The organism is Actinomyces sp. oral taxon 897 (genome assembly GCF_002999235.1).
GTDB lineage: Bacteria > Actinomycetota > Actinomycetes > Actinomycetales > Actinomycetaceae > Actinomyces.
In genome coordinates this window covers 2882595-2997937 of record NZ_CP027236.1, presented here as the reverse complement: position 1 = coordinate 2997937, position 115343 = coordinate 2882595, and the positions used below count along the sequence as shown (strand labels likewise).

Here is a 115343-nt window from a genome sequence, read left to right as displayed (position 1 = left end):
CCGGCGTGGCCTCAAGGCGCCCCGGCCCCGCTCGCCCCCGGCCGGGCCCGGTGCGCGGGATGAACGCGCTCGGGGGTGTGTGAAAGCCGTCCTGGACGGTATCCGCGTAGGGTGCCTGAAGCCCTTCAGCCGTCATCGTCCTGCTGCCCCGGGTGCCGTCGGTACCGGGCCAGGATCAGGCCGCTGGCGGAGGCGGCCATGGTCGCCACCCCCGTCCCGGTCACGTTCCTGACCAGCCGGTGGTGACGGCGACGCTCCTCGATCATGGCCGCCAGGGACACACCGCCCCGGATCTGGTCGGTGCCGTGGGATGTGGACGCCGCCGTCGGCGCGGACGGCACGGTGCCCTCGGCGGGGTCGGCCTCCAGGGGCGTGCCCTGCGACGTCGGGCCGTCCTGGGAGGCCCGCGCCAAGGAGGGGCCCCGGCCCCGCGCCCCGTCCGGGGAGGCGGTCCGAGTGGCCTGGGACCCGTCGCCCTGCGCGGACGCGGCCCCGCCCGGGGCCCCGTCATCCTGGTCCGACTGCCCGTTACCCTGGGGATGCTGCCCGTTACCCTGGTCCGGCAGGCCGGTGGAGACGGTGACGCCGTGGGGCCGGGCCACGAAGGTCAGGTCCGCCTGCAGGCTGGGCGAGAGGGCGTCCACGTGGACCCCGGCGGACGTGGTGGGACCGGTGGCGTGGACGAGCCTGCCGTCCCCCAGGTAGACGGCGGTGTGGTAGACGTTGCCGAAGTAGGGGGCGCCACCGGGCTGGGTCCCGGCGTGCTCCTGGTTGGAGAAGAACAGGACGTCCCCGCGCTGGTACTGCCCGTCCGTGTCGAGCCACAGGTCCCCGTGGGCGTAGAACCACCGGGCCAGCCTGCTCGCCTGCCCCAGCTCCGCCCCCGACGTCGTCCCGAAGTCCACCGCCTGGCCCACCTGCGTGTTCCCACCCACCACGTAGGTGGTGTGCTCGTAGTCCCAGCCCCGTAGGACCATGCCGACGAACGCGGAGGCGGTCACGGCGTAGGGGCGGGTCTGGGTGTCGTGGACGACCTGGTCGGACAGGGGTGTCGCGCGCCCGGAGTCCCAGTGCAGGGCCTCCCCGGCGGCGGCAAAGGTCATGGCACGGGCCACGGTGTCCTCGACGGCGGCCGGGTCGGGCACGGTCCGCGGCGCGGTGGGCAGGCCCTCGGGCACCGCCCACCGCCCGTCGACCAGGGGCACCGCAATGTCCCCCAGGTCACCGGCAGGCAACGAGTCGGTGACCGAGTAGGACATGGCGCCCCCGTCACCGGCGCTCACGGTCCCCAGGGTGGCCACGGTGCCGGACAGGCCCCTGACCCGCAGCAGGTCCGCGGTGCTGTTGAGCCGGGGGCCGCCCGAGGCGCCCGGGCCCGGGTGCATGACCGGCGAGATGACGGCGGAGGCGGCCAGTATGAGGATGAGGACGAGGGCGCTGAGGGAGCCGACCACACGTCTGCGTGTGGTCTGGGACGCGGTCTCAGGCGTGGTCACGCTCGTCATCTCCTGTCGTCGGGACGATCAAGACGTAACCGTATCGTAACAGACGACGGCGGTGTGCACCTCCTATCGAAAACGGGCCGCCCGGGCGCTGGCCCCACCCTCCAGGGCGTTGACGCGCCTCCCGTCAGGGACGGGCCCCGCAGCTCGGGTCGGTACGGGGCTGGTCGGGCTCCGCGGCTCAGGACTCGGCGGACCCCCGATCCGACCGGGACCCCCGATCTGACCGGGACCGGTGATCCGACCATGACCGGCCCCCAATGAGCACGGTGAGCGCCAGCCCCACGCCGATACTGGCCAGGATCATGCCCGCCAGGAGGAGCCAGGCCAGCCACCCCCGGTCCCCCACGCCGCGGTCCGGGTCCCAGTTGACCCACAGCTCCAGCACGACGCTCAGCGGCACCCCCACGAACGCCAGGACGGCCAGGGCCTTCTCCATCACCCGGCTGGAGCGCTGGCGCTCGAGCTCAATGCGCTGCTCCTGACGCCCCAGCAGGTTCTGGACGCTCTCACGGAGCTGGTGGACCTGCTCCACGACCTGCTGGACGGAGCGCTCCAGCCCGCCGGTGGCCTGCATCCACCGCAGGAGCCGGTCGCCCAGGGGCGCGTCGGTGACGTCGGTCCACCACTCCCCGGCCAGGAAGACCACGGCCTCGCTGTCCAGCGTAATGGCCTTGTCGATAGCCGCGTCGAGCGTCGGCACGGCCTGCTCCCCGGGGGCCGGGCCTGCGCCTCGCCCTCGTGCCACCTGGTCCGCGTCCCCGACGTCGGCAGGCGGCCGGTGGCGCGCACCCGTGGTAACCCCCTCCGAGGTCGAGCCCACCAGGGAGCGCAGCTCGGCGGCGGCCTGCCCCAGACGGCTGGAGAGCTCCTTGACCCGCGCCCGGCCCAGCAGCACCAGGAGGTAGATGTCCAGGTGGGTGGTGACCATGGCCAGGCGCCCGCGCGGCCCCCAGTTGTCCTCCTGGCGCTGCACGTAGGCGACGACGTTCTCGTTCATGGTCACCGACCAGCTCTGCGAGAGCAGGTGGGTGGCGCCGCGCACCTCCGCCAGCTTCTCCTCCCCCAGCTCCGTGGAGCTCGACGTGGGCAGCCACGCCATCTGCCACCCGACGACGACGCACTCATGCACGCCCAGCCGCGCCCCCGCCGGCAGCGGCCTCATCCCGGCGAGGACCTCCTGACCCAGGGGGAGGCGCGCGGACGCCCCCTCCACCGCCGCCACGGCGTCGCGGTAAGGGACCCAGACCACGGTGAACAGCGGGACCGTGCGGTCGCTCATGGCGTTGTACTGGAGCCTGAAACCGACGTCGTGCGTGGTGTGCGCACCCAGCAGGTCCCCGACCACGGCAAGGAAGTTCTCCCGGTACCTGCTCTGAAAGAGGTCGTGGAGCGCCCGCTGCGGCAGACTGGCCGCACGTGCGTGGACCACCACCATAAAGGCTGTCCCCGGCACCGACTGCGTACCGATATGGAGCACCTCGAGGGCACCGAGAACCAGGACGCACCCGTCAGGCAGCATTAGCTCAGGAGCCTCCTGCGCGTCGAGGACGACGTGGTGGCGGACGTCGTTGTCCAGCAGCCTCTCGGCGACCTCCCGGTGGAGCACCTGCCGCCTGACGTCACGGGGGCTCTTGGCCCCGGCCCGGGTGCGGAAGGTGGCGGTCCCCGTGTGCCACGGACGGCCCGGGCCGGCTGGGAAGGCCTCGTCCCAGCACCGGTCTGCGTGCCCCTCGATAACGATCACCAGGCGTGCGTCACCGGGGCCACCGACATTCATAAAGGCTGTCACGGCAGGCTCAGGGCTCATGGGTCTACTGTGTCACATGTCAGGTACCACGCACGTCGTGTGACACGGTGTCCTGGCAGCGGTCCGGCCCTCACCCCGGCAGCGGTCCGGCCCTCACGGGCCAGGAAGGTCAGTCATGCCCACCACCGTCTTTATCGAGTTCGACTCCCCCGCCCCCGTGGAGGCCACGCCCCGCCGCCTGCACGCGGCCTGGGGCCGGGTGCTGGACCTGCCTGAGGGCGTCAGCCCCGAGCGGGCCCGGTCCCTGCCGGCCCTGGCGCCCCGGCCCCCGCACGCCCTGGGCGGCCCCAAGCCGTACTGCGTGGGGCAGACGACGGCGTCGGGCAGGACGTACGGGTTCGAGCTGCGGTTCCTGGACGACCGCCTGGTGGACACCCTCGACGGCTGGCTCACCTGGGGCGGCGTGCTGCCGGTAGGTGACGGGGGCCGGGGCACCGTGGCCCTGGCGGCGCGCAGTGCCCAGGTGGTGGAGCATCGCACCTGGGCCGAGCTGGAGGCGCAGAACACCGACACGTCATGGGTGGTGCGCCTGCTCACCCCCACGGTGTTCTCGAGCCGGGGCAGGCACGTGCCGGGCGTCTCACCAGCCTCCCTGGCGGCGAGCCTGCACGCCCGCTGGTGCGCCTACAGCCCGACGGGACCGCTGCGCCTGCCCGACCGTCAGGCCTTGGCGGAGGCGCTCACCACCGTGGACCGTACCGAGCCCGTGGAGGTGGGCCTGGCCATGCCGCGCGGTGACGGCCGGGGCAGGCTCTCCGCGAACCGGATCGTGGCCTACGAGGGCGAGCTGCGTATTAGCGCACGCCCCGGGGCGACAGCGCAGGTCCTCTCCCGGCTCATGGCCCTGGCCGGCTTTACCAACGCCGGATCGCACACCGCCTACGGCATGGGGGTGGTGGACGTGGAGGCGGGCGCGCAGCCCGACGGGGACGCGCTCACCAGCTGACCCATCTTCTCATCGAGGTCAGCAAGCCGCTGCGCCCAGTCGTCAGGCTCGACGCCGTGCTTGTCACGCACCGCCGCGACGGCGCGCTCCAGCAGCTCCGGGTAGTCAACCCCCTCAAAGGTGTCCCCGGGCGGGACGTTCTCACGGCCCCAGCCTGCGAAGGTAATAGCGCAGGCGACGGCGAACGGATCCTTATCGCCCGGCCCGTGGGTGACCGTGGTGTTATCACGCACGCGCACCACTACACGGAGAAGGTCCGCCGCCTTTGCTCTCTTCCAGGATTCCAGGTTGTCCACGTTGGACTTCTGGAGGACACAAGCGTGGCGTCTCGGGGGGTCGGCAATAAGCTCGCCGACTATGGTCATAAGGCGTGCCCGGGCATCGGGCTTGGTGACAGAAGGCCACATCCGGGCCACACCGCACATGACCGAGAGCAGCCGGGGGGCGTAGACGTCAATGTCGTCAGCACCCGCTGGCTCCGCGAGCCCACGGGCCAGGTCCTGGGCCTGGTCGGCCAGCGAGGCCGCCTCGGGGGATCCCAGGCGCAGGAGGCGCGCGGCGGTGAGCAGGTCCAGACGCCGCAGGCAGAAATGCGCAGCCTCGATCAGGACCTGGCGCGCGTCCTTATCGAGCCCGAACTGGTGGGTCGTCAGGTGCTCACGCCCCTGGGGGGACTGCGAGCTGGCGGGCGGGCGCGTGGTGCCCGAGACCAGGAAGACCGGCACCCCGTGCCCAGCCCCGTACTCCTGGGCAACCCGCAGTGCCGCGAGCAGGGCCTGCTTCTCCCCCGCCGCGTAGACGACCACCGCCCGCGGCCGGGGGTCCAGGGAGTCGAGCCAGTCCTTGACACCCTCACGCAGGCTTTTAAAGGCCGCCATCTGGCGTCTGCCGTCCTTATACCGACTAAAAGCCGTCCCGTAAGGGGTCACCCGCACGTCAGCGGGCTCCCAGTGGGCAGCCAGCCCCTGGTCCTGGCTAGAGGGCCACTCACCTGGGCCCCTCCCAGCCAGGCCGTCGGGCCCGGCACCCTCACCCGCCGGGTGGTCCTCTGGCCCGGCGGTCAGGCGCCTGATCTTCTGCCTCTCCTTCTGGGCGTAGTCCTCCATGTCCTGGGAGGCCAGGAGCATGAGGTGGAGCGTGAACAGCCCGTCGCTACCGGTCGCCTGGCGCACCTGGGCCAGATCCTCTGAGTGAGGCAGGCCGTGGAGAATCTGCTCCGCCGGGGAGGGGCGGGTCCGCCCGGTACCGTGGTCGCTCTGGGGGCGGGACTGCGCGCAGACCATGGCAATGTCCCCGCCCGGCCACGACAGCCAGTCGGGCCGCTCGATCCCGCAGCTGCTCAGCAGGTCGGCCACGCGGTCCACCGGGCTCACGGCCGCTCCGGGGTAGCCCCCGGACTGGGGCCCGGCTCCCAGGCCAGTCCCATTGTCCGGGCCAGTCCCATTGTCCGGGTCGGTCTCATAATCCGGGCTGGTCCCGGCATCCGCCCCGGTCTCCGCCTGGTCCTTAAGGTCTTCCTGGCCGCCTTCGGTGCCCGGGCTGGTCATGGAACCGGTTCCCGCCCCAATGACACCGAGCTCGTGGGTGGCGCGCTTGCCAATATCATTGAGCCAGCCCTTGGTGCGCAGCCACTCGTCGTGCGGCAGGAGCACCCTGCCCCGGCTCCGTTCCTTCTCCAGGCCCCCCAGGACGCGGCCGAGCGGGCGGTCTCGGTTTTCCTGCCTCACCTGGTCGGTAACCTGCTCGGGGGCCTCCCCGGAGTCCCTCATGTACTGCTCCCTGCGACTGCGGTACTCGGCCACCAGCCAGGCCCTGGCCGCCATCCCCGCTGCCTGGTCCCCCCGGGCGAGGTCGCACAGCAGGAGCTCACCGAGGTCGTGCGACGTCGGGCAGCCTCCATCCCCTGCCGCCCGGTGCGCTACCTGGACGGCGGCCTTGACGACGTCGTCGCTGACGCGGCCCTCCAGGCAGGTGGGCAGCCCCAGGCCCAGGAACCAGCCCCGCTCCGGGTGGTGTGCCGTCACCCCGGTGACGGACATGTCCTCGATACGGGCGGGCCCGCTCTCACCGGCCAGGATCAGGGACCACTCGTCGGCCTGGGCGGCGGCCACGGTCCCCGCGAGGGACAGTGAGAAGGCGGTCGCACCTGAGCCGAAGGCGAGCGCCACGTGGCCGCGGTGGGCGGTCAGGCGGTGGTCGACCTGGCTCATGAGGTCCTCCAGCTCCCCCAGGCCCGCTACCAGGACCGGCTCCTGGAGCCGGAGCGTGGCGCCGGTGCGGTCGCGCAGCCCGGCACGCACCCCGGGCTCACTGAGGCACTCGTGCACGGCCCTCAGGTACGGCTCGGTGGCCCCGCGTCCCTTACGGGTGGCCACGAGCAGCAGGTCAATGTCCGCGCGCCCGTACTGGACGAGCGCCTTGAGGTACTTGTACAGCGGCGTCCCCTCGTGAGGGCGGGCGATCTCGACCCGGGCGGGCTGCTCCTCGGCGTCGGGGTGGACGCCGTCAAGGAGCGCCTGCACCACGCGGACAGCCTCCTCAGGAAGGGCCTGCTCGGCGGGGGGCTCCGTCCCAGGGGCTGGCCTACCGTCCGGGCACCGGGGGCTTGGGCCCTCACCGGCCGGCTCGCGGGACGACCGGAGGCGCCCCGCCAGGGCCCTCAGCTTCTCTGCCCTGCGCAGGGCATACGGATCCAGCTCACTGGGCCTGAGGACCTTCCCGGCGCGCCAGCCAGTGCCGACGCCAAGGTCCGAGCGGCCGACGACGTGAATGAGCATGGTCATGGCAAGCTCTTCCTCCCACTCTGACCGGGAGGGGGTCCCACCGTGGCCAGGCCGCGAGCGCCGACGGGGCGCCCGGCCGTATCGCGGACGAGCTCGTGGGGCCAGGCCAGGTCGTCCCGCTGCGGGCAGTGCTCAGCGACGACCCTGCTGGTGACGTACAACACTCCTGGTTGCGGGTCGGGCAGGGGCGGGTCGAGCCCTACCAGGCCCTCCCCGTAGGTGAGGGACAGCGTCACCGGCGTCTCCTCCCCGGTACCGTCCCCGGCACCGAGGGCGCCCACGGTGACCGTGGTGCCGCCACCCAGCACCAGGCGGGGGACCGTGCCCGACGGTGGCAGGACCAGCTGCTGCCCGTCGCCTATGAGCACCACCTCGTGCGGGTTGAGGTTGACCAGTCTGTAGCTCACCATCGACGGCCTCCGTGGCCCCCACGGCCCCCACGGCCCCCGTAGCCTCCGCGCCGCTGCGGCGGGCCCGGGACCTGCCTGCCCTGTCGCCGGGCCGGGATCTCAATACTGAGCGGCCTCGGGGGGTCCGCCAGTGGTGTGGGGGACTGCCCGCGTCCTTCCTTGGGCCTGCCCTCCTCGGTCTGGTTGTTGGCCCGGTTCTCCTTCAGGCTCATGTAGCGTACGGGGATCCCGTCGGTGTAGCCGTAGGCCGCACGCTGCATGGCCCTGACCCAGGGGAGCCGGTCCAGGATGTCCAGGACGTCGTCGGGCAGGGTGGGGGGCGGGGTCGTGGGCACCATCCCCAGGCACCCCTCCAGGCTGCGGTAGCCGTCCGCCAGGGCCTGCCCGGTGTGGACGCGCACGCCGCCCTCGGGGACCTCCACCTTGACCACCCCCAGCCCCAGCGGCTTGCCCAGGCCCATGCGCATAAAGCCCGCGGCCTGTCCGGTGCGCTCGGAGGCCGGGACGAGGTTCCTGGGGTCCAGCAGCCACAGGAGCGCCGCGAGCTCCTCGGGCTCGACGTCGTCCACCCGCAGCCGGCAGGTCAGGACGCTGCCCGTCTCCAGCCAGTCGCGCACGCGCAGGCGCACCGTGTCCGCGGGGACGTCCAGCCCCTCCTGGGGCGGCACGCTCGTGGCCTCCTGCGGCAGCCCCTTCCTCCCCAGGACGCCCCGGTGGACCGGGTAGGCGGCCAGGCCCAGGTACTGGCCCGGGGTAAAGAGCCTGGGGCGCGGCAGGGGGCGGTCGCCGTCGGCCGGTGTCCGGCCGGTCCTGGAGTCGGTCAGGAACCGCCGTGCCGAGGCGGGCTTGGGGCTGAGGAGGGGTGCCAGGAGCTCACCCCTGCCGCGCGTGACCTGGGCCTGACTCGTGTCCACGACCCCGACGGCGACCCGCCCCCTGGCGGCCACGTCGCCCCCGACGGCCCCCTCCGGGGCGTCCTGGACGACGTAGCCAAAGAGCCGGTCCGCCGCGCTGGCCTCACAGCGGGAGGCCAGGGGGAGGACCCCCTGGGCGCGTCCCAGGTCCTGGGGGGAGGAGTCGTAGGCGCGTCGTCCGATCATGGTGGGGACGAGCTGGACCACCCTGTGCGCCACGCCCCTGATGAGGGTGTTGTCCTCCCGGTAGCTCTCCTCTCCCAGCAGCGCGTAGGCGAGGTCGCCCTCGGCGAGCCCCGGGTGCCCCGCCTCCTTGCCGGCGAAGGCCTCGTCGGTCACCCGGTTGGCCCTCTGGGTCCGGCCCGCCCTGACCTGCCGGCGTTCCTCCTCCTCGCGCTGCTCACGGTAGCTGTTGGCCACAATGGTGTAGCCCCTGGCCACCTCGGGGGTAATGGTGACGGTCAGCGGCTCCTTCTCGGTGGTGAAGAACACCCGTTCGTAGCGTTTCTTCTCGTACAGCAGCCAGGGCTGCTCCGCGTCCTGGTCGCTCGCGGTCCGGTAGACGTACCCGGTCACGTCGTACTCGTTCATGTACTTGGGAATCGCGGACTCCCCACCGACGGTAAAGGCCTCCTCCGGCTCCGCCTCCCCGACCCCCAGGTGGGTCACGTGCCAGAAGGCGTACCTGCCGCTGCCGTGCACGTACAGGGCCAGGTGGCAGCGCAGCTGCTTGCCGTGGTGGGTCATGGCCGTGAGCCTGCGCCCCCTGCCATCCAGGACCAGGGTCGCGCTGCCCTTGTAGCCGGTCTGCATGGCCGCCGCCCGCATGACCGGGATCCTCTCGCCGTCGTGGCTGACGGTCTGTGTGGACGACCCGGCCAGCAGCTCAGCCTCCAGGCTGCCGTCCTCGTTGACCCTGGTCACCCGCAGGGGCACGAGCCGCAGGGAGTCGGCGGCGTCGGAGCGGTAGGTGAGGCGGTCGGCACGCGGCTGGAGGGCACGGAACCGTGAGGCGGTCAGGGCCTCGTAGGCGCGCGACAGCATGCCCTTGACCATGGTCGGCGGGACCACGACGCCCCCGCTGGTGTCCCGGGGGAGGCGGACGGTGCCCGCCTGCCTGCCGTCGGGTGACGCATCCTGCTCACCCAGGACGAGCGGGGTCATGAGCGTCATACGCAGGTCGATGGTCCCCGACCACCTGCGGGGGTGGAGGCGGTCGTGCCCAGCCGCCTCGTGGTCGGTAAAGAGGGCGGCGGGGAGCCTGCCGCCGTCAACGAGCCGTGCCGCCGCCCGCCGCAGGACCGGGATCCGGTTGACGGCGGAGTGGAACTCACCCATCTCACGTCCACCTTCCTGTCAGGATCTCGTCGGTAAAGACTGTGTTCCCGTAGACCGGCTCCCTGGTAAAGACCTCCAGGGCCGTCATACGGCCGGCTGCGCCGGAGCGGGAGGCGCTGCGGTGCTCCAGGTAGCGGTTCCGGCGGTACCAGCAGCTCTCCAGGGGCAGGCCGGGGGGCGCCGCCTCCCTCGCGCCCTCCCTCGCGCCGGTACCCGCCCCGGCAGGGGCGCCGTCGGCCCTGGGGGAGGTGTACACCCGGATCTCGGCGCACCCCGACCCGTTGAGCCAGCGCAGCTCGTGGGCCGCCACCCCCGGCTCCGGCCCGCCGTCGGGCTGCCAGAGCCGCAGCTCGTAGACGGTGTCCAGCTCCACCACGGCACTGGCGGTGTCCCTCAGGCCGTCCAGCGCCACGGTCCCCAGGACGCGGGTGCCCCGGGTGGTGAACGCCAGTCCCGTCCACTCCCCGGTCCCCAGGCGTCCCAGTACGTGGTCCAAGGTGGCGGCCTCGTCCACCTCCACGCCCCAGGCGCCCTCCTCCAGGGCGGGAAGGTCCCCGGACCTGCCCAGCTCCTGGGCCAGGTCCCGGGCCTGTCTAATGTCCTGGGCGAACAGGCCGGTGTGCCCGGCATCCTGCTCCTGCGTCATCTCACTCACCGTCCTGTGCCGTGCGCGGCGCGTCCACGAGGTAGTCCGTCCAGCCCGCGCCGCCGACGTCGTCGTTCAGGGTGCGCAGGCGGGCCAGGAGGTCGCGGGCGACGCCGGTGCCGCCCTCGGCCCCCGCGCGGATCTCCCAGGGCCCGCCCAGCAGGCTGGTGTCACCGGTCAGGCTCAGGGCCCTGACGCTGACCTCCCCCAGTCCGCGCGTGCCCCGGCTGCCCAGGGGCAGGGTGCCGGTGGCCAGCTCGGCCAGGACCAGCCCCAGCAGGCACAGTGCAGCCCGACGCTGGCCCGGGCCCCCCAGGCGCGCCAGGTCCACTACCAGGGTGATGCTGTCCCACCGCGTGGTGGGGGCGGGCACCTGCTCGGCGTACAGGCCGCCGTCGACCACGCCCCCGGTCCACCTGTCCCCGGCGTTGTGGGTGCGCTTGAGCGTCTGCGTCCGCCCCAGGGCGAGGGTGTCCAGGACGCGCAGCGCACCGCGGCGCTCGGTGCTGCCAAAGAGGGCGTGCACCAGCGGCGGGTCCTCGGCCAGCTGGTCGTGGACGCCGGTGGTGGACCAGTCCGCCTGCCCCGGGAGCTGCTGACCGGCCAGCAGGACGGTGCGTGCGATCCGGCTGGCCCGGCTGCGCAGGGCGCCGCGCACGGAGCTGCCGGGCAGGACCAGGGTGCCGGCGTCCTGGGGGTCGCGGCCCTTGCGGGAGCGTGTCCGCAGAGGGAGGGTGTCCACGGTCTCCTGGTCGCCCCTCTGCTCCTTGTCCCGGGGCTCGGCCACCAGGATGCCGGTGGGGCTGTCCCAGGTCACGGTCACGGTGAGCTGCCCCGGGTCGGGCGGCGCCACCAGGGGGACGGCCACGGTACTGCCCCTGCCGTCAAGGAGGGCGAGCAGGCCGTCGGGGCCGTCCAGGCGGTAGCGGGCGACGTCCACGCTCCTCGTCCCGGCGTCACTGAGCCGCACCCCGCCCCACCCGGCGTTCTGGCGCCCGCCCAGGCTGACGCGCCCGGCCTGGAGCAGCCCCAGGACCTGGCCCAGCAGCCTCTCCAGGCCCTGGGGGTCGCCGTCGTCGTGGACGCTGCCGACCTGGCCGGACAGGTGCAGCCTGAGCGCTACGCCGGCGGGCACGATCTCGTGGCTGAACAGGGCGGTGTCCCCGGCGCTGCCCCAGTAGCGGTCTACGGCGTTGCCCATCCGCTCCACCATCTCCACGCCGTCGAGCGCGATCGTGTGGACCCTCAGGGAACCGGCACGCTCCGGGCCGCCCCACAGGGGCAGGAGCCGGTCAGAACCGGCTGGCTCCGTGTCGTCCCCACCGGCCCGCCCGCCGTAGGCCCTCACCCAGGCGGCCCGCAGGGCGCCCTTGACCGAGCGCCCGGGAAGGACCGGACGACCGCAGCCGTCGCGGACGAAACGCCGCGGCTCGCTCTCGCGCCGGGGCGCCTCCTGGCCCGGTCCCGGCCGGGAGCGGCGGGACGGGGAGCGGTCGACCTGGTGCTCGGCCCCGCCGGAGTGCAGGGGCGAGGTGGTGACCAGACGCAGGTCCACCTCGTAGCGGGTCACGCTCATTGTCCCTGCCCTTCCGTGGTGAAGTCGGACTGCTGGAGGACGCGCGCCCGGATGACGTCCGGGCCCGGCCCCAGGAACGGGTGCCCCACGGCGATACGCCCGTAGCCCTGCTCCCGCAGCAGCCCGACGCCGTCACGCTCCAGGCGGGCCAGGCGGCGGCGCAGCGAGCCCATGGCACCGGGGTCGGTGGGGCGCACGCGGAGGGTGGAGCCCGCCTGGACGGCGACGCGGCTGGCACGGGGCTGCTGGTCGGCTGCCGACCAGCCGTCCACCCGCCGGTAGCGCAGGCCCGCCGAGTAGCGGGCGTCCTGGGCCCGGCCGACCACCGCGGGCAGGCCCGGGGAGCCGCCGGGGCGAAGGGCGCGGGCACCCCCGGGGCCCCGAGGGGCCGGGGTGAGGTGGGGGCCAGGGGCGAGGGGGCCCGAGGAGCCGACGAGCTCCAGCTCGATGCCCCCTCCCAGGGCGCGCAGCAGGCCCGTCATCCCGTCCACCGGGCCCAGGCGGGGCGAGCGCAGCAGCAGGTCCGAGGTGCACCAGACGGTCACGGCGTCCCCGGCGGCGTCATCCGCGCCTCTGGCGTCACCCGCACCTCCAGCGCCACCCGCACCTCCGGGGGCGCCACCGGGACCTGAGCGGCTGGTGGCCCGCCCGCCCTCGGGGTGGCCCCCGGCCTCGGTGCGGCCCCCGGCCCTAAGACCGGTGTCAGCCCGCCCGGCCTGGCAGACGACCTGCCCGTAGCTCCCGGAGAACCGCCGCGAGCCGAGTCGGGCGGGGACGGACAGGAGCTCGGCCAGGCGGGACCCGACGGCGTCGTACAGGTCCGCCGACAGGCTCACCTGGGCCTGGAGCGTGACCCCGGCGGGGATGGCGCGGACCATAAAGAGCTGTCCGGTGGCGACGGTGCCGGTGGCGGCGTCCATGGCGGTGGACTGCCGCCCGGTCAGGACGGGGGCGCCCAGGCAGACGGTGGGGCCGGAGGCGGTCGCGCTTCCGGGGGCCGTGCCGCCGGGTGCGCCGGTGGCGGCGTCCGCCCCGGGGCCGGGGTAGAAGACGTAGCCGGAGCGCAGGGGGACGTGGACCTCCGACGGCTCGCCGCGGAGCAGTCGGTTCCAGATCTCCAGGGTCTCCTGGCGCGCCCCGGGGACCTTGGGGCGGGAGAGCACCAGGGGCACGGGCAGGCCCCGCACCCCGCCCACCACCGGGGTGGCGTCGCTGACGCGCAGGCGCCCGGTGACCACCGCGTCGCGCACCAGGTCCGAGCCCGCGAAGGCGTGGCGCAGGCGGGAGTGGACCCAGGGCAGCAGGACGGTGCCGCGCAGGAAGTCCAGGGAACGGACCTCGTTGGAGTAGGGCACGTCGTAGGAGACCAGCGGGGTGGTCAGGACAATGGTGAGGGCGAGCTCGGCCGCCATGGCAGGACCGGGCTCGGCCGCCATGGCGGGGCCGGGCCGGGCCGCCATGGCAGGGCGGCCGACGGCACCCGGGGCACCGCTCCGGGCTGCGCCAGCCGGGGCGGGGGCACCCCCACCGGTCCTGGCGGGAGCCGGGGAGGCCAGGCGGGCGGGCTCGCTGGTGGCCAGCGTGGGCAGGTGGGGTGCGCGGACCGCCCCCGGGGCCCGGAGCCGGCGCACGACCTCAGCACACCACTGCCGTCCCAGCTCGGCGTCGTCGTCGCACAGGAGGGCCTGGCAGGCGCCGTCGCCGTTGGAGCGGTCCGAGCCGACGGCGGTGACGAGCTGGGCGGCCAGGGCCAGCAGGAGCCGGGCGTCCGCGTACTGCCGCGGGCTCCAGGTGACGGGGGTGCGGTCCAGGGTCTCGGTCAGGAGGGTGACGGCGGACTCGCCGACACCGGAGCCAGCGCGCTCCAGGAAGCGCAGGAAGTCGTCCTTGGCGGTCCCGGTCTCCGCGTCAATGGAGACGCCGACGACCTCGTGGGTGGCGGGGCTCGGGCGGCCGTCGGGCGCGGTGGCGGGGGTGACGCTGACCGGGGCGTCGGAGAAGGCGACCAGGCGCGGCTGGGTGGGGGTGCCGAACAGGGTGGTGGCCAGGGCCGCCCAGGGGCCGTCCGGGCGGGCGCCGTCCAGGGCGTGGGCGGCGTTGAGGGCCTGCTCGCGCATGAGCCCGGTGATCACCGTGCCGCGGACGACGGGGCGGCCGTCCCCTCCCCTCTCGATGACGGCGTCCACTCCCCCAGCTACGCCGGCACCCGTGGCCACGCCCCAGTCGGAGGTCAAGGTCAGGCGGAGGATGAGATCGGGTGTGCTCGGCTCCGGCGTCACTGGTCCTCCTGTGCGGTCGCTGAGGTGGTGCGCTCCCGACCGGCCCCGGGTGCGGCGGCCGGCCTGGCCGAGTCGGCCCCCGTCAGGTAGGACGCTGGAAGGAGGTCGGTGAGCTCAATGAGGTCGAAGACGTAACGGGGGTCGCCGATCGTGTCAACGAGGTCCTCGTCCAGGACCCGGCGGGCGTCCGCCCACTCATCGGCGATCCTCCCGGTCAGCTCCTCCTGCCTGTCGGGGGCGGCGGCGCGGTCGGAGAGGAGCTTGCGTATACGGGCGGCGCGGGTCTTGGGGAAGGAGGTGGCGGCGGCGTCAGGTCCGGCGCCCGGGGCGTCCGCGGGGGCGGGGCCGTCCCCGGCGTACGCACCCAGGCCCCGGAAGCGGCGGCTGAGGTCGCACATGTGCGCCCACGAGGTGCCCCTCAGGTCGGGCTCGACCAGGTCGGGCTCGACGCTCCGGGAGGCGGCAGGCTCGGGGAGGGCGTCGGGGCTGGCGGGCCCGGACGGCGCCTGCGGCCCGGGGTGGGGCGGGAGGGCCGTCGCGTGGTCGTCCCCGGCATCGGGCGCAGACGTCCCGGCCACGGTGGCGTCCAGGCGGTAGGGGCGGGCGGTGAAGGCCTCGTAGCCCTTGAGCAGCTCCCCGGCGTCGGCGACGGTGGAGTCGAACAGGGCGTGGTAGGTCAGGGTGGAGCACTCCTGCCTCTCTGCCTTGCCGACCTTCTTGGCCTCGGCCACCAGGCGCTCGGCCAGGGTGTAGGCCAGGTGGAAGGGGAAGGGGCGCGGGACGACGGCGGCCCCGGCGGCGGCGGTCATGGGGGTGGGGACGCCGTCGCGCCGGGCCCGGGGGCTCAGGTGACGGAGGATCGTGTCCTGGCTGGTCAGCTTCTCGTAGGCGGTCAGGTAGGAGGCCATGAAGGGCAGGGCGTACCGCCCCTCGGTGAGGACCGTGAGGTCGTCTCCGCCCAGGAGGATGGGCACCACGGGGATGACGCCGGTGAGCAGGGGCCCGCCCTCCTGCACGTCCTCGCGACCCGGCCTGCCCTCCTGCTCCAGGGCCCACCACTGGGCGATCTCGCGCCAGGCCCGGAAGAACGACTCCCTGACCACGTAGTCAAGGCGTTCGTTGACGGCCAGGAGGAAGCGGCGCAGCCTCTCGGGCTCGCTGGGCGGCGCGTCGGGCCCGCCGGGCGGCACGGCCCCGCCCGTGCCGGTGGACCGCGGTAGGGGCGGGGACAGGACGGTGTCGAGGTCGTCCGCGGGAATGCTGTCCATGCTCGCCTTAATGTCCCGCATAATGGCGCCCACGCCGTTGCCGTCAATGTGGATGACGGCGATCTTGGACAGGTCGATCGCGGGCCGCGTGGTGGCCGCGTCCTCTCCTGGCGCGTCACCGGCACCCTGCGTCAAGGGGTCGGGGTCGAAGGCGTCCTCCAGGGTCTTCAGGCTCTTGGCCAGGCGTTCAATGAACTCGTCGTCGTGCCTGAAGCTCGTGCTCTCCCGGGCCTGGGCCACGAGCCGATTACGGGCTCTTTGGGAGCAGGCGCGCTTGACCTGGCTGGGCAGGGAGTAGGCGCGCCCCTCCGGCGGCATGCCACCGAGGATCCTTGAGGCGGGTGCGGCGGGCAGGGAGGAGTCGTCGGCACGCACCAGGTAGGGGATCTGGGCGAAGCGCGCCTCGGCCGGGGGCCGGGCGAGGTTGTAGCGGTTGGCGACGACGTGGATGTCCCTGAGCTCGTCCTCGGTCAGGGACGTGATCTCCTTGAAGACGCCGCTGACGTCCATGCCGGGGGCGAGGGCCAGGACCTGGCGGGTGACGGCGCCAATGAGCCGCCTGGCGCTGGGCTCGTCGGGGACCGTGAGGATGATCTTGCCGGAGGACACCGAGACGGGGGTGGCGTCGATCCCCAGGTCCTGGGCCGCGGCGAGCGTCCAGGGGGCGAGCATGGTCAGCAGGTAGGAGGCGCCGATGTTCTCGCGCTGGCGCGGGGAGGTGAAGACGAACCGCTGGTTGCCGTTCGTCTCAAGCATGACCAGGTGCATGGGGACGTCCTCCGGTGGGCTGTGACATGGGTCATCCTGCCACACGGGAGGGCGGTCTGTCTCCCACCCCTGAGAGTGTCAGAGCACACACTGTGAGGAGGTGGCTCGGCGTGGGGCACCTCCACGGCGGCTCAGGCGGCGCTCGGACGGCTCGCAGGTAGCTCGCGGGCGGCTCGCAAGCAGGCCATGGCGACTCAAGCGGCTCGCGGACGGGCCATGGCAGCCGCGGACGGCTCGCAAGCAGGCCACGGCGGCTCAGATGGCACCCACAGGCAGGTCATGGCAGCTCAGGCGGCGCCCAGGTGGCTCAGGCGGCTCTCGCGAGCGGCCGTCAGCCGGAGTTGCACATTCTTTTTACAAACCGCGATCAGTAAACGGCGGGACCACGCGGATCTGCCTGGCAAACCAGGGCCCGGAAACAGGATGAATGTGCAACGGCGCCCGAGTTGCACATTCATCCTGTCCCCGGACGTCCCACGGGGCGGGAAAACGTTGGAATGACGCCAACGACCCCACCAGGACCCCGGGATGAATGTGCAACACGGCCCCGCGCCACCAGCAGGCACCACGACCTCCCGCCCGACGGCGACCACCCCCGACCCCACACGACCTGCACACCGCCTGAACCCGGAAGCAAACACCCTGCGCCCCGACCCCTGCAAACAGGCCCTGCCCCGTCCACGCTAAGGGGGCTAGAGCGGTGCCGGGGTGCTCCCTGACGTGAGTCTCGAACCCACGACCTTCGGATTAAAAGGTCTTAATGCACCTAGCGGTGCGGGGTGCTCCCTGACCAGATCCCGAGGCTGAACCTGTTCGCCGCCCTAGTCTTAATGCACCTAGCGGTGCGGGGTGCTCCCTGACTGAAGGCGGCACTCCGCCACTTCAGCAAGTAGTCTACCGTCTTAATGCACCTAGCGGTGCGGGGTGCTCCCTGACCTCCCAGGACGGCGGGCTGTCACGCCCGAAGGAGTCGTCTTAATGCACCTAGCGGTGCGGGGTGCTCCCTGACCGACGTCCCGTCGCGTCCGCGGCGGAGTTCGCGTCTTAATGCACCTAGCGGTGCGGGGTGCTCCCTGACCCCTGCCTCTGGGAGCCGCGTGATTGCAACGTTTCCAGGGGCTGGATCGCCACCGGCCTGTGGAGGCCCTTCCGGAGGTGGCCGGAACGGGTCCATTTATACCACCTTTCGTTGGTATGACGCCACTCGCCACCGACGGCCCCGGGAGCGGATCCGGCGCCGGCTTTGGACGAGACCATGCGGAAAAGTGGCAGTCAGGAGGGGTGTCCCGCACCACAGTAGTAGTGACCAAGACCACAGACTCGACCGGCCTCAACCCCGCTGGCACCGCACCACGCCCCCTCACCAGATCCCCCGGTACAGGCCCCCGTCGTCGAGCGCGGGCGCCGTGCCGTAGACCTCCATCCGTCCCGCACAGGACGCGCACAACAGGCAGAGATGGACCACGTCGTCGGACTCCTTAATAATGTCCCTGATCCTACCACGCAGTACCTCAAGGTCAGCGGGCTCGACCCGCAGCTGGAACACCGACTCCTGAATACGGTACCCCCACCCCTGGAACTCGGCCGCCAGACGTCCCCGCCGGTGGTCAGAGGAGATGTCATAGGCCGCTATCACGGTCACCGCCACGACGCCCCCACCCACTCATAACCAGGTTCCGCAATCGCCCGCCCCAGCAACTGGGCCTCGTGGTGCAGGTGACGCCGCCACGTCCCGGAGAAACCCGGCAGCGCCCCCTTAACCTGACGTTGCATAGTAGCCTCGTAACCGTCCACCAACGCCTTCTTACCATCACGGCTCAGCCACACGCCCTCACCATCCGGTGAGGGAACCGCGTGCTCCACCCTCAGACGCCCGGTGCGCAGCAGCGCGACAACAGTTCTGTCCACCAGCAGCGGCCGGAACTCCTCCATCAGATCCAGGGCGAGGCTGGGGCGTTTGTCCGTGGATGAGTGCAGCACGCCGAGGGAGGGCTCCAGCCCGGCCGCCAGCAACGCCCCCACACACTCTCCCAGGAGGATTGCGTAGGCGTATGACAGCGCCGCGTTAGGAAGATCCAGAGGCGGGCGACGGCTCCGGGCGGTAAAACGCATCTCCTCAGGCAACAGCGCGGAGACGCAGGCAAAGTACCGTGCTGACGCCGCCCCCTCCACACCCATGAGCTCCTGGACGTCTGCAGCGGCACCAGTCCTCCCGGACGGCGTCGCGCAGGGCGGAGCAGGTCTCGGTCACGGTCTCGGCCAGCCCCCGCCGTCCCACACGGCGCAGCACATTCATCTGGTGGCGGAGCTTGGCGCGGACAATAGCACGTGCCAGTGGCAGACACCGGGTGTCGTCCTCGCAGAAGGCGGCCTGGGTCAGGAGCCGACTGGCGTTGGCAGTCGACCGGGACTACGGGGTGTCGTCCTCAGGGCCCGGCCAGGTGACGCGGCGACCTGACCAGTAGGCCCGGCTCCTCCTGGAGGCCAGGGGCGAGGGACGGTACCAGATGCAACGCTCCTCCTTGCGGGTGTCGGGGTCGTCACCCAGGTGGCACCTGGCCTCCTCCAGGTAGCCTGCCCAGTCGGCCCAGCGCAGGACGCGGCGCATACGCCGCATGAGCGGCCCCCAGCTACGCGCCCACACCCCCAGGCGGGCGAAACCCGGCAACCACGGCCAGGGAATACCGTTCACGGTGACAAAGACGAATGGCATAGAGCCCTCGGCGGAATCCATGAAGTCCTCCTGCTGCAGGCTCCCCTCCGCCAGAATCGCCTCCCAGGGCACCACCACGACCGGCTGCAGGAGGTAGAAGACGTGCGCCCCGTCGCGGTCGAACCAGGTGACCGACGTGCCGAACAGCACGGAGTAGACGACGACAAACACGCAGACCGCGACCATAAACAGGCCGGCTAGGACAGAGATGACCGCCGACCCCACGTGCCAACGCCAGCTGTTAAGCAATTCCGGAATCTTGTCCACCAGGTAGTACGGGGCAAACAACCCAAAACAGGTAAAACCGAACAAACACCCCAGCAGCATGCTCGGCTGCCTGACCGCGGGAACAATAATACGACGCCGTCGCCTCCAGTACAACGGACAGCGCCGCCCCTGATGCGGATCAAGGGCGTCATACAGGCGGACGGTCTTGCTCATGGGCCTATCATGCCCTACCCCTGAAGGCGCTGGCAGAGGAGCCTGCGACCAGCCACGCGCGGGTGCGCACCTGTCGCCCGCGTCCCCCTCAGTGGTGGTACACCTCAGGCCGCAGGGTGCCAATGAACGACAGGTTGCGGTAGCGCTCGGCATAGTCCAGGCCGTAACCGACCACGAACTCATTGGGAATGTCAAAGCCGACGTAGGACACGTCCACCTCCACCTTCAGGGCCTCAGGCTTGCGCAGAAGGGTCGCAATACGCACGCTGGCGGCCCCGCGTGAGGACAGGTTACCCGCCAGCCACGACAGGGTCAGCCCGGAGTCGATAATGTCCTCCACGATCAGGACGTGCCTGCCGGTCAGGTCGGCGTCGAGGTCCTTGAGGATACGTACCACACCGGAGGACTTGGTGCCCGACCCGTAGGAGGACACCGCCATCCAGTCCATGGGCACGCTACGGTGCAGGCGGCGGGAAAGGTCCGCCATGACGTAGACGGCGCCCTTGAGCACGCCTACGAGCAGCACGTCCTTGTCGACGTAGTCGGCCTCGATCTGGGCCGCCATGGCGTCCAGGCGGGAGGCGATCTCCTCCTCGGTAATGAGCACCTGTGCGAGGTCGCCGTCCATGTCTCCTGCGTCCATCACTTCAGTCCTTCACTGTGTGGCATCTGGCGCCGGTACGGTGTCGGCAACGGCCGCCCCAGCTCCCGCCGCAGCTCCCGTCGCAGGGCCCTGCCGCGCATTGCCCGACGGCGGGCAGGTGCCTGCGGGTGCGTGAGGCCCAGCTCCCGCCGTGCAGGTTCCAGCCGACCAGCCGGTCCCGGTGAGGACCAGTGGCCGACGCCGCCAGCAGGGCCCGACGGCTGGGGGCCGGTTCCGCGCCGACACCCCAAGCCTGCCACAGGCTGGCCTCGGCGCATCCTCACCACCTGGTCCGGGATCTGCCCGGGCGAGGACGGGAGGATGACCCGCACCAGGACGGGGTCAGTACTTCCCCAGGCAAGGACGGGAGCCCTCGAAGGCGTCGCCCGCGTGCCGGACAGGCGCTCCCGGCTGCCGTCGGCCGCGAGCTCCCGGCTGCGTCGCCTGCGCGCCGCGGGGCAGGTGCACGCCACGCACAAGGGTGGGACGGGCAGGGACGCGCCCTACCCCAGGACGCGGTCCATCCAGGCGCGGGGGTGCTCCAGCTCCTCGGGGCGGGGCATCATCTCAGGACCGGCCCAGGCGGCGTTGAGGCCCGTGTGCCCCACCCGCTCCACGACCGCACGGGCGAAGGCGGCCCCGGTGGCGTACTGCGCCCTCTTGGCCTCCAGCCCTGCCAGCCGGTAGATCAGGGACCCCAGCCCGAGCCCAGGTCCGACCCCCTGCTCACGTCGGCGTGAGTGCGCCAGGAGCGAGCGCAGACGGTACACCGAGGGCATCTGGGCAGGTTCGACGGCGTCGAGCACCACCTCGGCGTGCCCCTCCAGGAAGGTTAGGGTCGCCACCAGCCGTGCCAGTCGTTCCCGCCCCTCCTCACTGAGTACGCCACCCAGCCTGGCGGGCGTGGGGCCGTCCAGGCGGGCCACGGCCGCGATACGGGTCAGACGTCCCAGGACCGTGGACACCGGGGACGGCCCGGGCTCCGCGCCACCGTGGTCAGAGGAGACCTGGCCAGAGGCCTGACCAGCGGCACCAGTCGGGCTGGCGACCTGCCCGGTGCCGGCCTGACCAGCGGCCTGGTCAGCGGCCTGCCCGGTGGTACCAGCCGGACTGGCGGCCTGGCTGGTACCGACCTGGCTAACGGCACCGAGGACGGCGGCCAGGTCGGAGACGATCTGCTCGGCCAGCCAGGGGGCGACGGCGAGCTGGACGGCATGAGCGGCCTCGTGCAGGCAGATCCAGGCGGGCAGGTCCAGGAGGTCCAGGTCAAGGCGACGCTGGAGCGCCAGGACGTTGGGGGCCACCAGGAGGATCCGGGAGGTCACCAGGGCCTTCGCGGTGGCGGGTCCCGGCCGCCGTCGGCCAGCAGGCCGCTGCCCGGCCATGACCGGGACGACCTGGCCCAGGAGACGGGTGGAGACGGCGCCCAGGGCCCCGGCGAGCTGGACGGTGGCGGGCAGGCACCCCGCCCGTGCGAGCCTGCCGGACAGGCACGGGGCGTCCACCCGCGTCAGGACGCCCTGAAGCGCCTCCGCCGAGGCTCGTTGGAGCCCGGCGCGGTCCACCACCAGGACCTCCGTCCTGTCTGCCGCCAGCTGGGCCGCACGCCGCAGGCCGGTGATCCGTCCGACCCAGGCGGGGGCCTCAATGGCGCTGCGGCGCAGGAGCTCGACCGTGGAGCGGCGCACGGGTGCGGGCACGACCGGCCCCGCGGGGGTCCCCAGGCGCGCCAGGGTAGTGGCGGTGCGCCAGTCCACCAGGTCGGCGGCGCTCGAGGCTGGGGGTATGCCGGTCGGCTCAGTCACGTCGTCAGCCTACGCGGGGCAGGCCCGCAGGCCGGGGACCACCCGCCCGGCGTCCCGGACGGATCGGGCGGCGTGCACCAGGTGGCAGGCGGCGTAGGCCCAATCGCCAGCGCCCCGGACGGATCGCCCCAGGTACACCAGGCGCACCGGCCCCGGTGCGGCAGCGCCTCAGCCCTGGCACCCGTCAGCCCTGGCACCCGCAGGCCGCCAGCGGCCCCGCCAGGTCCTTGTCGATCGCCGTGCGGGCCGCGGTCAGCCCCCCGGACTCAAAGCCGTCCACGACCACGGCAAAGGCCAGGAGCCGCCCGTCCTGGGTGACCACCGTGCCCGTCAGGGAGGCGCTCTGGTCCAGTGAGCCGGTCTTGGCCCGCAGCGTCCCCTCACCGGCAGCCCCCACAAAACGCTCGTTCAGGGTGCCGTCCAGGCCGCCTACCGGCAGGTCCGCCAGGAGGGTCCGCCCCGTCGTGCCGCCCGAGTCCCCGGCCGCGCGGGCAATGACCTGGGCCAGGAGCCGGGGAGGAACCTTGTTGCCCACGGCCAGTCCGGAGGAGTCCAGCAGGACGGTGCGGGTGACATCGAAGCCGTCCTTGGTGAGCTGGCTCATGACGGCGGCGGCAGCCCCCTCGAAACTGGCCTCCTGGTGGACGGCGGAGGCCAGTAACCGCCCCTCCACCTCGGTCATCGTATTGTCCGAGGACTTGAGCGAGACCTTGAGAATGTCCTCCAGGGGCGCGGACTCGACCTTGGCGAGCTCGACGGCGTCAGCGGGCGAGGCGGCCCGGGCCACCGTGCCGGTGACCGTGATACCGGCCTCGCCCAGACGGGTGACGAAGGTCTGGGCGGCCTCCATGGCCGGGTCGGCGGGGTAGCCACCGCTGTTGTGGTGGGCGGTGACGTCCAGCATGAGAGGCTGGATCTGGGCCACGAAGGCCTCATTACCGGCCTCCCAGGCCGAATTCCAGGCAGGACCCGTGAACAGGGTGTCGTCCAGGGCCACGCTCACGCTGGTGACCCCCTTGGCCGTCAGCTGCTCGGCGGTGGCCCGGGCCAGGTCACCCAGGCCCGCGTGGCCGACGGTGTCACCGGGCTTCCCGGCGTCGGCGGACAGGAGGACGTCCCCGCCACCGACCAGGGTCACCGTGGAGCCTGACAGGGTCGCCGTGGTCGACACCCTGTGGTCCGCGCCCAGGACGGAGAGCACCGACCAGGCGGTGAGGACCTTGTTGGAGGAGGCCGGGGTCAGGGGCGTGTCGGCACCCCGGTCCACCAGCACCTCCCCGGTGGCCACGTCAATGACGCTGACCCCCACCTTGCCCGTGCCCACCAGGGAGTCCGCGGCCAGGGCGTCGGCGTACCTGGTCAGGACGCCGTCGGAGGGCACCGGCGCGTCCGGCGACAGACCAGCCGCCTGCGCGCTCACGAGGGTGCCCGCCGCCGGGGTCGGGAAGGGCTGGATCGGGTAGTCCGCGGCGGCGACCGTCAGGGGCCCCGGGACGAGGTCGAGGGCGTCAGCCAGCCCGTAGTAGCCGCCGACCACGAGCAGCGTGGCAGCGGTAAGGGCTGCGGTGGTGGCCTTGCGCACGAGTCCTCCAGTAGGGTCGGGACGGTCAGGATCTGGTCGGGAGACGCCGTCGTCCACCTCCGTGGCGGAACGGCCGAGGGCGCCTGACTGGAACGGTACCGCGCGGCAGCCTCGTGCGAGGCGCCGTCGTGGGTCACACTAGTGCCAACACTGCCAGCCGTCCCGATACGACGCCCGTCCACGCGGGCACCGCCAGGGGCGCGTCACGCGAAGGAGAGCACCGGTGGAGTTCGACGTCACTATTGAGATCCCTAAGGGTAACCGCAACAAGTACGAGGTGGACCACGAGTCCGGCCGCATCCGCCTGGACCGGATGCTCTTCACCTCCACCCGCTACCCCGACGACTACGGATTCATTGACGGCACCCTGGGCGAGGACGGGGACCCCCTGGACGCCCTGGTTCTCCTGGAGGAGCCCACCTTCCCCGGCTGTCTCATCCGCTGCCGCGCCCTGGGCATGTTCCGTATGCGCGACGAGAAGGGCGGGGACGACAAGGTCCTGTGCGTGCCGGCCGCCGACCAGCGCGCCTCCTGGCGTACCGACATCGAGGACGTCTCGGAGTTCCACCGTCTGGAGATCCAGCACTTCTTCGAGGTGTACAAGGACCTGGAGCCGGGCAAGAGCGTCGAGGGCGCCCACTGGGTGGGACGCGAGGAGGCCGAGGCCGAGATCCGCGTCTCCTACGCCCGTGAGGCCGAGCGGGTGGCGCGCGAGGGCCACTGAGCCTGGCGCGTCGCCGGGAGCCTGACGCCTGCTGGTCACCCACCATATTGTCGGGCGCCGGAAGCCGGGTGCCAGCCGTATCGCCGGGTGCCGCCAGCCAGCCGCTGGCGACGTCGCCGGGTGCCAGCCGTGTCGCCGGCTGCCGGGCTGGTGCTGGCCCGTCCCAGCGGCATCGGCAGGACCGGGGGCCCGGGGCCGGCCCACCGGCAGGCACGACCCGTTCTCACGAGCAATAAGTACCGTTCTCGCGAGGAATAAGTACCGTTCTCGCGGAGGGGCGGTGGCCACCTTGCGCGCCGTCGGTGCGGCCGCTCTGCCGGGACGTAGTCAGTGCAGGACGTAGGCGGCGACCCAGCGGCGCACCACGCTGAGCACCTGCTCGCGCACGGGCGGGGCCGACAGCATGAGGTCGTGGACCCCGCCCTCAAAGCGTGCCACCGTCACCAGGGCCCCGAGCCGCACCGCCCGGGCGACGACCTCGTCGACCTCCAGGACCGTGTCCACGTGGCGGGCGTCCTCGTTCCAGGTCACCCCCAGGCGGCTGCGGGCGCTGGCCAGGCACAGGACGGGGCAGCGCACGTCCAGCCCCGCGGACACCCGCGCCTGCCCCGCGAGGACGGCCTGGAGCCAGCCGGGCCGCACCGGCGCCGTCGGGAGCACCTTCCACCGGTGCTCCACCTGCCAGCCGCGCACGTACTCGTCACCCTCCCAGGCGGGGTCCGGCAGCTCGCCGTCACGCTCCACGTCCCAGCCCGACAGGACCGTAAAGAGGCTCTCCTCGGGGAAGCTGGGCAGGGGGACGGGACGGCGCGGATCCCGACGGGCCAGGGTGTTGACCACCGGCTCGCCCACGAGGCGCACCGGGTCAGCGCCCTGGATCACCAGCCAGGGGGAGTTCAGGACCAGGGCCGCCAGGGCCCCGGGGTGGCGGTCGGCCCACAGGGAGGCGGTCAGCCCGCCGGTGGAGTGCCCGCAGAGCACCACCGGGGTGTCCATGCCCGTCTCGGCGCGCACCACCGCCAGGGCCTGCCCGATCTCCTCGTCGTAGTCGGTCAGGTTGGCGGTCCAGCCCAGCATCTGGCCCTCGCGCAGGCTCCGGCCGTAGCGGCGCAGGTCCACGGCGTAGAAGGCCCCGCCGATCCGGGCGACCTCGCGGGCCAGCGTGGTGTTGAAGAAGTAGTCGTTCCAGCCGTGGAGGTACAGCCAGGAGAACGACGGCGTCGTGGGGGTGGCGGCCAGGGCCTGCGGGTCGAGGGCGGGCACGTGACGCACCAGGGTGGCCACGGCGCCGTCGTCCTCCTCGTCGGGCAGGAGCGGCAGGGTCCGGGCCTGGAAGCCGGGCCCCAGGATGTCGGGGCCCCAGGAGCCCACGGGAGCCTGAGGGGCACCAGGGGTCGTGGTGGAGGTGCTCACGACCCCATTATGTCAGGGGCGCGGCAGCCGACCGGCAGGCCACCTGGCGGGACCGCACATTCTTCTTTCAGACCTCGATCAAGGAACCGCGGAATCACGCGGATCTGCGACGTGGTCCAGCGTCCGGCACAAGGATGAATGTGCAACGGAGGCGCTGTTGCACATTCATCCTGGCTCCTGCCGCCTCCCAGGTCGGGAAATCGTTGGAACTACGCCACCGCCCTACCGGACCCCGTCGGAAGAATGTGCGACGTCGTCAGGCCCCGCCAGGAACTCGCGCAGGATGGCGCCCACCTGCTGGTGCTCAATGAGGAAGCCGTCGTGCCCGTGCAGGGAGTGCACGGTGCGACGTACCGTGCGGGGGATGCACCGGGTGAGCTCCTCGGCCTGGGGCGGCAGGAAGAGCCGGTCGGAGTCCACGTCCACCACCAGGGTCCGGGCGGTGACCGTCCCCAGGGCCGCCTGGGTCCCCCCGCGCCCGGCGCCCACGTCGTGGACCATCATGGAGTGGGTGACGATCAGGTAGCTGTTGGCGTCGAACCTGGCCAGGAGCTTGCCGGAGTGGTGGTCCAGGTAGGACTCCACCTGGTAGCGCCCGCCCACGGCCGGGTCCTCCTCCCCCTGGGGGGCGCGCCCGAAACGCGCGTCGAGCTCGGCGGCGCTGCGGTAGGTGGTGTGGGCGATCGCCCGTGCCAGCCCCAGCCCCCGCACCGGCCCGACCGGGTGGGAGTAGTAGTCGCCGTCCAGGAAGTAGGGGTCCGCCACGATGGCGAGCTCCTGGAGGTGGCACCAGGCGAGCTGGTCGGCCGTGGTGGAGGCCCCGGTGGCCACCAGGGCCAGGTTGCTCACCCGCTCGGGGTAGGTCACGGCCCACTCGACGGCGCGGTGCCCGCCCAGGGAGGCCCCGATGACCAGGTGGAAGGTGTCGATCCCCAGGGCGTCGGCCAGGAGGGCCTCGGCACGGACGGCGTCGCGGGTGGTCAGCCAGGGGAAGCGGGAGCCCCAGGGCCGCCCGTCGGGGGCGGTGGACGACGGCCCGGTAGAGCCCTGGCAGCCGCCCAGGATATTGGCGGCCACCACGTAGTAGCGCCCGGTGTCGATAGCCCGCCCCGGCCCCACGACGTCGCCCCACCACCCGGCGCTGCGGTGCCCCGGCCCGGCCCGGCCGGTGACGTGGGAGTCCCCGGTCAGGGCGTGCAGGACCAGGACGGCGTTGTCGCGCCCCGGGGCGAGCTCCCCCCAGGTCTCGAAGGCCAGGACCGTGTCCGGCAGCACCTCCCCGGAGTCCAGGGGCAGGTCGCCGATCTCCAGGAAGCGGCGGTGGCCGGGGTCGTCACCGGGACGCCAGGCCCCGGTGGGGGACCCGGCCTTGCGGTCCACGAGCTTGGCTCGGGCGGTACCCACACCGTAGGGAACGCTCTCGGGGATCGTCATGGTGTCTCTCCTCGGGATCCGCTGCCGGGGCTCAGGCGCCGACGGCGTCCAGGCCCCGCTCCAGGTCGGCGAGGATGTCGTCAATGTGCTCGATCCCCACGCTCAGGCGCACGGTCCCGGCGCTGATCCCGGCCCGGGCCAGGCCGGCGTCGTCGACCTGGGAGTGGGTGGTGGTAGCGGGGTGGACCACCAGGGAGCGCACGTCGCCGATATTGGCCAGGTGGGAGAACAGGCTCAGGGAGTCCACGAAGGCGGCGCCCGCCGCCCGCCCCCCGGGCAGGTCGAAGGACAGCACGGCCCCGGCCCCGCGCGGACAGTACTTGCGGTGCAGCTCGTAGTAGGGGCTGGAGGGCAGGCCGGAGTAGCCCACCCGCGCCACGCCGTCGTGCCCCTCCAGGAAGCGCGCGACCGCCAGGGCGTTGTCCACGTGCCGCTCCATGCGCAGGGAGAGGGTCTCCACGCCCTGGGCGATGAGGAAGGCGTTGAACGGGCTGGCGGCGAAGCCGAGGTCGCGCTGGCCCTCGGTGTGGGCCTTGAGGATAAAGGCGACGTTGCCCATCTCGCTGCCCACCCCCAGGTCACGGGCGTAGACCAGGCCGTTGTAGGAGGGGTCGGGGGTGTTGAAGCCGGGGAAGCGCTCGGGGACGGAGGCGAAGTCGAAGTTCCCGGAGTCGACCAGGATCCCGCCCACGGACGAGCCGTGCCCGCCCAGGTACTTGGTGGCCGACTCCACCACGATGTCCGCACCCCACTCAATGGGCCGGGTCAGGTAGGGGGAGGCAATGGTGTTGTCCACCACCAGCGGGATGCCCAGGGCGTGGGCGGCGGCGGCAACGGGCTCAATGTCCAGGATGTCGCCCTTGGGGTTGGGGATGGTCTCCCCGAAGAAGGCCACGGTGCCCTCGTCGGCCTGGGCCGCCCAGGAGGCGGGGTCGGCGGGGTCCTCCACGAAGCGCGTGGTGATGCCGAACTTGGGCAGGGTGTGGGTCAGGAGGTTGGTGGTCCCCCCGTACAGGGAGGGGGAGGCGACGATATTGCTGCCCGCCTGCCCCAGGGTCAGGAAGGTCAGGGTCTCGGCGGCGATGCCGGAGGACACCAGGTGGGCGCCGACCCCGCCCTCCAGGGCGTTGACCCGGGCGGCCACAATGGCGTTGGTGGGGTTGTCCAGGCGGGTGTAGATAGGGCCGAGGCTGCGCAGGGCGAAGCGGTCGGCGGCCTCCTGGGCGGAGGGGAAGACGAAGGAGGTGGACTGGTAGACGGGGACGGCCCGGGCCCCGGTGGCGCAGTCGGGGGTGTGACCGGCCTGGACCTGCTTGGTCTCGAAGTGCCAGCCAGCGGGGGACTCGGCGCTGGGCGGGGCCGACGCCGCAGGCGCCTGAGGGGGTGCGTCGGCGGCACCAGCTGGCCCACCGGCGGGGCGGCCCGTCGCGGGGGCCTCGGCTCGGGCGGCGTCAGTGTGGGCGGCGTCGGTGTGGGCAGCATCGGTGTGGTGGCTGGGGGTCGGGGTGCTCATGGTTCGCTCCTGGTGCGGTACGTCGCGGGGGTCTTCAGGGGCGGACGACGGCGTGGCCAGGGCCGGGAGGGCTGCGGCACCCAGGAGGGAGGATCCTGGCGGTGCCCCGTCCGCGAGGGTCACGGGGGCAACCTGCGCGCCTACGCCCTCCGGCGTGGGGCGGTGCCCCGTCCGCGAGGGTCACGGCCCGCGCACAGCGGGACCGCAGGACTTGACGTGCACGAGGGCCAGGGCCTGTGGGCCGGTGGCGGCGTGCGCGTCAGCTGCGCATTCGGCGGGTGCAGCACATGGGGTCACCGTAGGCACGGGTCCGCGGGGCGCGCAAACTCAAGGGACCGGGGCCGGGTGGCGCCGGGGGTGGGTGGTGCCGAGAGGCGCTGGGGCCGGGAGCACCCGGCTGTCCGGATAGCGGGCACCCGCGACCACCAAGTGATACAGGCACGTCTCCTGGGGGCGAACAGCGCGTCCGTGTGAGCAGTCTCACCGACGTCGTTCTGCCGCGTCCTGGCGCGCGATTCCCGCCCTGACGGGACAGATGGTGAGCGTGTGACACCTGTGATTTGTGAGAACAGTGTTTCTTGCAGCCCCACGTCCCGCTAGTGTTCTCAGTAGTGAGCCAGGCGCGTCCGTCAAGGTGGCGCGCCGAGGAACGGAGGACCCGTGAGCAGCATCCTTCACCGCAGGACGACCAGAGCCGTCCTCGCGGCGACCGCTCTCGCCCTGGCAGCCGGACTGGGCCCCATAGCGGTCGCGGACGATGTCTCCCAGGACGACATTGACAAGTCCAAGGCGGCCGAGAGCTCGACGTCGGCCTCCATCGCGACCCTTGAGGCCCAGCTCTCCCAGCTCAACGCCAGTCTCAACGCCGCCCAGATCAGCGCCGAGAAGGCCAACGAGGACTACCTGGTCGCCCTGGACGACCTCAACCAGGCCACCACCAGCGCGCAGACCGCCCAGACCAACGCGGACAACGCCAAGCAGGAGACCACCGAGGCCCGCACCGCGCTGGGTTCCGTGGTGGTGCAGACCTACCAGGAGGGTGGCAACCCCCTGGACATGCTCACCCCCTACCTGACCAGCGAGTCGCTGGCGGACCTCGCCGACCAGAACGTGGCCCTCATGCGCGCCGGGGAGAACTCTGACGCCAAGGTCCAGGGGGTGGAGGCCCTCCAGGCCGTGGCCGACACCATGCAGTCCATCGCGGACAGCAAGGTCGTGGCCAAGCAGACTGCCGCCGACACCGCCCAGAGCGCCAAGGCCACCGCCGACACCGCGGCCGCGCAGGCCCAGGCGGCGGTGACCGACGCCGAGACCAAGCGCACCAACCTCATTAGCCAGCTCGCCACCCAGCGCAACACCACCGTCGAGCTGGAGACCCAGTACCAGAACCAGCGGGAGGCCGAGCGCAAGGCTAAGGAGGAGGCCGCTGCCAAGGCGGCGGCTGAGGCGGCCGCCCAGGCTGCTGCCGCGCGGGCGGCTGCCGACCAGGCCGCCCGGGACCAGGCTGCTGCCAGCCAGCCCGCGGCCCCCGCCCCCACCGCCCCGGGACCTGACCCGACCACACCGGCACCCGATCCGGAGCCAGCACCAGCGCCCGCACCCGACCCTGAGCCTGAGCCCGCACCGGACCCCGAGCCCGCTCCGGCCCCGGCACCTGAGCCCGACCCGGAGCCCGAGCCTGAGCCGGCACCTGCGCCCGAGCCCGAACCTGAGCCGGACCCCGAGCCCGCGCCCTCCTACGGCGGGGCCTCGACCGCGATCAACTCGGCCTACTCCTTCCTGGGCACGCCCTACGTCTGGGGCGGGGAGTCCTACGGCGGCGTGGACTGCTCAGGCCTGACCATGCTGTCCTGGCGCAGTGCCGGGGTGTACCTCACCCACTCCTCACGTGTGCAGTACGGCGAGGGCACGCTGGTGCCCCTGGGCAGCGTCCAGCCCGGTGACCTGGTCTTCTGGTCGGACAACGGTACCCAGTCCGGCATCTACCACGTGGCCATGTACCTGGGTGACGACCAGATGATCGAGGCCCCGACCTTCGGCATGACCGTGCGGGTGACCGCCATGCGCTACTCAGGGGCCATGCCCTACGCCGTGCGCTTCTGACACCCGCCCCCCTCCGTGAGAACGGTACTTATTCTTCGCGAGAACGGTACTTGTTCGTCGTGAGAACGGTACTTATTGGCCGTGAGAACGGACGTGGACGACGGGACCCGTCTGCCCCACTGCACCTGGGGGACAGACGGGTCCCGTCGTCCACGTGCCGCCCGTACGAGCTCCCGCAGATCTCGGGCCCCGTACCAGCCCTCCGCTTCTCGGCGCGCTCCATCCCGAGGGTGGAGCAGGACTCAGGTCCCTGTACCAGTCCTCCGCTAGGGGTACCTGCACAATCCTGTAGGGAGCAGGGCCTCAACCAGTGCAGCCTTGTCCCGGCCCGGCGACCCCGACCTCGCTGGCAACGTACCTTGGTCACCGGGGACGTACCGTAGAGGTACGTCCCCGGCAGCCAAGGTACGTCCCCGGTGGCCAGGGCACGTCCGCGTCGAACAAGTACCGTTCTCGCGAAGAACAAGTACCGTTCTCGCGGAAGGGGGGCAAGAGAATGGCGCGGGACCAGGACGGCCCCGCGCCAGGAGACGCTCGAAGACACAAGAAGACGCTAGAAGACACTAGAAAACACCACAAAAAGCCGGGAGACGCTCGAAAACACCAGAAAAAAGCCAGGAGACTTCGGGAGACGCTCAGAAATACCAGAAGACTCCAGAAAACCGAGGCACAGCAGAAGACGCTTGGAGCCGGGCAGCCTGAGAGCCCCAGAGCCCAGGTGGCCTGAGAGCCCCAGAGCCAGGCGACTTAAGACCCGGAGCCGGGCGGCCACACGGGCGGCCTGGCTCCCGGAGCCAGCAGGCCTAGCGGGTCAGGAGCTCGGCCAGGCTCGGGCCCGTGACACCCAGGCGCCACACCCGCCAGCCGTCAATGTCCTGCGTGTGCTGGGCGGCGTTGGCGGCGGCTGAGGGATCCACGAAGGACTCCCCCGTGGACAGGGTCATCCGACCGCTGCGGTCCAGGATGGCCTCGTGGTGGATCCCCCGACGCGGCCGGTCCCACACCAGGCGGGCGGGGGTCTGGAGGCTGGCGGCGACCAGGGCCAGCGCCTGCGCGGCCTCGTTGCCCGAGGTGACCGTGGGCTGGGCCCCCAGGACAGGGCCGGTGCTGCGGTGCCCGCGGCGCAGGCCGGGCAGCTCCTCGACGGTGACGTCGTCGCCCTCCCAGGTCGGGACCGTAATACGGGGCATGGGGGTGGTCTCGAACTCGTTGGACCTCCAGTCCGTGCTCCCCCGGCTCGACCTGGACTCCGAGGGCGCCTCACGCCTGCTGGCCCACGCCTCCTCCGCGGCGCTACGGGCCGCCCAGGGGCTGTCCGGGGCGGCGTGGGAGGTCCGCCCCGTCGTCCCGGTCGTCCCCGTCGTCTCCCCGGTGGTACGGGAGTCCCCGGTGGTACGGGAGGCGGCCCACACGCTCTCGTCGCTGCTGCTCCCGCTGGTCTCCTCGACCATCTGGATGGGCGTGGCCTGGCGGATACTCGCCAGGGCGGCGTCCTCCACGGACTCGACGCTCACCAGGACGGTGCCCCCGTAGCTGCGCACACTCACGATACGGATATGTACCCCTGCCTCGGACAGGCGTCGTACGCTCGCGCGCACGTCATCGCTGACGCCCTCGGTCAGGATGGTCAGCCCGGTGTCCGACATCTCGGCGATGGCGGACACCAGGGCATCGGCGTCCAGGAACTCGAACACGGGGGCGGTCGTCTGGGTCGCCAGGGCCGCCCTCACCTGGGCCCGTACCTGTGACGACGCCTCACGCCCCCAGATGACGGGGGTGAGGCGGTCGTCGTCGAGAGCGAAGAGCGTCATGCGCCCATGATCTCATGGAAAGTGGGGTCTTGACGAGTGGTTAGAGGCTTTCGCGGACAGCTTTGGCGGCATCCACAAGATTGCGCAGGCTCGCCTCGGTCTCGGCGTAGGCGCGGGTCTTGAGCCCGCAGTCCGGGTTGGCCCAGACCCTGCCCGCTCCCAGGGCGTCCACGGCCCGCCGGAGCAGCTCGGTGCACTCCTCCACGCTGGGTACGCGCGGTGAGTGGATATCCCAGATCCCGGGGCCGAGCTGGCGCTCGAAGCCGTGGGCGGCCACCGCCGGGAGGATGTCCATGCGCGAGCGGGAGGCCTCGATACTGGTCACGTCGGCGTCCAGGTGGTCCACGGCGTCAATGACGACGTCGAACTCGGAGTAGCACAGGTGGGTGTGGACCTGGGTGGTGGGAGCCGCCCCGCCGGTGGCCAGGCGGAAGGAGCCCACCGACCACTGAAGGTAGGCGGGGCGGTCGGCGCGCCGCAGCGGCAGGGTCTCGCGGATGGCAGGCTCGTCGACCTGGACGACGCCGATCCCGGCCGCCTCCAGGTCGGCCACCTCGGCGCGCAGGGCCAGGCCCAGCTGGTCGGCCACCTGGGCGCGCGGGATGTCGTCGCGCACGAAGCTCCAGGCCATGATCGTCACCGGGCCGGTGAGCATGCCCTTCATGGGCTTGTCGGTCAGGGACTGGGCGTAGGCGGACCAGGCTACCGTCATGGGCGCGGGCCGGGCGACGTCGCCCCACAGGATGGAGGGGCGGGTGCAGCGCGAGCCGTAGGACTGCACCCAGCCGTGCTCGGTGGCGGCGAAGCCGTCCAGGAGCTCGGCGAAGTACTGGACCATGTCGTTGCGCTCGGCCTCGCCGTGCACCAGCACGTCCAGGCCGATCTCCTCCTGGAGCGCCACCACGCGGGCGATCTCGGCGCGCATGGCGTCCTCGTAGCCGGCCGCGCCCAGCTCACCGCGGCGGTGGGCGGCCCGGGCCCTGCGGATCTCGGCGGTCTGCGGGAAGGAGCCGATGGTGGTGGTGGGGATGAGCGGCAGGCCCAGCCGCGCGTCCTGGGCGGCCTTGCGCTCGGGGTAGGGGGCCCGGGTGCGGTCGGCCTGGGTGACGGAGGCCACGGCATCGCGCACCTCGTCCCGGCGCACGCCGGGGTGGGCGGCGCGCCGGGCCCGCAGCTCCGCGTCTCGGGCCAGCTCGTCGGCGACCGCCTCACGCCCCTGGGCCAGTCCCTTGGCCAGGGTGAGGACCTCACCCACCTTCTGGTCGGCGAAGGCCAGCCAGGAGCGGATCTCGGGGTCGATGCCGGTCTCACGCCCCACGTCGTGGGGCACGTGCTGGAGGGATGTGGAGGTGGCCACGGTGACGGGCGTGCCCGCGGGCAGCGCGTCACGCAGCGCCTCCAGGGTGGACAGCGCAGCACTGAGGTCGGTGCGCCAGATATTGCGCCCCGAGACCACCCCGGCCACCACGGTCTTACCCTCCAGGGTGGCCAGGTCCTCGGCATTGGGCAGGCGGCCGGCCACCAGGTCCAGGCCGACGGCCTCCACCCCGGTGGCGCCCAGGACGGGCAGGGCCGCGCCGAGCGGGCCGTAGGTGCCGGCCACGAGGATCCGGGGGCGCTCGGTCACGGCGGACAGAAGCGTGTAGGCCTGGTGGACGGCCGCGAGGATCCGCTCCTCCGGCACGTCCCAGGCGTCGCAGGCCAGGGCGGGCTCGTCGAGCTGGACCCAGGTGGCGCCCGCGGCCCACAGGTCGACCAGGAGGTGGGCGTAGGCGTCCAGGACGTCACCCAGGCGGTCCAGGGGGTGGAAGTCCCGGCCGGCGGCGTCGGAGGCCTTGGCCAGGAGGAGGTAGGTGACGGGTCCCACCACCACGGGCCGCACGTCCGTCCCGGCGCGGGCGGCCTCCAGGACCTGGGCCACCGGGCCGTCGGTGGGGTCCACGGCGCCGAAGCCGAGGGCGTAGCGCACCGGGGTGGTCTCGTCCAGCTCGGGCACCAGGTAGTGGTAGTTGGAGTCCAGCCACTTGGTCATCTCGGCGGCGGCGCGCTCGCCCTCGCCGCGGGCCACGGTGAAGTACTCCTCCAGGCCCAGTCCGGGGAAGCCCTGGCCGGCGGTGCCGCGCAGGTCGGCAAAGCGCTCGGGGACGGCCCCCAGGGCGGTGGTGACCTGGTGGACCTGGTCGTAGTAGGTGAAGTCGGCCGGTACGGAGGCGGGCCCGCCCAGGCCCAGGGCGGCCAGGTGCGAGCGGGTGGCCGCACGCAGGTCGGCGGCGGAGGCACGCAGGTCAGCCAGGGTGGTGGAGCCGCGCCAGGCCGACTCCAGGGCCTTCTTGAGCTCCCGGTCAGCGCCAATGCGCGGGTACCCCAGGATCGTGGCCCCCGGCAGGGGGGGCAGGGAGCCGGACGTGGGCTGGTCGGGTGCGGCGCTCATGCGTTCTCCTTGATGGTGGTCTTAGTGGTGTGTGGCTGGGCTGGCTGGAGGGGCGCGCCCGCGGCGGCCCGGCCCCCGCGGCGCAGGAAGGAGGGGCCGCGGCCGGGCGTGGCCTGGAGGTAGCCGCGGTCGACGGCGTCACGCACCTCCCGGTCCGGGGCGGCGCCGTCGAGGATCCGCCCCAGTCGCAGATGGCTAATAATGTCCAGGGCTGGTCGAGTGCGGTTGAAGGTGTACAGGTGCAGTCCGGGGGCGCCAGCCTCCAGGAGCGCGGTTGACAGCCCCAGGGTGGCGTCCACGCCGCGGGCCACCAGGGAGGCCCCGGTCGCGGTGGACAGGGAGTCGCGCAGCCTGCGGGGCACTGCGACGCCGGTGAGGGACTCCAGGCGGGTCAGACGGGTCAGGTCCGTCAGGGGGATGACGCCGGGCAGGACGGGGATGGTCACCCCGGCGTAGGTGCAGGCGCGGACCAGGGCCACGTAGTCCTCGGGCTCGTAGAAGACCTGGGTGATGGCCAGGTCGGCCCCGGCGGCCTGCTTGGCGGCCAGGACCTCGACCTCCCGGAGGTGGTCGGCGGCAGCCGGGTAGGCGGCCACCGCGATGGTGACGTGGCGCTGGCCGTCACCGAAGTAACTGGCCTCGACCTCGCGGATGACCTGGACCAGGTCGGTGGCGTAGCGCAGCTCACCGTGGACGTCCTGGGGGGAGAAGCCGGTGGGCGGGTCACCGCGCAGGGCCAGGAAGCGGCGCACGCCCATGGCCAGGAAGTGGGAGACGATCTCGACGGTGTCACGCCGGGTGTAGCCGATGCAGGTCAGGTGCGCCATGAGAGGCACCTGGGAGGAGGAGATGACGTGGGCGGCGACGTCCTCGGCGGCATTGCGCTCCCTGACGACGCGGACGCAGGGGACGGGGTCTGCGGGGGCGGGGTCCGGGCGGGCCGGGGCGGCGTCGGCCCCCTCCCCTGCCCCGCCCGGGGCGAGGAAACGGGGGCGGTAGGTCACCGACACGAAGTCCGGGGCGGTGGCCAGGAGCCGGTCAATGCGCCCCCAGGCCGCCGAGGAGCGCGGCGGGAAGAGCTCCAGGCTCAGCGTGGGGCGGGTCGGTGCTGGTGACGTCATGATCTCTCCATCGGTCCTGGCTGAAGCACCCGCCTACCGGGTTGCTGCGGCGTCAAGGAGCCAGGTCTCTCGGCCGCTCTGGATGGTGGACGTGAGCCTACCCTATCGACCTGGACGCCCACACCACAGGCCGCGGGACGTAGGTCACTGGCGCTGCTGCGTGCGGGCCCCCCGGTGCCTGCGAGCGGTACCGGGCTCGCCGGGCCAGTGCTCCAGCGGGCCCGGTACTGCGCTGCCAGCACCCCCGAGACCAGTCCACGTCCCCACCGACCCCGTCAGACCCGTCCACGACGCCTGAGTCCTCACCCAGCCCGAACCGCGTCCCCACCAGCCCCGTCAGGCCCGGTACCGTATTACCCGGTCTGACGGGTGGTCAGGGAGGGGCTGGCCGGGGCAGGTAGTGGCCCGTCAGGTGGGTGCGGTCGAGGATGTGTCGGGCACAGCGGGCCGGGGTGTGAGGTGGTGGAGCTCATCGGCGACCTCCAGGACGAGCGGGTCGTGGGAGGTGACCAGGACCGCCGCGCCCCGACCGGCCTGCGCCCGCAGGAGGGCGACGAGATGACGGGCGGTCTCCTCGTCAAGGGCGGCGGTGGGCTCGTCCAGGCACAGCAGCCGCGGGGCGCCGACCAGGGCCCGGGCCACGGCGGTCCTCTGACGCTCACCGCCGGAGAGCGTGGCCGCGTCCTGGTCCAGGACCTCGTGGAGGTCGAGCTCGTCAGCCAGGTCGACGGCCCGCTGCCTGAGGCCGGCCCGCACGGTGCGGGAGGCACGGCCTGGCGGGCAGCCCAGGAGGATGTTCTCCAGGACACTCAGCCCGGGCAGGACGGGACTGTCCTGCCCGGCGTAGCCCAGGAACCCGGCCCGGGCGGCGGCGACCCGCTCGGGACGGCGCCAGGGCACCGGCTCCCCGGCCCAGGTGACGCTACCGGTACTGGGCTGGAGGAGCCCGGCCACGACCCGCAGCAGGCTGGTCTTCCCGCAGCCGGTGCGACCGGCCAGGCAGGTCACCACTCCTGCGCGCAGGACCAGGTCGTAGGAGCTGACCACTGTGCGGGCGGAGCCCCGGGTGACGTACGTGACGGAAACACCCTCCAGGGAGGCGACGACGTCGCCCGCCCAGGTGGATGCCCCGTCCGCGACGTCGCCCTGACCACGTGCGCCACCGGGGACCCGCCCTGAGCGGGGAGCCCGGGACCCGGATCCGCCGTCGGGCTCTAGGCAGCAGGCGGAGGCGGCCGGGGCCCCGGACCCGGCTCCGGGCCCGGGGTCAGTCCCGGGACCGTCACCAGAGCCAGCTCCAGGATCAGGACCGTCACCGGACCTGGGACCAGCTCCAGGATCGGGACCGTCACCAGAACCGGGCACCGTCCCTATTGCAGCAACCTCCCCTGCCGGACGGGCAGGCTCGCCGTCAGCGGCGTGAGCACTCATACATCCTCCTGCGAAAGGCGTCCCTGCCAAAGGCGCCGTCCCTGACGCGACGGGCCGGGCCGCCAGCCGCTATCCGGTGCGCGCTGGGGCCGCGAGGCCCTGACGGCGGGCAGCAGGTGGATGGCGGCGGTAAGGACCAGGGCCAGGGCGCAGACCGCCAGGGCCAGGACGATGGCGGCGACAGGGACCTGGGGCACCCACAGGCTCACTACCGGGGTGAGGCAGGCCAGGAGCAGCACGACCGGCACGTACCGGCGCCCCCAGGACACGACCTCCACCCGGACACGGGCGGCGCGGGACCAGCCGGCCGCCGCCAGGACCTGGTGCCTCCCGGTGAGCGGTGCGCGCACGGAGCGCAGGCCCGTGAGCAGCAGCGCCAGGGCGGCCACGCTGGTCAGGGCCACCAGCACCGTCGTGGCCAGCCGGGCCAGGGACAGGCCGACCCCGGCGGCCTGGGAGGTGCCCGCCTGGGACGTGTACTGGGACAGGACCGTCAGGCCCGCCCCGGCCGCCAGCCCGGTCAGGACGACGCTGGCCCCGGTGGCGAGCCCACCCGAGGCGCCTGCGAGGTGGTAGCCCACGCCCACGGGCCCCGGCACCGTCCGCCGGACCCGCGCGCGGACAGCGCGAGGCGCCCGGAGCCTCGCGACCCTCCACCGTGACCGGGCCTGCGCGCGGACGGCGCGAGACCCCCACCTGGGCAGTCGCAGCCGGCCCGCCTGCGGAGACTCCTGCGACCCCCGCGGAGACCTTCCGGCGGCGTCGGTATTACCCCGCCCCGTCAGGCCCCTCCGGCCCCGGGCCCCAGTGCGCTGGGGACGCAGGGCGGCGGCGGCGTCCCACAGGACCCACACCACCACCCCCAGCACGTAGACGAGCCCGACCGCGGGGGCCAGGACGAGGACCACCGGGTTGCTCCCCTGCGTCGCGCTCACGGCACAGGCCGCCGCCGCGCCCAGGAGCACGGCTGCCAGGGCGGGCAGACGAGCACCCAGGAGCCGGGCTCGCAGCCGGGGCCCGGACCAGCCGGACTGGACCAGGACCCGGGCCCGGAGGACCCGCGCCGCGGAGGCCTGCCCCTCGACGACCAGGGCCAGCAGGCCACAGGTGAGCATTGACACGACGGTCAGCATCCTGGTGGTCCACGACGAGGCGGCCTCCACGCGGGCCACCGCCCCCAGCTCGGTCCACTGCTGGGTGGCGGTGCCGTGCCAGGCGCCGGTCATGGAACCGGTCAGCTCCACGGACACCTCCACCGGCGAGGAACCGGTCACGACCGTCGGCGTCAGGCCCATGTCGGCGACCCGGGCGGCCACGCGCTCTAGGTCGTCCTCGCTGGCCGCCCCGCCGTCGGGCCGCTCCAGGCGCAGGCGCACCATGCCGGCGGGCAGCCGGGTCCCGTCCAGGGCCAGGTCGTCCAGGGCGGTGTCGGGGATGACCGCGCCCGCCGGTGAGGTGACGGCCCCGGTACCCGACACGTCCTGGGCGACCGGCCCCCGGCTGGTCCTCAGGGTGGAGGCCGCCAGCGGATCCGTGCCCGGCAGGGACCCCGAGGTCACCGGGTACAGGCCCGTTGAGATCATGCCCGGCTTGCGGTAGGCGCCCCCGACCAGCCCCCGGACCCGGTAGATCTCCTCCCGCCACTCCGAGGAGGTGATCCCGGCGACGGCCGTGTAGCGCAGGCTGGGACCGCCACCGGGGCTGGTGGTGTCGACGGCGGACAGGGGCGCCGGCTCCTTGCGGGTGGCGGTCCTCGAGGAGTCGGTGGTGACGTCCCCGTAGGACATGGTCCCGTAGGTCACGACCTGGGACGGGGCGCCGACCCCCAGGGGGTGCGCGGGGGCGAGCCAGAAGTAGGCGGGCGACGTCGTGGGCACCGTGGCGACCTCGTGCCCCGGCAGGGCCAGGAGCCTGTCGGCTGCGGACTCGGTCAGGTAGCGGCAGTCCTCACCCGCGACCGGTGGGCAGCGGTAGGCCCTGTCCGTGTCGTCCTCGGTGAGGGAGGTCCCGGTGGTGTCGAGCTCGGTGGCCTGCCCGCTCACCGTCATGTCGGGCAGGCCCGAGTCCGCGACCAGGGCTGGCACGGGGTACCCGTAGGACAGGAGCCAGGGACCGTCCAGGCTCAGGGGGTCGTCCGCCCTCGGGCCCGAGCCGTCCCCCCGCCAGGTGTCCCGTGCCCACTGTACGAAGGCACCGGGGTCAGCAGCGGCCCTGGCAAGGGAGTCCATGGAGGCCGCCAGGGCCTCGTCGCCGCCGGCCCTGGCGAGCGCGGCCTCGGAGGCCGGGTCCAGGGCGACGATGGATGCCCGGCTCACGTCCGTCATCGCGGCCGAGGAGAGGCCCGGGGCCGTCAGCGGCTCAAGGGCTACGCCCTGGTCGGTGACCACGGGGACCAGCTGCCCCAGCTCGTCTCCTGACAGGAGGTTGATGGCGGAGCGCGTACCAGGGGCGAGGAGCATGTTCCTGCCCTGGGCTGCGAGAAGGAGGGTGGAGGGGGCGGAGACCCTGGTACCAGTGCCGTCCGTGACCGACACGGTGACCTGGACGCGCCAGGCCCGCAGGTGGTCGCCGTCCTGGTCGGCGGCGGGCCGGGGCACCCAGGCGCTCACGACCTGCTCCGTGTCCTGGTCGGCCAGGTCGACCACGGTGACCGGGGCGGCGACCTCCACCCCCGGGATGTCCCGCAGGGCCCGGACCTGGTCAGGGGTCACGCTCCCCTGGGTCATCCAGGCGTCCGGGGCCAGGTACCGGTGACCCCCCAGGACCGTCACCGGATCCCGGGAGGTCACGACGATATCGACAGGAGTGTCCCGCACCCCCTCCAACCGGTCCCTGACAGAGACCGACACGCTCGAGCCCAGAAAGGAGGAGGCCAGCAGCGCGGCCCCTACCAGGGCCCCTGGGGCGAGGCGGGACAGCAGGCTCACGCGGAGACCGATCCGCCGTCGCCCAGCAGGCAGGCCCTGTGGAAGCGGTCCACGTACCAGCAGTTACGCGGCCTGGGCTCCCCTCCGGGCTGCCACCAGCCGGACACGACGTCCGGGTGCGTCGGCGTAGCCGCTGCGACACCGACGCTGGTACCGACACCGACGCATCCGGCCACACCCAGGACGGCCACAGCGACAGCAACGACGACTCTCCTCATGGCACTAACCCTCTCAACCAGCGGCGACGTACCGCGACGAATAGGTTACAGGTCACGCTACTAGAGGAGTGGCTACCTGCACAGCACCTCGCACAACGTCTCACTTTATGAGACCGCGTAGGGTAGACTCCCATACCGACGCCACCCGTGTGACGGTCTGGAGCGCGCCGGTCTGGAGCACGCCGGTCTGGAGCACGCCGGTCTGGAGCGCGCGGCCGCCCAGGTCGCTGACACCGGCCGCCGCCAGCCTGCTGGCCGGGCGGTAAGCCTGCCGCCCTCATCCCGATCGAGGACGTGGCAGTCCGGAGCCCGCCGCCTGGGTGGTGAGCCTGCTGGCAGAACGGTGAGCTCGCCAACGGACCACTATCGGCACTACGTCAAGCTCGCTATGCTGGGCCCGCACCGGCGTCGGCCCACCTCCGACCCCGTACGCCCCTCTAGCTCAGTCGGTCAGAGCTGCGGACTTTTAATCCGAAGGTCGTGGGTTCGAGCCCCACGGGGGGCACCGCCCGGGTGCCAGGTAGACGCTGGTGTCCCGCCCGTCTCCCACCCTACTCAGCACCCTGTAGCGCTCTATAGACTCCATAGCGCGATAGGTACTGCTGCACCGACTGCTGCACTGGTGCCGGAAGGATAGGGGCGCCGATGGGCAGGAAGGCCAACGGGGAGGGATCGGTCTACAGACTCCCAGGGAAGGTGGACGGCCGCGGCGTCCCGGACAGTACGGCACGGCCCCTAGCGGGTAGATACCGCGGTGCGCTACGACATCCTCTACGAGCAGGGCACGGTCATGTCGGGCGCCTACGCCCCCTCGCCTACCCGGCACAGGCGACGGCGAGACAGGCCACACCCCTTCTTGCGACTTCTCCCTCGCCTATAGCGCGAGCGGGACGAGATCGATTTACGAGGGTGGGGGTTCCTGGTCTTTCGTGGCGCGGACTCGGGTGGTTCTATGCGGTCTCCTGGATGGTCTGCCGCCTGTCTGCTGGCCCGGTTCGTGTGCGTGTCGCAGTCTGAGGATCAGAGCAGTGGGCACTCTCTGCCGCGCCGGGCCCCAGGCCCCTGACCTGCGTGGACATTGGGTGCACAAAGGTGAGAACGAGGTGGGGTCGGCTCTGATCCTCAGACTGCGACAGAACCGTCCGCCCACCACCGCCGGGGCCGTGCATAGAACCCCAGGTGCGGGGCGAGGCGGGCTGGCGGTGCCATAGCACCCCAGATGCGGGGCGGGGCAGCAGGCCCTGGGCCGGGCTACGGCTGGTGGCGACGGGCGGCTGCCGGGCGCCACCCCGACCAGGTCACCAATCAGGCTGCCGAGGCAGTCACGATCTGTCGCGGCCAGTCGGCGGTGCGACCGCAGTGCCACCGAGCGGGCGCCGGGTCGGCAGTGAGGGAAACCGGGGTCTGGTAGACTTCAGGACCGTTGGAATCCCAAGGATCCCCAAGGATAACCCCGCGCCAGCTGGGATAATCCGATCGACCGCAACTGGGTCGTGCCCGCCTCGGCGATAACCCCGCGCGAGCTGGGATAATCCGCCCAACTACGTAGCCCTGGTACGGCCCTGGGGCTAACCCCGCGGCGGGGATGATCCGAGCTGGGAGCAGGGCCGCAACCCAGTCCCGGAGCTAACCCCGCGCGAGCTGGGATAATCCGGCGAAGAGCCAGGCAACTATCTTGCGGAGCCAGCTAACCCCGCTTGCGCGGGGATGGTCCCCGGCCGTCGAGCGCGACGGTGACACGCGTGTCGCTAACCCTGTGCAAGCGGGGATGATCCGGTGTAGAGTCAGCTGCGAAGCGGGGATTCCCCCTGGACCAGCCTTGAAATAAGAGGCCGATGTCCTCGGAAGAGGCATCTATGAACGCCCGGGAATGGGCCCCGCTTCACTGACCTTGAGCAAGCGGGGATGATCCGGTGCTTTGTCTGTGCTCTCCCAGAGCGGGGACCAGGTAGACGAGGTCGTGGTTCTCCTCCCGGACGACCAGGAGCTACACCGGAGACGTGATGAGTGACATGGACACCGATGACTGGGATACCGGCACCGAGTACACGCTGTACATCGGCTCCGGCCCCACGCGCGCCCAGGTCGCCAGCGTCCTTGAGGGCCACTTCACACGAGACGGTGACATCACCGCCTGGTGGGACGTCGAGGACAACTTCCCCGAGGTCGCCGCTCTGGGCTACCCGCTCGTGGTCGACGTCGATGGCTACCCCGGTCCTAAGGCGACGCGAGCTGTTCTGGCAGAGCGCCTCAGGGTCCCGATCGAGAATGAGATCACCATCGAGGACATCATCGATCCGAGTATCCCTCCCCCGACCGCCGAGGCTGTCGCAATATTCGGCGTCTGACCGGCTTCGAGGCGATTACGACCCCGGAGGCGGCTGACACCTATGTCTCCGCGCACCTGCCCGCCAGCTACACCGACGCCCTGACCAGCGCCCGGGATCTGGTCGAGGGCGGTCCCTGCCCTGGGCCCCCTCGGGACCAGGCACTCCCGGGACCAGGCCGAGAAGCCCGCAATACCCTGCCTCGGGTACCCTCGAGGACTAGGAGAAACCCCGGCGTCCTGAGACCCCGACGGGTGCTCTGCCTCGGGTACCCTCGGGGACCAGGAGAGCGTCGGGACCGTAACCACCAGGAGGGGATCGTGGGAGTGGCAGAGGGTGACCGGGGAGGGTTCCTCAGTGTCGGTGAGCTCATCGCCCTGGCCAGGACCGCCCCTGAGCCCCGGCTCGTCCCGGACGAGCGGGGTATGGTCCACACCGCCGCCGGCAACGCGGCCTGGTGCCCGGCCATGCTGGCCCGTGGCGACACTCTGGACGACCTGTGGCGCTTCTGCGTCCTGCAGACCCTGGACGACTACACCTCCACCCTGCGCTGGGGCGGGGCCCAGGAGGCCGCTCGGGTCTTCGCCGAGGAACCGGCCCCCACCGGCGCCCAGCAGGTCGACGCCGCCCTGGCGGCCCTGGCCGAGCACCTCGCCGAGCGCGACGGCTGGGAGGCCCCCGCCTGGGCCGGGGACCCCGCGCGTACCACCACCTGGTACCCCGACCTGCTCGAGATGGATCGCCACGAGGCCACGCACCACGGCCCTAAGGCCTTCCGCCGCCACGGCGTGTTCATCACCCACCGGGCCCTGGGGCGAGCATGACCACCCGCACCGGGCCGGACCTGACCACCGACGACATCCGCGCCCTCCTGACCGAGCTGTCCGACCGCCTGGCCGCCCGGGGTCAGAGGGCCCAGCTGTTCGTCGTGGGCGGGGCGGCCATGGCCCTGGCCTACGACACCACCCGCACCACCCGCGACCTGGACGCGGTCTTCAGGCCTGGCTCCGTCGTACGCGAGACCGCCGAGGTCATCGCCCTGGCGCACGGGCTCCAGAGGGACTGGCTCAACGACGCCGCTAAGGGGTTCATGCCCGGCACCGACAAGTCCCCACGCACCGTCCTCAGGTCCGAGTCGCTCCTGGTCCAGGTCCCCTCACCGGAGTACCTGCTGGCCATGAAGATCTTCTCAGGACGCGGCCAGCGCGACACCGACGACGCCGTCCGCCTGTTCGACGCCGCGGGGTACACCTCCGTCGAGCAGGTCATTGAGCTCCTGGAGCGCACCTACCCCGCACGCCTGCTCCTGCCCCGCCACCGGTACATCGCCTACGAGGTCGCCGAGAGGGCCCAGGCCGCCCGCACCTGACGGGCCCGCTGCCACATGCCCCACCCGGCCAGCGGCGCACGCCCGCCGGGTGATGGGGCCGGGCAGTGTAGCCCTGTGAGTCGTCCTGGGGCGAGTGGTAGCCACCTGCCTGTGGAGCGCCTGGTCCCATGGGCCTGGCCTGTCCACAGGGGGTGGCGGCCCGGTGGCGGGGTGGGTGAGGATGGTGGTGTCCGCCCGTGGGGGCGGGCCCGGGGAGTTTCCGAGGAGGCTGGTATGGGTGTCGAGGATGAGGACCTGGTGGCGGCGGGGGCGTGCCCGTGGGTGCGGGGGCTGATCGCCACCGTCCTGGTCACGGGGTGGGACGGGCAGGACCGGGAGCGTGCGGGGCGGGCCGCGGTCCTGTCCCGGGTCCTGTGGGGGGTCCTGTCGGGCCCGCCGGTGGTGGTGCCGCCGGTGGAGCGGGCCGAGGCGTGGGGCGTGGTGGAGGACGTCGAGAGCCTGGTCGAGCTGCTGGGGTCGTGCCCCGGGGGGCTGGGTGTGGTGGACGCCGCCCGCCTGGCCGGGGCGCGGGTAGCCCTGGCCGAGGAGGCCCGGGCCGAGGCGGTCTTCGAGGCCCTGGAGCGCAGGGCGGTGCGCGAGTCCCTGGGCGCCGCCCCGTGGGACCGGTAGATGGTGGTGGACACCGGTGGGAGGGTGGGACATAATGGTGGGGACCCACCCGGCGGCAACCGGATGGGTCCCGAGGGGCTCAGGCCCCGAGGATCTCGAACAAACGGATCAGGACCCCGGCGACGGCTGCGAGCGCGCTAACGATCTCGCACCACGTCGGGGTCCTGCGCTGTCCTGGGCCCCTGGGAGCCGCGTGGCGCGGCGGACGCTGGCGCACAGTCCCCTCACCTCCTTCCGGTGGATCGACGCCCCGTCGAACAAACGGGAGGTGTCGGGGGTGATCCGCCTCAAGGAAGGCCTGCCCATCATCGCACGGGGCCGTGGTGCCCGTGGCCCACGTGGTGGTGGCGCCAGGCGGGGTGTGGTCAGCACGGACGAGTGCCTCCGCCGGGGCCCGGCCCTGTAGCAGGCCCCGGACCGTGGCCGCCGGTGACCGGGTAGTGGACGCGTGTGATCATGGTGGGACATAATGGTGGGGACCCACCCGGCGGCAACCGGATGGGTCCCTTGGCGGGCGGTTTCAGCTGAGCCACCTGCCGAGGGCATCCACAAGGACACTGACGGCCCGGACCAGGCGAGCGATACTGTTCAGGATCTCGCTCACCTTCCGGGCCGTTCCCTTGCCCCTGTGGCTCCTGCCTCGCGGCTTGGACACGGCCCCCACCTCCTCCCTGGCTCCTAGGCCTCCCCGGCAAGGACACTGGGTGTTCCGGGAGGAGGTGCCGGAGAAGGCCCCCTGAGTATGCCACGTCGTGGGGGCCGGTCTTATACCGGCCTCCGGCGGGGGCGGGCGTGCTCGGTGATGGCGCGCTCGGACAGGCCCTGGGCGTGCATGGCACGACTCGATGACCAGGACTAGGGGCACCCGTCCTACAGGGTCGGGCCCCGGCCGGTGCGACGTGCGCCGGGGCCGGGTGGCCCGGCGGCTGGCGAGGCGCCCCGGGTGGGGCCCGGGCGCCGCTGGTCGGGTGGGGGCGTGACCAGGGCGGGGTCGAGGCGCAGCTGGTGGGCGCGGTAGCGGGCCAGGGGGTACTCGGCAGCGGCCAGGCGCTCGTCGTCGCGCTCACCCAGGAGGTTGCGCAGCGTCCCCTGGACGACGCCGTCGGCGTGCTCGAGCGTCTCGGGGTAGAAGTACTCACGCCAGCCGGACTGCTCAGCCACGAGCGGCAGGCGCCGAGGCGCGGTCGGCCGCACGTCGGGCGGTGGCCTGGTCGCGGTAGCGTTGGACGAGCTCGTCCAGGGTGGTGGTGCCGGCCGTGAGGGCCAGGTAGTCCTCGACGTCGGCGCGGTTGGGTACCCAGCCCTCGTGCCAGTTGACGGCCAGGCCCTCAATGAGCTCCTCGCGCTCGGCCGGGCTCAGCGGCTCGAACAGGTCAGGCCACCACAGGTCGGGACGGAAGGGGAAGTACGGGTCACTCACGGGCGGTCCTCCTCGCAGCGAGCGTACCGCACCACGCGCGTACCCGGAGAGCCTCAGTGGGTGTATGCCGTACGCAGCCCAGAGGCCGTTCGGGGCTGCCGACTCACTCAGGGCGCCTGGGGCGCACCCAGGTACGGTCTCACGCCCAGCCCCGGAGCCAACTCACGCCCAGGACGCCTAGGACGCACGGGTCCAGGCGCCGTCTCCGCTACCCCGACCCGGCAGCCGCGCAGGCCTCAGGGCCGTCCGCCGCGCTCCTCCTCCCCGGCCGCCCGGACCGCGAGCGCCTGGGCGACGCGCTCGCGGATGACCCGGTGGTGGAGGGCCGTCTCCCCCTCCCCGTCAGAGGCGGGTTCCGCCCCCGCCGCCCGCCCCGGCTCCAGCAGCCTGAGTATCCCCGCCTGCAGGAGGGACTGGTCGAGGGCGGTGCTGCCGGCCAGGGACAGGACGGCTGCCCCCTGGTCCAGGGCGGCCAGGAGCGCCCCGAGCTGCTCGCTGGTGAGGGGGTCCTCCGTCTTCCCGCTTCCCACGTCCTCTGCCGGGTCCCTGGTCCTGGCACCGGCCTCCCCGGGCCTGGCCCCATCGGGTCTGGTCCCACCGGCCCCGGCACCGGCCTCCCCAGCCCCGGCCTCCGTGGCCTCAGTCTCCTCGGTCCCGGGCCTGGTACCGCTGGCACCGGCCCCCGTCTTCGTGACCTCAACATCCCCGGTCCCGGCGTCCGAGGCGTCTGCCGCCTGGTCGGCCGAGGCGCGGCGCGAGGACTCCACGACGGCGGCGTAGAGGCCGACCACCTGGTCGAGCCGCTGCGCGACCTGCTCGCTGAGGTGCTCGTCGCGGGCGGCCACCGCAATGAACTCCAGGCTGGCCAGGGCGAAGCCCTTAATGGCCGCGGCGATCTCGTCATTGCCGGAGATGTCCACCGGGGCCTGGTCGTAGGCGTTCCAGCCACGGGACATGGAGTCCTCGATGTTCTTGTCCAGGACCGCCAGGAACAGCTCGGCCTTGCCTGCGAAGTTGGAGTACACGGCCCCCTTGGAGAAGCCTGCGGCCCGGGCGATCTGGTCGAGCCGGGCCCCGTGGTAGCCGTCCTCGGCGAAGGCCGCGCGTGCGGCGAAGACGATGGCCTCGCGGGTCTGTCTCTGCCGGTCGCGCCTGCTGATCGGATCGGGAAGGTCGGTCACCTCTTGATCGTAGGGGCAGGTCCACCGGTTGCGCTCCCTCTCAGATTCAGATACTCTCGGTATCTACATACTGAGAGTATCTGAAAGGTGGTCCTATGTCCTCAGCCGCCCTGAGCATCACCGGTCTGACGCGCCGTTTCGGCGACGTCGTAGCCAACAACGACATCACCCTGACCATTGAGCCAGGCACCGTCCTGGGCCTGCTGGGTCACAACGGCGCGGGCAAGACCACGCTCGTCTCCCAGGTCGTGGGCCTGCTGCGCCCCCACGCCGGGTCCATCCACGTGGGTGGCGTCGACGCCGTGGCCGACCCCGCCGCCGCCCGCCGGGCCGTGGCCATCCAGCCGCAGACCCAGACCCCCATTGACGGCCTCACCCCCAGGAACGCCGTCGAGATCACCGCGCGTCTGCGAGGCCTGAGCCCGGCGCAGGCCCGCGCCGCGTCCCTGGCGGTGGCCGAGGAGCTCGGCTACACCCCCTGGCTCACCCGCCGGGCGCTGCCCGAGGGCGGGGGGCTGTCCGGCGGGATCCGGCGCCTGGTCGGCTTCGCCATGGCCGCCGTCGCCCCCACGCCTCTGCTGGTCCTGGACGAGCCCACCAACGACGTCGATGCCGCCCGCCGTCGCCTGCTGTGGGACGCGGTACGCCGTCGGGCCGACGCCGGGGCAGGCGTGCTGCTGGTCACCCACAATGTCGTCGAGGCCGAGTCCATTATCGACGAGCTGGTCATCCTCGACCACGGTCGGGTGGTGGCCAGCGGCTCACCGGCACGTCTGCGCGGGGAGGCCACCGGCCTGCGCCTGGAGCTCCACCTGGCCCCCGGCTCGGCCGACCCGACCGGCCTCGGCGAGACGGCTGCGGCCCCCGCCACGCCCCCCGTCCCCACGACGCCCCTGCGTACGGTGCGTGCCGGACGGCGGGTCCTGCTGACTATCGTCCCCGACGCCGCCGCAGCCTGCGTCACCTGGGCCACGGCCCTGCGCGAGGAGGGGGTCATTGAGACCTACGCGATCAGCCCCGCCACCCTGGAGGACGCCTACCTGGCCCTGACCTCCGAGGACGGTGCCGAGGACGACGAGGCGGCAGGACCGGGGCGCAGGGCCGCTTAAGGGCGCTGGCGTCGGCCACGGCCGACCGCTACCTCCATACATACCACCACAATCAAAAGGAGAATCTTCATGTCCGCACAACCCGTCGCAGTACCCAGCAGCACCCTCCATCCTCTCCGTGTTAGCGCCTGGACCTGCTACACCATGATCCTGCGCTGGAACCTGGGGTCGCTGGGCCCCATGCTGCCCCTGGTCGTCGTCGTCCAGGCCCTCCTGGCCGCGGGGGTCGTCATCGGCTTCGGCATGCTCATTCCCAATATCGACGCCGACACCAGCGGGACCGCCCTGTTCCTGTCCACCGGCGCCCCCACGGTACTGCTCATGACGGTGGGGCTGGTCATAGTGCCCCAGGCCGTGAGCATGGCGCGGGCCAACGGCACCTTCACCTACCTGCGCTCCCTGCCCGTCCACCGGGGGATCCTGCTGGCCGCCGACCTGACCATGTGGCTGGCGGTGGCGCTGCCCGGGGTGGCGGTGGCCGTGGTGGTGGCCCGGCTGCGCTTTGACCTGACGCTGGACGTCAACTGGCCGCTGCTCGTATCCACCTCGTTCCTGGTCGCCCTCATGGCGACGTCGGTGGGCTACGCGATCGCGGTGAGCCTGGCCCCCACGCTGGCGCAGCTGCTCACGCAGATCCTGGTCTTCTTCGTCATGCTCTTCTCCCCCGTCACCTTCCCTGTCTCCCAGCTGCCGGGCTGGTTCCAGACGGTGCACGACTGGCTGCCGGTGCGCCCTGCCGCCGACCTGCTGCGCTCCGGCCTGGCCTCACAGGCCTACGTGGCCTCCGCACGTGACCTGGTGGTCCTGCTGGTATGGACGACGGTCGGACTCGCCATCACCCTGCGGGCCCTGACCCGCCGGGCCTGACGGCCCGCACGCGTCTGGCGGGGGCGGGCGGCTCAGCGCGCGGGGCGGGCGTCACCCCTGCCGACGAGCAGGCCGTCCAGGCGGCGGGTCAGCGCGGGGCGGGCGGCTCAGCGTCCGCCGCGCCGGCTGTGGTACTGGGGGCGCGCACCGCCCTGCCTGGCGCCACCTCGGCGACCGGCCTCACCCCGGCCGGCACCAGCCTGGTTGGCCCCTGCCCGCCCGTGCCAGGAGGTACGCCCCCCACCGGCACGACCGCCCGCGCGTGAGGCTCCCGTCCCGGAGCCGGACCGTCCCCCGGGATGGGTCCGGCCCTTGGCGGGCCCGGCTGCCTGAGGACCGTCCTGGGAGCGGGGAGCGCCGCCGGCCGGGCGCTGGCCGTGCCCCGGGCCCGCGTGGTGGGCGCCCCGGCCCGCAGCACGTACCCCCCGACCGGATGGGGCGTGCGCACTCTTGCCCGCGCGCGTACCACCGCCGGGGCCCTTAACGGCCACGCCCTGGGGCATGTCGGCGACAGCCAGCGTCGGGGCGACCTGCCCCACGAGCCGGGACACGGTCTCGTCCTCGGGGCGGACCCGCTCGATCTCGGCGCGGATACGGGCCCTGTTGAGCAGGACCTGGACGTCGTGCCTCTGCTCGGGCAGGACCAGGGTGACCACGGTCCCCTCCGCCCCGGCGCGGGCGGTGCGCCCGGAGCGGTGCAGGTAGGCCTTGTGCTCGGCGGGCGGGTCCACGTGGACCACGAGCTCGACGCCGCTGACGTCAATGCCGCGCGCGGCGATGTCGGTGGCCACCATGACGTGGACATCCCCGCTGGAGAAGGCCCGCATGGCCCGCTCACGCGCGTTCTGGCTCATATTGCCCTGGAGCTCGACGGCGGGCACGCCCGCCTGGACGAGCTTGCGGGCCAGGCGGCGCGCCAGGTGCTTGGTGCGGGTGAACAGGATGCGCTGACCGGTCCCGGAGGCCAGGCGGTGCACCAGGGCGTCCTTGGCGGCCTTGTCCGCCACCTGCCACACGCGGTGCTCCATGGCCGCCACCGGGCTGGAGGCCGGGTCGACGGCGTGGTGGAGCGGGTCGTGGAGGAACTCCTTGACCAGGGTGTCCACCCCGTTGTCCAGGGTGGCCGAGAACAGGAGGCGCTGGCCGCCGGCCGGGGTGGCACGCAGGATACGGCGCACGCTGGGCAGGAAGCCGAGATCCGCCATGAGGTCGGCCTCGTCAATGACGGTGGTCTCCACCTCGTCAAGGTGGACCAGCCCCTGGCCCATAAGGTCCAGGAGCCTTCCGGGACAGGCCACGACGACGTCGACCCCCTTGGCCAGGGCCCTCTCCTGGGGCTTCTGGCTCACGCCCCCGAAGATGGTGGTGACTCCCATATCCACCACGCGGGCCAGGGGCTCAATGACCTCGGCGATCTGGAGGGCGAGCTCACGGGTGGGGGCCAGGATCAGGCCAATGGGGTGACCGGGGCGGGCCTTGTCCTGCTGCGCCAGGCGCTGGACCAGGGGCAGGGCGAAGGCCAGGGTCTTACCGCTGCCGGTACGTCCGCGCCCCAGGACGTCGCGCCCGGCGAGGGTGTCGGGCAGGGTGGCGGTCTGGATAGGGAAGGGAGCGGTGAAGCCGCGGGCCGCCAGGGAGGCGCTGAGGTCGGCGTCCACGCCCAGGTCGGCAAAAGTCTGAGATGTCATCGGTACCCTATTGTCCCCCGCACCGCACCGGGGTACCACCAGTGGTGCCAGATGTCACGCCCAGCAGGCAGGCCGTCGGGAGACCGCACTCACGACCACGCAGGGGCCTCCCGACCCGCCCGGGCACACACCACGAGGACCAGGTGGGCAATAGCTTCTGCCTACATGATCGTCGTTATACGCGCCCGCGCAGGCCGGGAGGCCCCGCGGAAGGGTGTAGGCCCTCTAGCTTCTTGGTCAGAAGTTGTTGACCCAGGCCTCACGATGCTGGGAGAAGAAGCTCAGGGGCTCGTAGATGACCACGAACTGCCCGCCAGCGGCGATGTCGGCTTCAAAGCAGACGTCACCGGTCGTACTACCGCCGTCAATGAGCTTGCCAGCCGACAGCATGTTGTCGCTGCCAAACAACGAGCTGTTGTCAATAGTCCCGGAGGGGAGCAGCATGCTGAGCTCAAGGAGGTTGAAGTCGATCTCCTTGCCGGAGGAGTTCTGAATGGTGACGGTGGTGCAGGCAGTCTGCTTAAAGGTCGAGTCACCGGCCTCCAGCGGGGTGGACGTAATGGTCACGCCCTTGGCGGTGATGGACTCGCCCGCGTTCACCGCCACGTCGCCCTTCTTGATCCCGTTGTAGGTGGTCGTGGACTGAGGGTCGCCTGAGCCGTCCTTGCTGCCGGGCTCGGGCTTCTTGGAGTCGCCGTTCGCGGCGGACTCCGCACCGGCCGACGTACCGGAGTCGGCGGTGGGATCAGACTTCTTGGAGCCGTCGCCCGTGGCCTGGACGGCGATGATCAGGACAATGATCACGGCGAGGACAATGAACCATTTCTTCTTCCAGAAGGGCTTCTTCTCAGGAGGCGCCTGGACGTAGACGACCTGTGGCTGCTGAGACGAGTCGGGCTGGGTGGGCTGGGCCATGACATACTCCTTGTCACTGTGAGCCGCCGGGGAGGGATGCGCTGAACGATCCCCCCCCCAGCCGTCCTGCGCAAGTCTTTTTTTGGGGTCTTCCGGCGTCGCAGGAGCCTCCTGTAGTCACGTTTTTATAACGTGTCGCGCCCTCACGGCCGCCGCCTTCCCGGGGAGGGCGTCCAGGGACGGAAAAAATTGATTTCGTCGTCCTGGGACACAAGGTCAAGAGGCTTTCCCTATAGGTCCCAAGAGCCTGCGTCCTCGCAGGTAAGACCCCATGCCGGGGGGCGGACCGAGGGGGCGGGCGATCACGGGCGCGAGGAGCCCCCGAGACGTAGCGGGTGCTGGCCCCCGCATTAGGGTGCGGATGATCCCGGGCGCGGGGCCCTCGGCCGTCCTCGGGGGGTCGCAAGCCGTCGGGATGGGCGGCCGATCACGGGCGCGAGGCCCTCACCTGCCAGAACACGCAGTCCCCGGGGCAGCTGGCGACACGTCCTCGGCAGGCCCCCGCGCCCCGGCCGTCTCACCGCAGGAGCGCCGTCGCCAGGAGCACCACGGGGACGAACCCGGCAGTAGTCAGCAGGACGGCGTCGCGCGCCAGGGACACGCCGCGCTCGTAGCGGGAGGCGTACATAAAGACGTTCTGGGCGGTAGGCAGGCTCGCGGTCGTCACAGGGACCAGCAGCTCCGCCCCACGCAGCCCCAGGAGGCTGCCGACCAGTATCGCCAGAAGCGGGCAGACGAGAAGCTTCCAGCCCACGGCGCACCACAGGGCCAGCTCCTCGGGGCCGCGCACCGGCCGCCCGTACCCGTCCGGCCTGCCGCGCCTGCCTGAGTACGCCGCTCCACCCCCGTCGCCCGCCTGCCCCGGGGCCGGAGGGGCTGGCGCAGGTGCCGGTGCTGCCCCGGGGAGCCCGGCGGCGTCGGGCACGTGGGCGGCACTTCCGGACAGTCCGGTGGCGTCGGACGAGTGGGCGGCGCTCCCAGGCGGTCCGGGCGCTTCCCCGGAGGGCCCGGGCTCCCGGCCTGGGCCAGCAGAGGCCGGGGGCACCACCACCCCGCCGCGGCGCGAGGCCCGGGAGTCGGCCAGGGACAGACCTAGCGCCAGCATCATGAGGGGCACGGCCGTACGGCCCAGGAGGTCGAGGACCGCCTGGACGTGCCCTCCCCCCAGGTGCTCCAGGTCCACGCCCGCGACATTGACCAGTACCCCGGACAGGACCCCGACCAGGAGCGGGTTGCGCGCCGGGGCCGTCAGGCGGGCCCGACGTGAGGACCACGCGCCCGGACGTGAGGACCGTCTTTCACCCGGCTGCATGCCCGTGCCGCCCAGGGCTCCCCCGGACCCCACCGTACCCGGCGCCGTCGTCCCACCCTGGCCGGGGCCAGCGGTGACCCAGTCCAGGAGGGCGAAGGACACCGGCGTGATCACCAGGAGCTGGAGGAGCAGGACGGCGGCCACGGGCGTGGTGTCGCCCAGGACCAGGAGGGCCACGGGGATGCCGAGGTTCGCGGCGTTGACGTAGGAGCAGGCCAGGGCCCCGATGACCGCGTCGGCAGCCGGACGCCGCAGGACCAGCCGCTGGAGGAGGGCGGCCCCGGTCACGGCCACCAGCTCGGTGCAGACGACCGCGGCCGTCCGCCCCGAGGCCACCGCGCCCAGGTCGGCGCGTCCCAGGGTGGTGGCCAGGAGGGCGGGGGTAGCAGCCCAGAAGGCGATCCGGGTCAGGACGCGGTCCGAGCCGACGGGCACGGCACCCGTGCGTCCCAGCACCCAGCCCACGGCAATGACCACGCCGAAGACGCCCAGCCCGCCCAGGACCTCACCCACGGCCCGGCCTCCTCACGGCTCAGGCCCCCACCGTCTCCAGGTCCACCCAGGTGGCGGCGTGGTCGGAGACCAGGAGGGTCGTACTCCCCCAGTCCCGGGCGACCAGGTGCACCCCGGGGGACGGGGCGCCAGCGGGCGCACCATCCACGCCTGGCACCGCACCCGCGGCACCCGGCACCACACCACCCACGCCCGACCAGCCCGCACCACCCGCGTCCCGGGGCCCCGGCACCAGGGGCCGGCCGTGGGCGTCCAACGGCCAGGGGTCGGTGAGGACGTGGTCGATACGGTAGCGGGGGCCGTCAGCAGGGTAGGTGGGGCCCTCCCCCAGGAGGCGGCCCACGCCCAGGGAGCGGACCTCCTCAGGACGCAGGTTGAGATCCCCCGCCAGGGCGTGGGGACCCGGCAGGCGGGTCAGCGCGGCCCAGGCGCCGGCGAGCTGGGCGGCGGCCACGTCCGGGCGGGTGGCCAGGTGGGTGCTGCCGACGGCGAGACCACCGGCCCCGGGCAGGACCCCCGTCGGCAGGCTCACCTGCGCGGCGAGCAGGACCCGGGCGGTCGATGTCTCCAGGCGGTAGGAACGCGGGTCCAGGGCCGCACGGAGCCGGCCCCGGCCCGCCGCCCCACCGCGGCGCGTGAGCAGGGCGGGTCCCCGTCCGAGCCTGCGCACGTGCCAGGCGGCCACGGGGTAACGGCTGATCAGGGCGTTGCCGAAACCGGCCAGGGGGCGTCCGGCGGCCGCGAGCGCCGGGCCCAGGACGTCGTCACCGCGTCTCGTAAGGCCGGAGCGCCGGGGGCGACGGCGCAGCCCGGTGACGCCGCCGGCGTAGGTGGCGGCGAGGCGGTGGTGGGTCCATCCCAGGGCCGAGGCGAGCTCGGCGACCTGGTTGAGGCGGCCCGAGCGGGCCTGCCCCAGGTCCACCTCCTGGAGGGCGATGACGTCAGGCCCCAGGGCGGCCAGCTGCCCGGCCAGGGCGACCAGGACCTCGCGGGCCGCCCGGGGGTCCCGGGGGTCGGCACCCGGGCCTGCGGGGGCCGGGGCGAGCGCACCGAGCTGGGCGTGCTGGAGGTTGAGGGTCAGCAGGCGCAGCACGTCGTCCCTCAGGCCTGGCCCACGTCCTGGGCGGCGGGCGGGTCGTCGGGCCGGGGGCCGGGGGAACGGCGCGGGGCGTCGTCGGGCCGGGCCCCTGCCTCCTGGAAGGTCAGGCTCACGGAGTTCATGCAGTAGCGCTGGCCGGTGGGGGTGTGGGGGGCGTCGTCGAACACGTGGCCCAGGTGGCTGCCGCAGGTGGCGCAGCGCACCTCGGTGCGTACCATGCCGTGGGAGGTGTCCCGGGTCAGGGTGACGGCGCTGGAGGCGGCCGGGTCGTAGAAGGAGGGCCAGCCGCAGTGGGAGTCGAACTTGGTGGTGGAGCGGAAGAGCTCGGCGCCGCAGCCGCGGCAGCGGTAGACGCCCTCGCGGTGCTCGTCCAGGAGGTCCCCGGTGAAGGGCCGCTCGGTACCGGCCTCACGGAGCACGTGGTACTCCAGGGGGCTCAGCAGGCGCCTCCACTGGGCGTCGGTACGGGCGATCGCGGCTGGGTCCAGGGCGGGCTGGTTGTCTGTCACGGTCCCATAGTGGCGTGGCGGGCCTGCCGCGCGCGAGTCGACAGCCACGGGCTCAGGACTCGGGGTCCCGGCCCGCTCCCCACCTCCGGGCCGGGCGCCCGTCCCCCCTGGGCAGGATGGAGGTGCGGCGGGGCTCCTCGGCACCCCTGCGCGGCTGCGTCGTGCCGCCGGGGTGGGCCGCGGCTGGCGGGGTGGCGGCGCTGGGGTCGGCGGGGACGGGGGTGGTGATAATGGTGTCGTCCTCCCCCCGGCTGGCGGCAGCCTGCGGGCTGGTGGCGTCCTGGGCCTCCTGCGGCCTGGCACCCTGCTGGTCGGCGTCCTGGCCGGTGGTCGGCTGCGCGTCGTGCGGGCTGGTCCCGGTGTCGGCCGGGGAGGTGCTGTCCCCCGGGGAGGCGGGACGTGTCGTGCCGTGCGCGACGGCGTCGGTCGGGGAGGCGGTGACGGCGGGCATCTCCCGGGTCCTGGCCTGTTCCAGGAGCGCCTTGCTCTCCGCCCCGCTCATGACCTCGGTCTCCTGGAGGACGTCGTCCGGGCCGTCCTCCTCCGCCCCCGGGCGGATGAGGCGCTGGAAGGCGCTGCGGCGGCGCTTGGCGTCACGACGCTGCTTGCGCGCCAGGGAGGCGCGCCAGGAGGAGGCGCGCACCCGGGCGGCCTCAATGGGATCCTCGCTGACGGGGGCCGCCGCGTCCTCCGGCTCGGGGAGGATCTGCGGGACCGGGCCGCCGCCGCCCGGGGAGGACAGACGGGCGAGCTCCTCGGCCAGCCGGGCGACCTTCTCGGGGGTGGGGTCGGCGGAGACCTGCACGGTGTCCACCTCCACGCGGGTGCGGGGCAGGGCGTAGGCGGCCTCGGTCTGGAGCCAGGCCACCAGCTCCTCGCGGACGTGGTTCTTCAGGCTCGCCACCGCACCCGGGTTGGGGCCGGAGACGGCTACGCGCACGGTGACGTACTGGGTGGAGGTGTCAATGACGTCGAGGCTGGCCTCCCGCCCGTCCCAGCCCGGGGTCGCCGCCAGGACCTGGTGGAGCTGAGAGCGCAGCGCGGAGACCGGCACCCTCCAGTCCAGGGACATGGTCAGCGACCCGGTGACCTGGTTGCCGCGGCGCGACCAGTTGGCGAAGGGGTGCTCGGTGAAGTACTTGGAGGGCAGGATGAGCCGGCGGTCGTCCCAGATGTGGACCACCACGTAGGTCAGGGTGATCTCCTCGATATTGCCGTTCTCCCCCTCCACCACGACGATGTCGTCCACGCGGATGGCGTCGGTCATGGCCAGCTGGATGCCGGCGAAGACGTTGCCGAGCATGGACTGGGCCGCCAGTCCGGCGATGACGGAGATGAGTCCGGCGGAGGCCAGGAGGCTTCCCATGGCCACGCGAGCGGCCGGGAAGGTCATGACGGCACCGACGATCCCGCAGATGACGATAATGACCTCGGCCACGCGCCGCAGGATCTGCGCCTGGGTGGTCACGCGCCGGGCCCGGCCCTGGTCGCTGTTCTCACGGGCGTGGCTGACGGTGGTGTCCTCCACCACCCGCACGATCCCGGTGCCCAGCCAGGCGAAGGAGGCCACGACGGCCAGCAGGAGGGAGTGGGTGACCATGGAGGCCCACTTGGGGGTGGCCACCTCGGCCTCCAGGCCGGCGATCCAGACCTGGGCGGCGATGTAGGCGCCGCTGGTGGCGCCGGTGGCGTACAGGGGCAGGTGGCAGTGGTGGGAGAAGCTCAGCCACATGGGCTGACGCCGTCCCATCCTGCGGGCGACAATGAGCACCAGGATCCCGACGACCAGGCCGATGAGCGCCCCTACCAGCAGGTGCCAGGCCAGGGTGAGGGCGTCCACCGTCACCTCGGCCACCTCCGCGACCGTCTTGACCGCGTTGCTGGTGCTGGTGGGTGTGGGGGTCGGCGCGGGCACGGGACCGGACCCGTCCGTGCCCGATCCGGGTGTGGGGGTGGCGGTCAGGAGAAGAGGGACGGACCAGGAGGGTGGGACGGCGGACAGCAGGCTGGCGACCATGGGCTCACCCTAGGGGCCGGGGGCAGGCCCCCGGCGCAGGCCTCGCCCGGGTCTAGGACACACCGGGCCGGTGCGTGACCCAGCACATACGCCACCGCGCCCCGGCGCACGCGCCACACAGTGAAGGCCCCTGGATCCTTGTGGGTTCCAGGGGCCTGGTGGCTCCGACCGGCGTCGATCCGGTGACCTTTCGATTTTCAGTCGAACGCTCTACCAACTGAGCTACAGAGCCGTGGGACGAGACCGGCCCGATCACTGCTGACCGGGCCGACCAATCCGCGACCTCGACGGGACTTGAACCCGCGACCTCCGCCGTGACAGGGCGGCGCGCTAACCAACTGCGCCACGAGGCCATTGATATGAAACTGTGCTCCACTGGCACGGATGGTACCCCCAACGGGATTCGAACCCGTGCTACCGCCGTGAAAGGGCGGGGTCCTGGGCCGCTAGACGATGGGGGCCAGAAGCCCTTGGCGTTGCCGCGCCTGGAACGGGTAGAACACTAAGGGTCCGGAATCGGGAAGCGCAAATCGATCTCACGTGACACCGCTCACGGCCCGCCTCGGGCGGGACGGGACCGCTGCGACCGGGCCCGGGGAGGGCCGGGGCCGTTACCGGGCCCAAGGCCGCTGGCCGGGCGGGACAGGGCGGGCCGGGGCGACGCAGGGACACACCCCGGAGTAGCCTGCCAACCACGATGACGCCGCCTCGTACCACCCCGCCACCACGCCCGACCCCGCCCAGGGCACCGCGCCCGACGCCCTCCAGGCGTTACGAGCGCCTCCGCGTCCCGCAGACCTCGCCACGCTACCTGCCCCAGGCCGACGCACCCCTGCCCGAGCCCCCGGCCGACCCCGCGGGGCCCGACGCCGCCACCCGCGCCACCCGCCACCTCCTGGCCTGGCTGGCCCGCCGCAGCACCGGCATCCTCCTGGCCGCCACCCTGGCCGCCACCGTCGCCGCCGTCATCCAGGCCACCGTCCCCACCTTCCTGGGCCTGGCCCTGGACTCCGGGGTCGGTGACGGGCTGAGCCGGCGCGTGTGGCTGCTCAGCCTCACCCTCCTGGGGCTGTTCTGCCTCTACGCCGTCGCCGACACCATGGCCATGTACCTGGCCGCCCACGTGTGGATGCGGACGGCCTTCGACGTCCAGCGCCTCGTGGGGCGCCATGCCGCCCACGTGGGCGCCGCCCTGCCCCGCCAGGTCTCCACCGGGGAGGTCGCCGCCGTCGTGGCCGCCGACGCCGAGTCCATCGGCGTGTTCTACGAACGCCTCCCCCAGCTGATCGGGGCGGCCCTCTCCTTCCTGGTGGTGGCGGTCCTCATGCTGCGTACCTCGGTGACCCTGGGGCTCGTCGTCCTGGTGGGCATGCCCCTGACCGCCTGGATCACCACCCGCCTGGTCAGCCCCCTCCAGAGGCGCCAGAACGTCCAGCGCGAGGCCCAGTCCGCCCTCACCACCATCACCACCGACGCCGTCGCGGGCCTGCGCATCCTGCGGGGGATCGGCGGCGAGGAGGTCTTCGCCCGCCGCTACCGGGACGCCTCCCAGGAGCTGCGCCGCCGGGGCGTCGAGGTGGCCGGGGTCCAGTCCGTGCTCATGAGCCTCCAGGTGCTCCTGCCGGGCCTCTTCGTGGCGGTGGTCATCTGGGCCTCCGCGCGCCAGGCCCTGGCGGGTCACCTGAGCGCGGGCGGGCTGGTCACCTTCTACGGCTACACCGCCTACCTGTCCTGGCCCCTGTGGGTGTTCTCCGAGACGGTCCAGGAGCTGGCCCGCGCCCGCGTGGGGCTGCGCAAGCTCGCCCGGGTCCTGGCGGTGGCCCCGGCCGCGGGCAGCGCGGCCGAGCGTGAGGACCTCGACGCGACCTGCGCCGACCCTCTCACCGGGACGATCGTGGACGAGACCTCGGGACTGGTCCTGGCCCCCGGGGCCATGACCGCCGTGGTATGCGCGGACCCGGACGCCTCCGCCGCCCTGGCCACCCGCCTGGGCCGCTTCGACGACGGCCAGGGCCGGGTCACGCTGGCCGGGCGGCCCCTGACCGACATGCCCCTGGCGCAGGTGCGGGCCTCCGTGGTGGTGTCCGGGGCCACCGCCGAGCTCTTCACCGGGACCCTGCGCGAGGCCCTCGACGCCCGCCGCCCCCTGGGGGCCCGACCCTCAAGCCTCCTGGACCTCGTCCGCGCCGAGGCCTCCCGCGTCGGGGTGGCGGCCGCGGACCAGCAGGTCCACCAGGCCCCCGCCCACGCCGAGGGCGACGAGCGCCTCCTGGCCGCCCTGGAGGTGGCCGACGCCGGGGACGTCCTGTCCTCCCTGGAGGCGGGCCTGGCGGGCATGATCACGGAGAAGGGCCGGTCGCTCTCGGGGGGCCAGCGCCAGCGCGTGGCCCTGGCGCGGGCCCTCCTGACCGAGGCCCCCACCCTCGTCCTGGTGGAGCCCACCAGCGCCCTGGACTCCCACACGGAGTCCCGGGTCGCCCGACGCCTCCGCCGGGCCCGCTGCGGACGCACCACGGTGGTCGTCACCGAGTCCCCCCTGGTGCTGGAGGCCTGCGACGCCGTCGCTCTCCTGAGGGAGGACGGCACCGTGAGGACCACGGGGACCCACCGGGACCTGCTGGCCCAGGCCCGACGCGGCGACCCGGACGCCCTGGCCTACCGTGCCGTGGTCGCCCGGGCCGCTGGCGAGGAGGTGGAGGCCTGATGCTGCCCGTCGCCCCCGGCCCGGTGGCCCTGCGCAAGACCCTGGGCATCATGCTCTCCTACCGGTGGCGCCTCGCGGGGGTCCTCACCCTGCAGGTCGTCGCGGTCCTGTCCACCCTGGTGGCCCCCCAGCTCCTGGGGCGGCTCGTCACCCGCGTCTCGGGCGGGACCGCCACCACCGGCTACGTGGACCGGGTGGTGGGGGCCATTGTGGTGGTCACGGTGGCGGGCGCGGTCATCAACCGCTACGCCCAGATGCGGGCGCGCGTCCTGGGCGAGTCGGTCTTCGCCGACCTGCGCGAGCGCATGATGAACCGGGTGGTCCACCTGCCCCTGAGCGCCGTGGAGTCCGCGGGCACCGGGGACCTGGTGGGTCGCACCACCACGGACATCTCCCGTATCGAGTTCCTGGTGCGCACCGGCGTGCCGCAGATCCTGGTCTGCGTGGTCACCATCGTGCTCACCATCGTGGCGGCCACCGTCTCCAGCCCCCTCCTGGCCCTGGGGCTGCTCGTGGTGGCGCCACCGGTGTGGGGGATGATGCGCTGGTACCTGCCCGTGGCCATCCCCACCTACCGGGCGGGCTCCGCCGCGACGGCCCGTATCAACGGCACGGTGACCGAGACCGTCGAGCACGCCCAGACGGTGGACGCCCTGGCCCTGGGCCAGCGCCGTCAGGAGGCCGTGCAGAGGGCCGTGGCCGAGGCGTGGTCCCTGGAGCACCTGGGGGTCTGGCTGCGTCGTCGGCTGTACCTGGTCCTGGACGTGGCGTGGCGCGCCCCGGTGGTGGTCATCCTCCTGTGGGGCGCCTTCCTGGCCTCCCGGGGCGTGGTGGGCCTGGGCGCCATCACCACGGTGGCCCTCTACGCCATGGAGCTGCGCAAGCCGATCGGCCAGCTCATGTTCTGGATCGACCTGGTCCAGGTGGCCCAGGCCTCCCTGTCACGCATCCTGGGGGTGGAGGAGGTGGCACCGGACCGGGTCCCCACCGGTCAGGTGCCCCAGGGCACGCAGGTGCGCCTGGAGGGCGTGTGCTTCTCCTACCGGGAGGGCCACGAGGTCCTCCACGACGTGAGCCTGGACCTCGTGCCCGGGGAGCGGCTCGCCGTCGTCGGCCCCTCCGGGAGCGGGAAGTCCACCCTGGGACGCATGCTCGCCGGCATCAACCCGCCGACGTCCGGGACCGTGAGCGTGGGCGGGGTGAGCCTGACCGACCTGTCCGAGGCCGAGCTGCGACGCAACGTGGCCCTCATCACCCAGGAGCACCACGTGTTCTCCGGCTCCGTGGCGGACAACGTGCGCCTGGCCCGCCCCCAGGCCGACGCGGCCACGGTCACCGGCGCCCTGGAGGCCATTGGTGCCATGGACTGGGTGCGGGCCCTGCCCGAGGGCGTGGACACCCTCGTGGGCTCAGGGCACCTCGCGCTCTCCCCCGCCCAGGCCCAGGAGCTCGCCCTGGCCCGCCTGGTCCTCCTGGACCCCCACACCCTGGTCCTGGACGAGGCGACCAGCCTGCTGGATCCCCGGGCCGCCCGCGTCCTGGAGCGGACCCTGTCCACGACCCTGGCCGGGCGCACGGTGGTGGAGGTGGCGCACCGCCTCTACACCGCCGCCGACGCCGACCGTGTGGCCGTGGTCATGGACGGGCGGATCGTGGAGCTGGGCACCCACGACGAGCTCGTGGCGGCGGGCGGGGAGTACGCCTCCCTGTGGCGGGCCTGGAACCAGGGGTAGGCGCCCGGCCCGCCCCCGGCCCGCCCCCGGCGTGTCCCGGTCTCCGCCCGGCCCGGCCGGGGACGGGGCTGCACGTAGGGACCTGTTCGTGAGAACCTTGTGCCCATCACGCGCCCGGCCGCCCCGCGGCCGACCACCGTCACGTCAAAGGTTCGCAGATGAGTCAGCAGTCCCCCGCACCCCCGCACCCGCCACAGGACACTGCGCCCCAGCCCGGGCTCGGCGAGCTCCTCGCCCGGATGTCAGACAACATGATGGGGATCCTCCGCGGTGAGATCTCCCTGGCCAAGGCCAGGCTCCAGCGCCTGGCCAAGGTGGGCGGGCTCGGCGCCACCCTCCTGAGCGTTTCCGGGATCCTGTTCCTGTTCGCCCTGGGCTTCCTGCTGACCGCGGCCGCCCAGGCCCTGAGCCTGGTGCTGCCCGCGTGGGCCGCCTCCCTCATTGTGGTACTGGTCCTGCTCCTGGTCGCCATCCCCCTGGCCGTCACCGGTCTCAAGCGCCTGCAGCAGGCCAAGGCCCAGGCCGACGGCCTCAAGGACACGCCGGCCCAGCTGCGCGACGACCTCCAGGCCGTCAAGACGGCCGTGACCACGGGCCTGACCAGGGACAAGGAGAGCGACTCATGAGCACCACCCCAGCCGGACCGCCCTCGGGCCCCCAGGACGTCGAGGCCGACCTGGCCAGGCGCCGGGCCGCCCTGCTGGCCGACGCCCAGGCCCTGGGCGAGTTCATCGCCCCCGCCCACGTCAAGGCCATGGCCAGCGAGGCCGTCAGCAGCCGGGTCACCCGGATCCGCACCCGCGTCACCGAGGCCCTGAGCCCGCAGCGTCTCAAGGCCAGGGCCACCCGCCTGGTCGACGACGCGCGCGACGGCGACCCGGCCTCCCTGTCGCTCCTGACCGGCCTGGCCGCGAGCCTGGCGATCCTGAGCACCGTCGCCCTGGTCAAGGCCCTGCGCCGCTAGGACCTTCGTCCGGTGGCGGCCACCGGGCCCGGCGACCCACGGGTCGTCGGGCAGGGCGGTCTCGCCGTCGGGGCCCGTGCGTGCCGCGCGACACGTCCACGCCGGGGCCCATTGAATGGTGCATTCCGGGGCCAACGATGTACGGTAGCCCCACGACACATTTGCCCAGTGAGAGCGCGCCCACGTGCGCGCCAAGAGATACGTTGGAGGGGGTCGAGCCTATGGGGCGCGGCCGTCAGAAGGCCAAGGCGACCAAGGTCGCCCGCAAGCTCAAGTACTTCAGTCCCCAGACTGACTACGCGGCGCTGGAGCGCGAGCTCTCGACCTCGTCCGCGTCCTCCGGTCCGGACACTGACGAGGTCGACTACGAGGAGCTGGCCTCTAAGTATAACGTCGACGACGATGATTGGGGCGACCAGGGCAAACGCTAGCACCCTCTCCTAGGCCGTCTCGCACGACGAGGGCCGTGGGGTGCCGTGCGCCTGCGCGCCCCCGGGCCAGCCCGGGTAGGGGCCTGGCACCATGTGCCGCCCCCGCCCCGGGCCCCGCCAGGACCCACCGTGGCAGGGGCGCCGTGCCCTGGAGGTGCCCCCGGATCCCGTACCCGAGGCCCCTGGCCGTCCCGAGGAGGCGTCCTGGGACCCTGCCCCGGGCGGGCCCCGTCCCCGAAAGAGCCCTCAGGTGGTGCGGTAGGTGCCGTGGACGTCGACGGCCCCGCCGTCCACCCCCTTGGTGCCCGACACCACCCGGCCCCGGGGTACGTAGTCCGTCCCGGCGTGGACGGCCCCCAGGGTCCAGGCGGGGATCCCGGCGGCCCGCGAGGCGGCCAGGGCGTCATCGAGGGCCTCGGGCGCGACGACGGCGACCATGCCGACCCCCAGGTTGAGGGTCCCCTCCAGGTCGTCCCACGGCACCGAGCCCGCAGCCCGGACCACGTCGAAGACCGGTGGTACCGTCCAGGACCCCCGGTCCACGTCGGCTACCGTCCCGGCAGGCAGGACCCGGGCGAGGTTGGCGGCCAGGCCCCCGCCGGTGACGTGGCTCAGGGCCCGCACCCCCTCGCCGAGCCCCGGCTCGGCACCGGGGTCGTGCAGGGCCTGGATCATGCCCAGGCAGGCGGTGGTGTACAGGCGGGTGGGCTCCAGCAGCTCCTCGCCCAGGGTGCGTCCGAGCTCGGGGACTACCCGCCCCAGCTGCCAGCCGGCGTGCTCGATGACGCGCCGCACCAGGGAGTAGCCGTTGGAGTGCAGGCCGGAGGAGGCCATGGCCACCAGGACGTCACCGGGGCGCACGCGCTCGGCGCCGAGCACGCGGTCGGCCTCCACCACGCCGGTGGCGGCGCCGGCGACGTCGTACTCCTCGGGGCCCATGAGCCCGGGGTGCTCGGCGGTCTCCCCACCCAGCAGGGGGGTGCCCACGGCGGCGCAGGCGGTGGCCACGCCGCGGACGATGTCGGCGATGCGCTCGGGGACCACGTGGCCGCAGGCAATGTAGTCGGTCATGAGCAGGGGGCGGGCCCCGACCACCACAATGTCGTCCACCACCATGCCCACCAGGTCCGCCCCGATGGTGTGGTGGACGCCGAGGGCCTGGGCGATGGCGACCTTGGTGCCCACGCCGTCGGTGGAGGTGGCCAGCAGGGGACGGCGGTAGTCGCGCAGGGCGCTGACGTCCACCATGCCGGCGAACCCGCCCACCCCCCCGACGACGGCCGGGGTCATGGTGGCGGCCACGCTCGCCCTCATGAGCTCGACGGCGCGGTCCCCGGCGGCGGTGTCCACCCCGGCGGAGGCGTAGGTGATGCCCTGGCCAGGACGGTCGGGCGTCTTGGGGGAGGTCTGGCTCATGGGGGCTCCTTAGGATCTCGGAGGGGTGGTCGTGGGGCTGCCAGCGGCCAGGTCGGGGCGGCTCACCTCCCGGCTGGTGCCGCCCCTGCCGGGGGCGCCGTCCGGACGACGGCGGTAGACGCTGGGGACGTGGGAGACGGGCAGGGAGCTGACCGGGGTGCCGCCGGTGGGGACGGTCGTGGGGTAGGAGCCGGTGAAGCAGGCCATGCACAGCTCGGAGGCCGCCTGCCCGGTGGCCCGGACCATGCCCTCCACGGAGAGGTAGCCCAGGGAGTCGGCGCCGATGGACCGGCAGACCTCCTCCACGCTCATGGAGGTGGCAATGAGCTCGGCGCGGGTGGCGAAGTCGATGCCGTAGAAGCAGGGCCACGTCACCGGCGGGGAGGAGATGCGGACATGGATCTCGGCGGCCCCGGCCTCGCGCAGCATGCGTACCAGGGCCCGCTGGGTGTTGCCGCGCACGATGGAGTCGTCCACCACCACCAGGCGCTGGCCCTCAATGACCTCGCGCACCGGGTTGAGCTTGAGGCGGATGCCGAGCTGGCGCAGGGTCTGGGTGGGCTGGATGAAGGTGCGCCCCACGTAGGCGTTCTTGACCAGCCCCTGGGCGTAGGGGATGCCGGAGGCCTGGGCGTAGCCGATGGCGGCGGGGGTGCCGGACTCGGGGGTGGCGATGACCAGGTCGGCCGCTACTGGGTACTCCCGGGCCAGGGCGGCGCCCATGGCGTTGCGGGCGGCGATAATGCTCCGCCCGGCGATACGGGTGTCGGGGCGGGCCAGGTAGACGTACTCGAACACGCAGCCGGCCCGCTTGGCCACGGCGAACCGGCAGGAGCGCACGCCGTCGGCGTCAATGCGGAGGAACTCCCCGGGCTCGACCTCACGCACGAAGGTGGCGCCCACGATGTCCAGGGCGGCGGTCTCGGAGGCCACCACCCAGCCGCGCTCCAGCCGCCCCAGGACCAGGGGGCGCACCCCGTGGGGGTCGCGGGCGGCGTAGAGGGTGCGCTCGTCCATAAAGACCAGGCTGTAGGCGCCCCGCAGCATGGGCAGGACGCGACGGGCGGCCTGCTCCACGCTCAGCGGGGCCTGCGCCCGGGCGACGTCCTCGGGCGGTTCCATGCCGGCCTCGGCGACGTCGGCGGCGGTGTCCCAGCCGTCCACCTCCCCGCGCTCGGCCACCAGGCTCATGAGGGAGGCCAGGACGGCGGTGTCGGTGGAGGAGCCGCGGCCGAGCTCACCGGTGAGGTCCTCCCCGGAGGTGCGGAAGACCGCCTCCATGAGCTCGCGGGTGTTGGTGAGGTTGCCGTTGTGGGTCAGGGCCAGGGTGGAGGAGGAGACGGGCCCGAGCATGGGCTGGGCGTTCTCCCAGGTGGTGGCGCCGGTCGTGGCGTAGCGCACGTGACCTACCGCCTGGTGGCCGGTCAGGCCGGTCAGGGTGTTGTCGTCGAACACCTGGGAGACCAGGCCCAGGTCCTTGTAGACCCGGATGCTGACCCCGTCCGTGGTGGCGATCCCGGCGGACTCCTGCCCGCGGTGCTGGAGGGCGTACAGGCCGAAGTAGGTCAGGCGGCTGACCTCCTCACCCGGGGCCCACACGCCGAACACGCCGCACTCCTCGCGGGGCTTGGGGTCGTGCAGGACGTCGGTGGGACCGGAGGCTCGCCCACGGCCGGGGAGCGGCCGGGCAGGGGTGGGGTCCGGGGCCCTGGTGGGACCGGAGGCTCTGGCGGGGTCCGAGACGTCCTCCAGGACGTTGGCGGGGTCCGACGGCGCCACCGGCCCCAGGGGGTCGCACGCGCCGAGGGTGGTGAGGGTATCGCCTTCTCGCACCTGCCCAGTCTTGCACACCTGCGGGGTGGCTGCCGGGCCGCCCAATCACTCTCCCGCTCCCCCAGCTGCCACACCCCCACCCAAAGTGAACGTGCTCTCGGGCAGGTGGACGCGCCTCCGGGTAGATGAACGCACTTTCGGATGGTTGAACGCGCCTCCGAGCAGGTGGACGCGCTCTCAGGTGGGTGAACGCCGCCTGAGGTAGCGTTTACCTACCCGAGAGCGCATTTATCCCCCCGCGAGCGCGTTCACTCCTCCGCGAGCGCGTTCACTCCTCCGCGAGCGCGTTCACTCCTCCGAGAGCGCGTCCATCCACCTGCGAGCGCATTTACCCGCCCGCGAACACGTTCACCGCATCAGGAAGACGCTTGCCACCCCAGGATGGCGCGCATCGACGCAGAAGAGCGCCCACCCAAGAGCACGTCCACCCGGCAGGCGACCCACCGCCGTCCGGCACACCGATGCCCAACCAGCGTAGAGCTCCCTACAGTCACGCATCCATCGCTTGACAACATGAGCATATGTTGACCATCATAAGACATGGACTTACGGCAACCTTTAACGATACCAACGGTCGTCTCTGGCGCCGACCTTCCGGACGCGCTACCAGCACATGCTGTCCGTCTCGCGCGAGGCCAGTACCTTCTTGCCACCGTTCCCCCTCCCGCCTGGGCGCAGCAGCGGGAGGTCAGCCTGGCACGCCTCCTGGCAGTCAGTCGCGCCGCCCGCACACCGGTGCGCTTCTCCCACGAGTCCGCCGCCCTCCTGCACGGCGCCTGCCTCTACCGCCAGGAGCCTGACGTCCACACCACTCGCCCCACCTCCTCCGCCCGGACCTCTGCCCGACTGCCAAGCATGGTCTACGGCGGCCCCCTGACTCGGGAGCGCCCTCAGGGGCAGACCCCGGGCACGTCTCAGAGCTCCTCGCTCCTGAGGGGTCGTGAGGTGCGGCACCGGCGGCACACCCTGGCGGTCCCGGACTCCGACGTCACCCACGTCTACGGCCTGCCGGTCACGACGCTCCCACGCACGATGGCGGACTGCCTCCTGGATCTCCCCTGCCCTGACGCCCTCGTCATCGCCGACTCCCTGCTGCGCATCGCCGCTCGTCCTGACCGCTTCCACCCGGGCCCGGAGCGACAGCGGGTGCGCGACCTGCTCCGGGAGGTGTCCACACGCATAGAGCAGGCGTCCTGCCGACGGCGCCGGTTGCGCGCACGCCGCCTGCTCCCCTTCCTCAGCCCCTGGGCGGAGTCGCCCGGTGAGAGCGTACTGCGGCTGGCCCTGCTACGGGCGGGCGCCCCCGAGCCGGTGGCCCAGCACCCGGTCCAGGTCCGGGGAAAGTGGTACTTCCCGGACCTCGCCTGGCCCGCGCTCTGCCTGGGGGTGGAGTTCGACGGCGCCGTAAAGTACGCGGATCCGGGCACCCTGTACCAGGAGAAGCTCCGCCAGGAGCACCTGGCCGGAACAGGCTGGAGGCTGGTACGTGTGAGCTGGAACGACCTGCGCGGCGACGACGCGGCGCTCACGACCCGTCTGCTCCAGTGCCTGCCACCCGGGACGGCGTTCGAGCTCACGCCCCGGGCCTGGATGCGCTGACCCTGCGCCCATCACCCGCCCCTAGACGGCGGGCCCACGCTGGTCCTGTGCCGCTCCCAGACGGAGGGCTCACACTGACCCTGCGCCCGCCCCCAGACGGGGGGCTCGTACCGGGCACCCGTGTACACGCCGGTAGCGTGCCCGCGCCCGCCCCCAGACGGGGGGGATCACACTGACCCTGCGCCCGCCCCAAGACTTACCCGAGAGGGTCGGACACGCCTACGGCGGGCTCAACCGCGCCCAGGTCCGGGCTCGCCCCGTCCGCACAGCTGACTCCACGCCCAGGCACCCCACCCACCTGAACGCGCTCTCAGGCCGGTGAACGCGCTCTTGGGTAGATAGGCGCGCTTCCAAGCAGGTGAACGCGCTTTTACGCGGATGAACGCCGCCTAATGTGGTGTTCACTAACCCGTGAGCGCGCCCATCCCCCCAAGATGGCGTTCACCTGCCCAGAAGGACGCCCAACTTCCTGAGAGCGCGTTCAGCCCATGGGACCCGCTCGTCTCCGGTTGGCCCGCCGCCCTCGCCGCCAGCAAGCTTCTCGACCTGATGGGACCCGCTCGTCTCCGGTTACCCCCGTCAATACCCACCCCTCAGGCACGCAGGAGCGGCAGGTAGGGGCTGAGGTCGCAGCGCTCGCCGGAGGCGGCCAGGGCGCCCGACGCCATCGCCTCCTGCCAGCCCAGGCGTCCTGTGGCCAGGGCGAGCCAGGTGGCGGCGTCGGTCTCGACGACGCTGGGCGGGGTCCCTCGGCGGTGTACCGTCCCGGCTACGGCCTGGACAGCGCCAAAAGGTGGCACGCGGACCTCCACGCTCCGTCCGGGCGCGCAGGCGGCCAGCTCTTCCAGGGTAAAACGCACGGCGGTGGCCGTGACCTGCCGGGGCAGGGACTGGCCCTCCTGGGCCGCTGCCCACTGCCGAGCCGCGCGGGCCCCGTCCTGAAGGCTGACTCGTCGTCGTGCTGCCATGGCCCCAGGCTAGCCCCGCCCACGACAGGCCCCGCAAGACCCTGTCAGGAGCTGACCACGGCGTCCATCGGGAACCCCCGATCTGCTGGACGATGGTCAGGACGAGCTTGTCCCTGACCACGGCGTCCATCGACGTCGCACCAGCAAGACCTCGCCGGGAGCAGTTGGTGGCGGCCTGGCGGTCCTGGTCGGGCTCCCCGGCCTCACGAGCAGCTAGTACCGGAGGGGTCTCACGCTCCCGGCAGCACCGGGCGGCCGTGTCCCGCGGCCCGCCGCCCGCGGCCCCCTGGGTCCACGCTCCCGGCAGCACCGGACGGCCGTGCGGCCTTTGGTGAAGGGCGGCAGCGCGGCCTCACGCCTTGGCAGCACCGGGCCGACCGGCCCCTGGACACCCTGGCCCTGGCCCAGGCCGCACGCTCCCGGCAGCACCGGGCGGCCGTTTGGTGCAGCCTAAGACTTACGTTTGGTGCAGCCTGAGACTTGGGGTGCCGGGTACAGGCTGCGACGGTGCTGACGCCAAGACTACCGAGGACTCCCGCAGGGGACTGGGGACAAGCAGCTATCAGCTCTTAGGGCCTGGGGTGACGAGAACCCCGCAAGGGACTGGGTAAGGGACTACCGATGGTCCGGCGCGCCGGACCCTGCGATGCCCGCAGGGGCCGGGTGAGGGGTCACCTGCTACCCCATGAGTCACGGTTACTGGGCGATGCCCGCAGGGGCCGGGTGAGGGACTACCAATGGTCCGGCGCACCAGCGGAGGATCTCCGCAGGGGGCTGGGGACGAGGCACCTGGGCCCAGTCGGGCAGCAGCACACGACCCCCGCAACTACCCAGGCACGACGCCGCCCGGTGACCGTACCTGACGGTCACCGGGCGGTATTGCAGCCCCGGTCGGGCCGGGTGGGGAAAGCCCGACCAGAAGCGGCTATGAGGCGGGCACCGACGAGCTCATAGTCGGTGACCGCGGACTCGGCCCCCACGTGGACACGAGGCCCGGGCCAGGCTGGTCCTTGCGCACCCCGAAACGCAGCTCGACCCTCACGTGGGCACGAGGACCGGGGCGGCGGGCTCGCGCGCAGTGCGCACTGTCCAGGGGCTTCTCACGCGGCCGCGGGGCCAGGCGGGTCGAGGACGGCCCGAACTAGTCAGCACGGTGACCCTCACGCAGCCACAGGGGCCAGTACCGGAGACACCCCGGGCGACCAGGCCCTCGGCGAGGAGCCGACCCTACGCAGCCGCAGGGGCCGGGCTCTTCTTCTTGGCGGACTTCAGGACCACCACCAGGGCGGCGGACACCACCATCCCGGCCAGGATCGCCAGGACGAAGCCGAGGAAGTTCTCAATGGCGAAGAACACGAACACCCCGCCGTGAGGTGCGCGCGACCCCACGTGCATGGCCATGGACAGGGCGCCGGTGACGGCCCCGCCGGCCATGGTGGCCGGGATAATGCGCAGCGGGTCGGCCGCGGCGAAGGGGATGACGCCCTCGGTAATGAAGGACAGTCCCAGCAGCCAGGCGCTGCGCCCGTTCTCAACCTCGGCCTTGGTGAACAGGCGCGGACGCAGGAAGGTCGCCACGGAGATCGCCAGCGGGGGCACCATACCGGCGGCCATAACGGCGGCCATGATCTCCATCGTGGGAGGGGAGTCCGGGTTCAACCCCGCGGTGGCAAAGAGGTAGGCGGCCTTATTGACCGGACCACCCATGTCGAAGCACATCATAAGGCCCAGGATAACGCCCAGGATCATGGCCGAGCCGCCACTGGACATGGAGGTCAGGCCGTTCTGCAGACTGGTCATGAGAGCCGCCAGGGGCTTGCCCAGGAACATGTACATGACCGAGCCGACCACCAGGGTGGTGCCCAGCGGGATAATGACCACGGGCATGAGCCCGCGCAGCCACTTGGGCACATTGAGCCCGGCCAGCCAGGCCGCGAAGTAGCCGGCGAGGATACCGCCGATCAGGCCGCCGATAAAGCCCGAGTTCACGGCCAGGGCCACCGTGCCCATGGCGAAGCCGGGGGCGATGCCGGGGCGCCCGGCCAGGCCGAAGGCGATGTAGCCGGCCAGCGCCGGGACCAGGAAGCCCATGGCGGCCTGCCCCAGCAGCAGGAAGATCGAGCCCACGTAGAGCAGGAGACCGCTGGAGTGCGCGGCCCCCGCCACCTCGCCGGGCGGGTTCCACAGGGTGTAGTCCTTGAACACCGTCTGGGCCACCGACTGAGTGGCATCCTTGGGGTCGGTCAGGGCGATGTCGTAGCCACCGAGCAGGAAGCCCAGGGCGATGAGCAGACCACCGGCGGCCACGAAGGGGATCATGTAGGACACGCCGGTCATGACGGCACCCTGGAGGCGCCGCGCCCAGTGCTCGTCCTCCTCCTCGGCGGCGGCCTCGCCACCCTCACCGCCTGCGGGGACCCGGGCGGCGTCGGGGTCCTTCATGGCGGCCAGGGCCTGGTCCACGAGCTTGCCCGCGTCGTTGACGGCGGCCTTGACCCCGACGTCGATCACCGGCTTGCCGGCGAAGCGCTCACGGCCCTTGACGGGCAGGGCGTGGGCGAAGATGACGGCGTCGGCCTTCTCAATGAGGGCGGGGTCGAGCCAGTCGATCTTGCCCGAGCCCTGGCCCTCGATGTGGACCTCGACGCCGCGCTCCTTGCCGGCCTGCTCCAGGGCCTCGGCGGCCATGAAGGTGTGGGCGATGCCGGTGGGGCAGGAGGAGACGCCCACGATGACGGTCCCCTTGCTGCCCGCGGGGGCCGCGTGCGAGGTGGGCGCCGCCGTGGAGGCGGGAGCCGCGTCGGCGGGGGCGTCCTCCAGCAGCTCGGGCTGGACCTGCTGGGTGACCAGGCGGACGACGTCCTGGGCGGTGGGGGCGGCGCGCAGGGCGTCGGTGAAGTCGGTGCGCATGAGGCCGCGGGCGAGCTTGGCCAGCAGCTGGAGGTGGAAGTCGTCGGCCCCGGCGGGGGCGGCGATCATGAAGATGAGGTCGGCGTCCCGGTCGTCGGCGGCGCCGAAGCTCACGGGCTCGGCCAGGCGGGCGAAGCCCAGGGAGGGGGCGAGCACGTGGGGGCTGCGGCAGTGCGGGATGGCGATGCCCCCGGGGATACCGGTGGGCGCGGTGGCCTCACGGGCCAGGGCGTCGGTGGCCAGGCCGTCGGGCGAGCTGGCGCGGCCGGCGCCGGCCACGACGGAGGCCAGGAACTCGATGACGTCCTTCTTCTCCTTCCCGGGTGAGGCGTCGAGGGCGACGAGCTCAGGCACAATCAGTGGTACCTGCTGCGGTGCTGGTGACATTGTTCTTTCCTTGTGGGTCGGGTGACGAGGCGCTCGGGGTGGGGTGGTAATGAGTGCTGACGATCGATAATGAGCGGCGGCTCAGTGGTGCTGGCGACGCGGGGGCGCAGCCGCCGGGACGGCCGCGGCCCGGAGCCGGGCGCGGCGGGCGCTCACAGCGCGGTGACGACGGAGGCCAGCGAGGGCAGGTCGGCGGGCGTGGGCAGGGTGGTGCCGGGCAGGCTGGCGGCGGCCGAGCCGTAGGCCATGGCGGTGGACAGGCGCCGGGACTCGTCCCCGCCGCGCACGTCGGCCAGGACGTAGCCGGCCACGGAGGAGTCCCCGGCGCCGACCGTGGAGACCACCGGCACCCGCGGGGCGGTGGCGTGCCAGGCGCCGTCGGGGGTGACGAGCACGGCTCCCGCCGCGCCCAGGGTGGCCATGACGGCGCCGATCCCCAGGTCCACCAGGACGCGGGCGGCGGCGGCCACGGGCTCCAGGTCCCCGGCCATGGCCCCCTCCTCCAGGTCGGTGGCGCCCACCCCGGCCAGCTGGGCGAGCTCCTCGCCGTTGGGCTTGATCAGGTCCGGGGCGGAGCCGGGCAGGGCGGCGGCCAGGGCGGCCAGGGGGGCATCGGAGGTGTCCACGGCAATGCGCACCCCCAGGGGGCGCAGGAGCCCCACTAGGCGCACGTACCAGTCCACCGGGGCGCCGGGCGGCAGGGAGCCGGACAGGACCGCCCAGTGGTGCTCGTCCGTGGCGGTGGGCGGGGCGGAGGCGAGGGCCTCCAGCAGGGCGTGCTCGACGGCGTCGACCTCCTCCGCACTCAGGCCCGCGCCGGGCTCGTTGAGCTTGGTGGTGGTGCCGTCGGGCTCGGTGACGGCGGTGTTGACGCGGGCCGCCCCGGCCACGGGCACGGGCAGGGCGGTCAGGCCGGGCAGGCCCAGGGCGGCGATGGCGGCCAGGAGCGGGTCGTGCGTGGCGGCGGGCAGGACGGTGGTGACGGGCTGTCCGGAGGCGGCCAGCACGCGGGCGACGTTGACCCCCTTGCCGCCGGGCTCCACGGTGACGGAGGCCAGGCGGTTGACGGCGCCGCGCAGCAGCGGGCCGGGCAGGGTGACGGTGCGGTCGAGCGAGGGGTTGGGCGTGAGTGTGGTGATCATGTGGTGAGGACCTCTGCTCCGGTAGTGGTGATGGCGGTGTGGAGGCTGGTGGGTAGGGGGCGATCGGTGACCAGGACGTCGATGGCGTCCAGGGGGGCGAAGGAGACCAGGTGCTCCTGGCCGACTTTGGAGGAGTCGAGCAGGACCACGACCCTGTCGGCGGCCGCGACCATGGCCCGCTTGGTGGCGGCCTCCTCCGGGTCGGGGGTGGACAGGCCGTGACGGGCGCTGAGCCCGTTGGCCCCGATGACGGCGGTGTCCACGCGCAGGGTGGCCAGGGTGGCCAGGGCCTCGGGGCCGACGGCGGCCTGGGTGAGGCCGCGGACCTGACCGCCCAGGATCCGCACGCTGAGGTGCTCCTGGGGGGCCAGTGCCGAGGCGGTCAGGACCGAGGAGGTGATAATGGTCAGGGGCATCCCGGGCGGCAGGAGGGGGACGAGTGCGGCCACGGAGGTGCCCGCGTCCAGGATGAGGCGGTCGCCCGCCCCCAGGTCCAGGGCGCCCACGGCGACCCGGGCCATGGCCCGCTTGGCCTGAGCGTGAGACTGCTCACGTTCAATGACGGCGGTCTCGGGGGCGGCGACGGCGGAGGTGGCCACCGCCCCGCCGTGGACCTTGCGCAGAGCGCCGCGCCGATCCAGGGCGGTCAGGTCCCGGCGGATGGTCTCGACGGTGACGCTGTGGCGCTCGGCGAGCGCGGTGACGCTGACGCGGCCGTTGACGAGGACCTCGTCGACGATGGACTCCTGCCGCTCCTCAGCGCTCATCTGCCCCACGACTCCTCCTCCCTTGGATCATCGCCCGATCGGACGCCGATAAGAGGACTATAACGCCCGATCGGACATGTAGCCACACGATTTCGGACATTCCGGCCTCTCGGTAGGTGATTTGCACCACTATCATAGTGGTAGCGCGGCGATTGTTCACCTCTTACGCCGACGGCGTGGCCAGGGCCCCGCGGCACCCCCAGATCCGTGAGAACGGTACTTGTTCGCCGTGAGAACGGTACTTATTTGTCGCGAGAACGGTACTTGTTGCTCGTGAGAACGGACGAGGTGGCCAGCCGCCGCCGCGCCCTCGCGGCCCCGGGAGCACCCTCCCCAGCCGGGACCGCCCTCGTCGTCCTTGCGCCTGCGCCTGGAGAGAGCACCCCCCAGCCAGGAGCACCACGCTGGACGCGCGGACCGGCCCCCTCACGGTCTTGGGCGCCATGACGACGTCGGTCCGCCTCTGGGGCACGTGCGAACCGGCCCGCCGCCGACGGCCTGGCTACCAGACAGGCTGGCCGCCTCTGGGGCACGTGCGAACCGGCCACAGACCAGCCCGCCGTGGGCACAGACGCAAGAGCCCCCGCCTGGGACCCTTTCAAGCACTAGCGCCAGCCCGCCGTGGGCACGGACGCGAGAGCCCCGCCACCGTACGGTCCGCGCGGTGCGCCGCCGTCACCATGGGCACGGACGCGACGGGTGACCGTCGCCCCGGACCTCAGAGGCCCGGCAACTGTCACCGTGGGCACGGACGCGACGCCGCCTGGACGCACGAAGACCGGGCGACCCTCCGCAGGGTTACGGAGAGCCGCCCGGTCAGGTCGAGGCGACCAGCGAGGACGGAGACGCCGTCCGGGCCCAGGCCGCAGCAGGACCGCCTCAGCCGGTCACGGGTCAGGCACAGGGCCCGTTCTCGCGGCCAATAAGTACCGTTCTCGCGAGCAATAAGTACCGTTCTCGCGACGAATAAGTACCGTTCTCACGGCCAACAAGTACCGTTCTCGCGAGCAATAAGTACCGTTCTCGCGGGGCGGGCTGCCGGGGCGGGCGAGGCGGCAGACCTCAACGGCAGGACCTCAGCAGCAGGACGTCAGACGATGCCGTGGGCGATCATGACGTCGGCGACCCGAGTGAAGCCAGCGGCGTTGGCACCCAGCACGTAGTCGCCGGGGCGGCCGTACTCCTCGGCCGCGGCCACGCAGGAGTCGTGGATGTCGGTCATAATGGCGTCGAGCTTGGCCTCGGCGGTGGCGAAGTCCCAGCGGGTGCGCCCGGCGTTCTGCTCCATCTCCAGGGCGGAGGTGGCCACGCCGCCGGCGTTGGAGGCCTTGCCGGGGGCGTAGAGGATCCCGGCGGACTGGAAGGCCTCGACGGCCTCGGGGGTGGAGGGCATGTTGGCGCCCTCGGAGACCACGGCGCAGCCGTTCTTCAGCAGGGTGGCGGCGTTGGCGCCGTCGAGCTCGTTCTGGGTGGCGCAGGGCAGGGCGACGTCCACGGGCACGTCCCACACCCGGCCCTGGGTCACCAGGCGGGCGCCGGGGCGGCGCTCGACGTAGTCCTTGACGCGGCCACGCTCGACCTCCTTGACCTGCTTGAGCAGCTCCAGGTCCACCCCGGCCTCGTCGACGACGTAGCCGGAGGAGTCGGAGAAGGTGATCGGCTTGGCACCCAGCTTCTGGGCCTTCTCGATCGCGTAGATGGCCACGTTCCCGGCACCGGAGACCGCGACGGTCTTGCCCTCCAGGGTCTGGCCCCTGGTGGCCAGCATGGACTGGGCGAACAGGACCGTGCCGTAGCCGGTGGCCTCGGTACGCACCAGGGATCCGCCCCAGGCCAGGCCCTTGCCGGTGAGGACCCCGGCGTCGTAGGCGTTGCGCAGACGCTTGTACTGGCCGAACAGGTAGCCGATCTCACGGCCGCCCACACCGATGTCACCGGCGGGCACGTCCGTGGACGGGCCGATGTGGCGGGAGAGCTCGGTCATAAAGGACTGGCAGAAGCGCATGACCTCGGCGTCGGAGCGGCCGTGGGGGTCGAAGTCGGAGCCGCCCTTGCCGCCGCCGATGCCCTGGGCGGTCAGCGCGTTCTTGAAGACCTGCTCAAAGCCGAGGAACTTGATAATGCCGACGTTGACGCTCGGGTGGAAGCGCAGGCCGCCCTTGTAGGGGCCCAGGGCCGAGTTGAACTCGACGCGGAAGCCGCGGTTGACGTGGACAGCCCCGGCGTCGTCGACCCACGGCACGCGGAAGATGACCTGGCGCTCGGGCTCGACAATGCGTTCCAGGAGCGCGTCGTCGGCGTAGTGGGGGTGCTTGGCGATCACCGGGTCGAGGGACTCCAGGACCTCGCGCACCGCCTGGTGGAACTCGGCCTCGCCGCGGTTGCGCGCGACGACCTGCTCGTAGACCTTCTCAACAACGTCCTGCATGGGGGCTCCTTCGTGTACCGGAACGGTCCGCGCAGGAGCACGTCGTCGGGCAGGCGGTCTCCCGCGCTGGACCCGAGCATCCCACCCAGCCGTTTACTGAGACGAAATATCCCGCCCACTGGTCTCGCAGCGTATGGGGCCGACGGACGGCGATCCCGCCCCCGGCGACGTCCTCCTGAGCGGCTCCACGAGCTGTGGGGCCGACGGACTTCTTCCAGGGCAGCAAGGCCGGTGCGGTGCTGGTCTCGCAGCGTATGGGGCCGACGGCCCCGGCACCCTAGCGGGCCCCGCGACGTCCAGGCGCCGGGATACCGGGGAGCGGCACGCACAGCACCACCGACCCCGGCAGCCTCACGGGCACCAGGACCCCGGCGTTTTCGCCGCCGGGGTTCTCGCCGTCCAGGCAGCCTTACGGGCACCAGGATCCCGGCGGAGGTCTCGGACGCTGAGCTCCCCGGGCTGCGGCAGCCTCACGGGCACCAGGATCCCGGGCACCAGATGGCACCCTTCCCCGGAATCCCCGGGCAGCCTTACGGGCGCCGGGATACCGGGGACCGGCCCGCTCCTATACTCCCTGCCATGACCGCCACCCACCGCTACACCCACGGTCACTCCCCCGCCGTCCTGGCCAGCCACTCCCACCGCACCGCGGCCGACTCCGCCGCCTACCTCCTGCCCCACCTGCGCCCCGGGATGAGTCTGCTCGACGTCGGCTGCGGGCCTGCGACCGTTACCGCGGACCTGGCCGAGGCGGTCGCGCCCGGGCGTGTCGTCGCACTCGACGGCGCACCGGCGGCACTTCACGCGGCGCGAACCACCCTTACGGCACGGGGCCTGGTGGACCGCGTGGAGCTGGTCGGCGGTGACGTGCACGACCTGCCTCTGGCGGACGCCTCCTTCGACGTCGTCCACGCCCACCAGCTGCTCCAGCACGTGGCCGACCCCGTGGCCGCCCTGAGGGAGATGCGCCGGGTGGTGCGAGCGGGCGGGGTGGTGGCGGTGCGCGACTCGGTGTACTCGGCCAAGGCCTGGTACCCGCAGCCGCCCGCCCTGGAGCGCTGGCGCCAGGTCTACATGGCTACGGCGCGGGCCAACGGCGGGGAGCCCGACGCCGGCAGCCGCCTGCTGTCCTGGTCCCGCGCCGCGGGGTTCGGCCAGGTGCGGGCCTCGGCGTCGACCTGGTGCTACGCGACGCCTGAGCTGCGGGCCTGGTGGGGCGGGACCTGGGCGGAGCGCTGCCGCTCCTCCTTCGGCCCGCGGGCGGTCGAGCTGGGGCTGACCGACCCCGATGAGCTGGAGGAGATGGCGCGCGCCTGGCAGCAGTGGGCCGAGGCGGACGACGGCTGGTTCGTGGTGGTCCACGGCGAGGTCCTGGCCCGCCGGTAGCGGGACGGTCGGCGGTATCGGGGCGGCTGGCCCCCGCCGGTAGCGGGACGGCCGCCGGCGGGCCCGGGCGCCCCGCTGCGCTGGCCCCCCATCCCGCCGTCGGCAGGCGCGACGGAGATAGCCGGGCGCCCCGCTGCGCCAGCCCCCCGCTCACAGGGCCGCGTAGTCGGCGTCGTCGACCGGCTCGAGCCACTCGTTGGAGGTGTTCTCCCCCGGGACCGCGAGCGCGATGTGGGCGAACCAGGAGTCGGCCTTGGCGCCGTGGCAGTGCTTGACGCCGGCGCGGGTGAACACGACGTCGCCGGGTACCAGCGAGACGGCGTCCTTCCCCTCCTCCTGGTACCAGCCGGAGCCGGCCGTGCAGATGAGCACCTGGCCGCCGCCGCTGGTGGCGTGGTGGATGTGCCAGTTGTTGCGGCAGCCCGGCTCAAAGGTGACATTGTGCACGCCGACGGCGCACTCGGGGTCGGTCACCAGGTTCCTCAGGAAGCTGTCCCCGGTGAAGTAGCGGGCGTAGGCGGTGTTGGGCTCGCCCTTGCCGAAGACGTTCTCGGCGGCGAAGACGGACTCGTCAGCGGTGGCGGTCATGATGGTTCAGGCTCCTTAAGGCTGCGCGTGCGGCGGGCACGACGCCGTCGCGCGGGTACGACGCCGGCGCGCGGGTACGACGCCGTCGTGGCGGTCCCGCGTGCCCTGCCAGGTTAGGACCGTCCCCGGCTCCTGGGCCAGGGCCGGACGTCCTGGCGTACGTCGACCACCACATTGCCCGGAGGTTGGCCCGCAGGGCGGCGAACGGACACGCATCGCCCTGCCACGGCTACGCAACCGGCTGGGTCGACCCGCAGGGCGGCGAACGGACACGCGATCCACCTTCCCGCTGCGCCGCCTCGGGATTGCCCCGCAGGCCGGCCTGCCGGACGTCCTGGCGCGTGTCGACCACCATCACACCCGGGACGCACCGCCAACTGGCCACCTGGAGCGCCGCGATCTGGCACCCTGCCGGTGTGCCTTCCTCTCTCCACGCCGCCCTGGCGCGCACCCTGACCGCACGCTCTGTCCTGGACCGACCGCTCACCCGCCGTCACCGTATCGACGCCTCCCAGCTCCGTGCCCTCGCGGGCGTGGCCCGCTGCGGGGACCTGGGGGCGCGCAAGGTGCTCGAACTACCCGCACTGGCCGACCTGGCCGCGACGACGGCCTCCCAGCTGCGCCTGCCCGACGGCGCCGGGTGGAGGCTGGGCCAGGCACTCGGGCACGCCCTGGAGCAGGGGGTACGACTATGGCTGTGCGAGGTGCCGGCCGAGGCGGTGCCCCTGATTGAGCGCACGCTCGGGGAAGGGCTGGTCCACCTGGTGTCGCTGCCCGAGCCCGACGGCGTCGGCGTCGAGCTCGGCGACGTGCCCGCCGCGGCCGCCCCCGCGCCCGACGGAACGGTGGTCATCGCCTTAAGCCCCCTGGCGCTGCTCCTGGCGCTGGCCGACGGAGGGGTCGAGTCGCACCGCTACCTGCGTACGGTGCTGGTGGGCCTGGACACCCTGCGCTGCCCGGCCCGGGCGGTCCGGGCGCTGGAGCGCGTGGGCGTGGGGGTGGTCCAGCGACCGCAGGCGCTGCGCCTGGTGCGCAACCCGGTGGCGCTGGCCTACCTGGTGGTGTTCGTGTACTCCTCCCTGCGGGCCCTGCCGGTGGCCTTCGTCCCCGGCTTCCAGGGGCGGGTGTGGGTGCTGTGGCTGCTCGACGTCCTCACCGCCGTGCCCTACACCTGGGGCATTGTGGAGATGGTGGCCGGGCGCCGGATCCGTCACCGGCTCCTGGGGCTGGCGGTCACGATAGTGACCTTTGTCATTCCTTATGTGTACTTCTGGTCCACGGGCCGCGACTACCCGACGGGCGTGATCGTGACCATCGTGGCCATGGTCCTGGGCACGATCGCCCTGGAGGGGGCGCGGTGGTGGCGTGACCACCTCATTGTCCAGGGCCTGGAAGGGGCGGAGCGGGCGGGCGCAAGCCGGGTGACCCTGCCGGTCCGGGCCCCGCTCACCGACCTCAACCTCGCTCCGGGCGGCGCCCACAGGCCCGAGAACGCACTCGCCTAGCCTCGCGGTGAGTTCACTCACCCCGGCGTCCACCCAGCCTCGCGGCAGGCCGCCCACCGACACCCACCCCTCTCTTCCCTGTCCGCGAGAACGGTACTTATTGCTCGCGAGAACGGTACTTGTTCGTCGTGAGAACGGTACTTATTGTTCGTGAGAACGGGGGGTGCTCGCAGTGGTCCTGCCTGGGCTGGTTGGTGGGTGCGGGTCGGGGCGGGTGTGCCGGGTGCCGGCGCCCGCAGCGGGTGGCGGTGGGCGGGCTCGTCCCAGGGGCACCAGGCCCCGCCTGCCCTGTCGCTGTGTCTGCGCGTCGGGCTGGGTTGAGGCGCCCTGGCGGACGGCCCCAGGGCAACCCAGGGGGCGTGCCTGCGCGTCGGGGCCGAGTGGAGGTGAACGCGCCCTGGGGCAGGTAGACACCATCTCACGGGCACGGACGCGCTTCCGTGCTGGTAAACGCTAGTTAGAACGGCGTCCACCCGACCTAGAGCGCGTTCACCAGCCTCAGAGCGCGTTCACCAGCCTCAGGGCACGTTCACCTGAGGGCGCGCGAGCCCAGTTATCCGGTGCCAACGCCCGCAGTACGGTCGGGACCGTGGGGAGGGCGGCTAGAACGGTCGGTCACGGGCAGGCCGGTCCGGCAGCAACCCGACCCACCATCCCGGCGGGGGCGGCCTGAGGCGTGGGACCCACCACAGCGGCCAGCCCCCGCCGACGACGCAGACGGCCAGGCGGCCGTCGTCCCCTAGGGGCCAGCAGCACGTCAGCACAGGTCACGAGGACCTCCAGGAAGGCGACGCAGACGCGCCAACCCACACCCCGGCCGAAGACCCCCCTCAACCCAACCACCCACAACGTCCACGACAAGACACGCCAGACACCAGGCCGGGAACCCCCAACCCAACCACCTAGAGAAGCACAACCAGGACACGTCACCCACGGTCACAGGCCTAACAACGAGCACCGCCCGTTCTCACGACGAACAAGTACCGTTCTCGCGACGAATAAGTACCGTTCTCACGGAAGGGCAGGGCGGCGGCCCCTAACCAGCCCCCGCCCTGCCCCTACCGGGAGAGGCCGGGTGGTCAGGCTAGTCCTCGTCCTGCCGCCCCCGGACCGAGCGCAGCACGCCGACGACCAGGAGCCACAGCCCACCCCCCACGGACAGCGCCACCGCCACCGCCGGCCGCTGCGGGTGGACGGCGACCAGCCAGGCGGTCCCGACCATCCACCCGAGCACTGCGAGGAGGTTGAGCGCCCGGAAGCGCCTCACGCGGGCGGGGTGGACGTAGTAGGTCGGAATGAGGGTGAGGACCACCAGGACCACCGTCCCGGCCACGTTGAGCCAGCCGGGGCTCCCCAGCACCCACATCATGACGGCGACAATGTTCCAGGCCGCGGGGAAGCCCACGAAGTAGTTGTCGCCGGACTTCTCCCCCTCGTTGGCGTAGCAGAACATCGAGGAGACCAGGATCACGATAAGGAGGGTGCCAGCCACCGGCCTGGGCCCCATGGGCAGCTTGAGGTACATAAACAGCGCCGGGATAAAGGTCCAGGTGAGGTAGTCGATAATGATGTCCAGCACACTGCCGTCGAACCAGGGGACGACCTCCTTGACCCGCACGCGGCGGGCGAAGGTCCCGTCAACGCCGTCGACGACCAGGGCGAAGGCGAGCCACAGCCACATCCAGGCGATCTGGTCGTGGTTCATGGCCAGCAGCGCCAAGGTCGCGAAGGCCAGCCCGGACATGGTGAAGGCGTGCACCCCCCAGGCAAGGAGCCGTTGCGACAGGGGGGCCGGGGTGGCGGGCAGGGGGGATTCAGGGGTGGGAGGCACGATCAACCTTCTTGAGAAGCGACGGGAATATAAGGGCAGGGGCCCCGACGGCGCTACCCCACGAGGGAGCCGCACCCGGAGCCGGTCCGCGGGATGCGGCCCCACGCTCTAAGCATATTCACAGCCTCGGCCACGGGGCCGTGAGCCCCGGGCGACGCACCGCCCGGCCAGGACTCCGTCGGCATGGCCCGGGACAACCGCCCCAAAGCACGTCGCGAAGGTCGAGGCGCCAGCAAGGCTCGGCCCGGGAGCCCTCGCCCCTGCCCGGAGGCGCGCCCCGGCTGGGAGCCAGCCTGGCCCCTGGGGTGCCGGGTTCCTCCCGGGCCGGTGCCCCAGAAGCACGCCCTGGGAGCGCACCACCCCGGAGGCGCGCCCGGGAACCCTCGCCCCTGCCCGGAGGCGCGCCCGAGGACACACCCCGGCCGGGAGCCAGCCTGGCCCCTGGAATACCCGAGTTCCTCCCGGGCCACCGCCCCGCGCAAGGAGCACAGGTCCGCCCAGGCAGGGCGGGCAGTCTACGTGGCGCAGTGGCGGCCAGGAGCAGCCGGTCCGGTCTCCCGGGCGGCAGGCGGGCCACAGCCACGTCCGCGTCCTGCTCGATGGCCCCGGACTCGGTCTCCCGGGCGGCAGGCGGGCCACGGCCTCACCCCGGGAGGGCATCCTCCAGTGCCGGCGCTGGTGCCGGGTGGGCGGTCCGTGCCGCACCCCCAGGAGGGCCTCACGCGGGCACGCCGGAATCGCCGCCGGGGGCGTGCCGCACCCCCCGCCCCCAGGAAGGCCTCGGCCGCCCCAGGGCGCGCTCAGGAGGCCTGGTTGTCCTGGGTGGGCCAGCCGTTGGCCGTGCAGCCTCCCTCACGGGTGCGGCTCTGCTGGGCCATGGTGGGCGACTTCAGGCCGGGCCCGGCGCAGAACTCGTGCTCGTGGCCCAGGAAGTGGCCGACCTCGTGGTTAATGACGTAGATACGGTAGGAGTCCACGTCCGGGAAGGTGGGGGACCCGTAGCTCCAGCGGTCGGAGTTGAGGACCACGTTGTCGCCGTTGCGGCAGTTCCACATGCTGATCGTCTGCAGGGGGGCGCACAGCGTGTCCACCATTGGCGGGGAGGCAATAGACAGGGTGAAGTCCGCCATGTCGGGGTCACTGACCTGCTCGAAGGAGACCCCCTCCACAGTGCGCCAGCCGCGGTCGTCGTTGAGGACGCCCTGGATGGTGGCGGCCGCCGTCGCGCCGTCCACCCCGGTGCCGCCCTCGACCCGCAGAACGTAGCGGTAGACCGTGGCGGCCCCCGGTTGGGAGGGTGGTACCGGGTCGGTGAGGGTCCAGGTCCCGTCCCCGACGACGTCACTGTGGGCGAATCCCTTGTCGTCGGTCCGGGGGCCAGGGCTCGGCGTGGTCCCGGGGTCGGGTGCGGCGGAGGCCGCGACGTCGGCCGTGGCGGGAGCCGGGGTGCCGACCGCGTCCGCCTGGGGCTGCGCCGTGGTGCCGGGGTCAGCGGGGACGGTGGCCTGGGTGTCCTCGTCGCCTCCGACCCAGGCGCGCACGCTGAGGCCGACGAGCGCGACGACGGCCAGGAGCACCGTAAGGACGAGGAGCGCCCGGGGCCAGGACCAGGGGCGACGGTCCGTCTGCCCTGCCGGCCGGTCGTCGCCCGGGGTAGTCGTCTCTGAGGCGGTCATCTCTGAGGTGGTCGGCTCCGGGGCGTGGCCGGTGCGCGCCTGGGTCGGGCGCCTGTCCCGGCCTGTCATGGGGCGGACGGGTCGGCGTGGGGGGTGCGGGAAGGATGGGGGCATGGCCGCATCGTAGGCGCCTGCACCCGATGGCGCCCAACGTCGGCGCACTCTGCCGGGGCGCCAGCTGGCCTACGGATCCCGGTCCAGGGTCAGAAGGAGGTTCTCTGGTGCTGCCTGGTGTTGGACCTGGTCCCCGTACGTGTTCCACGAGGTTCCGGTCGGGTGCTTATAGCGTGAACAGGAGCGAACAGGGGCGCAGCTGGCCCGGACCTACCAGTCTCGGGCCACTGGCCCGGACCCGTACTCCCGGGCCCGTACTAGCGCGACCGAATGCTCCCCTGGGGCGGGTGGTGAGCCGCGTTGTTGCCCGGTCCGGGGTCTGCGCGAGGCCACCACCACGACCCCTGCGCCCCGCACCGCCTCACCACCTGGTCCGGGACCCGCCCTGGGGTGAGGAGGGGGGAGTACGCAGGGCCCTGGTCGCAGCGGGTGGCCTGCCTCGCCTCGGGAGGAGGCTATACGCGGCGGTTATGCACGGCCCCGGTGGTGGCGGGCGGACAGTTCTGTCGCAATCTGAGGATCAGAGCCGACCCCACACTGTTTTCATCTTTGTGCGCCCAATGTCCACGCAGGTCAGGGGCCTGGACCTCGACGCGGGCGAGAGTGGCCCTCGTTCTGATCCTCAGATTGCGACACGCACACAAAACCGGGCCAGCAGACAGACGGCAGACTGCACAGGACACCGCATAAACCTATCCAGATTCGCGCAGGAGGAAGCTAGAGAGCCCCGCGGTGCGGGGTGCTCCCTGACCTGTCGAGGGGGCGAGCTTCAGCTCTTTTGAGCTGGTCTTAATGCACCTAGCGGTGCGGGGTGCTCCCTGACGCGACCCCCGCGACGCCGAGCCCGCTGGCGACCCGTCTTAATGCACCTAGCGGTGCGGGGTGCTCCCTGACACCATCATCATTTTTGTCATTCTCATCCTTTCCAGCCTTAATGCACCTAGCGGTGCGGGGTGCTCCCTGACCACCCAGGAGCTGCGGCGCCCCGCGCTGGGGGCTGGGTCTTAATGCACCTAGCGGTGCGGGGTGCTCCCTGACTTTGCGGCCGGGCACCTGGCGGACGGGGCTGACACGTCTTAATGCACCTAGCGGTGCGGGGTGCTCCCTGACTGGCTCGCTGCTGGTGGGAGGACCCGCTGATGATCACGTCTTAATGCACCTAGCGGTGCGGGGTGCTCCCTGACTGAGAGGACGAGAGAGATGACGCAGATCATGGATCGTCTTAATGCACCTAGCGGTGCGGGGTGCTCCCTGACGCCGCGTGCCTCTGCCGCTGGCCGTGGCCGAGGAGTCTTAATGCACCTAGCGGTGCGGGGTGCTCCCTGACCGTCCCGGCCTCGTGCCGGTGGGGCCGTGTGCCGGGGTCTTAATGCACCTAGCGGTGCGGGGTGCTCCCTGACGATGTCATCTCCTTTGACGATGTCCTTAGCCACCTGTCTTAATGCACCTAGCGGTGCGGGGTGCTCCCTGACCGCTGCGGGCGACCTGCCCCGGGAGACCCCCGTCATGTCTTAATGCACCTAGCGGTGCGGGGTGCTCCCTGACGATGTCATCTCCTTTGACGATGTCCTTAGCCACCTGTCTTAATGCACCTAGCGGTGCGGGGTGCTCCCTGACCCCTGCCTCTGGGAGCCGCGTGATTGCAACGTTTCCAGGGGCTGGATCGCCACCGGCCTGTGGAGGCCCTTCCGGAGGTGGCCGGAACGGGTCCATTTCTACCACCTTTCGTTGGTATGACGCCACTCGCCACCGACGGCCCCGGGAGCGGATCCGGCGCCGGCTTTGGACGAGACCATGCGGAAAAGTGGCAGTCAGGAGGGGTGTCCCGCACCACACTGGTGGTGACCAAAGTCACATATTTGATCAACCTCAACCCTGCGGGCACCCGCACGTGCGCCCCCTCCCCTCACCAGATCCCCCGGTACAGGCCCCCGTCGTCGAGCGCGGGCGCCGTGCCGTAGACCTCCACCCGTCCCGCACAGGAGACGCATCTTCCCGTATCCGACCCGCCAGAGGGCGGAGTCCCACTCCCTCCCGAACAGGACACAAGACAGAGACGGACCACGTCATTAGGCTCCTCAGCACAGCACCAGAACAAACCCTCATCGTGAACCCACTTATACGGGGCAGATCAGACGTCAGGAGGAGCCTCTCCGCATATGACTCAAGGGTGGCCTCTCGGATACCGTCCTGTGCCACCCCTGCCCCCACGAACAAAATAGTAGCACGCGCCCCCCACCCGCACCAGTACACCCAGGAGACGCCCCGGTCCCCACAACTAGATCGCGTTCCGTTCACACCGTACGTGATCGCGTCCCTGCGGGAGCCAGTCACGGACACCCGTTCTCAGCACGAACAAGTACCGTTCTCACGACGAATAAGTACCGTTCTCGCGAGTGTCGCAAGACCAGGTCAACGGGCCTGCGGAAGACCTCCCCCAGACAGTCGGCAAGATCCTCGACCGCCCAGCTAAGAGCGCACCCCGGCCTCAGCGTGCGCATTAGACCTCCAGGCGCGCGGCACCATAGCTGTCAATACAGCTCGACCACACGCGGAGCATCGACCAGCTTCTCCACGCGGCCGAGCATGCGAATATCGTCGGTACGGGACAAGACGCACTGGCCCCCCACCCCGTCGGCTCACCACGGCTCTGGGACGCAGTCGACCTCGCCCTGGCCGCCACGGGCGGCACCATCTCCTACGTGGCGGAGCTGCCCCCTCCACCACTTCACCCAGGCCGCCACGGGCGGGACCCTGCTGTCGGACACCCGGCTCGCACACGGTCGCGGACCCGGGACCCCGCCGGTGCGACCCCTTGCTACCCGGCTCGGCCCGCGACGCGCTAATTGCTTCCCAGTGGTGCAAGGGGCGCCCGGCTCGGCCGCGCCCTCATTGCACGAAGTGGGCCCCTCAGTGGGCACCCCCGTCCGCGCCCGGCTCGGCCGTCCGCTGCGCCTCCACCTGGGGCGGCGTGACCGGCACCCGCGCCCGTACCCGGGGCTTGGCCCAGGGTGGACAGGATGGACTGCCCGGCGGCGTCGGCCCGGCTCAGCCCCACCCCTACCAAGACCGTCTCAAGGCGGCTCAGCCCCTCCCACCCGCGCCCGGCTCGGCCCGCAGGCAGCCCTGGACACCTCCTTCCGCCTGACCTGGGCTCGCCAGTACCACGACTCCTCCATCCGTAGGTGAACGCCTTCCTCAGTAGGTGAACGCTCTCCTCAGTAGGTGAACGCGCTTTCGGTTATATGAACGCCGCTTAGGGTGGCGCTCATATAGCTTTAAGCGCGTTCACCCGCGGGACAGCGCGTTCACCCGAGAGGAGGGGCGCGACGTCGGGCCGGGGCCGCCCAGCAGACTCACCACCGACAAGGAAGGCAGGACGCCGGCCGGTCGCGGGGGCTGGACCAGGAGGCAGGCTCACCACCGACAAGGAGGGCAGGGCCGCCAGCAGCTTGGCACAACCCGCCCTAGAAACGGTAATACCGGTTATACTCCCAGCGTGAAGACCGCGATCTCCGTTCCCGACCCGCTTTTCCACAAGGCTGAACAGCTCGCACGCCGCCTGGGGTGGAGCAGGTCGCAGCTCTACGCTCAAGCGGTCCGTGAGCTCATTGCCCGTCAGGGTGACGACCCGGTGACCGCTGCGCTCAATGACCTGGCAGACGAGATGGGCGCCGAGACACCGCCCTCGGCCGGGCGCGCGCTCATCCAGGCAGGAGCGTGGGAGTGGTAGCCCGGGGCGAGATCTGGTGGGCCGACTTCAGCGAGCCGGTGGGCTCAGAACCCGAATACCTACGTCCAGCCCTCATTATCTCCTCCGACCGCTTTAACCAGTCACACATTTCCACGGTTATCGTTTCTGCGATCACCAGCAACATGCGCCTGGCCGCGGCACCGGGCAATGTCGAACTCGAGCGGGGAGAAGGAGGTGTGCCGAAGGACTGCGTCGTGAACGTGTCGCAGACGCTCGTCGTGGACCGTTCCAGGCTGGTCGACCCCGTTGGCACCCTGCCCGCCCACCTCCTGGCACGGGTCGATGACGGGCTGCGGCTGGTCCTGGGGCTCTGACCACGACGCGGGGGCTCGGTACCCCCGCCCGCGCCCGGCTCGGCCTCACCCTTGCCAAGACCGTCTCACCGCCTCAAGGCGGCTCAGCCCCTCCCGCCCGGCTCGGCCCGCAAGCAGCCCGAGGCCGCCCACAGCCCGAGCGCGCCGCTGGTGGTCGCCAGCGCCAACAGGCTCACCCCCCAGAAGGAGGGCAGGGCCGCCAGCAGCGGGCCGCCGACAATGCCCGCGAGGGTCGAGCCGGCGTACATGAGCACGCTGGCCAACGCCGAGACCGTCCCGCGCGCCGAGGTGGTCAGGGCCTGGAGCAGGTTCATCATGACGGGGAAGAGCACGCCGCCCACGGTGAAGGCCCCGGCGAGCAGGGCGACGCCCACCCAGCGGGTCGGGCTGGCCGCGACCACCGCGTAGATGAGGAGGTAGCAGACCGAGCCGCCCAGCAGGGCGCGCCCCTGGCCCGCTCGCCGCACGACCCGCGGCCCGATCAGGGCGCCGACGGTGTTACCGGCCCCGAGCACGATCATGGCCCTGGCGATACCGGCCTGGTCCAGGTGGAAGTCGCGGGCGAACCAGGTGGCGGCAAAGGACAGGACGGCGAAGTTGCCCACCTGGAACACGAGGTAGGCCCCGAAGCGCCCCAGGGCGCGCGGCGTGCGGGCCAGGGCCGCGTACTGGGCCAGGAGCCCTGTGCGCACCGTGCCGCCGTGCGGGGGCACAGCCGGGAACCACCGCCACAGCGCCGCGGTGACCAGGGCGCCGCCGGCCCCGACGACGACAAACGGGTCGGAGGTCGAGCGCACCGCCAGCAGGCTCCCGGCCGGCACGCCCAGGAGCTGGGCGATGGTCAGGCCCGCCGTCGCCGTCGCCATGCCCGGGACGACCCGCTCCCTGGGCATGACCTGGGCGATCGTGGCCCAGATCTGCGGGGAGGCGACCGCGGCGGCGACGCCGGCCGCCAGGCGCAGCCCCAGCATGGAGGTGAAGGACCAGGCCAGCCCGGTCGCGGCGGTGGCCACCGAGAACGCCGCCATCCCGGCCACCAGGGCCGTCAGGCAGTAGCCGACCGCGTAGGCCGAGACCATCCAGCCGGCGCGCGCGGGCGGGACGGCGAAGCGCGCGGACAGGGCGGGCAGCAGCGGGGCGACCAGGAAGGTGTCCGTCCCCACCAGGAGCATGACGGCGAAGGACAGTGCGGGAACACGTCTCATGGGAGCCTTTCCGCACGGACCGGGCGGCCCGTGCGGAAGGACGTTAAACTCTGACACTAGTGTCAAGGTCAAGACCGCGGCGACGAACCGCGGCGGGGACAAGGGGACGAGAGGACAAGGTGACGAGGGAGGGCGCGTGAGGATCGGGGACTTTGCGGCCCGCGCCGGCCTGACGGCGCGCCAGGTCCGCCACTACAGCGACGTCGGCCTGCTGCCGGCGGCACGGCTGGGCAACGGCTACCGCGACTACGACCCGGCCGACGTGGGGCGGGCCCGCCGCGTGCACGCCCTCATCGCGGTGGGGCTGAGCTGTGAGCAGGTGCTGCCGCTGGTCGGCTGCCTGGGCAGCGACGAGGCCGCCGCCTGCCCGGCCACCAGGGCCGCCCTGGCCGCCCAGCTCGCCGCCGTCGAGGAGCGGATCGAGCGCCTGGAGGCCGCCCGCCGCCTCCTGCGTGAGCGGCTCGACGCGCCCGCGCGGTCACGCCCGTGACGGGGACTGATACGGCAGAGCTGAGGCCGGGCCATCTGCCGTGCGCGCGGTCGCGCCCGTGACGGCAACCGAGCTGGGTCCTCGGCGTGGCGGCCCGATACGCCCGCGCTCACCGGGTCGCGCCTTAGGCGCCGCGCCTCACGCCGCCGGAACGGCCTCGCCGTCCCAGTCCGGCCCGGCTCCGAGCAGGAACTCCCACTCGCGCACGACCACTCCCCCGGAGAGCTCGAAGACGTCCAGGGAGCGGCGCCCCTCGGAGTCGACGAGCAGGGTGGCGACCACCCGGCCGTCCGCGGACTCAATGGACTGGTGCACGCGGAAGCGCGCGTCGGACCCGGCGTAGGCCGCTCTCACGGCGCGCACGTAGTCCTCGCGCCCGGCGACCGTGCGCCCGGCAACCGTCCACGCCACGTCCGGGTGGAGGAAGCCCGCGTAGGCCTCCCAGTCCCTGCCGTTCTCGGCCTCGAAGAACGCCTCCAGGGTCTCGCGCGGCCGCGCAGGGACGCGGCTCTCCCCGCTGGGCCCGGCGTCGGGCCCAGCAGGCGCGACGGCATCGGGCCCGCCCTGGCCGCCCCCGGCACCGCTCACCCGAACAGCGCGGGCAGGGTGGCCTCCACGCTCTCGCGCAGCTCGGCCAGGTCCAGTACCAGCGGGCGCCCGGCCCCTCCGTCGGCCAGCAGGTCGGTGCCGGTGACCACGAGCAGGTCCCCCCCGGTGGTGCCCAGGCGGGCCCAGGCCACGTCCTCGGCGTCGGCGGCCGCCTGGACGGCGGGCAGCAGGGCCTCGGGGACGGCCACGACCGCCCGCGCCCCGGACTCGGAGAACAGGGCGGTGAAGTCGTCCACCTCCTCGGACTCCACGCCGGTGAGGTCCACGCTGGCCCCCACCCCGAAGCGCAGGCAGGCGTCCACGAGGGTCTGGATGAGCCCGCCGTCGGAGCAGTCGTGGGCGGCGCGCAGGAGCGGGGAGCCGTCCGGGGCGCTGGCCCCGGACAGGGCCGTGAGTACCCGCCCCAGGGCCGCCTCGGCGTCCAGGTCCACCTGCGGGGGCATGCCACCGAGGTGGTCGTGGACCACGCGGGCCCAGGCCGAGCCGTCCAGCTCCGCGCGCGTGGTCCCCAGCGCCACGACGGCCAGGCCCTCCTGGCGCCAGCCCGAGGGGTTGGCGCGGCGCACGTCGTCCATGACCCCCAGGACGCACACCACCGGGGTGGGGTTGATGGAGGAGTCGGGCAGGCCCTTGACCGCCCCGTGGGAGTTGTACAGGGAGACGTTGCCGCCGGTGACGGGCACGCCCATGGCCCGGCAGGCGTCGGCCAGGCCGGTGACGGCCTCCACCAGCTGCCACATGGCGTCGGGGTCCTCCGGGGAGCCGAAGTTGAGGCAGTCGGAGACCGCCAGGGGGCGGGCGCCCACGGTGCACACGTTGCGGTAGGACTCGGCCAGGGCCTGGGCCGCCCCGGTGGCGGGGTCGAGCTTGGTGAAGCGCCCGTTGGCGTCGGTGGAGATGGCCACCCCGCGGCAGGTGGCCTCGTCCACGCGGACCACGCCGGCGTCGTCGGGCTGGGACAGGGCGGTGTTGCCCCGCACGAACCGGTCGTACTGGCTGGTGACCCAGGTGGTGGAGGCCTGGTTGGGGCTGGTGACCACGGCGCGCACCTGCTCACCGAGCGCCGCGGCGGTGGCGGGACGCTCCAGGCGGTCGGTGGTGTCGGCGTTGAGGGCGTCCTGCCAGGAGGGGCGGGCGTAAGGGCGCTCGTAGGTGGGCCCCTCGTGGGCCACGGTGCGCGGGTCCACGTCCACGATCCGCTCCCCGAAGTGGTCGATGGTCAGCCGCCCTGAGGCGTTGACCTCCCCGATGACGCTCGCCTCGACGTCCCACTTGTCGATCACCGCCATGAACTCCCCCAGCCTCTCGGGGGCGACGACGGCCATCATGCGCTCCTGGGACTCGCTCATGAGGATCTCCCCGGCACTCAGGCTGGGGTCGCGCAGGAGGACCTTCTCCAGGTCCACGTGCATGCCGCCGTCGCCGTTGGAGGCCAGCTCGGACGTGGCGCAGGAGATGCCGGCGGCCCCCAGGTCCTGGATGCCCAGGACGAGCCCGGCGGCGAAGAGCTCCAGGCAGCACTCAATGAGGACCTTCTCCATAAAGGGGTCGCCCACCTGGACGGATGGCCGCTTGGCGGGCACGCCGTCCTCGAAGGACTCCGAGGCCAGGATGGAGGCCCCGCCGATGCCGTCCCCGCCGGTGCGCGCCCCGAAGAGCACCACCTTGTTGCCCGCCCCGCTGGCGTTGGCCAGGTGGATGTCCTCGTGGCGCAGCACGCCCACGCACAGGGCGTTGACCAGCGGGTTGCCCTGGTAGGAGGGGTCGAACTCGGTCTCACCGCCGATATTGGGCAGGCCCAGGCAGTTGCCGTAGCCGCCCACCCCGGCCACCACGCCGTGGACCACGCGGGCGGTGTCGGGGTGGTCGGGGGCGCCGAAGCGCAGCTGGTCCATGACGGCCACGGGCCGGGCGCCCATGGAGATAATGTCGCGCACGATCCCGCCCACGCCGGTGGCGGCCCCCTGGTAGGGCTCCACGTAGCTGGGGTGGTTGTGGGACTCGACCTTGTAGGTCACCGCCCAGCCGTCGCCAATGTCGACCACCCCGGCGTTCTGCCCCATGCCCACCAGCAGGTGGGCGCGCATCTGGGGGGTGGTCTTGTCCGCGAACTGGCGCAGGTGGATCTTGGAGGACTTGTAGGAGCAGTGCTCAGACCACATGACCGAGTACATGGCCAGCTCGGCGGCCGTGGGACGACGCCCCAGGAGCCTCCTGATGTCCTCGTACTCCTGCTGCTTGAGCCCCAGGTCCTTCCACGGCATCTCCCGCTCGGGGGTGGCCGCGGCGTCCTGGACGGTGTCCGGGGGGACGACGGCAGTGGTCTGGGTGGTGGGCGCCATAGGTGCTCCTGAACGTGGAGGGTAGAGCCAGGCCCTGAGGATACCGTCGGCCCCGGCAGCACCAGGTCAGGGCCGACGGCGTGGCGCAGGGCGCACCCGCGGCGCGAGACGCACGGCCCCGGGCGCCCTCTCAGACGAGGCTGCCGTCCTTGGAGGCGAGGATCATAATGAACTCGACAAAGGTCCAGAGGCCGTTGACCGAGTAGACGATCCAGGCGATGATGAAGGGGACGGTCGTCGTGATGCTGTCCTCAACATACGAGTACGAGTACGGGTACGAGTAGGGGCTGACGACGTACGAGGGCTCGTAGGTGGCAATGCTGATAATAAGGAGGATGAGCCCGATGGCGAAGAGGACAATGTGCCCGATCGCCTGGGCGGTCTGCTTCCGGTAGAAGTTGTGGGCCCCGAACCAGCCCAGGAAGAAGGCCAGGAGGGCCGCGGTCGACTTGGACCTGGCGTTCGGGTTCTGCGGGTACAGGTAGGGCTGCGCGTACCCGGGCTGGGGGACGTAGCCCTGGGGCGCGTAGCCCGGCTGGGCGGGATAGCCGGGCTGAGGAGCGTACCCGGGCTGGGGGACGTAGCCCTGGGGCGCGTAGCCCGGCTGGGCGGGATAGTTGGGCTGGTAGAAGGGATCCTGGCTCATAGCCTCTCCTCAGGGTCGTGGACGGTGAAAGACGGTTGGTGCAAGGGCGGCGGCGCAGGCCCGGCGCCCCGGAGGACGGCGCCTTTAGGATCCGGCCGTCGGCACGGGGACGCGCCCGGTCAGGGCGGGTTCAGGTGAGCCTGCCGTCGTCGGACACCAGGACGATAATGAACTCGATAAAAGCCCACAGGGCGTTGACCCCCAAGACAAACAGGGAGCCGAGCGTCAGGAGCCCGACGGTAAACTCCTTGTCACTCCCATTCGGGATGTAGGGGTCATTCGCCACCATGACAAGGGCGGTCACGAACAGGGCAATGGCCAGCACCGCCATGACGAGGTGGCCGATCGCCCGGCCGGTCTGCCTCTGGTAGAAGTTGTGGGCCCCGGCCCAGCCCAGGAAGAAGGCCAGGACGGCCGCGGCCGCCTTGGACTTGGGCACGGCGTACTGGGGGTCGGCGTACATGACGGCCTGGCCCGCGTAGGGCTGGGCGGCGTATGCCTGACCAGCATAGGCCTGGCCCGCGTAGGCCTGGCCCGCGTAGGGATCCTGCGCCGAGGGCGCGTAGGGGGCGCCCGCCTGCGGTGCGGAGGGCGCGTAGGGCGAGGCGCCCGAGGGGTCGTAGGGCTGGGGAGCGTAGGGGTTCTGGCCCACGGTTCCTCCTGGGGGAGATAGGGACGGACGCACGGTTCAGGGCACCATTCTGGCAGCCCCCGGCACCCGCTATCCTGGCACAAAACGAGACACGACCCCCGCAGTGCTGCGCATCACAAGAAAAAGAGGCAGGATTTGGACTATGAGAACCATTGACGTCGCCCCCCTGCACCTGGCCGACCTCGCCTCGCACCTGGACGAGGTCGCCACCCGCCGCCTGCGTGACGGGGTCGAGGCCGCCCACGGCCTCCTTGACGGCCGTACCGTGTGGACCGTCACCCCCAACGCCTCCGCGGGCAGCGGCCCGGCGGAGATCGTCGCCCCCATTGTGGGATACGCCATTGAGCAGGGCATTGACGCCCGCTGGCTCATCCTGGACGCCCCCGCCGAGTTCCTCACCATCTCGGCCCGGCTCCACGCCGGCATCCACGGCGACCGCGGCGACGGCGGCCGGCTGGGGGAGAAGCAGCGCGACATCTACGAGCACGTCCTGAGCTCCAACGCCGAGAACGTCGAGGGGGTGCGCGACGGCGACGTCGTCATCCTCCACGACCCGCCCACGGCCGGCCTGGCGCGGTTCTTCAAGGCGGCCGGCGCCACCGTCGTGTGGCGCTGCCACCTGGGCACGCAGGACGCCGGCGAGGCCGGCCAGCACGCCTGGGCCTTCCTGGACCGCTACCTGGAGGACACCGACCTCACGGTCGTCTCCTGCGAGGAGTACCGCCCGCCCTTCACCGAGGTCGAGCGCTGCGCCGTCATCCCGCCGTCGATCAACCCCGACAGCCCCAAGAACCAGGTCCTGGGCCTGGACGAGGCCTGGTCGGTGGCCCGCCTCTCGGGGGTGTTCGCCGGTGAGCCGCCCTTTGAGGCGGTGCCCTTCGTGCGCGAGGACGGCCGTCCGGACGCCATCCGGGCCACCGCCGACGCCGCCGGTCAGGTCACCGGCGTCAACCTGCCGGTCCCGCTGGGCTCGCGCGTGGTCACCCAGGTCTCCCGCTGGGACCCGCTCAAGGGCATGGAGGAGCTCGTGGAGGTCTTCGCCGCCCACCTGGCCGACCTGCCCGAGGACACCCACCTGCTCCTGGTGGGCCCGCAGCCCGACCCGGACCGGGAGGCACAGGCGCAGCGGGTCCTGGAGGAGGTCCTGGAGGCGGTGGACCTCCTGCCCCGCTCAGCGGCCCGTCGCGTCCACGTGGCGGCCATCCCCGCGCGGGACCGGGAGGTCAACGCCGTGACGGTCAACGCCCTCCAGCGGGTGAGCACGGTGGTCACCCAGCGCTCCCTGGTGGAGGCCTTCGGCCTGACGGTGGCCGAGGCCATGTGGAAGAAGGCGCCCGTGGTGGCCTCGGCCGTGGGCGGTATCAGGGACCAGGTGGAGGACGGCCTCACCGGGTGCCTCGTGGATCCCGGCGACGGCGCCGCCTGGGCGTCCGCGGTCTCCAGCCTCCTGCTGTTCCCGGAGCGGGCTGGCGAGATGGGGCAGGCGGCCCACGAGTCGGTGCGCCGCTCCTTCCTGCCTGACCGCCACATGCTCCAGCTCATTGACGTCCTGGCCCAGGCCATCGACATCGCCTGAGGGGCCCGCGGGCCGGCCGGTGGGCAGGCCCCAGGCGGCCTAGCCCCATGAACCCGGTTACCGTACCAGGACGACTCCGCCCCCTGGCCGCCACCAGGGTCCTCGTGCTCGCCTGCCTGGCGACCACCTGCACGTGGCTGGTCCTCGCATCGGCCTTCACCGAGTACTCGTTGCACCTCAGGCTCATGCCCCTGTACTCCGCGGTGACGCTCGCCGTCTCGCTCTACCAGGCACGACAGGGCCGGGCACCGTGACTGGCCCTGGCCGTCGGCATCCTGGGGACGTACGACGCCGTGACAACATGCCTCTTCCTCTACTACGAGCTCACCGTCCTCCTCCCCCCGTACTACGTACTCAGTCTGGGCCTGACCGCCCTCTGCCACCAGGCGGTCCTGGTGCTCCACGCCCTGCTGGTCCTCGTCGCGCTGCCGGCCACGAGGACCGCGCCCGCGCCTGCCCGCCACATCCTGGTCCTGCGGGCGGGGGCCACGGCCCTCGGTCTTCTCGTCATTAGGACGGTCCTGGCCTGTCCGCTCACCCTCTGGGAGGACTACTCCCGCTACGGCCGCCTGTCCCCTGACGCCATCCTCACCCTGACCACCGGCATGACGTGGAGCACCGTCCTCGGCCCGCCTCTGGGGACAGCCAGGCCCGTCCCCCTCCTGCCAGCCTCCGTCACAATCCTGGTCGTCCTCGGCGTCCTGGCGGTGGTGCCCCTCCTGGACCTGCACCGGGCGTTCCGGGACCTGCCCGAGGCGGACCCGTCCCGGGCCCGGATCCGCAGGATCCGGACCCTGCTGTCAGTCGCCGTCGTGCTGCTCACCGCCCAGGTCCTGTGGGGTGACTGGCTGGCACACGGGTCCGTGTTCAACAACCAGTGGACCTGGCTCACCCACGTCCTGTCGGTCTTCCTCATGCTCGCTGCCTTGTGCGGGCTGTGGGGGGTGCCGGGCGGGCCGCGCGACCCGCGCACCGGCAGGTGCCTGGTGGTGGTACCAAGGACCTATCACGCCACGGCTGACACGCTCGCGGTCTGGAGGACCCTGGGCGGAGGTCCCCTCCGGCAAGGATCCCCCGGCACTGACCAGGACCCGCGCTACCGGCTCCCCTCGCCGTCGGTCACCTTCTGGGTGTCCTGCCTCACGGGTCCGGGTGGCCTGGTCCCGCTCATAAAGGGCAACGCCGCCGCCCAGTCGGAGGGGATCCTCACCTTCTCCTACCTGGTCGCCTTCGCCCTGGGGACGGTGACCTGCGTCCTGCTCGTCACCGTGGCGGTGGTGGACTGGCACCTCGTCATCGGCCCCCTGCCGTTCTAGGAGCAGGCAGGGCAGCAGGGCCGCCCCCTGGCCCCCGCCAGGCCCCCACCAGGGCCGGGCACGGTGCGAGCCGGGCACGGCGTACGGCGGGCCCGGCACGGGCCTGGCCCCCACCGGTACGTGGGGCGTCAGGCGCCCACGAGGCAGCTGATCACGGACTGGAAGAGGCGCAGGCCGTCCACGCCCCGGCGCATGCCCGCCGGGCTGTCCGGGCCGAACCCGGGCTCGACAGCGTGCTCGGGATGGGGCATGAGGCCCACCACGTTGCCGCGCCGGTTGCGCACACCGGCGATGTCACGGGCGGAGCCGTTGGGGTTGGAGCCCAGGTAGCGGAAGACCACCAGGCCCTCGCCCTCGAGGCGGTCGAGCTCGGCCGGTGAGGCGATGAAGTTCCCCTCGCCGTTCTTCATGGGCACGACGACCTCCTCACCCTGGTCAAAGGACCCCGTCCAGGCGGTGGTGACGGACTCCACGCGCAGACGCTGCTCGGTGCAGACAAAGCGCTGGTGGTCGTTGCGGATGAGGGCCCCGGGCAGCAGGTGGGCCTCGGTGAGGACCTGGAAGCCGTTGCAGATGCCCAGCACCGGCATACCCGCCCTGGCGGCGGCCACCACCTCGTCCATGACGGGGGCGAAGCGGGCGATCGCCCCGCAGCGCAGGTAGTCGCCGTAGGAGAAGCCCCCGGGGACGACGACGGCGTCCACGCCGTGGAGGTCAGCGTCCTTGTGCCACAGGGTCACCGGCTCGGCCCCGGCCAGGCGCACCGCGCGCAGGGCGTCGACGTCGTCCAGGGTGCCGGGGAAGGTGACCACGCCAATGCGGGCGCCGGTCGGCGCTGGGGTGCTCATGGCTCAGGCCTCCTCGGCGTGCACGGAGACGACGTCCTCAATGATCGGGTTGGACAGGAGCTTGTCGGCGGCCTGGCGGGCGGCCTCCAGGTGCGCCGGGGTGACCGGGCCGTCCACGCTCAGCTCAAAGCGGCGGCCCTGGCGTACGGCGGTGAACTGGTCGAACCCGAGGCGGGGCAGGCTGCCCACGACGGCCTTGCCCTGAGGGTCCAGGATCTCGGGCTTGGGCATGACCTCGACGACAATGCGTCCCATCGGCTCTCCTCGGGGGAAGGTAGGTGTCTGCGCGATTCAGCCTACCTGCTCAGCGGGGGCGCCGCCCGTCCAGGCGACCACCGGGCCACTCGTCCCCGACCAGGTCCGACCGGGCTCAGGGGCCCGCCCCGGACCCGCGCCCGGCAGATCTCAGCAGGTCCCAGCGGGGCCCGGCAGACCTTGGCAGGGCCCGGCAGGCGGCCGGCCCGCCTCAGGATGCCGGGGTGCAGGTGCCCCGGGTGTAGCCGTAGGCGGCCAGGGCCTCAAAGGTCTGAGGGGTCGGCGGGGCGACGAAGGCGCCCTCCAGGTCCGGCGCGGGCACGGTGACGCTGCTCAGGGCCCCCTCGCGGGCCGTGGCGGCCGAGCGGGCCAGGGAGACCAGGTCCCACACACTGGTGCCTGTGTCCAGGGTGAGGTCCCCGGCGATGTCGTGGGCCAGGGCGTGGGCACGCAGCGGGTCGCGCACCTGCCGGGCCAGGGCCGCCAGGAGGGAGCGCATGACCGACGCGCTGAACTCGCTGCGACGTCGGGCCCCCTCCGAGGCGGGCAGGGCGGTCCACACCCCGTCCCGGAGCACCTCCGGGTGGCGTGAGCGCACCAGGGCCAGCGCGTCCACGCCGCTCAGGTGCTGGGTGCCGCCGGGCAGGTCCAGCCCGGCGCGGGCGTCACGCACCGGCTCGGCCACCTCCACGTCCACCCCTCCCAGGGCGTCCACGAGGCGCGCGAACTGGGCCATGTCCACCACCACCAGGTGGGTGGCCCTGACCCCCAGGCCGGTGCACAGCAGGTCCACGGTGGCCTGGGGCCCGCGAAGGTAGCTGGCGGCCAGGCGGTCCACGGTCCCGTCCGCCCCGACCAGCATGAGGTCACGGGGCAGGCCCAGGATCCGGGTCCCCTGGCTGCCGGGCTGGAGCAGCAGGACGACGTCGGCCCTCTGGCCGCTCACGTCCTCGGGGGCGCCGTAGCGTGCGGGGCCGTCGGGCAGGTCCTGGCGGGAGTCGGTGCCCACGAGGAGCCAGGTCTCCGGGGGCCCGCCTGAGCCGGTAGCGGCAGGGAGGGCCAGATCCACGTAGTCGGGCCGGTAGGCCAGGACAGCCAGATCCGCCCCCAGCGCCACCAGGAGGACGACCAGGACCACCGCCACGAGGGAGGTGAGCCCCCGCCACGAGCGCAGGGACGGGCGCCAGCGCCGCAGGCCGCCCCGCAGGTGCGGGCCGCCCCGTGAGAGGAGCCGCGGACGGCGCGTCGGGCCCGCGGCGCCGTCGGACCGGGGACGCCCCTCCGCCGGGGCCAGGGCCTGCGGACAGGTCCTGGCCCCGGCGGAGGAGTCAGGTGAGAGGGCAGCCAGGGGTCAGGCCCGACGCCGACGTGCGACGGTCACTGCCCCCACGCCGACGAGGACCGCGGCGCCCAGGGCCAGGGTGGCGTCGACACCGGTCCTGGCCAGGTCGCTGCCGCCGGGCTTCTTGGTCCCGCTGGCGGGCTGGGCGGAGGGCACTCCGGGGTCGTCGTCCTTGCTCGCGGCCATATTGCCGTCGCTGGCGCCGTTGGCGAAGCTGAACAGGCCGCCCGAGACCTTAATGAGGGTCAGGCTCGCGGCGGACTCGCCGTAGCGGCTCCCCGTCAGCACCAGCTTGTAACGGCCGTCCGGGACGCCTCCCGGTGCGGCCAGGGAGCCGAGGACCTTGCCCTCAGCGTCCACGGTGAGGGTGCCGACCTGGTAGGTGACGGACTCGTCAGTGGTGTCCACCAGGCTGACGGACACGGTCTCACCAGGGGTGAAGCCGTTGCCCCCGACGTTAAAGGACTGGGCGCCCACGGAGGCCCCCTCAATGGTGTAGGTACCAGTGACGTGGGTGTTGTCGAAGTAGATGGGCACGCTCACGGCCCGGGTGGCGTCGTTGTAGCCGTAGCAGCCCACGGACAGGGTCCAGCCGTCCTCGTTCACGTCGCCGCCGTGGGCCGTCACCATCTCGGCGATATTGAGCTCCGTGGACCAGTTGCCGTCCGGGTCAGGGCGCGTGGACGCGGAGACGTCCTGGAGGCCGCTCTGACCGTTGTGGAGCAGGGAGACGCGGACCTGCGGGGCGTACTCCTGCTTGTCCGGGTCCGTCGTCTTGGAGAACTCGTTGGAGCAGCCGGAGCCGTTGAGGACCACGGAGGTGCTTGCGGGGTCAAGCGCCTGGCTGCCGATGTGGACGGTGAACCCGTCCGTGCTGTTGTCGTAGGCGAGGGCCGGGGAGGCTAGCGGGCCGCTGGTGGCGGCCAGGGCCGCGCCAACGCTCAGGATGGCGGCGGTACGTCCGAGACGCATTGGTTCCTCCAGGTGGATATGGGATCTAGGACCAGGGACGTGGCGTGGGACAGGCCACGACGCAGCATGATTCTATCGTCCCCGAAGGCAGGGACAGGCCCGCTGACCGCCAGAGGTGACGTGACTCTCACAACGAACCGCGTGAGTCAGTACACCCCCAGCCAGTCAGCGGCCAGGCGTATGGCGGTGATCCCCCCGACGGCCAGGGCCGCCGTCGCCAGGAGCCAGGCGGGCCCCAGGACCAGGGCGACCACCGCGCACACCAGGGCGGCGGCGAGCATGAACCCGCCCACGGCCCCGGCCACGCCCGCGGGGGCGTGCCTGGAGGGGTCCACCGTCGAGGTCCCCATCATGGGCGTGGGCCCGGAGGTGACACGTACCCGCGGCGGCCCCCCGTCCTGCCGGCCCGCACCGGCGGGGCCCGCCCCCAGGAGCCGACGAGGGTCGGCGACCTCCACCGATCCGCTGGTCAGGCCCGCGGCGGCGTCTACGAGGGTCGGCGTCCAGCGGTCCGCCTCCCTGCGCACCGGGGTGCCTCCCGCCCAGGCGAGGTAGCCGGCGGCAGCGACCAGGCCCGCCCCTCCCAGGGCGGCCACCAGCCACGGCGGGATCCAGGGGTGCCCGGCCTGGGCGCTGCGGGCCAGGTTCATGGCGGCGCTGGTGGCCAGGACCAGTCCCAGGAGGGCGAAGACGACCCCCATGAGACGCTGGCGGCGGGCCGTGGCGCCCCAGGGCGAGCCCCGGCGCGGGGCAGCGGCGTCGGCGGGCCCGCCCCAGTCGGTGGCGTCCTGCTGGCCGCGAGCGCCGAGACCAGGACTCCCCCACCTCGTGGCGCCCTCCTGGTCGAGGTCGACGGCGTCCTGGTGGACCGGCTGGCGGGGGCCGCCCCAGTCCACGCCGGAGGCGGGCTCGCCCCGGGGGCGGCGGGCGGGCCGCTGCTGGCGGGCGGTCACGACAGCACCTGCCCCAGGACGGAGGCCAGTCCCAGGGCCAGCAGGACGAACCCCAGCGTGCCAGCCAGGAGCTGGACCAGCCGCGCCAGGCTCTCCCCGGTGGTGGTGCCGGCCAGGTGCTCGTCCGCCCACCGGCCCGGGGCGGAGGCGGCCACCAGGGTGGTCACGGGCCCGGAGACCACGTCCAGGGTGGTCAGCTCGCGGCGGTCGGGATCCGCCTCGGGCAGGGTGAGCTCACCGGCGACGGTGCGCAGGACCAGCTGGCCCGCGGTGTGCCCCGCGGCACGGCCCTCGTGATGCCCGCGGGCCCGGGACGCCGCCTGGGGCGACCCGTCCGCCTCCTGCCGGCCCCTGCGCCACCGGCGCCGGGTGCGTGCCGGGTCGTCCTGGCGGAGCCGGTCACGCCGGGCGGCCCGGGAGCGGACCCGGGCCAGGCGCAGACGCGGCGCGTTGACCACCAGGGAACGGGCCGGGACCCGCAGGACGGCCAGGAGGGCCAGGCCCACCACGACCAGGGAGGTCCCGCCGAGCAGGGCGGCGACCCCGTGCGCGCCCAGGGCGTTGCTGACCGCCGCCCCCAGGGCGAGGACCACGACCATCCCGGTCCCGGCCAGGACGACGACCAGCCCGGGACCGGGGCGGAAGGTGCGTTGGCTGGCGGCCTCAGGGGGCTCTGCCGCGTCGGCACCCGGCCCGGGCGGGCTGGCGGGCCCGGGCGGGGATCCCCGCCCTGAGGCCGTCGGCGGCACTGACCGCTTGGTCATGCCAGCGCCCTGCCGGTGAGCCGCTCGTAGGCCTCCAGGTAGCGCTCCCGGGTGCGCTCGACCACGTCGTCGGGCAGGGCGGGCGGTTCCTGCCCGCTGGCACGGTCCCAGCCCGAGGCCGGGGAGGTGAGCCAGTCACGCACGTACTGCTTGTCGAAGGAGGGCGTGGCCCGCCCCGGGACCCACGCCTCGGCGGGCCAGAAGCGGGAGGAGTCGGGGGTGAGGACCTCGTCGCCCAGGACCAGGGCCCCGGTGGCGTCCGTTCCGAGCTCGAACTTGGTGTCGGCCAGGATAATGCCCCGTTCCCGGGCGAGGAGCGCGGCCCGGGCGTACAGGGCCAGGGTGGTCTCGCGCAGGGCGCTGGCGGCGTGAGGGCCCACCATCTGGACCACGCGCTCAAAGGTGACGTTCTCGTCGTGCTCACCGAGCCCCGCCTTGGCGGCCGGGGTGAAGACCGGCTCGGGCAGGCGGGAGGCCTCGGTGAGCCCGTCGGGCAGGGCGACGCCGCAGACGGACCCGTGCTGCCGGTACTCCGCCAGGCCGGAGCCGGTGAGGTAGCCGCGGGCCACGCACTCCACGGGGTACATGTCCAGGCGGCGGCAGACCATGGCGCGTCCGGCGACCGGCCCGGGCACGTCCAGGCTGAGCAGGTGGCCCGGTACGACGTCGGCCAGGCGCTCGAACCACCACACGCTCAGGGCGGTCAGCACCCTGCCCTTGTCCGGCACGGGGGTGGACAGCACGTGGTCGTAGGCGCTAATGCGGTCGGAGGCCACGACCAGCAGGACGTCCTGGCCCGCCCAGGGGCCGTCGTCGGCGGGGACGTAGACGTCACGGACCTTGCCGCTGGAGCGGTGCTCCCAGCCGGGCAGGGCGGGGGCCTCAGGCAGGCGGGTGTCACTCATGGCCCCATCCTGCCACCAGGAGCCGCAGGCGGGCGCGGGGTGCCGGGCGCAGGACTGCACGGCGCGGGCGCAGCGGCGCGGCTCAGCCGGCCTCGACAGCGGCGACGACGCGGGTGCGCGCCCACATGCGGACCTGCGCGGGGGCGCCCCCGTAGCAGGCCCGCCGGACGCCCTCCCTCGCTGGTCCGTCCAGCTTCACGTACCTGGACCACCCGTCCGGGCCCACCAGGGTGAGGCCGTCGTCGTGGACCACCACCCCGTCAGGCGCCTGGCCCCTGTCCCAGGGCCCGTAGCAGTGTTCCACGTGAATCGTCTCAGGGCCCTCCAGCAGGTCGGCCCCGATCCTGCCGAGGGCCAGGAGAGTGGTCAGCACGCTCACCAGGAGAAGGACCGAGCCCAGGCCGACGGCCAGCACCCTGGCCATCTTTATCCTGAACATGGAGAGGAACCGCGCGTGCTCACGGTCCCAGCCTCCCGTCCCGGGCGCCGCCGCGGCCCTCAGGGTGTCCGCCGCCCCCGACTCCGCCCGGGCGACACGCCCCAGCAGGGGGGCGCTCAGGAGGACTGTCACCGAGACCAGGAGCATCCCCACGGGGTACAGGGCGAGTCGTACCAGGCCGAGGGGGCCCGTACCGGGGAGGACGCCGGGGGTAAGGAAGCAGAGGACCCCGCCGAGCAGCGTCGCACCTGCCACCCTCCACGGCGACACGCTCCAGGAGCTGACCCTGAGCAGACGGGTTAGACGCATGGCAGCATCATGTCACCCGTCCCACGGCACGGCCAAGAACACCTTCCGGGGCCGCAGGGGCGCCCCGCTGCTCCCGGCCCTTACCGTTCCTCCGGGGCCGCAGGGAGGCGCCACGAGGGGCGCGGCGGGGGCCGCAAGGGGCGCGACGTCGCGCCGGCCGGAGCGCGCCAGCAAAGAGCTAGCCCTCGCGCACCTCCAGGACGGGGCCTTTGGAGGGGTACCAGCGCATGGTGAAGGGGGCGTGCGAGGCACACAGGTACCGCAGCTGGCTATCCACGCCGCTGCGCACGGCCCCCGAGACGCTGACGTCCAGCTTCTCCCCTGCCTCGGTGAGCAGGTGCGCCTTGTACTCGCTGCGCGCCCCGGGGCGGCCCAGCGACAGGCACTGGGAGATCCTCAGCTCCTGCGGGCCGGCCACCAGCGACGACACGGTGGCGCCCAGGACGGCGAGGGCCCCGGTCCCGAACAGCACGGCCACGACCGCGATCAGGGTCCTCGCCCAACGCGGACCGCGCCGGGACCCGGCGGGGCCGGCCGCCCGCCGTCCGACCCAGAGCACGGCGCCGAACAGGACGCACCACAGCGTGGCAGTCAGGATGAAGGCGGCCCGCTGCACCCACCACCAGCCCCCGTTGACCGGGGCCACGAGGGCGGTGAGAAGGACCGCCAGGACGGCGACCACGGTACCGGCGACCCGGGCCCACGGCGGCCTCGGGCGGGTCGCCCCGGGAGCCTCCGGCAGCTCCCGGGGCGCTGACCGGCCCACGGGTCAGCGCCCTGCGGCGATGTCGGTGCGGTAGTGGGAGCCGGGCAGGCCCAGGCGCCCCACGGCCTGGTAGGCGCGCTCCCGGGCGGCCTGGACGTCGTCACCCAGGGCCACGACGGACAGGACCCGTCCGCCGGTGGCCACGAGCTCGCCGTCGTCACTGAACCCGGTGCCGGCGTGCAGGACGTGGACGCCCTCCACCTCCTCGGCGGCGTCCAGGCCGGTCAGGAGCCCGCCGGTGGTGACGGCGCCAGGGTAGCCGGGGGCGGCCAGGACGACGTCGACGGCGGCCTCGGGCCTCCAGGTGGGGGCGGGGACCTCGGCCAGGCGCCCGGTGGCGGCGGCGTGGAGGAGCTGGGCCAGGGAGGAGGTCAGGCGGGCCAGGACCACCTGGGTCTCGGGGTCGCCGAAGCGGACGTTGAACTCCACCACCCGCAGCCCCTTGCCGGTCAGGGCCAGCCCGCAGTAGAGCAGGCCGGTGAAGGAGGTGCCGCGGCGGGCCATCTCGTCCACGACCGGCTGGGCGACCTCACGCACCACCTGCTCGGCCAGGTCGGCCGGGGCCCAGGTCAGCGGCGAGTAGGAGCCCATGCCGCCGGTGTTGGGGCCGACGTCGCCGTCCCCGACACGCTTGTAGTCCTGGGCGGGGGCCAGCGGGCGGACGGTGGCGCCGTCGCACACGCAGAACAGGGAGACCTCGGGGCCGTCCAGGTACTCCTCGACGAGGACGCGCCCACCCTGCCTGGCCAGGCAGGAGCGGCCGTGGGCCAGGGCGGCGTCGCGCTCGGAGGTGACGACCACGCCCTTTCCCGCGGCCAGGCCGTCGTCCTTGACCACGTAGGGGGCGCCGAACCGGTCCAGGGCGGCGGCCAGCTCCTCCGGGGTGGAGCACACGACGGCGGTGGCGGTGGGCACGCCCGCGGCGGCCATGACCTCCTTGGCGAACGCCTTGGAGCCCTCCAGGCGGGCGGCCGCGGCGCCGGGGCCGAACACGGGGACACCGGCCTGGCGGACGGCGTCGGCCACACCGGCCACCAGGGGCGCCTCGGGGCCGACGACGACGAGGTCGGCCCCCATCTGGGTGGCCAGCTCGACGGCCTCGACGGGGCTGGTGGGGTCGATGGCGAAGTTGGTGGCGATCATGGCGGTCCCGGGGTTGCCGGGGGCGACGACCAGCTCGGTGGTCTCGGGGGCGTTGACGAGGGCACGGGCCAGGGCGTGCTCTCGCGCGCCGGACCCCAGCAGCAGGATCTTCACTCCTCCACCCTACCGGGGCCCTGCGCTCCCGGCAGGCGCACAGCCACCCACCGCCCCTCACCGCCCCGGCGGGCGCCCACCGCAGCCGCTGGCCCCCGCCGCGGCAACCGGTTACTCACCGCGGCCGCCGGCCCCCCACACGCCGCCGGGTCGAGCCTGGGACGCCTGGTCGGGGCCAGCGTACCGGCACGGCCGCCCACACGCCGCCGCCGGGTCGGGCACCGGCAGCGCGAGCGGATACCATCTACCCCTGTCACCTCCCTCCTACCCTCACAGCCGGAGGGCGCGCCGCCAGGAGGCGTGTCCCTGCCCGGCACCTACCCACCCCGCAAGGACACTCACGAGCATGGACCCCGAGCTGGAGCTAGCCAACCGTGTCGCGGCCCTGCTGGACCAGTCCCTGACCGAGACCGGCGTGCACCACTTCCTCCTGGGGGCGGCTACCCTGCTGGACTCCCCTCCCCACGAGATGCTCGGGCCGGGTATCCGCTTCCGCTGGTACGTGGACGAGCGCGTCATCGAGGTCGGGGCCGCCGCGAACCCGTCCACCGGCGGCTGCTCGGTGACCGTCTCCTCCTTCGACCGCGCCCCGGTCATCGACAGCCGCGAGCACGGCGCCTTCAAGCTGTGGACCCCCGGCAGCGGGCTTCCCTACCAGTGGCTGCTGGTGCTCGACGGCAGGGCCCGGGACTGGCTGCCCTACACCCCGGTCATCACCACCTGGAACGACCTGGACGACACCGTCGGCGACCTGCTCAACACGCTGCCCACCGACATCGCCCTGACCCCGCCGACCTGGCGCCGGCCGCTGGCCTACCGCTGGACCATGGGACCCCAGGCCCCCTGGGCGCAGGTCGCCTTCACCGGCGAGCCTGAGGGGGTCCGGGTCACCACCACCTCCCACGCCGGCGGCAAGAGCGACCTCCTGGTCCCCCGCGCCCTCCTGGAGAGGGGTGAGGTCTCCATGACGGACGTCATTGCGGGCATGGCCGGAGGCACCGCCGTCAGTGAGATGGATCTCATTGGGACCGAGGGGATCCTCACCCAGCCGTCCCGGAGCGACGGCGCCCCAGGCGGCCCGCCCGCCGGGTCCCCGGTCAGCACCCCTCGGACGGGCATGAGCCTGGAGGAGCTGCGCCAGCGCATTGCCACGGGCAGCTCCTCAGACGGGACTGACGACGGGACTGTCGACGGGACGGCCGGACCCGCCCGGCCCGGCCCGGTCGTCCCCTTCCAGCCCGGGATGACGATCCTCGAGGTCCTGGACGTGGTCGAGCAGATCCTGGCCGGCTCCCCCGCCGACGAGGTCCTCACCGCGGCGGGCGCCCGCCCCGCCCCGGTCCCCGGCGGGCCCGGGTACCGGGCGCAGGGGTGGTACGCCCGGCCCCGCTCCGACGGCCTGGAGGTCGCCGTCTCCCCGGAGCCCGCCGCAGGCACCTGCATATCGGTGCGGGACCGGGCGAACTACGCCTGGTATCTGGCCAAGACGATCGAGCACCGCTACGGCGCCCCCTTCGGGCTGCGGGCCAGCAGCACCGGGGCGTTCTGGCGCCTGTTCCAGGTGGGTGGGCAGGGTATCGAGGTGAGCTCCGGGACCGGTACGGTCACCGTGGGGATCAACTCCTTCGAGCACTTCCTGGCCCGGAACTACGCCTGAGCCGGCGTCCACGCGCACCAGCCCCCACGGGAGTACGAACCCCGCGGGAGCACGGGCCGCCGCGGCACGACGGCGCCCGGCCACCCTCTCGGGGTAACCGGGCGCCGTCAACAGGGCGGTCCAGGCAGGGGCCTACCGGGCTGGCCCCTCCGGGGATCCGGGCCCCTCCGGGGATCCGGGCCGGCCCAGGGCGTCCTGGCCCAGGGCTGCCCGGGCCAGCCAGACCAGCCAGACCGGCCTGCTCCGGGCCAGCGCCAGGGCCGGCGTCGGCTCAGGCCCTGGCGGCCGCGATGCGCTCGCGGAAGGCGGCGAGCTGGTCCTTGACGGCCTGGGGGAGCTTGTCACCGAACTGGGCGAAGTACTCCTCGGTCCCGTCCATCTCGGCGGCCCAGGCGTCGGGGTCGATGTCGTACATCTTGGCCCACTCCTCGGCACCCAGGTCCAGGCCCTCGAGGTTGAACTCCTCGAGCTTGGGGTAGCGGCCGGTCACGCCGTCGACGGCGCCCGCCTCGCCGGCGGCACGGCGCACGATCCAGTCCAGCACGCGGGAGTTCTCCCCGTAGCCGGGCCAGATGAACTTGCCGTCCTCGTCCTTGCGGAACCAGTTGACCTGGTAGACCTTGGGGAACTTGTCGCCGAGCTTGTCCTGCATCGTCAGCCAGTGGGCCCAGTAGTCGGCCATGTGGTAGCCGCAGAAGGGCAGCATGGCCATGGGGTCGTGGCGCAGCGAGCCGACCTTGGCGTCCAGGGCGGCGGCGGTGACCTCACTGGCCACGGAGGCGCCGATGAACACGCCGTGGGCGTTCTCGTACTGCTCGGCCACCAGCGGCACGTTGGTGGCGCGGCGGCCGCCGAAGAGGATGGCGTCGATGGCCACGCCCTCGGGGGCCTCCCAGTCGGGGCAGATGATCGGGCACTGCGAGGCCGGGGTGGTGAAGCGGCTGTTGGGGTGGGCGGCCTTCTTACCGGCCGCGGCGTCGGCCGGGGTGTAGTCGTTGCCCTGCCAGTCAATGAGGTGCTCGGGCAGCGGGGCGTCAATGCCCTCCCACCACACGTCGCCGTCGTCGGTCAGGGCGACGTTGGTGAAGATGGAGTTGGCCCTCATGGTGTCCATGGCCATCGGGTTGGTCTTGTAGGACGTGCCCGGGGCGACGCCGAAGAACCCGGCCTCGGGGTTGATGGCGCGCAGGCGGCCGTCGGGGCCGGGGCGCATCCAGGCGATGTCGTCGCCGATGGTCTCCACCTTGTAGCCCGGGATGGTGGGCTGGAGCATGGCGAGGTTGGTCTTGCCGCAGGCCGAGGGGAAGGCGGCGGTGACGTGGTACTGCTTGCCGGTCTTCTCGTCGGTCAGGCGCAGGATGAGCATGTGCTCGGCCATCCAGCCGTCGCGGCGGGCCATGGTGGAGGCGATGCGCAGCGCGTAGCACTTCTTGCCCAGCAGCGCGTTGCCGCCGTAGCCCGAGCCGTAGGACCAGATCTCGTTGGTCTCCGGGAAGTGGGTGATGTACTTCTCGTCGTTACAGGGCCAGGCCGTGTCCTTCTCGTGCTCGGCCAGGGGCGCGCCCACGGAGTGGGCGCAGGGGACCCAGGTGCGGCCCTCGTTGATGAGGTCCATGGCGGCGGCGCCCATGCGAGTCATAATGCGCATGTTGACCACCACGTAGGGCGAGTCGGTGATCTCAATGCCCAGCTGGGAGATAGGGCCGCCCAGGGGGCCCATGGAGAAGGGGATCACGTACATCGTGCGGCCCTTGTAGGTGCCGTCGAACTTCTCGTGGAGGATCTTCTTCATCTCGGCCGGGTCGTACCAGTTGTTGGTGGGACCGGCGTCCTCCTCCTTCTGCGAGCAGATGAAGGTGCGGGACTCCACGCGGGCGACGTCGCTGGGTAGCGAGCGTGCGAGGAAGGAGTTGGGGCGCTTGTCCGGGTTGAGGCGGGTGAACATGCCCGACTCGACCATCTCGCTGGTCAGCCGGTCCCACTCGGCGTCGGAGCCGTCGCAGAAGTAGACGTTCTCGGGCTTGCCGAGCTCGGCGAGGCGGACGGCGAAGGCGACGACGTCCTCTGGGGCGTTGGCCGGTGCGGCAGCGCGGACGTCCTGCTCAGACACAGTCATGTGTGGTCCCTTCCTGGGGGTGCTTGACTCTCGTACGGTCGGGTCAATCCTCTCCCATCTGCCAGGTCGGCGCAGGTTCTTAGGTCCTAAGGACCGGTCTTCGGCTCCCCGAAGCCCGGTGTTCTCCCCCACACACCCGCCCGGGCAGGCGCCCGGGAGCGTCCAGCAGTGCTGCGGCACCGGGGCGCAGGCGCGAGGGCAGACGGGTACGGCGGGCGCCCGGGAGTGCCCTTCAAGGATCCGCCATGAGAGAAGGCCGGGGCGCGAGTCGGCGGGAACGACTTGCCAGGCTCGTGGCCCGTCTCCGTAGACTCGTGCCCATGAGCACCCCCTCACACGCACGCCGCCTCGGCGCCGCCCTGCTTGTCCCCCTGACCCTGCTGCTGTCCGCCTGCGGAGCGCAGATCAGCTTCACCATCCACGACGACGACACCGTCGACTCCACCATACTGGTGTGGGACGAGACGGGCGCGGCCCAGATCAAGGAGAACTGCAACGAGAAGTCCATGACGAAGACGTTCGGCAAGCCCTCAGGGGTCACCCCCACCTACACGGTGACCGACCACAACGGCTCCCCGGCCTGCGAGATAAAGGCCCTCAACGCGCCCATCAGCGACAAGAGCGGGGGCAAGAGCGCCATTACCCACGCGGACGGTAAGTACACCTTCGTCATGGATATGAGCGACAATAAGAACTCCAGCGCGAGCACGTTCGACGTGGAGGTGAGGGTCACCTTCCCCGGTGAGGTCACCGAGGTCTCCGGCAACGGGACCAAGGAGGGCAACACCGCCGTGTGGAAGGCCGCGAACAAGGAGACCAGTGAGCTCAGGGCCGTGGGCGCGGACAAGGGCGGCTCGGCCGTGCTGTGGATCGTCCTGGGCGTCGTCGGCGCCCTGGTCGTCGTCGGCGTCATCGTGACCGTCGTCGTGGTCTCCCGCAAGAAGAAGCAGCAGCCCGGGGCACCTGTCTACGCCCAGCCCGGCCAGGGTGGCTACCCCCAGCCAGGTCAGCCCGGCGGCTACCCCCAGCCCGGCCAGGGTGGCTATGCCCAGCCAGGTCAGCCCGGATACCCCCAGCCAGGTCAGGGTGGCTACCCCCAGAGCGGTGGCTACCCCCAGCCCCCGGCCCAGTACTGACCGGCACCCGATCAGCTGCGTACCTGAGGGAGCCCCGGGAAGCACGTCCCGGGGCTCCCCCTTATTTTTGCCGCTCCCGGGGCTCCCCCTTTTGCCGCGCTCTTCCGTAGACTCCCGTCTATGAGTACCCCCTCACGGTCGCGGCGCCTGGGCGTCGCCCTGCTTACCCCCCTGGTCCTGCTGCTGTCCGCCTGCGGGGCGCAGATCGGCTTCACCATCCACGACGACGACACCTTCGAGCTCACCATGCTGGTGTGGGACGACACGGGATCGGGCACCCTGACCAAGGACACGTGCACCGAGTCGGCAATGGGCGGTTCGTCCGGCCTCCCCTCGGGGACCAAGCCCACCTACACCTTCACCGACCACAACGGCGCCCCGGCCTGCGAGATAAAGACGACCAGGGCGCCTATCAGCTCGGGCAACAAGGACCTCACCATTACCCACGCGGACGGCAGGTACACGTTCCTCATGTCCCACAGCGCCATCGAGAACATGAAGAAGGACCCGCAGACCGCCGCCGCCCTGAACCTGTTCCCCGTGGAGCTGAGGGTCACCTTCCCCGGTGAGGTCACCGAGGTCTCCGGCAACGGGACCAAGGAGGGCAATACCGCCGTGTGGAGCAAGATGGCTGAGGAGACCGGCGACCTCAAGGCCGTGGGCCTGGACGGCAAGCCCACGGCCCCGGCCGACAAGGACGGCTCCTCCGCGGCCGGGAGCTCCTCGACCAGCTCCACCAGCTCCGGGAGCTCCTCCACGCTGTGGATCGTCCTGGGCGTCGTCGGCGCCCTGGTGGCGGTCGGCGTGATCGTGGCCGTCGTCGTGGCCTCCCGCAGGAGGAGCAAGAGGCAGGCGGCGGCCCAGGCGGCCTACCCCTCGAGCTACGCCCCCCAGCAGGGCTACTCCCAGCCTGCGGCTCAGGGCGACTACCAGCAGCCCGACCAGTCCGCCTACCAGCCTCCGCAGTACTAAAGCCCTGTACTGAAGCCCGGCGCGCGAGCCGCTGCCAGCGCACGGGCGGGCCCGCACCTGCTGGTCACCTACCCCCCACGTGCAGCGAGCCGCTACCGACGCACGGGGCGGGCGCTGGCGCAGGAGGCGTGGTGGCGTACGAGCCGCTACCGGTGATAGGGGCGGGACCCGGGTGTCCTGGGCCCCGCCCCCGTCTCCGTAGACTTCTGCCATGACTACCCTCCACCTGCGCCGCCTCGGCCTCGCCCTGGCCCTGCCCGGCGTCCTCCTGCTGTCTGCCTGCGGCGTGCGCGCGGACTTCACGATCCACGACAACGACACCGTTGACTACGGCATGACGCTCTGGGACGACACGGGCTCGGGCGCCCTGACCAAGGACGAGTGCACCAAGAAGCTCGCGGGCACGGGCACCGTGCCCGAGGGGACCAAGGCGACCTACACCTTCACCGAGTACGAGGGCTTCCCCGCCTGCGAGATCAAGGTGTCCGGCGACTCACTGGCCAACTTCGCCTCCACCGGCAAGTCCGGCTCCATCACCCACGCGGACGGCAGCTACACTTTGACCATCCCCAAGGACGTCCTGAGCAGGGAGGCGGACATCGCCCCGGAGGCAGGGATCGAGGGCCTGGAGATGACCATCTCCGCCACCTTCCCGGGCAAGGTCACCGAGGTCTCCGGCAACGGCACCAAGGACGGCAACACGGCCACGTGGAAGAACGTCCTGGACGAGCCCGAGGACCTGCGGGCGGTCGCCGTGGAGGCCTCCGACACCACCATCCTGTCGGGCGCCTCCGGGCGTCTGCTCGTGGGCGGCATCCTGGTACTGGTCGTGGCCGCGGTCGGGTTCGTGGTTGTCCGCAAGAGGAAGGTGCTGGCCGCCCAGGCGGCCGCGGCCAGGACCGGCACCGCCCAGGGGGGCGATGACGCCCCGGGCACGTCCTCCTCCGCCCAGGACGACGTCTCCCAGGACCAGGACGGATCCCGGCACGGGTCCCCGGCGTAGCCCCGACCGGTGCTCGGCCTCCCGCACGCGCCCAGGAGACCGCCGGACACCGGATCCGGCGAGGCCGCCGGGTCCCAGCTCCAGCCGGGCGCCGGCACCGGGCCGGGCCGCGCCCCGCCGTGCCAGCAGGGCTCAGCCCATGAGGCTGCGCCGCACGATGGTGGCCTCCCGCCCGGGGCCCACGCCGATGGCCGAGACGTGGCAGCAGGCCAGCTCCTCGATACGCAGCACGTAGGCCCGGGCCGCCGGGGGCAGGTCCTCGAAGCGGCGCACCCCGGTAATGTCCTCGTCCCAGCCCTCCAGCTCCTCGTAGACGGGCACCGCGTGGTGGAGGTCGCTCTGGGTCAGGGGCATCTCGGTGGTGCGTGTGCCGTCGACGTCGTAGGCCACGCACACGGGCACGGTCCTGTGGCCGGTCAGGACGTCGAGCTTGGTCATGACCAGGTCGGTGAGCCCGTTGACGCGGGCGGCGTAGCGGGTCACCACGGCGTCGTGCCAGCCGCAGCGGCGCGGGCGGCCGGTGGTCACCCCGTACTCGCCGCCCTCGGCGCGCAGGCGCTCGCCCTCGGCCCCGGTCAGCTCGGTGGGGAAGGGCCCCTCCCCCACCCGCGTGGTGTAGGCCTTGACCACGCCCACCACGCGGTCAATGCGGGTGGGCCCTACGCCGGTGCCGGTGCAGGCCCCGCCCGCGGTGGGGTTGGAGGAGGTCACAAAGGGGTAGGTGCCGTGGTCGATGTCGAGCATGGTGGCCTGGCCGGCCTCGAACAGGACGGTCTGACCGGCGTCCAGGGCCCGGTTGAGCACGAGGCTGCAGTCCACGACCATGGGGCGCACCCGCTCGGCGTAGGCCAGGAGCTCGTCGGCCACGGCCTGGGGGTCAATGGGACGGCGGTCGAAGACCTTCTCCAGCAGGCCGTTCTTCTGCTCCAGGGCGCTGCGGACCTTCTGGCGCAGGATAGAGGGGTCGAAGAGGTCCTGGATGCGGATGCCCACGCGGTTCATCTTGTCCGCGTAGGTGGGGCCGATCCCCCGGCCGGTGGTGCCCAGCTGGCGCTCGCCGAGGTAACGCTCGGTGGCGCGGTCCAGGACGCGGTTGTAGGAGGGGATAATGTGGGCGTCGGCGCTGACGCGCAGCCCCGAGACGTCCTTGCCGCGGCTCTCGATCTCGGCGATCTCGGCGAAGAGGACCTCCAGGTCCACCACGACGCCGTTGCCGATAATCGAGGTGACCCCGGGGGTGAGCACGCCCGCGGGAAGCAGGTGGAAGGCGAACTTCTCCCCGTCGATGACCACGGTGTGGCCGGCGTTGTTGCCGCCGTTGAACTTGACGACGTAGTCGACGTCCTGACCGAGCTGGTCAGTCGCCTTGCCCTTTCCCTCGTCCCCCACTGGGTCCCAACGACGACAACGGCTGGCATGGATGCTCCCTGGTCTCATGTGCGGCGTGCCGGTGGGCAGGCCGTCCTCGAGCCTACCGGAGAGCGGGGCGGGAGGGGCGGCGCGCAGGCCCTAGGCCCGGGCGGCGCGCTGCCGGAGGCGGCTCATGGTCCTGCGTTGGAGGAGGGCGATGAGGTAGGCCTGGAAGGCCACCCCCAGCAGCACCGTGAACCAGGCCAGCGCCGCCCAGGAGCCGGGCACGAGCCAGGCCAGCAGGAGGGGCGCGGCCAGGACGCCCAGGCTCGCCGCCGTCAGGCCCAGGGCGCCCACCGCCAGGCGGGCGGCGTTGGCCAGGTGGCGGCCCAGGGGCGCGTCGAAGAAGGCCGTGAGGGGCACCAGCCACACGAGCACGGCCACCAGGAGGAGCACGCCGACCAGGACCAGCCCGGACAGCACCCCCTGCCCGGCCCGCCCCAGGACCAGGCGCTCCCACAGGGCCAGGGCGAGCAGGCCCGCCGTCGGCACCCACCATCCCAGGGAGCGTCCCAGCTCGGCACGGAAAGTGCGCCACCAGGAGGCTGCGACGCCGCCGTCCTGGCCGCGGGCCATGTCCCCGGTCACGCGGGCGCAGGCCGTCAGGGAGGCTCCGGCGGTCAGTACCGGCAGGCAGGCCGTGAGCGTCAGCAGGTTGACGACCACCAGGTCGGCGGCGGCGGACCAGGCCTGGTAGAAGGCCGAGTCGGGGCGGATGAAGGAGGCCACGGCGTTCCTTGTCGGTGGGGCGGGCGGTGACACCGGGGCGTTCAGCCCTTGACGGCGCCGGCCGCCACCCCCTCGATAATGTACTTCTGGCACGCCAGGTAGAAGGCCACGATCGGGATGACCGCCAGCACCAGCATGGCCATCTGCGCGCCGGTGTCCTTGTCCCCGTTGGATCCGATGAGCATCTGGATGACAATGGGGATGGTCTTGTAGCGGTCGTCGCGGCCAATGACCAGGTTGGGCAGGAGGAAGTCGTTCCACACCCACATGGCGTTGAGGATGGCCACGGTCACGGCGGTGGGCTTGAGCAGGGGCATGACCACCCGGAAGTAGGTCTGGAGCGGGGAGCAGCCGTCAATGTAGGCGGCCTCCTCGATCTCCAGGGGGATGGACCTGATGAACCCTGCGAACAGGAAGACGCTCAGTCCCCCGCCAAAGCCCAGGTAGAGGATGATCATGCCCCAGGGCGTGGCCAGCCCGAGCATGTCGGCCACCTTGGAGGTGGGGAACATGACCATCTGGAAGGGGGCGATCATGGAGAAGGCGAAGGCGTAGTAGATCGCGGACGTCAACCAGTTCCTGATGCGCGTAATGTAGTAGGCGGTCATGGCGGTCAGCAGCACAATGACGGACACGGACCCCACCGTGATGAACACGGACCAGCCGATGGCGCGTAGGAACCCGGAGAGCCGCAGGCCGGTGGCATAGTTCTGCAGGC

The 115343-nt window shown here is 72.4% G+C and carries 87 protein-coding genes, 4 tRNA genes, 2 pseudogenes, 2 CRISPR repeat arrays and 1 riboswitch (1 of these 96 only partly in view); of the genes and pseudogenes, 28 read left to right on the top strand and 65 right to left on the bottom strand.

What is annotated here, in order from left to right; translation table 11 throughout:
* Window positions 1–125: 125 nt before the first annotated feature.
* Together C3V41_RS11815 and C3V41_RS11810 are read right to left on the bottom strand one after the other, a co-directional pair.
* Window positions 126–1496 (bottom strand): hypothetical protein, encoded by a 1371-nt coding sequence (locus C3V41_RS11815; protein ID WP_129591612.1) that lies wholly within the window; start codon window positions 1494–1496, stop codon window positions 126–128.
* A gap of 187 nt (window positions 1497–1683) precedes the next feature.
* Window positions 1684–3312, bottom strand: a complete 1629-nt coding sequence (locus C3V41_RS11810; RefSeq protein WP_129591611.1) for a hypothetical protein — start codon at window positions 3310–3312, stop codon at window positions 1684–1686.
* Between the two features lie 115 nt (window positions 3313–3427).
* On the opposite strand from C3V41_RS11810, the gene cas6 reads away from it, so the two are divergent.
* Window positions 3428–4258: a CRISPR system precrRNA processing endoribonuclease RAMP protein Cas6 gene (gene cas6, locus C3V41_RS11805; protein ID WP_106110411.1), complete on the top strand. Its 831-nt coding sequence runs from the start codon at window positions 3428–3430 to the stop codon at window positions 4256–4258.
* On the opposite strand, the gene C3V41_RS11800 is transcribed toward cas6, so the two are convergent.
* The 14 genes and pseudogenes from C3V41_RS11800 to dacB form a co-directional block, all read right to left on the bottom strand.
* A complete protein-coding gene (locus C3V41_RS11800) occupies window positions 4192–6783 on the bottom strand; it encodes a hypothetical protein (protein ID WP_106110410.1) in 2592 nt (863 codons plus the stop codon). The two genes, cas6 and C3V41_RS11800, sit on opposite strands and share 67 nt — an antisense overlap.
* Window positions 6784–7037: 254 nt before the next feature.
* Entirely contained in the window at window positions 7038–7448 is a 411-nt protein-coding gene (locus C3V41_RS11795) for a hypothetical protein (protein WP_129591610.1), read from the bottom strand.
* On the bottom strand, window positions 7445–9703 hold the full coding sequence (locus C3V41_RS14315; protein WP_106110408.1) for a hypothetical protein: 2259 nt from the start codon (window positions 9701–9703) through the stop codon (window positions 7445–7447). The genes C3V41_RS11795 and C3V41_RS14315 overlap by 4 nt, the downstream gene beginning before the upstream one ends.
* Window position 9704: 1 nt before the next feature.
* A complete protein-coding gene (locus C3V41_RS11785; protein ID WP_106110407.1) occupies window positions 9705–10349 on the bottom strand; it encodes a hypothetical protein in 645 nt (214 codons plus the stop codon).
* Between the two features lies 1 nt (window position 10350).
* The gene (locus C3V41_RS11780; protein WP_106110406.1) at window positions 10351–11925 is read right to left on the bottom strand and encodes an RAMP superfamily CRISPR-associated protein; all 1575 of its coding nucleotides are present in this window, start codon (window positions 11923–11925) and stop codon (window positions 10351–10353) included.
* Window positions 11922–14204 carry an RAMP superfamily CRISPR-associated protein gene (locus C3V41_RS13250; protein WP_165271648.1) on the bottom strand — a complete coding sequence of 761 codons (2283 nt, stop codon included), beginning with the start codon at window positions 14202–14204 and terminating at the stop codon, window positions 11922–11924. Before C3V41_RS13250 ends, C3V41_RS11780 begins: the two co-directional genes overlap by 4 nt.
* Entirely contained in the window at window positions 14201–16240 is a 2040-nt protein-coding gene (locus tag C3V41_RS11760) for a hypothetical protein (RefSeq protein WP_106110404.1), read from the bottom strand. The genes C3V41_RS13250 and C3V41_RS11760 overlap by 4 nt, the downstream gene beginning before the upstream one ends.
* Before the next feature lie 754 nt (window positions 16241–16994).
* Window positions 16995–17318: direct repeats of the CRISPR family, unit length 37 nt; unit sequence GTCTTAATGCACCTAGCGGTGCGGGGTGCTCCCTGAC.
* A gap of 282 nt (window positions 17319–17600) precedes the next feature.
* A complete protein-coding gene (cas2, locus tag C3V41_RS11755) occupies window positions 17601–17888 on the bottom strand; it encodes a CRISPR-associated endonuclease Cas2 (RefSeq protein ID WP_106110403.1) in 288 nt (95 codons plus the stop codon).
* Window positions 17879–18430: pseudogene (cas1, locus tag C3V41_RS11750) on the bottom strand (CRISPR-associated endonuclease Cas1); the annotation flags it as partial. The pseudogene cas1 and the gene cas2, both read right to left, overlap by 10 nt.
* Window positions 18357–18620: a CRISPR-associated endonuclease Cas1 gene (locus C3V41_RS14465; protein WP_129591634.1), complete on the bottom strand. Its 264-nt coding sequence runs from the start codon at window positions 18618–18620 to the stop codon at window positions 18357–18359. The pseudogene cas1 and the gene C3V41_RS14465, both read right to left, overlap by 74 nt.
* 30 nt (window positions 18621–18650) lie before the next feature.
* Window positions 18651–19394 (bottom strand): hypothetical protein, encoded by a 744-nt coding sequence (locus C3V41_RS11745; protein WP_129591608.1) that lies wholly within the window; start codon window positions 19392–19394, stop codon window positions 18651–18653.
* An 88-nt stretch (window positions 19395–19482) separates the two neighbouring features.
* Window positions 19483–20037 (bottom strand): hypoxanthine phosphoribosyltransferase, encoded by a 555-nt coding sequence (gene hpt, locus C3V41_RS11740; protein ID WP_106110400.1) that lies wholly within the window; start codon window positions 20035–20037, stop codon window positions 19483–19485.
* Between the two features lie 503 nt (window positions 20038–20540).
* Entirely contained in the window at window positions 20541–21842 is a 1302-nt protein-coding gene (locus C3V41_RS11735; protein WP_254423598.1) for a zinc-dependent metalloprotease, read from the bottom strand.
* Window positions 21843–22026: 184 nt separating this feature from the next.
* On the bottom strand, window positions 22027–23424 hold the full coding sequence (gene dacB, locus C3V41_RS11730) for a D-alanyl-D-alanine carboxypeptidase/D-alanyl-D-alanine endopeptidase (RefSeq protein WP_106110399.1): 1398 nt from the start codon (window positions 23422–23424) through the stop codon (window positions 22027–22029).
* Window positions 23425–23647: 223 nt separating this feature from the next.
* On the opposite strand from dacB, the gene C3V41_RS11725 reads away from it, so the two are divergent.
* Window positions 23648–24148, top strand: a complete 501-nt coding sequence (locus C3V41_RS11725; RefSeq protein ID WP_106110398.1) for an inorganic diphosphatase — start codon at window positions 23648–23650, stop codon at window positions 24146–24148.
* A gap of 327 nt (window positions 24149–24475) precedes the next feature.
* Here the strand turns inward: C3V41_RS11725 and C3V41_RS11720 are convergent, their stop codons facing one another.
* From C3V41_RS11720 to C3V41_RS11710, 3 genes are all read right to left on the bottom strand, one after another.
* Window positions 24476–25561 carry an alpha/beta hydrolase gene (locus C3V41_RS11720; protein ID WP_106110397.1) on the bottom strand — a complete coding sequence of 362 codons (1086 nt, stop codon included), beginning with the start codon at window positions 25559–25561 and terminating at the stop codon, window positions 24476–24478.
* A 222-nt stretch (window positions 25562–25783) separates the two neighbouring features.
* On the bottom strand, window positions 25784–26995 hold the full coding sequence (metX, locus tag C3V41_RS11715; protein ID WP_106110396.1) for a homoserine O-acetyltransferase MetX: 1212 nt from the start codon (window positions 26993–26995) through the stop codon (window positions 25784–25786).
* 31 nt (window positions 26996–27026) lie between these two features.
* A complete protein-coding gene (locus tag C3V41_RS11710) occupies window positions 27027–28508 on the bottom strand; it encodes an O-acetylhomoserine aminocarboxypropyltransferase/cysteine synthase family protein (RefSeq protein WP_106110395.1) in 1482 nt (493 codons plus the stop codon).
* 660 nt (window positions 28509–29168) lie between these two features.
* On the opposite strand from C3V41_RS11710, the gene C3V41_RS11705 reads away from it, so the two are divergent.
* Complete coding sequence (locus tag C3V41_RS11705; RefSeq protein WP_254423597.1) at window positions 29169–30611, top strand: C40 family peptidase; 1443 nt, start codon at window positions 29169–29171, stop codon at window positions 30609–30611.
* An 803-nt stretch (window positions 30612–31414) separates the two neighbouring features.
* Here the strand turns inward: C3V41_RS11705 and C3V41_RS11700 are convergent.
* The 5 genes from C3V41_RS11700 to C3V41_RS11680 form a co-directional block, all read right to left on the bottom strand.
* Entirely contained in the window at window positions 31415–32422 is a 1008-nt protein-coding gene (locus tag C3V41_RS11700; RefSeq protein WP_106110394.1) for a hypothetical protein, read from the bottom strand.
* A 40-nt stretch (window positions 32423–32462) separates the two neighbouring features.
* Window positions 32463–34853, bottom strand: a complete 2391-nt coding sequence (metE, locus tag C3V41_RS11695; RefSeq protein ID WP_106110393.1) for a 5-methyltetrahydropteroyltriglutamate--homocysteine S-methyltransferase — start codon at window positions 34851–34853, stop codon at window positions 32463–32465.
* On the bottom strand, window positions 34850–35974 hold the full coding sequence (locus C3V41_RS11690; protein ID WP_106110392.1) for a methylenetetrahydrofolate reductase: 1125 nt from the start codon (window positions 35972–35974) through the stop codon (window positions 34850–34852). The genes metE and C3V41_RS11690 overlap by 4 nt, the downstream gene beginning before the upstream one ends.
* 4 nt (window positions 35975–35978) lie before the next feature.
* Window positions 35979–36063: riboswitch (SAM riboswitch) on the bottom strand.
* A 319-nt stretch (window positions 36064–36382) separates the two neighbouring features.
* Complete coding sequence (locus C3V41_RS14310) at window positions 36383–37405, bottom strand: ABC transporter ATP-binding protein (protein ID WP_129591607.1); 1023 nt, start codon at window positions 37403–37405, stop codon at window positions 36383–36385.
* On the bottom strand, window positions 37402–40332 hold the full coding sequence (locus tag C3V41_RS11680) for a hypothetical protein (RefSeq protein ID WP_106110390.1): 2931 nt from the start codon (window positions 40330–40332) through the stop codon (window positions 37402–37404). The genes C3V41_RS14310 and C3V41_RS11680 overlap by 4 nt, the downstream gene beginning before the upstream one ends.
* Before the next feature lie 649 nt (window positions 40333–40981).
* Between C3V41_RS11680 and C3V41_RS11670 the strand changes: the two genes are divergently transcribed.
* The 5 genes from C3V41_RS11670 to C3V41_RS11650 all read left to right on the top strand — a co-directional run bounded on the left by C3V41_RS11670 (window position 40982) and on the right by C3V41_RS11650 (window position 44876).
* A tRNA-Lys gene (locus tag C3V41_RS11670) sits at window positions 40982–41055 on the top strand.
* 1507 nt (window positions 41056–42562) lie between these two features.
* Window positions 42563–42898 (top strand): hypothetical protein, encoded by a 336-nt coding sequence (locus C3V41_RS11665; protein WP_106110388.1) that lies wholly within the window; start codon window positions 42563–42565, stop codon window positions 42896–42898.
* 299 nt (window positions 42899–43197) lie between these two features.
* Window positions 43198–43701, top strand: coding sequence for a hypothetical protein (locus C3V41_RS11660; protein WP_217350941.1), 504 nt, complete (start codon window positions 43198–43200; stop codon window positions 43699–43701).
* Window positions 43698–44246: a DUF6036 family nucleotidyltransferase gene (locus C3V41_RS11655; protein ID WP_106110387.1), complete on the top strand. Its 549-nt coding sequence runs from the start codon at window positions 43698–43700 to the stop codon at window positions 44244–44246. The genes C3V41_RS11660 and C3V41_RS11655 overlap by 4 nt, the downstream gene beginning before the upstream one ends.
* Window positions 44247–44480: 234 nt before the next feature.
* The gene (locus tag C3V41_RS11650; RefSeq protein ID WP_106110386.1) at window positions 44481–44876 is read left to right on the top strand and encodes a hypothetical protein; all 396 of its coding nucleotides are present in this window, start codon (window positions 44481–44483) and stop codon (window positions 44874–44876) included.
* Window positions 44877–45746: 870 nt separating this feature from the next.
* On the opposite strand, the gene C3V41_RS11645 is transcribed toward C3V41_RS11650, so the two are convergent.
* From C3V41_RS11645 to C3V41_RS14305, 3 genes are all read right to left on the bottom strand, one after another.
* A complete protein-coding gene (locus tag C3V41_RS11645) occupies window positions 45747–46037 on the bottom strand; it encodes a hypothetical protein (RefSeq protein ID WP_106110385.1) in 291 nt (96 codons plus the stop codon).
* On the bottom strand, window positions 46030–46296 hold the full coding sequence (locus C3V41_RS11640) for an antitoxin VbhA family protein (RefSeq protein WP_106110384.1): 267 nt from the start codon (window positions 46294–46296) through the stop codon (window positions 46030–46032). The genes C3V41_RS11645 and C3V41_RS11640 overlap by 8 nt, the downstream gene beginning before the upstream one ends.
* A 236-nt stretch (window positions 46297–46532) precedes the next feature.
* Window positions 46533–47477 (bottom strand): TetR/AcrR family transcriptional regulator, encoded by a 945-nt coding sequence (locus C3V41_RS14305; protein WP_106110383.1) that lies wholly within the window; start codon window positions 47475–47477, stop codon window positions 46533–46535.
* A gap of 95 nt (window positions 47478–47572) precedes the next feature.
* Between C3V41_RS14305 and C3V41_RS11630 the strand changes: the two genes are divergently transcribed.
* Window positions 47573–48586 carry an ABC transporter ATP-binding protein gene (locus C3V41_RS11630; RefSeq protein ID WP_106110382.1) on the top strand — a complete coding sequence of 338 codons (1014 nt, stop codon included), beginning with the start codon at window positions 47573–47575 and terminating at the stop codon, window positions 48584–48586.
* 69 nt (window positions 48587–48655) lie between these two features.
* Entirely contained in the window at window positions 48656–49453 is a 798-nt protein-coding gene (locus C3V41_RS11625; protein ID WP_106110381.1) for an ABC transporter permease, read from the top strand.
* Window positions 49454–49560: 107 nt separating this feature from the next.
* On the opposite strand, the gene C3V41_RS11620 is transcribed toward C3V41_RS11625, so the two are convergent.
* The 9 genes from C3V41_RS11620 to C3V41_RS11580 all read right to left on the bottom strand — a co-directional run bounded on the left by C3V41_RS11620 (window position 49561) and on the right by C3V41_RS11580 (window position 57967).
* Window positions 49561–51141: a DEAD/DEAH box helicase gene (locus C3V41_RS11620; protein ID WP_106110380.1), complete on the bottom strand. Its 1581-nt coding sequence runs from the start codon at window positions 51139–51141 to the stop codon at window positions 49561–49563.
* A gap of 237 nt (window positions 51142–51378) precedes the next feature.
* The gene (locus C3V41_RS11615; protein ID WP_106110379.1) at window positions 51379–52056 is read right to left on the bottom strand and encodes a hypothetical protein; all 678 of its coding nucleotides are present in this window, start codon (window positions 52054–52056) and stop codon (window positions 51379–51381) included.
* A 517-nt stretch (window positions 52057–52573) separates the two neighbouring features.
* A complete protein-coding gene (locus C3V41_RS14050; RefSeq protein WP_254423596.1) occupies window positions 52574–53881 on the bottom strand; it encodes an AEC family transporter in 1308 nt (435 codons plus the stop codon).
* Window positions 53882–53900: 19 nt separating this feature from the next.
* Window positions 53901–54974 (bottom strand): endonuclease/exonuclease/phosphatase family protein, encoded by a 1074-nt coding sequence (locus C3V41_RS11605; RefSeq protein WP_106110378.1) that lies wholly within the window; start codon window positions 54972–54974, stop codon window positions 53901–53903.
* 8 nt (window positions 54975–54982) lie between these two features.
* Window positions 54983–55489 (bottom strand): peptide-methionine (R)-S-oxide reductase MsrB, encoded by a 507-nt coding sequence (msrB, locus tag C3V41_RS11600; protein WP_254423595.1) that lies wholly within the window; start codon window positions 55487–55489, stop codon window positions 54983–54985.
* A 52-nt stretch (window positions 55490–55541) separates the two neighbouring features.
* Window positions 55542–57506: a mechanosensitive ion channel family protein gene (locus C3V41_RS11595; RefSeq protein ID WP_129591606.1), complete on the bottom strand. Its 1965-nt coding sequence runs from the start codon at window positions 57504–57506 to the stop codon at window positions 55542–55544.
* Window positions 57507–57662: 156 nt separating this feature from the next.
* A tRNA-Phe gene (locus C3V41_RS11590) sits at window positions 57663–57738 on the bottom strand.
* A gap of 47 nt (window positions 57739–57785) precedes the next feature.
* Window positions 57786–57859, bottom strand: a tRNA-Asp gene (locus C3V41_RS11585).
* A 32-nt stretch (window positions 57860–57891) separates the two neighbouring features.
* A tRNA-Glu gene (locus C3V41_RS11580) sits at window positions 57892–57967 on the bottom strand.
* Between the two features lie 236 nt (window positions 57968–58203).
* Here C3V41_RS11580 and C3V41_RS11575 point away from each other — a divergent pair.
* From C3V41_RS11575 to C3V41_RS11555, 5 genes are all read left to right on the top strand, one after another.
* Entirely contained in the window at window positions 58204–60210 is a 2007-nt protein-coding gene (locus C3V41_RS11575) for an ABC transporter transmembrane domain-containing protein (protein ID WP_106110377.1), read from the top strand.
* Window positions 60207–61943: an ABC transporter ATP-binding protein gene (locus C3V41_RS11570; protein ID WP_106110838.1), complete on the top strand. Its 1737-nt coding sequence runs from the start codon at window positions 60207–60209 to the stop codon at window positions 61941–61943. Before C3V41_RS11575 ends, C3V41_RS11570 begins: the two co-directional genes overlap by 4 nt.
* 158 nt (window positions 61944–62101) lie before the next feature.
* A complete protein-coding gene (locus tag C3V41_RS11565) occupies window positions 62102–62569 on the top strand; it encodes a phage holin family protein (protein ID WP_106110376.1) in 468 nt (155 codons plus the stop codon).
* Window positions 62566–62907, top strand: coding sequence for a hypothetical protein (locus C3V41_RS11560; RefSeq protein ID WP_106110375.1), 342 nt, complete (start codon window positions 62566–62568; stop codon window positions 62905–62907). Before C3V41_RS11565 ends, C3V41_RS11560 begins: the two co-directional genes overlap by 4 nt.
* A gap of 221 nt (window positions 62908–63128) precedes the next feature.
* On the top strand, window positions 63129–63338 hold the full coding sequence (locus tag C3V41_RS11555) for a DUF3073 domain-containing protein (protein ID WP_106110374.1): 210 nt from the start codon (window positions 63129–63131) through the stop codon (window positions 63336–63338).
* 246 nt (window positions 63339–63584) lie between these two features.
* Here C3V41_RS11555 and purM read toward each other — a convergent pair whose 3' ends face one another.
* Together purM and purF are read right to left on the bottom strand one after the other, a co-directional pair.
* Window positions 63585–64754, bottom strand: coding sequence for a phosphoribosylformylglycinamidine cyclo-ligase (gene purM / locus C3V41_RS11550; RefSeq protein ID WP_106110373.1), 1170 nt, complete (start codon window positions 64752–64754; stop codon window positions 63585–63587).
* 9 nt (window positions 64755–64763) lie between these two features.
* Window positions 64764–66395 (bottom strand): amidophosphoribosyltransferase, encoded by a 1632-nt coding sequence (gene purF / locus C3V41_RS11545; RefSeq protein ID WP_254423756.1) that lies wholly within the window; start codon window positions 66393–66395, stop codon window positions 64764–64766.
* 927 nt (window positions 66396–67322) lie between these two features.
* Between purF and C3V41_RS11540 the strand changes: the two genes are divergently transcribed.
* Window positions 67323–68186, top strand: coding sequence for a hypothetical protein (locus C3V41_RS11540; RefSeq protein WP_106110372.1), 864 nt, complete (start codon window positions 67323–67325; stop codon window positions 68184–68186).
* A 593-nt stretch (window positions 68187–68779) separates the two neighbouring features.
* Here the strand turns inward: C3V41_RS11540 and C3V41_RS11535 are convergent.
* The 5 genes from C3V41_RS11535 to gdhA all read right to left on the bottom strand — a co-directional run bounded on the left by C3V41_RS11535 (window position 68780) and on the right by gdhA (window position 76788).
* Window positions 68780–69154 (bottom strand): sterol carrier family protein, encoded by a 375-nt coding sequence (locus C3V41_RS11535; protein ID WP_106110371.1) that lies wholly within the window; start codon window positions 69152–69154, stop codon window positions 68780–68782.
* Window positions 69155–70381: 1227 nt separating this feature from the next.
* Complete coding sequence (locus C3V41_RS11530; RefSeq protein ID WP_106110370.1) at window positions 70382–72451, bottom strand: PTS fructose transporter subunit IIABC; 2070 nt, start codon at window positions 72449–72451, stop codon at window positions 70382–70384.
* Between the two features lie 152 nt (window positions 72452–72603).
* On the bottom strand, window positions 72604–73593 hold the full coding sequence (locus C3V41_RS11525) for a 1-phosphofructokinase family hexose kinase (protein WP_106110369.1): 990 nt from the start codon (window positions 73591–73593) through the stop codon (window positions 72604–72606).
* Entirely contained in the window at window positions 73590–74360 is a 771-nt protein-coding gene (locus C3V41_RS11520; RefSeq protein ID WP_106110836.1) for a DeoR/GlpR family DNA-binding transcription regulator, read from the bottom strand. The genes C3V41_RS11525 and C3V41_RS11520 overlap by 4 nt, the downstream gene beginning before the upstream one ends.
* Window positions 74361–75450: 1090 nt before the next feature.
* A complete protein-coding gene (gene gdhA / locus C3V41_RS11515; protein ID WP_106110368.1) occupies window positions 75451–76788 on the bottom strand; it encodes an NADP-specific glutamate dehydrogenase in 1338 nt (445 codons plus the stop codon).
* Window positions 76789–77367: 579 nt separating this feature from the next.
* Here gdhA and C3V41_RS11510 point away from each other — a divergent pair.
* Complete coding sequence (locus C3V41_RS11510) at window positions 77368–78174, top strand: class I SAM-dependent methyltransferase (RefSeq protein ID WP_106110367.1); 807 nt, start codon at window positions 77368–77370, stop codon at window positions 78172–78174.
* A 150-nt stretch (window positions 78175–78324) separates the two neighbouring features.
* On the opposite strand, the gene C3V41_RS11505 is transcribed toward C3V41_RS11510, so the two are convergent.
* Window positions 78325–78762 (bottom strand): cupin domain-containing protein, encoded by a 438-nt coding sequence (locus tag C3V41_RS11505; RefSeq protein ID WP_106110366.1) that lies wholly within the window; start codon window positions 78760–78762, stop codon window positions 78325–78327.
* 416 nt (window positions 78763–79178) lie between these two features.
* Between C3V41_RS11505 and C3V41_RS11500 the strand changes: the two genes are divergently transcribed.
* Entirely contained in the window at window positions 79179–80267 is a 1089-nt protein-coding gene (locus tag C3V41_RS11500; RefSeq protein ID WP_254423593.1) for a hypothetical protein, read from the top strand.
* Between the two features lie 1084 nt (window positions 80268–81351).
* On the opposite strand, the gene C3V41_RS11495 is transcribed toward C3V41_RS11500, so the two are convergent.
* Window positions 81352–82011, bottom strand: a complete 660-nt coding sequence (locus C3V41_RS11495; RefSeq protein WP_129591633.1) for a CDP-alcohol phosphatidyltransferase family protein — start codon at window positions 82009–82011, stop codon at window positions 81352–81354.
* An 887-nt stretch (window positions 82012–82898) separates the two neighbouring features.
* Window positions 82899–83774, bottom strand: a complete 876-nt coding sequence (locus tag C3V41_RS11490; RefSeq protein WP_254423591.1) for a DUF3152 domain-containing protein — start codon at window positions 83772–83774, stop codon at window positions 82899–82901.
* A gap of 900 nt (window positions 83775–84674) precedes the next feature.
* Window positions 84675–85505: a CRISPR direct-repeat array (repeat unit 37 nt; unit sequence GTCTTAATGCACCTAGCGGTGCGGGGTGCTCCCTGAC).
* A gap of 1882 nt (window positions 85506–87387) precedes the next feature.
* On the opposite strand from C3V41_RS11490, the gene C3V41_RS11480 reads away from it, so the two are divergent.
* Together C3V41_RS11480 and C3V41_RS11475 are read left to right on the top strand one after the other, a co-directional pair.
* Window positions 87388–87621 (top strand): ribbon-helix-helix domain-containing protein, encoded by a 234-nt coding sequence (locus C3V41_RS11480; RefSeq protein ID WP_106110364.1) that lies wholly within the window; start codon window positions 87388–87390, stop codon window positions 87619–87621.
* Entirely contained in the window at window positions 87609–87956 is a 348-nt protein-coding gene (locus tag C3V41_RS11475) for a type II toxin-antitoxin system PemK/MazF family toxin (RefSeq protein WP_368033268.1), read from the top strand. Before C3V41_RS11480 ends, C3V41_RS11475 begins: the two co-directional genes overlap by 13 nt.
* Before the next feature lie 83 nt (window positions 87957–88039).
* On the opposite strand, the gene C3V41_RS11470 is transcribed toward C3V41_RS11475, so the two are convergent.
* The gene (locus C3V41_RS11470) at window positions 88040–89161 is read right to left on the bottom strand and encodes an MFS transporter (protein ID WP_106110362.1); all 1122 of its coding nucleotides are present in this window, start codon (window positions 89159–89161) and stop codon (window positions 88040–88042) included.
* Window positions 89162–89297: 136 nt separating this feature from the next.
* Between C3V41_RS11470 and C3V41_RS11465 the strand changes: the two genes are divergently transcribed.
* Window positions 89298–89651 (top strand): MerR family transcriptional regulator, encoded by a 354-nt coding sequence (locus C3V41_RS11465; protein WP_106110361.1) that lies wholly within the window; start codon window positions 89298–89300, stop codon window positions 89649–89651.
* Between the two features lie 138 nt (window positions 89652–89789).
* Here C3V41_RS11465 and C3V41_RS11460 read toward each other — a convergent pair whose 3' ends face one another.
* The 4 genes from C3V41_RS11460 to C3V41_RS11445 all read right to left on the bottom strand — a co-directional run bounded on the left by C3V41_RS11460 (window position 89790) and on the right by C3V41_RS11445 (window position 93900).
* A complete protein-coding gene (locus C3V41_RS11460; RefSeq protein WP_106110360.1) occupies window positions 89790–90239 on the bottom strand; it encodes a nuclear transport factor 2 family protein in 450 nt (149 codons plus the stop codon).
* Window positions 90236–92602, bottom strand: coding sequence for a phosphoribosylformylglycinamidine synthase subunit PurL (gene purL, locus C3V41_RS11455; protein ID WP_106110359.1), 2367 nt, complete (start codon window positions 92600–92602; stop codon window positions 90236–90238). The genes C3V41_RS11460 and purL overlap by 4 nt, the downstream gene beginning before the upstream one ends.
* 130 nt (window positions 92603–92732) lie before the next feature.
* A complete protein-coding gene (locus tag C3V41_RS11450; protein WP_106110358.1) occupies window positions 92733–93248 on the bottom strand; it encodes a TM2 domain-containing protein in 516 nt (171 codons plus the stop codon).
* A gap of 130 nt (window positions 93249–93378) precedes the next feature.
* Window positions 93379–93900 carry an NINE protein gene (locus C3V41_RS11445; protein ID WP_106110357.1) on the bottom strand — a complete coding sequence of 174 codons (522 nt, stop codon included), beginning with the start codon at window positions 93898–93900 and terminating at the stop codon, window positions 93379–93381.
* 142 nt (window positions 93901–94042) lie between these two features.
* Between C3V41_RS11445 and C3V41_RS11440 the strand changes: the two genes are divergently transcribed.
* Genes C3V41_RS11440 through C3V41_RS11435 form a run of 3 tightly spaced genes read left to right on the top strand, consistent with a single transcriptional unit; the run spans window position 94043 to window position 96792 of the window.
* Window positions 94043–95476: a glycosyltransferase gene (locus C3V41_RS11440; protein ID WP_106110356.1), complete on the top strand. Its 1434-nt coding sequence runs from the start codon at window positions 94043–94045 to the stop codon at window positions 95474–95476.
* 47 nt (window positions 95477–95523) lie between these two features.
* Window positions 95524–95730 (top strand): hypothetical protein, encoded by a 207-nt coding sequence (locus C3V41_RS12960; protein ID WP_129591605.1) that lies wholly within the window; start codon window positions 95524–95526, stop codon window positions 95728–95730.
* 39 nt (window positions 95731–95769) lie between these two features.
* Window positions 95770–96792: a hypothetical protein gene (locus tag C3V41_RS11435; RefSeq protein WP_106110355.1), complete on the top strand. Its 1023-nt coding sequence runs from the start codon at window positions 95770–95772 to the stop codon at window positions 96790–96792.
* A gap of 128 nt (window positions 96793–96920) precedes the next feature.
* Here C3V41_RS11435 and purQ read toward each other — a convergent pair whose 3' ends face one another.
* The 10 genes from purQ to purD form a co-directional block, all read right to left on the bottom strand.
* Window positions 96921–97640: a phosphoribosylformylglycinamidine synthase subunit PurQ gene (gene purQ / locus C3V41_RS11430; protein WP_106110354.1), complete on the bottom strand. Its 720-nt coding sequence runs from the start codon at window positions 97638–97640 to the stop codon at window positions 96921–96923.
* A 3-nt stretch (window positions 97641–97643) separates the two neighbouring features.
* The gene (locus tag C3V41_RS11425; protein WP_106110353.1) at window positions 97644–97895 is read right to left on the bottom strand and encodes a phosphoribosylformylglycinamidine synthase subunit PurS; all 252 of its coding nucleotides are present in this window, start codon (window positions 97893–97895) and stop codon (window positions 97644–97646) included.
* A 211-nt stretch (window positions 97896–98106) separates the two neighbouring features.
* On the bottom strand, window positions 98107–99033 hold the full coding sequence (locus C3V41_RS11415) for an LCP family protein (RefSeq protein ID WP_254423590.1): 927 nt from the start codon (window positions 99031–99033) through the stop codon (window positions 98107–98109).
* A gap of 213 nt (window positions 99034–99246) precedes the next feature.
* A complete protein-coding gene (locus tag C3V41_RS11410) occupies window positions 99247–100209 on the bottom strand; it encodes a hypothetical protein (RefSeq protein WP_106110351.1) in 963 nt (320 codons plus the stop codon).
* A gap of 146 nt (window positions 100210–100355) precedes the next feature.
* Window positions 100356–101162, bottom strand: coding sequence for a PsbA protein (locus C3V41_RS14045; protein WP_254423589.1), 807 nt, complete (start codon window positions 101160–101162; stop codon window positions 100356–100358).
* Window positions 101159–101926 (bottom strand): hypothetical protein, encoded by a 768-nt coding sequence (locus C3V41_RS11400; protein ID WP_254423588.1) that lies wholly within the window; start codon window positions 101924–101926, stop codon window positions 101159–101161. The genes C3V41_RS14045 and C3V41_RS11400 overlap by 4 nt, the downstream gene beginning before the upstream one ends.
* A complete protein-coding gene (locus tag C3V41_RS11395; protein WP_106110350.1) occupies window positions 101923–102831 on the bottom strand; it encodes a phosphoribosylaminoimidazolesuccinocarboxamide synthase in 909 nt (302 codons plus the stop codon). The genes C3V41_RS11400 and C3V41_RS11395 overlap by 4 nt, the downstream gene beginning before the upstream one ends.
* 82 nt (window positions 102832–102913) lie before the next feature.
* Window positions 102914–103579, bottom strand: coding sequence for a hypothetical protein (locus C3V41_RS11390; RefSeq protein ID WP_106110349.1), 666 nt, complete (start codon window positions 103577–103579; stop codon window positions 102914–102916).
* A gap of 178 nt (window positions 103580–103757) precedes the next feature.
* Entirely contained in the window at window positions 103758–104345 is a 588-nt protein-coding gene (locus C3V41_RS11385; protein ID WP_129591604.1) for a hypothetical protein, read from the bottom strand.
* Between the two features lie 3 nt (window positions 104346–104348).
* Complete coding sequence (gene purD / locus C3V41_RS11380; protein WP_106110347.1) at window positions 104349–105602, bottom strand: phosphoribosylamine--glycine ligase; 1254 nt, start codon at window positions 105600–105602, stop codon at window positions 104349–104351.
* Between the two features lie 346 nt (window positions 105603–105948).
* Here purD and C3V41_RS11375 point away from each other — a divergent pair, with 346 nt between their 5' ends.
* Complete coding sequence (locus tag C3V41_RS11375; RefSeq protein ID WP_106110346.1) at window positions 105949–107259, top strand: hypothetical protein; 1311 nt, start codon at window positions 105949–105951, stop codon at window positions 107257–107259.
* Window positions 107260–107530: 271 nt separating this feature from the next.
* On the opposite strand, the gene C3V41_RS11370 is transcribed toward C3V41_RS11375, so the two are convergent.
* The gene (locus C3V41_RS11370) at window positions 107531–109375 is read right to left on the bottom strand and encodes a phosphoenolpyruvate carboxykinase (GTP) (RefSeq protein WP_106110345.1); all 1845 of its coding nucleotides are present in this window, start codon (window positions 109373–109375) and stop codon (window positions 107531–107533) included.
* A gap of 320 nt (window positions 109376–109695) precedes the next feature.
* Between C3V41_RS11370 and C3V41_RS11365 the strand changes: the two genes are divergently transcribed.
* From C3V41_RS11365 to C3V41_RS11360, 3 genes are all read left to right on the top strand, one after another.
* Complete coding sequence (locus tag C3V41_RS11365) at window positions 109696–110511, top strand: LppM family (lipo)protein (protein WP_106110344.1); 816 nt, start codon at window positions 109696–109698, stop codon at window positions 110509–110511.
* Window positions 110512–110631: 120 nt separating this feature from the next.
* Window positions 110632–111483 (top strand): LppM family (lipo)protein, encoded by an 852-nt coding sequence (locus tag C3V41_RS13245; RefSeq protein WP_165271553.1) that lies wholly within the window; start codon window positions 110632–110634, stop codon window positions 111481–111483.
* Between the two features lie 211 nt (window positions 111484–111694).
* Window positions 111695–112486 (top strand): LppM family (lipo)protein, encoded by a 792-nt coding sequence (locus C3V41_RS11360; RefSeq protein ID WP_106110343.1) that lies wholly within the window; start codon window positions 111695–111697, stop codon window positions 112484–112486.
* A 132-nt stretch (window positions 112487–112618) separates the two neighbouring features.
* Here C3V41_RS11360 and C3V41_RS11355 read toward each other — a convergent pair.
* The 3 genes and pseudogenes from C3V41_RS11355 to C3V41_RS11345 all read right to left on the bottom strand — a co-directional run.
* Window positions 112619–113904: pseudogene (locus C3V41_RS11355) on the bottom strand (adenylosuccinate synthase).
* Between the two features lie 91 nt (window positions 113905–113995).
* Window positions 113996–114625, bottom strand: coding sequence for a DUF624 domain-containing protein (locus C3V41_RS11350; RefSeq protein ID WP_106110342.1), 630 nt, complete (start codon window positions 114623–114625; stop codon window positions 113996–113998).
* A gap of 41 nt (window positions 114626–114666) precedes the next feature.
* Window positions 114667–115343, bottom strand: the 3' portion of a protein-coding gene (locus C3V41_RS11345; RefSeq protein ID WP_106110341.1) for a carbohydrate ABC transporter permease. Its footprint extends 214 nt past the window's final position; the window shows 677 of its 891 coding nt (coding positions 215–891); the start codon falls outside the window, past its right edge; it ends in the stop codon at window positions 114667–114669.

Coding starts and splice junctions, on each gene's coding strand:
- C3V41_RS11525 (WP_106110369.1), bottom strand. CDS start 73,593: ATGATCACCACACTCACGCCCAACCCCTCGCTCGACCGCACCGTCACC.
- C3V41_RS11780 (WP_106110406.1), bottom strand. CDS start 11,925: ATGAGCGTGACCCGCTACGAGGTGGACCTGCGTCTGGTCACCACCTCG.
- C3V41_RS14310 (WP_129591607.1), bottom strand. CDS start 37,405: ATGAGTGCTCACGCCGCTGACGGCGAGCCTGCCCGTCCGGCAGGGGAG.
- C3V41_RS11395 (WP_106110350.1), bottom strand. CDS start 102,831: ATGAGTGACACCCGCCTGCCTGAGGCCCCCGCCCTGCCCGGCTGGGAG.
- C3V41_RS11410 (WP_106110351.1), bottom strand. CDS start 100,209: ATGCGTCTCGGACGTACCGCCGCCATCCTGAGCGTTGGCGCGGCCCTG.
- C3V41_RS11650 (WP_106110386.1), top strand. CDS start 44,481: ATGGGTGTCGAGGATGAGGACCTGGTGGCGGCGGGGGCGTGCCCGTGG.
- C3V41_RS11440 (WP_106110356.1), top strand. CDS start 94,043: ATGAGAACCATTGACGTCGCCCCCCTGCACCTGGCCGACCTCGCCTCG.
- metE (WP_106110393.1), bottom strand. CDS start 34,853: ATGAGCGCCGCACCCGACCAGCCCACGTCCGGCTCCCTGCCCCCCCTG.
- C3V41_RS11745 (WP_129591608.1), bottom strand. CDS start 19,394: ATGAGCAAGACCGTCCGCCTGTATGACGCCCTTGATCCGCATCAGGGG.
- C3V41_RS11530 (WP_106110370.1), bottom strand. CDS start 72,451: ATGTCACCAGCACCGCAGCAGGTACCACTGATTGTGCCTGAGCTCGTC.
- C3V41_RS11505 (WP_106110366.1), bottom strand. CDS start 78,762: ATGACCGCCACCGCTGACGAGTCCGTCTTCGCCGCCGAGAACGTCTTC.
- C3V41_RS11490 (WP_254423591.1), bottom strand. CDS start 83,774: ATGACCGCCTCAGAGACGACTACCCCGGGCGACGACCGGCCGGCAGGG.
- cas6 (WP_106110411.1), top strand. CDS start 3,428: ATGCCCACCACCGTCTTTATCGAGTTCGACTCCCCCGCCCCCGTGGAG.
- C3V41_RS11595 (WP_129591606.1), bottom strand. CDS start 57,506: ATGGTCGCCAGCCTGCTGTCCGCCGTCCCACCCTCCTGGTCCGTCCCT.
- C3V41_RS11785 (WP_106110407.1), bottom strand. CDS start 10,349: ATGACGCAGGAGCAGGATGCCGGGCACACCGGCCTGTTCGCCCAGGAC.
- C3V41_RS11370 (WP_106110345.1), bottom strand. CDS start 109,375: ATGACTGTGTCTGAGCAGGACGTCCGCGCTGCCGCACCGGCCAACGCC.
- C3V41_RS11575 (WP_106110377.1), top strand. CDS start 58,204: ATGACGCCGCCTCGTACCACCCCGCCACCACGCCCGACCCCGCCCAGG.
- C3V41_RS11690 (WP_106110392.1), bottom strand. CDS start 35,974: ATGACGTCACCAGCACCGACCCGCCCCACGCTGAGCCTGGAGCTCTTC.
- C3V41_RS11620 (WP_106110380.1), bottom strand. CDS start 51,141: ATGACATCTCAGACTTTTGCCGACCTGGGCGTGGACGCCGACCTCAGC.
- C3V41_RS11365 (WP_106110344.1), top strand. CDS start 109,696: ATGAGCACCCCCTCACACGCACGCCGCCTCGGCGCCGCCCTGCTTGTC.
- C3V41_RS11710 (WP_106110395.1), bottom strand. CDS start 28,508: ATGAGCACCCCGACCCCCAGCCACCACACCGATGCTGCCCACACCGAC.
- purL (WP_106110359.1), bottom strand. CDS start 92,602: ATGGCGCCCACCACCCAGACCACTGCCGTCGTCCCCCCGGACACCGTC.
- hpt (WP_106110400.1), bottom strand. CDS start 20,037: ATGGACGCAGGAGACATGGACGGCGACCTCGCACAGGTGCTCATTACC.
- C3V41_RS11450 (WP_106110358.1), bottom strand. CDS start 93,248: ATGAGCCAGGATCCCTTCTACCAGCCCAACTATCCCGCCCAGCCGGGC.
- C3V41_RS11760 (WP_106110404.1), bottom strand. CDS start 16,240: ATGCACCTGGTCATGCTTGAGACGAACGGCAACCAGCGGTTCGTCTTC.
- C3V41_RS11360 (WP_106110343.1), top strand. CDS start 111,695: ATGACTACCCTCCACCTGCGCCGCCTCGGCCTCGCCCTGGCCCTGCCC.
- C3V41_RS11665 (WP_106110388.1), top strand. CDS start 42,563: ATGGACACCGATGACTGGGATACCGGCACCGAGTACACGCTGTACATC.
- C3V41_RS11535 (WP_106110371.1), bottom strand. CDS start 69,154: ATGGCAGCACGACGACGAGTCAGCCTTCAGGACGGGGCCCGCGCGGCT.
- C3V41_RS11565 (WP_106110376.1), top strand. CDS start 62,102: ATGAGTCAGCAGTCCCCCGCACCCCCGCACCCGCCACAGGACACTGCG.
- C3V41_RS11555 (WP_106110374.1), top strand. CDS start 63,129: ATGGGGCGCGGCCGTCAGAAGGCCAAGGCGACCAAGGTCGCCCGCAAG.
- C3V41_RS11495 (WP_129591633.1), bottom strand. CDS start 82,011: ATGTCCGGGCTGGCCTTCGCGACCTTGGCGCTGCTGGCCATGAACCAC.
- C3V41_RS11615 (WP_106110379.1), bottom strand. CDS start 52,056: ATGGCCCAGCCCACCCAGCCCGACTCGTCTCAGCAGCCACAGGTCGTC.
- C3V41_RS13245 (WP_165271553.1), top strand. CDS start 110,632: ATGAGTACCCCCTCACGGTCGCGGCGCCTGGGCGTCGCCCTGCTTACC.
- metX (WP_106110396.1), bottom strand. CDS start 26,995: ATGACGATCCCCGAGAGCGTTCCCTACGGTGTGGGTACCGCCCGAGCC.
- C3V41_RS11630 (WP_106110382.1), top strand. CDS start 47,573: ATGTCCTCAGCCGCCCTGAGCATCACCGGTCTGACGCGCCGTTTCGGC.
- gdhA (WP_106110368.1), bottom strand. CDS start 76,788: ATGCAGGACGTTGTTGAGAAGGTCTACGAGCAGGTCGTCGCGCGCAAC.
- C3V41_RS12960 (WP_129591605.1), top strand. CDS start 95,524: ATGAACCCGGTTACCGTACCAGGACGACTCCGCCCCCTGGCCGCCACC.
- C3V41_RS11375 (WP_106110346.1), top strand. CDS start 105,949: ATGGACCCCGAGCTGGAGCTAGCCAACCGTGTCGCGGCCCTGCTGGAC.
- C3V41_RS11425 (WP_106110353.1), bottom strand. CDS start 97,895: ATGGGACGCATTGTCGTCGAGGTCATGCCCAAGCCCGAGATCCTGGAC.
- C3V41_RS11700 (WP_106110394.1), bottom strand. CDS start 32,422: ATGACGCTCTTCGCTCTCGACGACGACCGCCTCACCCCCGTCATCTGG.
- C3V41_RS11470 (WP_106110362.1), bottom strand. CDS start 89,161: ATGAGACGTGTTCCCGCACTGTCCTTCGCCGTCATGCTCCTGGTGGGG.
- C3V41_RS11560 (WP_106110375.1), top strand. CDS start 62,566: ATGAGCACCACCCCAGCCGGACCGCCCTCGGGCCCCCAGGACGTCGAG.
- C3V41_RS11810 (WP_129591611.1), bottom strand. CDS start 3,312: ATGAGCCCTGAGCCTGCCGTGACAGCCTTTATGAATGTCGGTGGCCCC.
- C3V41_RS11655 (WP_106110387.1), top strand. CDS start 43,698: ATGACCACCCGCACCGGGCCGGACCTGACCACCGACGACATCCGCGCC.
- C3V41_RS11400 (WP_254423588.1), bottom strand. CDS start 101,926: ATGACCAAGCGGTCAGTGCCGCCGACGGCCTCAGGGCGGGGATCCCCG.
- purM (WP_106110373.1), bottom strand. CDS start 64,754: ATGAGCCAGACCTCCCCCAAGACGCCCGACCGTCCTGGCCAGGGCATC.
- C3V41_RS14315 (WP_106110408.1), bottom strand. CDS start 9,703: ATGGGTGAGTTCCACTCCGCCGTCAACCGGATCCCGGTCCTGCGGCGG.
- C3V41_RS11520 (WP_106110836.1), bottom strand. CDS start 74,360: ATGAGCGCTGAGGAGCGGCAGGAGTCCATCGTCGACGAGGTCCTCGTC.
- purQ (WP_106110354.1), bottom strand. CDS start 97,640: ATGAGCACCCCAGCGCCGACCGGCGCCCGCATTGGCGTGGTCACCTTC.
- C3V41_RS11510 (WP_106110367.1), top strand. CDS start 77,368: ATGACCGCCACCCACCGCTACACCCACGGTCACTCCCCCGCCGTCCTG.
- C3V41_RS11625 (WP_106110381.1), top strand. CDS start 48,656: ATGTCCGCACAACCCGTCGCAGTACCCAGCAGCACCCTCCATCCTCTC.
- C3V41_RS11390 (WP_106110349.1), bottom strand. CDS start 103,579: ATGCGTCTAACCCGTCTGCTCAGGGTCAGCTCCTGGAGCGTGTCGCCG.